We start from the raw sequence: 115,343 nt of genomic DNA, 5'->3' as shown, positions 1-115,343 counted from the left end.
TCGCCTTTCACGTCGGCCATGGAGAGCTTCACGCCAAGGCGGTCATACAGCGCCTGGCAGTGGCTCAGGGAAATATCGTTGAAGCGGTGCCACAGGCGCAGGCACTCGGCGTCGCCGGCCTGCAGCTGCACCACCAGCTCGCGAGCACGCTCGGCGAACTCAGGGGATTCGTCGAAGCGTTTCTTCGCCGCGCGGTAGAAGCCTTCCAGGTCAGCCAGCTCGCTTTCGGCGGCGGCCGGGTTTTCCTGCATAAAGGCCAGCAGCATGCCGAACTGGGTGCCCCAGTCGCCGACGTGGTTCTGGCGGATCACGTCGTCGCCGAGGAATTCCAGCACCCGCGCCACACCGTCACCGATGATGGTCGAGCGCAGGTGGCCGACGTGCATCTCTTTAGCCAGGTTGGGCGCCGACAGGTCGACCACCACGCGCTGCGCCGGGCCAGCCTTGCGCACGCCAAGCTTGGCGTCGGCCAGCAGGGCGTCCAGGCGCGCGGCCAGGGCCTGGGTGTTTTGATAGAAATTGAGGAAGCCCGGGCCGGCGATCTCGACCTTGCTGATCGCGGCATCGCTAGGCAGCGCGGCGATCAGTTTCTCGGCCAGGTCGCGCGGTTTCATGCCGGCCGGTTTGGCCAGCATCATGGCGATATTGCTGGCGAAGTCGCCGTGGGTCTTGTCCTTGGTGTTCTCCACCTGAATGGCCGGGCTCAGGCCTTCCGGCAGCACGCCGTCGGCAGTGAGGCGGGTCAGGGCTTGCTGGATCAGGTGGCGAATGCTGTCTTTCATGGTCTGCTCGGTCGGCCGTGGGGGCGGCGGCGCACAAAGGCGCTGGTTGAAAACTGCGCATTATCGACGCCCTTCGCCCGCAGCTTCAAGCAGCGCGTGGTTTCGCCGGGCTAAAGGCCGCCGCGATGGGCTGCAGATCACGCCGCGCTGGGCATATATAGACAAACGCCGCAGAGGCGAAACCACTGCGGCGTCTGGATGTAGCGTGAAGCGTTACGCGGAGCGCTGCGCCGTGCCGCGTATTGCCGCGTTGCCGGCGACGAAATACGGCGCGCTGCTGCGCGGCAACGGGGCGCGACCACGGATTTTGTCGGCGATCTTCTCGGCCATCATGATGGTCGGAGCATTCAGGTTGCCGGTGACGATCAGCGGCATGATCGACGCATCCACCACCCGCAGGCCTTGCACTCCGTGCACCCGGCCCTGGCCGTCGACCACTGCCATATCGTCTTCACCCATCTTGCAGGAGCACGACGGATGGTAGGCCGTTTCTGCATGTTCGCGGATAAAGGCGTCCAGTTCGGCGTCGGTTTGCAGCTCGGCGCCGGGGCTGATCTCACGCCCGCGATACGGGTCCAAGGCGGATTGCGCCATGATTTCGCGGGTGATGCGGATGCCGTCGCGGAACTCGCGCCAGTCCTGCTCGTGCGCCATGTAGTTGAAGAGGATACTCGGGTGCTGGCGCGGGTCTTTGGATTTGACCTGAATGCGTCCACGGCTCGGCGAGCGCATGGAGCCCATGTGCGCCTGGAAGCCATGTTCCTTCACCGCGTTGCTGCCGTTGTAGTTAATCGCCACCGGCAGGAAGTGGTATTGGATATTTGGCCATTCGAACTCGCTGCTTGAGCGGATAAAGCCGCCGGCCTCGAACTGGTTGCTGGCGCCGATGCCTTTGCCGAGGAACAGCCAATTGGCACCGATCATCGGCTGGTTCCACCATTGCAGCGCCGGGTACAGCGACACCGGCTGCTTGCAGGCGTATTGCAGGTACACCTCCAGGTGATCTTGCAGGTTCTGGCCGACGCCAGGCAGGTCGTGCACCAAGGGGATGTCCAGCTCGCGCAGCAGCGCCGCCGGGCCGACGCCGGAGCGTTGCAGCACCTGCGGCGAGGCAATCGCGCCGCCACACAGCAGCACTTCGCGGCGCGCGTTGACGGTGATCGGTGTGTCGTTATCGCCCTGCAGATATGCCACGCCGCTGGCGCGTTTGCCGCTGAACAGAATGCGGTCGGTCAGGGCGTGAGTAACGATGGTCAGGTTTGGCCGCTCACGGGCCTGATCGAGGTAACCACGCGCGGTGCTGGAACGGCGGCCCTTGGGCGTGACGGTACGGTCCATCGGGCCGAAGCCTTCCTGCTGGTAACCGTTGAGGTCGTCGGTGCGCGGGTAACCGGCCTGCACGCCGGCTTCGATCATGGCGTGGAACAGCGGGTTATTGCCGTTCTTCGGCGTCGTCACGCTCACCGGGCCCTCGCCGCCGTGGTAGGCATTGGCGCCGATGTCGCGGGTTTCCGCCTTGCGGAAATACGGCAGGCAATCCAGATAGCTCCAGTCTTCCAGGCCTTTTTCCTCGGCCCAGCCGTCATAATCCATGGCGTTGCCGCGGATGTAGCACATGCCGTTGATCAGGGACGAGCCGCCCAGGCCCTTGCCGCGCCCGCACTCCATGCGGCGGTTGTTCATGTGCGGTTCGGGTTCGGTCAGGTAGGCCCAGTTGTAGCGCCGACCTTGCAGCGGGAAGGCCAGGGCGGCGGGCATCTGGGTGCGGAAATCCAGGCGGTAATCCGGGCCGCCGGCTTCCAGCAGCAGCACGCTGACGTCGGCGTCTTCAGTCAGGCGGGTGGCCAGCACGTTACCGGCCGAGCCGGCGCCGATGATGATGTAGTCGAATTCCTGGGGCATAAAAGCTCCTGTAGCCCGGATGCACTCCGGGGAAAACGCGGTGACTGTTCCCGGATTGCATCCGGGCTACGGGGCGGTGATCAATCCGTGGGCGGGTCAGAACACCGAGGTGTAACCGCCCAGCTCAACCTGTACCGATTTGATCCGCGTGTAGTGCGCCAGGGTGGTCAGGCCGTTTTCGCGGCCGACGCCGGATTGCTTGTAGCCACCCACCGGCATTTCCGCCGGCGACTCGCCCCAGGTGTTGATCCAGCAGATGCCGGCTTCCAGCTTGTGGATCACTCGGTGTGCGCGGTTCAGGTCGCGGGTTACCACGCCGGCGGCCAGGCCGTACTCGGTGGCGTTGGCGCGGCGGATCACTTCGTCTTCAGTGTCGTAAACCAGAATGCTCATCACCGGGCCGAAGATTTCCTCACGGACGATGGTCATGCCGTCATTGCAGTCGGTGAACACCGTCGGCGCGACATAGGCGCCTTTGGCGTAGTCGCCCACGGTGACGCGATTGCCGCCGATCAGCAGGCGCGCGCCTTCGCTGCGGCCTTTTTCGATATAGCCGAGCACGCTGTCCATATGCGCCGCGCTGACCAGCGGGCCGAAGTTGGTGGCGTCATTCAGCGGATCGCCGAGGCGGATGCGTTTGACCCGCTCAACCACCTTGGCCTCGAAGCGCGCCTGCAGCATGCGCGGCACGAATACGCGGGTGCCGTTGGTGCAGACCTGGCCGGAGCTGTAGAAGTTGGCCATCACCGCAATGTCGGCAGCGCGGTCGAGGTCGGCGTCTTCGAAGATGATCAGTGGCGACTTGCCGCCCAGCTCCATGGTTACTTCCTTGAGCGACGAGCTGGAAGCGCTGGCCATAACCTTCTTGCCGGTGACGGTGCCGCCGGTAAAGGAAATCTTCTCGATGCCCGGGTGTTCGGTCAGCCACTGGCCGACTTCACGGCCGCTACCAGTGAGCACGTTGAACACGCCATCCGGCACACCGGCGGCGCTGTAGATCTCGGCCAGTTTCAGTGCGCTTAAGGATGTCACTTCGCTCGGTTTGAAGATCATCGCGTTGCCGGCGGCCAGGGCCGGGGCGGATTTCCACAGAGCAATCTGGATCGGGTAGTTCCACGCGCCAATGCCGGCGACCACGCCCAGCGGTTCGCGGCGGGTGTAGACGAAACTGGTTTCGCGCAGCGGGATCTGTTCGCCTTCGATGGCTGGAATCAACCCAGCGTAGTACTCCAGCACGTCGGCGCCGGTGACGATATCGACGTAGCGGGTTTCGCTCAAAGGCTTGCCGGTGTCGAGGGTTTCCAGCTCGGCCAGTTCATCGTTGCGCTCGCGCAGAATGTCGACGACCTTGCGCAGGATGCGCGAACGCTGCATGGCGGTCATTGCCGCCCACACCTTTTGCCCTGCAGTGGCGCTGGCCACGGCCAGTTCCACATCGGCCTGGCTGGCGCGCTGCACGCGGGCCAGAATTTCGCCGGTGGCGGGGTTGATGCTGTCGAAGGTCTCGCCGCTGCTGGCCGTTACATAACGGCCGCCAATAAAGAGCTGCTGTTCATCGAAGCGGGGCATGGCGCGTTCCTCGTGTGCGGTGGTCGACGCGAGCCGCCTGGCGCAGGTCGTCGGTGTAGGCAATATAGACGCAAGGCTAAATTATCTTAATTGAACGATCAATCAATAAAAACGACAGGGCACAGCCAAACGCGACACGCAGGGCGTGTCGGCGGTGGTATTGGGGTTGTTTAAAAGAGGGGGCGGCTATTGCGCCTTGAGCAGTTGCAGATCGAGGTATTCGTAGGCGATCTCAATCGCCTGGCGGGTGTCGAAGCCCTCGCCGGACAGCGCTCCGCGCAGCCACAAACCATCGATCAATGCCGCCAGACCACGGGCAGCGGTGCGCGCCTGCTCTTGCGGCAATACTCGGCTGAATTGCCCACACAGGTTGGAATACAAACGGTGATCGTTGACCCGCTGCAAACGCCGCAGCGCCGGCTGGTGCATGCTGGTGGCCCAGAACGCCAGCCAGGTTTTCATCGCCGGGCCGTTGACCTGGCTGTCATCGAAGTTGCCTTCAATCATCGCCCGCAGGTGCTCGCGCGGCTGGTCCGGCGGCAGGCTGGCGCGACGTTCACGCACGGCATCGCTGAGCGCCTGCATCAGGTGGCGCATGGTGGCGTCGAGCAAGCCGTTCTTGTCGCGGAAGTAGTGGCTGATGATGCCGTTGGAGACCCCGGCGATCCGAGCGATATAGGCGATGCTGGCATCGCTCATGCCGACCTGATCAACCGCTTCAAGGGTCGCCGCGATCAATTGCGAGCGGCGGATTGGTTGCATTCCAACCTTGGGCATCGGCTTCTCCGTCGATAGGGGGCGTCCCCGGAATGCGCGCAGTCTAGGCCGGTTATTGTTGAACGATCAATCAAACATGGCGTTCCAGGGATGACCTGTCGGTCAGGGGCATGCCGTTGCGCGAGGGCCGGAGGCGCTAGTTTCCAGGCTGATCGGCGGCGGTTTTATCGACGCCCGCGCCTTCGCGAGCAATCAGCTGCGCCGGCGGCACGCTAAAGCGAAAATCGCAATACGCCGCGCCGCCTGCAAGGGTTTGCGTGCGCTGCAGCGTCACGCCCCAATCGCTGGCCATGCGGTAATCCAGGCTGCACGCGGCAAAGTGGGTCAGCTCCGGCGCACCCTGGTCGCGTAAGTAGTTGGCCAGCGGGCACACATGAACATCAAAGGCCACGCCAGCGGCGGCAGGCAGATTTGTGCGGCGGAAAGGGCGGGTAAACACCAGGTTGAACAGCGCATCGAGCAGCCACTGGATACGCGCCTGCAAGCGGCCGCTGCGCAGGCGCGACAGCTTGAAGGCCAGGGCGCTGGCTGGGGCGAAGATCTGCCAGTTGATCTGCTCGATCCACTCGCCAGCCTGCCGCTGGCCAATGCCTTGCTCCTGCAAGGCGCGGTACAGCGCGTAATCCCACTGCATATAACGCAGCAGCAGATTCACCCCAGGCGAATGGCGCACGCGCGTGCGTTGCAATTCATTTTGTATTTCCAGGGTTCTGGCCCATACCGCTGCCGCCGTGGCCGCGGGCAAACACGCACCCAGCTGCGCCTGCGCTGCTCGGCGAAAGGCAATACGCGGGAGATAAATCAGCAGCAGGGCAAGTGGCTTCATCGGCTGTCTTGGCTCTGTCGGGGTGTTGAGCACATTAGCGCAGCTCAACGTCGGCAATCAGCGCCAGTAAATCGGTCACGCCGATATCCTGACCGGCCTGGTGCAGCAAAGTGCTGGCCTGACCGCGATGGTGGGTTTGATGATTGAAGAAATGCAGCATCAGGCTCGCGTACGGGCGCTGCGCCGGCACGCCCTTCATATTGCCGTAGGCCAGCACATGCTCCAAGTCCGGCTCGGTCAGCGCTGCCACCCAGTCGCTGATATGCCCATCCAGCCGGCTGCGTAAAGCATGCAGCGGGGCGAAGGTATCGAATAACAGCTGATCCAGCGCCGCTGGCCGTTGCATATCGCTGATCGCCGCACACAGCTCAGCGCACGCCGGGTGCTCGGCAAAGCGCTTGAGCCAGATGATATCGCCCACTGCAATATGGTTGAGCGTGGCGAGGATGGACGGGAAAAACGCCCCGCGATCCTCGCTCAGCGCCTGCGGCGAAAGCTGACTGGCAGCCACGTAGAGCTTGTCATTCATCCACGCGTTATAGCGGGCCATCAACTGGTAGTGGGCGAGCTGGGACATACGCTTAACTCGGCAATTAAGGATCCGTCAGGCATCAAATACCGGACGGAAGAAGGTGCGCTCGTAGCTGATGATGCACTGAGTCTCTTCCGCATATTTAAAGGCCGCCAGGCACTCGGCGTCGGCAAAGGATTTCAGCCGATACTGCTCATACTCCGCCAGGCTGGGGAAGCTGAACATCGCCAGGCCGATATTGTTGGCACCTTCCGAGGGCAGAAAGTAACCGTGATGCGTACCGCCAAACTTCCCCACCAGGGCAATCCACAGCTTGCCGTAATGCTCGAATTCCTTGAGTTTGCGTGGGTCGAGCACATAGCGGATATGGCAGGTGATCATGGTGCTTCCTTAAATGTACTAACGGCTGGCTGGGGCGATAAAGCGCGCTTAGCTCTCGGGGGTAATAGTTGAATCCGGGTTGGCTTCTTCGGACAGTTTTAAGCGGTCGGCTTTGCTGATATAGGTATCTTTCTTTTTGGGTGCCAATTTGGCATTGGTCTTTTTAGCGTGAGCTTCTAGTAGCTGTTTTATTTTCTTGCGGCGGTTCATTTTTAGCTCGGTTCAGGTTTAAGGGCGAGGCTGATGACTCGTTTGAGTGATCAGTCGGGGGCTTAAATTGTGGTCTTTTTCCTATTGTTATTAGAGATTGCACTCCAGGTAAGCGTCAGTGGCTTTTACTAGATCTTTGATAAAGCGAATTACCTTTTCCAGCTCATCGCGCTTAATAAGTTGTGCCGTAGGTGCGCCATTATTTATTGGCTTGGATCGATGCACGGCGTCGCCGCGTTTTGAAATCCATTGATTAAGTGATGTTCTTGCTCTTTCTGGGTCATGATTTGCCCAATTCCAGCCTTGAGTAACATCAAGATCAAGATAGTCTGTAAATATTTTCTTTGTTTTGTCAGATGTCGGGTTATGAAATTGCTTTAGCTCAATTTGTAACTTTTTAATGATGAAATTTCCGACATAGCTACCGGAGACCGCAGCAAGGCGCTTTTGCACACCTTCGGTCACTCGGTCTTCCACGTATGTTTCCCATGCTGTCAGTGCCATAACCAAACCGGCCCGTTTGAGCACCTCAGCGTTTGCTGGAGGAGGATTAGTATTAATTGAGTCGAAATGAGCAAGAAGCTCTTCCGCGTCTCTTATTCCATACTCGAATGAGGTTTTGGCAAGGGACATCTTGTGATCTCTAAATTTTGGTTAAGGAGCCGGCTTTAACGGGTCCCGAGCGAGCGACTTGAACTACTTGTTAGGGCTTGGTGCTTCATAGCTCTATGATTCTTACATTTCTTTTTTCTTTTTTTGAGTCGCGCCAAACCTCTATTCGGAACTGTTGGCCAATAGGTTGTTCTGGCTTAGGTCGAGGTGTGGCTGGCTGGCGTTTATTGCTGATGGTTTGTATTAGCGCTTCGCTCTCGAAAGTGTAGAGGGGGAGTTTCAGTTGCGTTGCTAGCAAAGGAGTACTTTCAAGTGAATTTCTCATCTCCTCCATGAATTCTGGTGCGGACTTGGCTTCGTCGCCAAACATGATTTCAGCCTTAAGCATCGCTTGTTCGGGAGTTATTTTTCCCTGCTGAACTTTGTAAAACAGACGCTGTAGCTCGCCAAGGGAGCCAGTATGCTTTTTTACTTTCGGCTTAACATTGCTCGATGAGAATGGGCTGGTTGCATGAGTGGCTAAAAAGTCACCTACTGAGCTTATTTGCCTCTGTATCGTTTGAAGCCCCGATACGAAGGAGCCATATTGGCCTATGCCCATATATAGAGCGTAAAGCGCTGCTGCGATTTTAGCTCCACCCTTTATTGAGCCCTCTTCAACCTCTAGTGCCAGTGCATAATCTGGTATTTTTAATACTTGCTCGACATATGCCTCCCACTCGTCGAACAAATTGGTCGAATATTTTTCGAACTCATGCCGTGGCAGACTCGGTACGTCAATGTAGAAATCTGTAGCTCCGAGATCGATCATATTTCATCCATGTTCTGTGTTGGCAGCCCTAACTATTAATTATGCGACATGCCAATGTCTCGTTTATCTGTCGTATAACGTCGACTTACCTGTTGCGGCCTATTTTTATCCTTCGCCGTATGTCGCAAATCAGCAAAATTAGGCGAGGGTTAGGCTACAGCCTAGCCACTACTCGGCCACCATGTTCCCAACCCTATCCAGCCCCTCAACCCTCTGTCTAGAACATTCTCTCTTTGTCATTTCGCAGGCATAAAAAAGCGGGCCGTAGCCCGCTTTATATACAGAGGTGCAGCCTTGGCTTACTTAAGCCACTCGGCGACGCGTTCTGGGTTTTTGCTGATCCAGTCTTTGGCGGCGTCTTCCGGTTTGGCGCCGTCGCGGATGGCGAGCATCACGGCGCCGACTTCTTCACCGCTCCAGGAGAACTTCTTCAGGAAGGCAGCGGCTTCTGGGGCTTTGCTGTTGATGCTGGGGTTGGCGACGGTGTCGACGTGTTCGTCATCGCCGAAGACTTTTTTCGGGTCTTCGAGGAAGCGCAGGTTCCATTTGGCGAACATCCAGTGTGGGATCCAGCCGGTGACGACAATGGCTTTCTTATCTTTTTCGGCACGGGTCAGGGCGGTGGCCATGCCTGGGCCGGAGCTTGGCATCAGTTTGATGTCGGTGAGGGCGTATTGCTTGATCGCGTCTTCGGCGCGGCGCATGACGCCGGCGCCGGCGTCGATGCCGGTGATTTTGCCGTCGAAGTCTTTGGCGTAGGTTTGCAGGTCGGCGATGGTTTTGGCTTGTACATAGTCCGGCACGATCAGGCCAATTTTGGCGCCAGCGTAGTTGGTGCCGAGCACTTCGACCTTGTCTTTGAGTTTTGCAAAGTATTCGCCGTGGGTGGCAGGCAGCCAGGCGGAGAGGGTGGCGTCGAGGTCACCACGGGCTACGCCCTGCCACATGATGGCGGGTTCTACAGGCTTCAGCTCGACGGTGTAACCGAGTTTGCTCTGGAGGATTTCACCCGCTACGTGGGTGGCGGCGACACTGTCGTCCCAGCCGTTTACGTAGCCGATTTTCAGGGTGGCTTTGTCCGCCGCCATGGCGCTGCTCATGCCGAGGGCCAGGGCGGCGACGCCGAGGCTTTGCAGGCAGAGGTTTTTCAGGTTTCGCATAGGGTGTGCTCCGTCAGTGAGAGTGGCAGTTCAGTGAGTTACTGGCGCGTTCTTCTTGCGGGCCTAGCTGGGTCGTACGGTGCTGCGTGTTAAATCCGGGGTGCAGCAAACCCGGCGATGGCCATGTGGCCTCGCGGGTGTGGTGCTGATTCAGGCGCTTGAACTAACCGCGCCGCCCGCAGGTAAAGGAGGCGGCGCGTTGTGGCTTACAGGCCGAGGTGTTTTTTCACCGCTGCAACGCCGTCCTGGCCGTCGTAGGTGGTAACGCCGGCCAGCCACTGGTCGAGGATCGCTGGGTTGGCTTTGATCCACTCTTTGGCGACTTCGGTCGGGTTCTGTTTATCCAGGACCTTTTCCATCAGCTGGCTTTCGATTTCCACGGTGAACTGCAGGTTGTTCAGCAGTTTGCCGACGTTGGCGCAGCGTGCTTCGTAATCTGGCGGCACGACGGTGTAGACCTTGGCGGCGCCGAAGTCGGGGCCGAACACGTCATCACCGCCTTCCAGGTAGGTGATGTCGAACTGGGTGTTCATCGGGTGCGGTGCCCAGCCGAGGAACACGGCGGGTTCATTCTTTTTCACTGCGCGTTGCAGCTGAACCAGCATGCCGGCTTCGCTGGACTCGACCATTTTGAATTCGCCGAGGCCGAACTGGTTGCTCTTGATCATGCCGTCGATCAGCAGGTTGCCGTCGTTGCCGGGCTCGATGCCGAAGATCTTGCCGCCCAGCTGGTCCTTGAACTTGGCGATGTCGGCAAAGCTTTTCAGCCCGGCTTCAGCGGCGTAGGTCGGGACGGCGAGGGTGTATTTGGCGCCTTCGAGGTTGGCTTTGGGCAGTACTTTGACGCCGCCATCCTTGGTGAAGGGCTCGATCACGGCGTCCATCGAGGGCGCCCAGTAACCGAGGAATACGTCGATCTGGCCTTTCTGCACGCCGGTAAAGGCGATGGGTACGGAGGCCATGATTTTGCGCGTCTGGTAGCCCAGGCCTTCGCTGAGGGTCATGGCCACGCCAGTGGTGGCGGCGATGTCGGCCCAGCCGATTTCGGCGAAGCGCACCATTTTGCAACTCTCCGGCTCTTGCGCCCATGCGCTTTGCAGCATGGCCACGGAGAGCAGGCCGACACCTGCGAGCTGTTTAATCGTCTTCATCTGCGATTCCCTGTGATGGTTAAATTTAGATTACTGGCGTTGAAGCTTGCCGCTGAACCAACTGAACAGACTGCTGCGCTTGGCGGTTTGTGGGGTGCCGAAGCTTTCGGTGATGCGGTCGAGAATGATCGCCAGCAACACCACGGCCATGCCGCTTTCGAAACCAAGGCCGATGTCCAGGCGCTGAATACTCGCCAGTACGTCGTTACCCAGGCCGCCGGCGCCGACCATCGAGGCAATGATCACCATCGACAGGGCCATCATGATGGTCTGGTTGACCCCGGCCATGATCGACGGCATGGCGTTGGGCAGCTGGACCTTGAACAGTAGCTGACGCGGCGTGCAGCCGAAGGATTGGCCGGCTTCGATGATCTCTTTATTCACCTGGCGGATGCCGAGGTTGGTCAGGCGTACCGCCGGGGGCATGGCGAAGATCACCGTGGCGATGATCCCCGGCACACGGCCGAGTCCGAAGAGCATGGCGGCGGGAATCAGGTAAACGAACGCCGGCATGGTCTGCATAAAGTCGAGAATCGGCCGGATGATGGTCGCCACCCGCTCGCTGCGCGCGGCCCAGATGCCCAGCGGGATGCCGAGTAGCAGGCTGATCAGCGTGGCGGAGAAGGTCAGGCCGAGGGTTACCACGGTCTGTTCCCAGAAGCCGGTGAGTACGATCAGTACGAAGGAGATGGCGGTGAAGATGGCGAACTTGTAGCCGATGCGCCACAGGCCCAGTCCGATAAAGATGGCAATCAGCAGCCAGGCCGGTGGCAGCATCAGCAGCCATTCGATGCCTTCGGAGAAGCCATTGACCACGGCGCCGATGCTGTCGAAACCATCGCTGTAGTTGTCCAGCAGGTGCTGCACCACGTCGTTGACCCAGCTGCCCAGGTCGAGCTGTTTCTCACTCATGGGACTCTCCCTGCAGGCGGGTCAACAGGCGACCTTTACTGATGGCGCCGCTGTAGTGGCCGTGCGCATCAATCACCGGGATAGGCCCTTCGTTGTCCACCAGGCGTTCAATCACCTGATCCAGCGGGGTGCCTTCGGAAACGGGGTTGATATGCTTGAGTACATTCGCGTCAAGGCTGCATGTCGCGCCGCCTTCCACGAGTAGGGCGATTTTTTCCAGGCTGATAGAGCCCTGGAAGTTGTTCTGCTCGTCGACGACAAAGGCGTAGTGCTTGTCCAGCGCCTGCAGCTCCTGGCAGACCTTCTGCGCATCCGGCGCTTTGCCGTTGTGCACGTAGATCGGCACGCTGTTGGCCATCAGCTGGCCGGCGGTGAGGTAGCGGTTGGTGTCGACGGTATTGAAGAAGTTGCGCACGTAATCGTTGGCGGGGTTGTCGATCAGCTCCTGCGGGGTGCCAACCTGAACCAGTTTGCCGCCTTCCATGATGCCGATGCGGGTGCCGATGCGCATAGCTTCTTCGATGTCGTGGGAGACGAAGATGATGGTGCGGCGGTCGGTCTTTTGCAGCTCCAGCAGTACGTCTTGCATCTCACGGCGCTTGAGCGGGTCGAGGGCAGAAAACGCCTCGTCCATGATGATCATTGACGGGTCAACCGCCAGGGCGCGGGCCAGGCCGACGCGCTGTTGCATGCCGCCGGACAGCTCATGCGGCATCTTGTGCGCAAAGGTGTCCAGGCCAACCTGCTTGAGTACTTGCATGGCGCGCTCTTCGCGCACCTTCTTGCTCTTGCCGGCCACTTCCAGGCCGAACGCGGCGTTGTCCAGCACACTGCGTGAAGGCATCAGGGCGAAGGACTGGAAGACCATGCTCATGTCGCGGCGGCGCAGATCAATAAGCTCCGCCTTGGGCATTTTGGCGACGTTCTGACCGTCGATATAGACGTTACCGCCGCTGGGTTCAACCAGGCGATTGATCAGGCGAATCAGGGTGGATTTGCCGGAGCCGGAGAGGCCCATCAGCACGAAAATTTCACCTTCCTCGACGCTGAAGGACACGTCGCTGACGCCGATTACGGCGCCTTTCTCCGCAAGAATTCGTTCCTTGCTCCAGCCCTGTTTGAGCAGGTCAATGGCTTCTTGTGGCTCTGCGCCGAACACCTTGTAGAGGTTTTCGACGACGATTTTTCCAGACTGCATGGGATGATTCCCCTTCAGTAGACATCCAGATCAGTGCTGCGGAACCGCGCCTACGCCAGCTGGCGTACGTACGGTGATGCCGACTGTTCTTGCCTGTGTGGGTTTACTGGGTTCCGGGGTCGGGGCCGTGCCTTGCCGCGCAACACATTCAGGGTGCTCAGGCACAACCGCTGCAACGCTCCGGTTGCCTTGTGGGCAATGGACGCTATAGGGGCGTACTGTTGAGTCAACCTTTGCTGTGCCGTGCTGCAAACCGCGTTCCAAACCCTCTGGCAGTGTTACGAAGTCCCATCCTTGGGTTTTACACACCTCGACCCGAGGCGCGCGTACATCCGAAATTTCTTGTTGGGCTGGCACCCATCACGTGGTGAGCCAGCACTTATATATTCTTCGGTCCGGGGCTGTGGGCTCCCGGTCTGTCGACCCTGCTAAGGCGACAGCGACGAAATCGGCTGACTCAACGATATAGTCTTCGGCCTGTCGCAATTGTCGGTTTGCGACTCTGACGTGTTGCGCGGCGACAGACGCTTTAAAAACCATAACAGACTTTTTTGTTCCGTTGCCAAGGCTGCAAGCCACAGCGGCCGTGGTTTGCAGCGTTTCAAATGGCCACAGGCACTATGTGCTGGGGGCTGCGCGCTGTTCGGAAAAAATGACAAATTAATTTCCACTGGCGAGGTTTTCGGCGGTTTTTATTGATTGACCGTTCAATCGTGTGACGCCTTCCAGCCAGCTCGCCCGCGTCTGCGGATTGGCCTTCAACCAGGCTTTGGCCTCGCGTCGCGGGTTGGTGTTTTTGTTGAGGATGGCGCCCATCAGGTAGCTTTCCATCTCCAGGCTGAAGCGCAGATTTTTCAGCAGCTGGGTGACATTCGGGCACTGCTCGGCCAGGCCTGCGCGCACGTTGGTGTACACCGTGGCGCCGCCGTAGTTGGGGCCGAAGAACTCATCACCGCCGTCCAGGTAATGCATCTGCAGCTGGTTGTTCATCGGGTGTGGCGCCCAGCCGAGAAATACCACCCACTGTTTGAGGTGCTCGGCGCGTTTGACCTGGGCCAGCATGCCGTTCTCGCTGGACTCCACCAGGCTGAAACCGGCCAGGCCGAAGGCGTTCTTGTCGATCATTGACTGGATCAGCTTGTTGCCGTCGTTGCCCGGTTCGATTCCGTAGAGTTTGCCGCCCAGTTCTTTACTGAAGCGCGCGAGATCGGCGAAGTTTTTCACGCCGCCGTCATACGCCGCCTGGTTCACCGCCAGGGTGTATTTGGCACCGATGAGGTTGGCGCCGAGGGTCTTTACCGAGCCGTTAGCGGCGTAGGGTTTGATGTCGTTTTCCATGCTCGGCATCCAGTTGCCGAGGAACACGTCGATCTTGCCGTCCTGCATGGCTTTGTAGGTGTCGGGCACGGACAGGCGTTTGACCTGGGTGCGGTAGCCCAGCTCGCTGAATACCTGCCGCGTGACGGCGGTGGTCACGGTGATGTCAGTCCAACCGACATCGGCAAAGCGAATCAGCCCGCATTGCGCCGGCTCTGCGGCCTGGGCCAACAGCGGGGTGGTGCATAAGGTGGCGGCCAGCAGCCAGCGTGTATTGCGTGTCATCAAGCCTCTCCCGGTTGCAGTGACAGGGCGCGCGTACAAGTGCGCAGTCGGGCCACGGGTGGCAGGCGAATGCAGCTGGCCGGTACATGGGCGCGGCGATCATGCCGACAGATTTCCTTCGCTGCCTATGCGTGAAGTCGCAAGTAGAACGCTGCTGTCGTGAATTGCTGCAGCGGCGCTTGAAACTGCGCGCTGTCGCACACGTCGCGTTCGTTTGCGGCGCTGACGGATTTAGATATGGGCGGGTCGGTGTGGAGCGGCGGTGGCGTGGGGAAATCCTGATCATGCCTGCATGTAGCAATCGTGCAGGAGAGTGGTGTGGCTATCAGCGTGTTTGACCTGTTCAAGATCGGCATTGGGCCGTCCAGTTCGCATACCGTCGGACCGATGCGTGCGGCGGCGCTGTTCAGCGGCGCATTGGCCGAGCGGCGTTTGCTGGAACGTACAGCGCGGTTGCAGGTGCGTCTGTACGGTTCGCTATCGGCCACCGGTGTTGGTCACGGCAGCGACCGTGCGGTGATCATGGGGCTGATGGGCGAATGGCCGGATGAGGTTGACCCGAGCAGCATCGAACCGCGTATCGCGCAGCTGCTGGCCAGCGGGCAGTTGCCGCTCGGTGGGCGGGTCAGCATCGGCTTCGACTGGTCGCGCGACATGCTGCTGCTGGAAGAAAACCTGCCGTATCACCCTAACGCCATGACCCTCAGCGCCTTTGCCGCCGATGGCAGCCTGCTGCACGAAAACACTTATTACTCGGTGGGCGGCGGTTTTGTCGTGGACGCCGAGCAGGCCGCCAGCGGTCAGCTGGATCAGGATCACACGCAGCTGCCGTATGACTTCAATAGCGCGGAGGAGCTGCTGCGCCTGTGCAAGGCCCATGGCCTGCGGGTTTCCGAGCTGATGATGGCCAACGAGAAAGCCTGGCGCAGTGAGGCTGAAATCCGCAGCGGCCTGATGCGTCTGTGGCAGGCCATGCGCGATTGTGTCGAGCAAGGCTTGCAGCACGAGGGCACCTTACCTGGCGGGCTGAATGTGAAGCGCCGCGCCGCCAAGCTGCACCGCAGCCTGCAGGAAATGAGCAAGCCCAACGTGATCGGCTCGACCCTCAGTGGCATGGAGTGGGTCAACCTGTTCGCCCTGGCGGTGAATGAGGAAAACGCTGCCGGCGGGCGCATGGTCACAGCGCCGACCAATGGTGCGGCGGGAATCATCCCGGCTGTGCTGCATTACTACGTGCGCTTCAGTCCGTCGGTGACCGAGGCCAATGTGGTGGATTACCTGCTGGCTGCTGCCGCCATCGGCATCCTGTGCAAGAAGAACGCGTCGATTTCCGGCGCTGAGGTCGGTTGTCAGGGCGAGGTCGGTTCGGCCTGCGCCATGGCCGCGGCAGGGCTGGCAGAGATTCTCGGGGCTACCCCTGGGCAGGTGGAAAACGCCGCCGAAATCGGCCTGGAACACAACCTAGGTCTGACCTGTGACCCGGTCGGTGGCCTGGTGCAGGTGCCGTGCATCGAGCGCAACGCGATTGCGGCAGTGAAGGCGATCAACGCGGCGCAGATGGCCCTGCGTGGCGACGGCGAGCACTTTATCTCACTGGACCGGGTGATCCGCACCATGCGCGACACCGGCGCCGATATGCATGACAAGTACAAGGAAACCTCGCGCGGCGGGTTGGCCGTTAGCGCTGTTGAATGCTGAGGCGCACGTTTAGGTCGCTGCGCACATTTGTGGTGCGTGGCTGTTTGGTGCAGCGGAAAAGGGCAGCGCAACGCTGCTGAATACGGCCTGACCGTTGGTCCGTTACCGCGCCGTTTTTACCCTGCGTAGCGGGGTGACAAAGCACCTGCCTGACAGTGCTACCGAAATGCTCAAGTGCCCGCCGAACGGGCGTTTGCGGTCGTAATCAGAATGCTTCTGTCGCTCCTGCCAACGCCTAGTGGCACTAGCGTTGAGCTGGCTATTTATTTTTAGTTGAACGCCCAATCAATTTAGGCACGGCCTTTGCGTTGTGCTGGTAGTCGATCTGGCGTTGTGCAGTCCCAGAACCATAAAAAGAGCCGCCGCATAGAGGGGCTCACTACCGTGCTTTGCTTCGCGTGAGGGTTTACCTGATGTCACAGTTCACTCAAGGGGCACAACCCCAGAGCCGTGCGCCGCAGTCCATCGGCTTTCTCCTGCTCGACAACTTCACCCTGATTTCCCTGGCGTCTGCCGTTGAGCCGCTGCGTATGGCCAACCAATTGTCCGGCAAGGAGTTGTACCGCTGGCACACCCTCAGCCAGAGCGGCCTGCCGGTCAGTGCCAGTGATGGCCTGCAGATCACCCCGGACGCCAGCCTGGTGACGGCGCCGCGTTTGGATGCGGTGATCGTCTGCGGCGGCGTGGACATTCAGCACAGCGTCACCCGCGAGCACGTGCAGTGGCTGCAAAGCCAGGCGCGCCATGGCGCGCAACTGGGCGCGGTATGTACTGGCAGCTGGGCGCTGGCCAAGGCCGGGTTGCTCGATGGTTTCGATTGCAGCGTGCACTGGGAGTGCCTGGCCTCAATGCAGGAAGCCTTCCCTCGTGCGGGCGTGAGTACTCGCCTGTTCTCGATTGATCGCAACCGCCACACCAGCTCCGGCGGCACTGCGCCGATGGACATGATGCTGCACGTGATTGGCCGCGAGCATGGCCGCGAACTGGCGGCGGCGATTTCCGAGATGTTTATCTACGAACGCATCCGCAACGAGCAGGACCACCAGCGCGTGCCGCTCAAGCATATGCTTGGCACCAACCAGCCGAAGCTGCAGGAAATCGTCGCGCTGATGGAAGCCAACCTGGAAGAGCCGATCGACCTTGATCAACTGGCGCTGTATGTCGACGTGTCGCGCCGTCAGCTGGAGCGCCTGTTCCAGAAGTACCTGCACTGCTCGCCGTCGCGTTACTACCTCAAGCTGCGCCTGATTCGCGCGCGTCAGCTGCTCAAGCAGACCAGCATGTCGATTATCGAAGTGGCCTCGGTCTGCGGTTTTGTCTCCACGCCGCACTTCTCCAAGTGCTACCGCGAATACTTCGGCATCCCGCCACGCGACGAACGCGCCGGCCAGCAGAACGGCCATGTGGTAGCGCTGCTGCCAATGCCGGAAGACCTGATGCGCCCATCACCATCCTCGGCCATGGCCGCGTTGACGCGGGCGCAGGGGGAGTCGACCTTCGCCAGTGTCAGGCTTTAAGTGATCGGTAGGAGGCGCTTAGCGGCGAGCTGTTAACCGCTCGTCGCGGCTACGATTGCATGGATGCAGGAGATAGAGCGGAGCAGGGTGCCAGAGCCGAAAGCCCTTCCTACAACTGCGCAGCTCAGACAAAAACGCCGCACTGGCCTTGAAGGCGAGTGCGGCGTTTTGCTGTGTGCGCGACGGCGCGATAAGCGCTGCTTAGTACTCGATCGCCACATCACCCTGCGGCACGCTGCAGCAGGAGAGGATGTAGCCCTCGGCGACATCTTCGTCGGTGATCCCGCCGTTGTGCTCCATGCTCACCTCGCCTGAGGTTTTCATTACCTTGCAGGTGCCGCAAATGCCCATGCCGCAGGCTTTGGGGATATGCAGGCCAAGCTTGGCCGCGGCAGCGTGTACGGTTTCGCCTGGGTCGACGCGGATGCTCTTGCCGGTGCTGGTGAATGCCACTTGATGCTGCTCGGCAGCCGGCACGGCGGGGGCTTCGGCGGCTTCGGCGGCGAGCTCCTTGGCTTCTTCGCGGACATCCGCCGGCGTCGCGCCAAATGACTCCTCGTGGTAGTGCTGCATGTCGAAGCCATTGCTTTCCAGCAGGCGTTTGACCGCATTCATGTACGGCGTCGGGCCGCAGCAGAAAATTTCCCGATCCAGGTAGTCCGGGGCAATCAGCTCCAGCATCTTCTGGTTGAGGTAGCCGCGATAACCGGCCCAAGCCTCACCCAGCCCATGCTTCTCGCAAATCACATGCAGGCTGAAGTTGTTGATCCGCGCGGCCATGTGCTCCAGCTCGCGGTGGTAGATGATGTCCTTCGGTGAGCGCGCGCTGTGCACAAACACCATGTCGACATTGGCGTTGGTGTCGTAAAACCAGCGCGCCATCGACATCACCGGCGTAATGCCGACCCCGCCACTGAGGTAGAGCACCTTGTCGGCGGGAAAGTCGATGGCATTGAACAGCCCGACCGGGCCGTGAACCGGCAGCTCCTGGCCTTCCTGCAGGTTGTCATGCAACCAGTTGGAGACCTTGCCGCCAGGCACTCGCTTGATGGTGATGGAAAAGCTGTAGGGCACGGACGGCGAGCTGGAGATGGTGTAGGAGCGCATCACCGGCTGGCCGTCGATTTCCAGTTCCAGGGTGACGAATTGTCCTGGTTTGAAGAAGTACAGCACCGGCTGATCTGCCATAAAGCAGAACGTGCGCACGTCCCAGGTTTCCTGGATGACTTTGACGCAGCGAACCAAGTGGCGGCCATTGCTCCAGGTCTGGGTGGTAATGGGGTTGAGGAAGTCGTTCGTCGTCATGGACGTCTCTCCGCGCGGCCGGGCATCGGCCTTATATGGGGCGGATTGTGCGCACTGGCGGATGGGCTCATTTATCTGCCAGCGACATTTACATGCTTATCGCGACCTGCCGCGCAGGCCTTGGTTTGCCGCGTCGGAAACGGATGTGACCATGTCGTCCATAGACAAGGTTTGGCCTACGCTCAGCGCCACACTCGCAGCCAGCCGAAGCAAAAGGTCACGAGCGAATTCCTCTTTCATCCAGACGCCATCGGCAGGCGTAGAACGGGGCAATGACGCCACCTTGCGTAGCAACCGATCAGCCATTTTTACGGCCGTCGCACTAGACGATGAGCCATTGAGGAGTTACCGATGGACGTCACTTCCACCCTGAGCCTGGGCGACCCGCTGGAGCCTGCACGCAAGGCCACCGCCGAGATGCTGCAAAGCCGCGAGCGCACCTTTTCGTTGCCGCAGCCGTTCTACAACGATGAGCGCCTGTTCAAGATCGACATGCAGGAGATCTTCCACAAGGAATGGCTGATTGCCGGCATGACCTGTGAGATCCCGGCCAAGGGTAACTACCTCACCCTGCAGATCGGTGATAACCCGATCATGGTGATTCGCGGGGCTGATGGCGTGGTGCATGCCTTCCATAACGTCTGCCGTCACCGGGGTTCGCGCCTGTGCACCAGTGACAAAGGTAAGGTGGCCAAGCTGGTGTGCCCTTATCACCAGTGGACCTACGAACTCGACGGTCGCCTGCTGTTTGCTGGCACCGAAATGGGCGCGGATTTCGACCTCAAGGACTACAGCCTTAAACCGGTCAACTGCAAAGTGGCAGGTGGTTACATCTTTATTTCCCTGGCGGAAAACCCACCGGCCATTGATGAGTTCCTCAGTACGCTGGCTCATTACATGGAGCCGTACGACATGGAAAACACCAAGGTGGCCGTGCAAACCACCTTGATGGAAAAGGCCAACTGGAAGCTGGTGCTGGAGAACAACCGCGAGTGCTACCACTGCAACGGCTCGCACCCTGAGCTGCTCAATACCCTGCTGGAGTGGGATGACGTTACCGACCCGCGCGCCACCCAGGCGTTCAAGGATCAGGTGGCGGAGTGCACCGGCCGCTGGGACAAAGACAACATTCCCTACGCCCATGCCAGTTTTGGTCTGCGCAACCGCATCGTGCGCATGCCGCTGCTCAAGGGCACTGTCTCCATGACCATGGACGGCAAGCAGGGCTGCAAGAAACTCATGGGCCGTATCACCGATCCCGACTTGGGCTCGATGCGCATCCTGCACCTGCCGCACTCGTGGAACCACTGCATGGGCGATCACATGATTGTCTTCACCGTGTGGCCGATCAGTGCCCAGGAAACCATGGTCACCACCAAATGGCTGGTGCACAAGGATGCCGTGGAAGGCGTCGACTACGACGTCGCGCGCCTGCGTCAGGTGTGGGACGCCACCAATGATCAGGACCGCCGTCTGGCCGAAGAAAACCAGCGCGGCATCAACTCCACCGCTTACCAGCCCGGCCCGTACTCGAAAACCTACGAGTTTGGCGTGGTCAACTTTATCGACTGGTACAGCGAGCGTCTGCTCAACAACCTCGGCGCCGCACCTGCGCCCTACCTGAAAGGGGTTGTCGCCGAGTAACGGAGCTGGCGGGTTGGTCGCCCGCCGGAACGGCTCCACACTCAGGCCTTCATGGCCGCTTTGCTGCCCGCAGTCTGCTGCGGGCATTTTTTTAGCCCCGCCAATGTGCGCCATTACCTGCGCACAAGTGTTACCGCTCCGCCAGCAACGGGAACACAAACGAGTAGCAGCACCCCAGAATGGTGACTGCTTGTGTCAGCTTGGCTGTCTGCTATTTTCATATACCATTGATTTGTAAGTAATTTTTTAAAGTTGGCACGCTGAATGCTTTGTTTCTTGCACAAAAACAATAACAAGCATCAGCAGAACTATCGTACCGACTCAAGGCACAACAAAAACAAGAGTACCCACGAGTCGCAAACAGATTTTTTTGGAAAGGGTATGTGATTCGGGTTTTCCCGCAACCAGGCCGAAAAGAATAAAACTACCTTGAGGTAGCTCGGTGTGCCGGTTGGATCATTGCAGGGGTTTTGGCAATGGCGATTGCTGTATCAGTAACCAAAAAAATACGTTTGCCCTTGGTTCCACTTGGAATCACCGAAAGCGATGACGCAACAGACAGCGATAAAACAACAATAACAGTCGCCAAATAATAAAAATAAAGCACACACCCAATTAGAGGGGAGCCTAGGCTCCCCTTTGTGCTTTCTGCGGTTTCGTTTTTCTTCCCCTCGCGACCTTTCCGCACGCCCGGCAGTGCAGTCGGGGGCCGCTCACTCGGTGGCTTATCCATAGGCGACCCGGCTTTGACGCTTTCGGCAATACCCCAGTCGTTTTTGCACCGGGTCGCCCAAGCCCCCGGGGATATGCTCAGTCCAAAGCGCCAACAACGGGTTTGGCGACACCGCTAAAAGGGGACTGCCTGATGAGCCCAGCCGAATTACACGCCGACAGCATCGTTATTGACGGGCTGATCATCGCCAAGTGGAACCGCGAACTGTTCGAAGACATGCGCAAAGGCGGCCTGACTGCGGCCAACTGCACCGTGTCGGTGTGGGAAGGCTTCCAGGCGACGGTGAACAACATCGCCGCCAGCCAGAAGCTGATCCGCGAAAACAGCGACCTGGTGATGCCGGTGCGCACCACCGCCGACATTCGTACCGCCAAGGCGCAGGGCAAGACTGGCATCCTTTTCGGCTTCCAGAACGCCCATGCGTTCGAAGATCAGATCGGTTACGTCGAGGTGTTCAAGCAGCTCGGCGTGGGCATTGTGCAGATGTGCTACAACACCCAGAACCTGGTCGGCACGGGCTGCTACGAGCGTGACGGCGGGCTGTCCGGTTTTGGCCGCGAGATCGTCGCCGAGATGAACCGCGTCGGCATCATGTGCGACCTCTCGCATGTGGGTTCGAAGACTTCCGAGGAAGTCATCCTCGAATCGAAAAAGCCGGTCACCTATTCCCACTGCCTGCCTTCGGGCTTGAAAGAGCACCCGCGCAACAAGTCCGATGCTGAGCTGAAATTTATCGCCGACCACGGCGGCTTTGTCGGCGTGACCATGTTCGCGCCGTTCCTGGCCAAAGGTATCGACTCAACCATCGACGACTACGCCGAGGCCATCGAGTACGTGATGAACATCGTTGGCGAAGACGCCATCGGCATCGGCACCGATTTCACCCAAGGCCACGGCCAGGACTTCTTCGAGTACCTGACCCACGACAAGGGCTACGCCCGCCGCCTGACCAGCTTCGGCAAGATCATCAACCCGCTGGGCATCCGCACCGTCGGCGAATTCCCCAACCTCACCGAGACCCTGCTCAAACGCGGCCATTCCGAGCGCGTGGTGCGCAAGATCATGGGTGAGAACTGGCTAAACGTTCTTCGGGATGTTTGGGGCGAATAAGTCTTTCCAATCACGCCCTCTCCCCCGACCCCTCTCCCCAACCCTCTCCCGCCTGCGGGAGAGGGTTGGGGAGAGGGCAAAAACAACGAATTCTGGAGCACCGAACACATGGCCACCCACGCACCCGAAATGCCTATTCAGGTCGACGACGAAACCGGCGTCTGGACCACCGACGCCCTGCCGATGCTCTATGTGCCGCGGCATTTCTTCGTCAATAACCACATCGGTATCGAAGAGGTACTGGGCGCTGAGGCCTATGCCGAGATTCTCTATAAGGCCGGCTACAAGTCTGCCTGGCACTGGTGTGAGAAAGAGGCCGAGTGCCACGGCCTATCTGGCGTGGCGGTGTTTGAGCATTACATGAAGCGCCTGTCGCAACGCGGCTGGGGGCTGTTCGAGATTGAAGCCATCGACCTGGCCGCCGGCACCGCCTCGGTGAAGCTCAAGCACTCGGCCTTCGTTTACGTCTACGGCAAGTGCGGGCGCAAGGTCGACTACATGTTCACCGGCTGGTTTGCCGGCGCCATGGATCAGATTCTCCAAGCCCAGGGCAGCGCGCTGCGCACCGTGGCCGAGCAGGTCTATGGCGGTTCCGAAGAGGGCCACGATGATGGCCTGTTTATCGTCAAGCCGCGCTAAGTCGAGGATCGAGTCATGGCTTTCGAAGCAATGTTCCAGCCGATCCAAATCGGCAAGCTGACTATTCGTAACCGCATCGTGTCCACCGCGCACGCCGAGGTCATGGCCACCGACGGCGGAATGACCACCGAGCGTTACGTCAAGTACTACGAAGAGAAGGCCAAGGGTGGCGTCGGTCTGGCCATCTGTGGCGGCTCGTCGGTGGTCTCCATCGACAGCCCGCACGGCTGGTGGAGTTCGGTGAACCTGTCGACTGACCGGATCATTCCGCACTTCCAGAACCTGGCGGATGCCATGCACAAGCATGGCGCCAAGATCATGATCCAGATTACCCATATGGGCCGTCGCTCGCGCTGGGATGGCTTCGACTGGCCGACCCTGATGTCGCCGTCCGGTATCCGCGAACCAGTACACCGTGCCACCTGCAAGACCATCGAGCCGGAGGAAATGTGGCGCGTCATCGGTGACTTCGCCAAGGCGGCGGCTCGGGCCAAAGCCGGCGGCCTGGACGGCGTCGAGCTGTCGGCCGTGCACCAGCACATGATCGACCAGTTCTGGTCGCCTCGGGTGAACAAGCGCACCGACGAATGGGGCGGCACCTTTGAAGGGCGGATGAAGTTCGGCCTGGAAGTGATCAAAGCGGTGCGCGCCGAGGTCGGTCCCGATTTCTGCGTGGGCCTGCGTATCTCCGGTGACGAGTTCCACCCGGACGGCCTCTCTCACGAAGACATGAAGCAGATCGCCGCGTATTACGATGCCACCGGCCTGATCGACTTTATCGGCGTGGTTGGCTCTGGCGCCGACACCCACAACACCCTGGCCAACGTTATCCCGAACATGAGTTATCCGCCGGAGCCGTTCCTGCACCTGGCCGCCGGGATCAAGGAAGTGGTCAAGGTGCCGGTGCTGCACGCGCAGAACATCAAGGACCCGAACCAGGCCACGCGCATTCTCGAAGGCGGCTATGTCGATATGGTCGGCATGACCCGCGCGCACATCGCCGACCCGCACCTGATCGCCAAGATCAAGATGGGCCAGGTCGACCAGATCAAGCAGTGCGTCGGTGCCAACTATTGCATCGACCGCCAGTACCAAGGGCTGGATGTGCTGTGCATCCAGAACGCGGCCACCAGCCGTGAATACATGGGCCTGCCGCATATCATCGAGAAAACCACTGGGCCCAAGCGCAAGGTGGTTATTGTTGGTGGTGGCCCGGCCGGGATGGAAGCGGCTCGCGTGGCTGCCGAGCGTGGCCACGATGTGACCTTGTTCGAGAAGAAAGACAGCCTCGGCGGGCAAATCACCTTGGCCGCCAAGGCTCCGCAGCGCGACCAAATGGCCGGCATTACCCGCTGGTTCCAGCTGGAGTTGGCCCGCCTGAATATCGACCTGCGCCTGGGTACTGGTGCTGATGAAGCAAGCATCCTCGACCTGCGCCCAGACATTGTCGTGCTGGCCAACGGCGGTCATCCATTCATCGAGCAGAACGAACACTGGGGCGCCGCTGAAGGCCTGGTTGTGAGCAGCTGGGACGTCCTCGATGGCACCGTTGCACCGGGCAATAACGTGCTGGTGTACGACACCATTTGCGAATTTGGCGGCATGTCGGTGGCTGACTTTATCGCCGAAAAAGGCGCGAAGGTGGAGATCGTCACCGACGACATCAAGCCGGGTGTGGCCATGGGCGGCACAACGTTCCCGACTTACTACCGCAGCATATACCCGAAAGAAGTGATCATGACCGGCGACATGATGCTGGAGAAGGTCTACCGCGAAGGCGACAAGCTGGTGGCCGTGCTGGAGAACGAATACACCGGCGCGAAAGAAGAGCGCGTGGTCGATCAGGTGGTGGTGGAGAACGGTGTGCGCCCTGACGAGCGCCTGTACTACGCCCTTAAAGAAGGCTCGCGCAACAAGGGCCAGATTGATGTGGAAGCGCTGTTCGCGATCAAGCCGCAGCCTTGTTTAGCTGAGAAGGGTGACGGCTATCTGCTGTTCCGAATCGGCGACTGCGTAGCCCAGCGCAATACCCACGCGGCGATCTATGACGCGCTGCGGTTGTGCAAGGATTTCTGAGCCCAGCACAACATCGATGGTTTGACCCGGTCTAGCTCCCTCTCCCTCTTGGGGAGAGGGGACTGAAATGCATGATCCCCTGACATTGGCGGTGGGAGCCTCACATGTTGAACACCCTACTCCCCATCCTGCTTTTCGCCGCCCTGGCCCTTGCGGTTATTGGCGCGGCGAAGCGCTTTCTGATGTGGCGCCGTGGCCGTCCGGCTCAGGTCGACTGGCTGGGCGGGCTGCTGGCTATGCCGCGTCGTTATATGGTCGACCTGCACCATGTGGTGGCGCGCGATAAATACATCGCCAACACCCATGTGGCCACGGCCGGCGGCTTTGTTCTGGCGGCAGTGCTGGCGATTCTGGTGCACGGCTTTGGCCTGCAGAGTCGCATCCTCGGCTTCGCCCTGCTGGCGGCGACGGCGTTGATGTTTGTCGGCGCACTGTTTGTCGCCAAACGCCGCCTCGACCCGCCGTCACGGCTGTCGAAAGGCCCGTGGATGCGTCTGCCGAAAAGCCTGCTGATGTTCGCCGGCAGCTTTTTTATCGCCACGCTTCCTGTTGCTGGCATCCTGCCTGCAGACTTTGGCGGCTGGGTACTGGCGCTGCTGCTCACCGTCGGCGTGGCCTGGGGTGTGTCCGAGCTGTTCTTTGGCATGACCTGGGGCGGGCCGATGAAGCACGCCTTCGCCGGTGCCTTGCACCTGGCCTGGCATCGCCGCTCTGAGCGCTTTGGCGGTGGTCGCTCGACCGGCTTGAAGGCACTCAATCTGGATGACCGCAACGCTCCTCTGGGCGTGGAAAAGCCTACGGACTTTACCTGGAACCAGCTGCTTGGCTTCGATGCCTGCGTGCAGTGCGGCAAATGCGAGGCAGCCTGCCCGGCCTTCGCCGCCGGCCAGCCGCTCAACCCGAAAAAGCTGATTCAGGACATGGTGGTCGGCCTGGCTGGTGGCACCGATGCCAACTTTGCCGGTTCGCCTTCTCCGGGTAAGCCGGTGGGCGAGCACCGCGGCGGCCCGCATCTGACCATCGTCAACCTGCATGGCAAAGCCCTGGTCGACGCCGAAACGCTGTGGTCCTGCACCACCTGCCGTGCCTGCGTCGAGGAGTGCCCGATGATGATCGAGCACGTCGATGCCATCGTCGATATGCGCCGCCATCTCACGCTGGAGAAAGGCGCGACGCCGAACAAGGGCGCCGAGGTGCTGGACAATCTGATCGCCACCGACAACCCCGGCGGTTTCGCACCGGGTGGCCGGTTGAACTGGGCAGCGGATCTCAACCTGCCGCTGATGAGTGACAAGCAAAATGTGGATGTGCTGTTCTGGGTCGGCGACGGTGCCTTCGATATGCGCAATCAGCGCACCCTGCGCGCCTTTGTCAAAGTGCTGAAAGCCGCCAAGGTCGACTTCGCCGTGCTCGGCCTGGAAGAGCGCGACAGCGGCGACGTGGCCCGGCGTCTCGGTGATGAAGCGACCTTCCAGCTGCTGGCCAAACGCAATATCGCCACCCTGGCCAAGTACCAGTTCAAGCGCATCGTCACCTGCGACCCGCACAGCTTTCATGTGCTGAAAAACGAATACGGCGAGCTAGGCGGTCGCTATTCGGTGCTGCACCACAGCACCTATATGGATGAGCTGATCACTGGCCAGAAACTCAACCTTGGCACCCACAAAGGCGGCTCGGTCACCTACCACGACCCCTGCTACCTGGGCCGCTACAACGGCGAGTATGAAGCGCCGCGTAATGTCCTGAATGCCATCGGCATTGAAGTGAAAGAGATGCAGCGCTCGGGTTTCCGCTCCCGTTGCTGCGGCGGTGGCGGCGGTGCGCCGATCACCGATATCCCCGGCAAGCAGCGGATTCCCGACATGCGCATGGTCGATATCAAGGAAACCGCCGCCGAGCTGGTCGCCGTGGGCTGCCCGCAGTGCACGGCGATGCTTGAAGGCGTGGTCGGTCCGCGTCCGGAGGTCAAGGATATTGCCGAGCTGGTGGCCGATGTATTGATCGAGGGCGTGGTCGAGGTGAAGAAGCCTGCATCCGTCCCGCGTGAAGCAGCCGAGGTAAGCCCATGAGCGACCTGATCCGCCGTGATCCACGGGCCGAATGGATCGCCCGCAACCGCCTGCATCCGCTGCATGCCGCCGCACAGCCGGCGGTGGCCAGCTGGCTTAGTGCCGCCGGTGTGCTGCGCAAGAACCCGCATGCGGTGGGCTTTGTCGGCCCTAATGGCCTTAAACGCATCGACCGCTCCGGCGCGCAGCAAGGTGGCGCGGTCAAGCGCTCGACGGCCAGTGCCGTGGTGCAGTTGCCGCTGCATGTGATCGAGCAACCGGCATTCTATATCGGCGTGGTGCCGGATATGGTCGGCGGCCGCCTGAGCGCGCATGACAAGGACCTGCTTGGCTTGGCGCACAAACTCGCCGGCAGCGACGGTGCGGTGGTCGCGGTGATCTTTGGCGAGCACAAGGAAAGCGCCTTCGATAGCAACGGCGTCGACCGTCTGCTGCAGTTCGATGGCGAGGGTTTCGACGGCTACGCCCCGGAAGCGCGAGTGCTGGCCCTCGGCGCAGTAGAAAGACAACTGACGCCGCGCCACTGGTTGCTGCCCGACAGCCGCAGCGGTGGTGGAGAACTGGGCCGGCGTCTGGCCGCCAAACTGGGTGAACGCCCGGCCACGCGGGTTTGGCAGGTGGCCGATGGCATGGCCAGCGGGCGTGCGGGTGCCGGTCGGGAAGACCTGGTGCAACAAGCGCCACGCCTGATTCTGGCGGCGGTGGAATGCGCCGAACCGGTCAGCGAAACCCGTCACGAAGTACGGCCGCTGGCGCTGAGTGAAGCGCTGGTCAGCCATTTGCCACGGATTCGGGATTTGGGCGCGGTGGCGGTCGATCCGGCGCAGATCCCCATGGCCGAGGCCGAATTTATTCTCTCTGGTGGCAACGGCGTGAAGGATTGGGCGCTGTTCCATCAGGCCGCTGCGGCGCTGGGTGCCACCGAAGGTGCCTCACGAGTGGCAGTGGACGATGGCTTTATGGGCCGCGAACGCCAGGTCGGCGCGTCCGGCATCTGGGTCACTGCGCGGGTTTACGTGGCCGTGGGGATTTCCGGGGCGATCCAGCATCTGCAAGGCATCGGTGCCTGCGACAAAGTGGTGGCGATCAACCTCGACCCGACCTGCGACATGATCAAACGCGCCGATCTGTCGGTGATCGGCGAGTCTGCTGCGATCTTGCAGGCGCTGATCGAGCGCGTCGCCGCCCATCGGCAGGGAGCAGAACGTGATGCAGCCTAAGCAAACTGTAGGGTGTGTGACGCTTCATCCATCCACCAACGCTCACACCGCCATGGCGGAAGAAAACAGCGTCTTCCTCCCTACGGAGCTGCGCCATGACTGATTTGCAGGTAGTTACGCTGGTTTCCGTAGGCGCTCACCCGACCTCAGGCCGCCCGCGCCGCGCCGAGCAGGACGCCCGTGCGGTCGAGCTGGGGCTGCGTCTGGCCGGTGAGCGGTTACAGGTGCTGCATGCCGGCGATCCGCAGCAGGAAGCATTGCGTGCTTATCTGGGCATGGGCCTTGAGCAGATCAAAATTCTTGAACAGCCAGCGCACAGCGATGCGCTGCCGGTGCTCGCCGAGTACCTGGCCGACTCCAGTGCGCAGCTGGTGTTGACCGGCAGCCAGGCGGAAACCGGCGAAGGCTCGGGCATGCTGCCTTACCTGCTGGCGGAACAGCTCGGCTGGCCGCTGGTGGTTGGGCTGGCGGCGGTGGAGCAGGTCAGCAATGGCGTGGCGCAGGTGCTGCAAGCCCTGCCGCGCGGACAGCGCCGGCGCTTGCAGGTGCGTCTGCCGTTTGTTGCCAGTGTCGATAACGCTGCGCCCACTGCCCGGCAGAGCGCATTTGGCCCCGCTCGCCGTGGTCTGTTAACTGCCGAGGAGGTGGAGCTGGTCGCCGACCCGCTATTTGCCAACGCGCAATTGCAACCGGCGAAACCGCGCCCCAAGCGCCTTAAGGTGATCAAGGCCAAGACCGGCGCGGAACGAATGAAGGCGGCTACGGCCAAGGCATCCGGCGGCGGGGGACAGGTGCTCAAGGATGTATCGCCGCAAGCGGGCGCGGAGGCTATCTTCAAATTGTTGTTGGAAGAAGGCGTGCTGCGCTAGCACGCCACCATTGGAGGAATTGACCATGATGCACGCCGACCTGATCGATCAGGAGGACCTACGCGAACGTCTGGTGGCGCTAGGGTTGTCGATCCCACCCGGGGTTACGGCGGAGCAGGCGTGCGAGCATGCCGTCAGCGGACTCAGCCCGGAACGCGCGCTGGCCCTGCGTAGGCTGGTGGAGGAGTTGCTCGGTGGCAGCGCGACGCTGTTGCCGAATGTGCGCGAGGCGATCTCGCGCACCTTGCTGCCAGCGCTGGTTCCCCGTCCTTCCTGATGGTTGGGGCTGATGCAGGCGTCAGTGGCCGTCTGCATCAGCCAGCCGCCTGAGCGTCTTGCTTAGCTGGCCGTCATCGCCTGGCGAATATCCCCTGCCAGCTGGCGCACTCGCGCTTCGTCGGTGTCCCAGGAGCACATAAAGCGTGCACCGCCAGCCCCGATAAAGGTGTAGAAGCGCCAGCCCTGGCCGCGCAGGATTTCCAGCGCCGGTTCCGACATCTGCAAAAACACGCCGTTGGCCTGCACCGGGAACATCAGGCTGACCCCCGGAATATCGCTGACCAACTCGGCGAGCAGCTGCGCGCAGCGGTTGGCGTGCTGGGCGTATTTCAGCCAGGCATCGTTCTGCAGAATGCCGACCCAGGGTGCGGACAGGTAGCGCATCTTCGAGGCCAGCTGACCGGCCTGCTTGCAGCGGTAGTCGAAGTCTTCGGCCAAATCTTTATTGAAGAACAGGATGGCCTCACCCACGGCCATGCCGTTTTTGGTGCCGCCAAAACACAGCACATCGACGCCGGCCTTCCAAGTCAGGTCGGCCGGGCTGCAGCCGAGAAAGGCGCAGGCATTAGAGAAGCGCGCGCCGTCCATGTGCAGATGCAGGCCCAGTTCGCGGCACACCGTGCTGATCGCGCGCACTTCGTCGGGGCTGTAAACGGTACCGACTTCCGTGGCCTGAGTCAGGGTCACCACCCGTGGCTTGGGGTAATGGATGTCCTGGCGTTTGAGGGCGATGTCTCGGATCGCCTCGGGCGTCAGTTTGCCGTTCTCGGTTTTGGCCAGCAGCAGCTTTGAGCCATTGGAGAAGAACTCCGGCGCGCCGCATTCGTCGGTTTCGACGTGGGCGGTCTCCGAGCAGATCACGCTGTGGTAGCTCTGGCATAGCGACGCCAGGGCCAGTGAGTTGGCGGCGGTGCCGTTGAAGGCGAAGAACACTTCGCAGTCGGTTTCAAACAGGCGGCGGAAATGGTCGGCGGCGCGTGCGGTCCATTCGTCGTCGCCATAGGCGCGCTGGTGGCCCTGATTGGCTTCGGCCATGGCCGCCCAGGCTTCCGGGCAGATGCCGGAGTAGTTGTCGCTGGCGAATTGTTGCGAGAGATCGGGCATGGGAGCTTCCTTGTGGGCGCTAACGCTAAGCCGTTTGGGATGCTTCTACTGTATCCGCGGTCACGCCTGCGTGCAGATACGGGGGCGACATCCTCTGCCATACAGGCGAAGCCGCAGCGCACTGTCGCCTTTAAGACCTGCGCAATTGCGACGCGTGCATGTCGCAAACGCAATCCCCCGTGGCGTGCCTAGGCATCTGACCGATCAGGGCCAGTCATACCATCGGCTCACAAGGGCTCAGCCCGCTATCGACACAGATGCGCTGCCCAGGCGCCGCAGGAGATCCGCGATGTTCAGCAAGCACGACCAGATTCAAGGCTACGACGACGAATTGCTCAGCGCGATCAACGCCGAGGAAAGCCGTCAGGAGCACCATATCGAGCTGATCGCCTCGGAAAACTACACCAGCCAGCGGGTCATGGAAGCCCAGGGCAGCGGCCTGACCAACAAGTACGCCGAAGGCTATCCGGGCAAGCGCTATTACGGTGGCTGCGAGCATGTCGATGTGGTCGAGCAGCTGGCCATCGACCGCGCCAAGGCGCTGTTCGGTGCTGATTACGCCAACGTTCAGCCGCACTCCGGTTCGTCGGCCAACAGCGCGGTGTACCTGGCGCTGATCAATGCTGGCGACACCATCCTCGGCATGAGCCTGGCCCACGGCGGTCACCTGACCCACGGCGCCAAGGTGTCGTCCTCGGGCAAGCTGTACAACGCCGTGCAGTACGGCATCGACACCACTACTGGTTTGATCGATTACGACGAAGTCGAGCGCCTGGCCGTCGAGTGCCAGCCGAAGATGATCGTCGCCGGTTTTTCCGCCTACTCGAAAACCCTGGATTTCCCGCGCTTCCGCGCCATCGCCGACAAGGTCGGTGCGCTGCTGTTTGTCGATATGGCCCACGTTGCTGGCCTGGTCGCCGCTGGCCTATACCCCAACCCGATTCCCTTTGCCGATGTAGTCACCACCACCACTCACAAGACCCTGCGCGGTCCGCGTGGTGGGCTGATCCTGGCCAAGGCCAATCCTGATATCGAGAAGAAACTTAACTCGGCGGTGTTCCCCGGTGCCCAGGGTGGCCCGTTGATGCATGTGATCGCGGCCAAGGCGGTGTGCTTCAAGGAAGCCATGGAGCCGGGCTTCAAGGAATACCAAGCGCAGGTGATCAAAAACGCCCAGGCCATGGCCAAGGTGTTTATCGAGCGCGGCTACGACGTGGTCTCCGGTGGTACCGACAACCACCTGTTTCTGGTCAGCCTGATCCGTCAGGGCCTGACTGGCAAAGACGCCGATGCGGCCCTGGGGCGCGCCGGGATTACGGTAAACAAGAACGCCGTGCCGAATGACCCGCAGTCGCCGTTTGTCACTTCGGGCCTGCGTATCGGCACTCCGGCCATAACCACTCGCGGCCTCAAGGAAGCGCAGAGCATCGAGCTGGCCGGGTGGATCTGCAACATCCTCGACCACCTCGGAGATGCCGATGTCGAGGCGCAGGTGGCAACTCTGGCGGCAGGGCTGTGCGCCGATTATCCGGTCTACCGTTGAACGCAATGATCCACCCGGTTCGGTAACTGCCGCGCCTGGCGACAAGGTTCCAGCTTTCCGTTTCAGGAGCACCTTTATGCAACGTTATTCCGGCTTCGGCCTGTTCAAGCACGCTTTCAGCCACCACGAAAACTGGCAGCGCATGTGGCGCAACCCAACGCCCAAGCCGGTGTACGACGTGATCATCGTCGGCGGTGGCGGCCACGGTCTGGCGACCGCCTATTACCTGGCGAAAGAGTTCGGCGTAAAGAACGTCGCGGTGATCGAGAAGGGCTGGCTGGGCGGCGGCAACACCGCTCGCAACACCACCATCGTGCGTTCCAACTACCTGTGGGATGAGTCGGCGCACCTGTATGAGCATGCGATGAAGCTGTGGGAAGGCCTGTCCCAGGATCTCAACTACAACGTCATGTTCAGCCAGCGCGGCGTCTACAACCTCTGCCATACCCTGCAGGACATGCGCGACTCCGAGCGCCGCGTCAGCGCCAACCGCCTCAACGGTGTGGATGGCGAACTGCTGGATGCCAAGCAGGTGGCCGAAGAGATTCCGTACCTGGATTGCAGCAAGAACACCCGCTACCCGGTGATGGGTTCCACCGTGCAACGGCGTGGCGGTGTTGCTCGCCACGACGCCGTGGCCTGGGGCTATGCGCGCGCCGCCGATGCCTTGGGCGTCGATCTGTTGCAGCAAACTGAAGTGATCGGTTTCCGTAAGGAAAACGGCGTGTGCATCGGCGTGGAAACCAACAAGGGCTTTATCGGCGGCAAGCGCGTGGGCGTGGTCACTGCCGGTAACTCCGGGCACATGGCTGGCCTGGCCGGTTTCCGCCTGCCGCTGGAATCCCATCCGCTGCAGGCGCTGGTGTCCGAGCCGATCAAACCGATCATCGACAGCGTGATCATGTCCAACGCCGTGCACGGTTATATCAGCCAGTCAGACAAAGGCGACCTGGTTATTGGCGCGGGTATCGACGGCTACAACGGCTACGGTCAGCGCGGCTCCTACGGCACCATCGAACACACCCTGCAGGCCATCGTCGAGATGTTCCCGGTGCTCTCGCGGGTGCGCATGAACCGCCAGTGGGGCGGCATCGTCGATACCTCGCCGGACGCCTGCCCGATCATTTCCAAGACCCCGGTACCCAACCTGTTCTTCAACTGCGGGTGGGGCACCGGCGGCTTCAAGGCCACGCCGGGTTCGGGCCACGTGTTCGCTGCGAGCCTGGCCAAGGGTGAAATGCACCCGCTGGCCAAACCGTTCTCCATGGACCGTTTCCACACCGGCGCACTGATCGACGAGCACGGCGCTGCTGCCGTGGCTCACTAAGAGGGCTTACCCATGTTGCATATCTTCTGCCCTCACTGCGGCGAGTTGCGCTCCGAAGAGGAATTCCACGCCAAGGGCCAGGCGCATATTCCGCGCCCGCTGGACCCGACCGCCTGCACCGATGCCGAGTGGGGCGAATACCTGTTCTTCCGTGATAACCCGCGCGGCATCCACCACGAGTTGTGGGTGCATTCCGCCGGCTGCCGCAAGTACTTCAACGCCACCCGTCACACGGTGACCTACGAAATTCTCGAAACCTACAAGATCGGCGAGAAGCCCAGCGTCACTGCTGCCGGCACTGCCGAGAAAAAGGCCATCGACCAAGGAGTAACGGCATGAGCCAGGTCAATCGTCTTGCTAGCGGCGGCCGCGTTGATCGCAGCCAGCCTTTGACATTCAGCTTCAACGGGCAGAGCTATCAAGGCTTTGCCGGCGACACCCTGGCAGCCGCCTTGCTGGCCAATGGTGTGGATATCGTCGGGCGCAGCTTCAAGTACTCGCGGCCGCGCGGCATCGTTGCCGCCGGCGCCGAAGAGCCGAACGCGGTGTTGCAGATCGGCAGCACCGAAGCGGCGCAGATCCCCAACGTGCGCGCCACCCAGCAGGCGCTGTATGCCGGCTTGGTCGCCAGCAGCACCAATGGCTGGCCGAGCGTCAACACCGACCTGATGGGCATTCTCGGCAAGGTCGGCGGCAAGATGATGCCGCCGGGGTTCTACTACAAAACCTTTATGTACCCGCAGAACCTCTGGCTGACCTACGAGAAATACATCCGCAAGGCCGCCGGTCTTGGCCGTGCGCCGACTGCCGTGGACCCGGATAGCTACGACTACATGAACCAGCACTGCGACGTGCTGGTGGTCGGCGCCGGCCCGGCGGGTCTGGCCGCAGCCTTGGCGGCTGCGCGCAGCGGTGCACGGGTAATCCTGGCTGACGAGCAGGAAGAGTTCGGCGGCAGCCTGCTCAGCACCCGCGAAACCCTCGACGGCAAACCGGCCGCCGACTGGGCCGCGCAGGTGATTACCGAGCTGTCTGGCATGCCTGAAGTGACTCTGCTGCCGCGTTCCACGGTCAACGGTTACCACGACCACAACTTCCTCACCATTCACCAGCGCCTGACCGATCACCTTGGTGAAATTGCGCCACTCGGTATGGTTCGTCAGCGCATGCACCGCGTGCGTGCCACGCGTGTGGTGCTGGCCACCGGTGCCCACGAGCGGCCGCTGGTTTACGCCAACAACGACGTGCCGGGCAATATGCTCGCCGATGCGGTGTCCACCTACGTGCGCCGTTATGGTGTGGCCCCGGGCAAGCAGCTGGTGCTGTCGACCAACAACGATTACGCCTACCGCGTGGTGCTCGACTGGCTTGACGCCGGCTTGCAGGTGGTGGCGGTGGCCGATGCCCGCAGCAACCCACGCGGCAGCTGGGTGGAAGAGGCTCGCAGCCGTGGTGTGCGTATTCTCACCGGCAGTGCCGTGGTGGAAGCCGCTGGCAGCAAGCGGGTTACCGCTGCGCGCATCTGCGCCATCGATGTACAGAGCCATAAGGTCATCAGCCCGGGCGAAGTGCTCGACTGCGATTTGATCGTCAGCTCCGGCGGTTACAGCCCGGTGGTGCACCTGGCCTCGCACCTGGGCGGCCGGCCGACCTGGCGTGAAGATATTCTGGCCTTTGTGCCAGGCGAGGGTGGCTTCCAGAAGCGCCTGTGCGCGGGTGCGGTCAATGGCGTGTTCGGCCTGGGTGATGCTCTGGCCGATGGTTTCGAGGCGGGTGTATCGGCAGCTGCCGAAGCCGGTTTCAAGGCGGTTTCCGCCAGCCTGCCGCAGGTTGCCGTGCGCATGGAAGAACCGTCCCTGGCGCTGTTCCAAGTGCCGCACGACAAGCCGACGGCGCGTGCGCCCAAGCAGTTTGTTGACCTGCAGAATGACGTCACCGCCGCTGGTATCGAGCTGGCCACCCGCGAGGGCTTCGAGTCGGTCGAGCACGTCAAGCGCTACACCGCGCTGGGCTTCGGCACTGATCAGGGCAAGCTGGGCAATATCAACGGTCTGGCAATTGCCGCCCGTTCGCTGGGCATCAGCATCCCGCAGATGGGCACCACCATGTTCCGCCCGAACTACACTCCGGTGACCTTCGGCGCGGTGGCCGGTCGTCACTGTGGCGCACTGTTCGAGCCCAAGCGTTACACCGCTATGCAAAGCTGGCACCTGCAAAACGGTGCCGAGTTCGAGGACGTGGGTCAGTGGAAGCGCCCGTGGTACTTCCCCAAAGCCGGTGAAGATCTGCATGCCGCCGTAGCCCGCGAGTGCCTGGCCGTGCGTAACGCAGTCGGCATTTTGGACGCCTCGACGCTGGGCAAGATCGATATTCAAGGCCCGGATGCCCGCGAGTTTCTCAACCGCGTGTACAGCAACGCCTGGACCAAACTGGATGTGGGCAAGGCGCGCTACGGTCTGATGTGCAAGGAAGACGGCATGGTCTTCGACGACGGTGTGACCGCCTGCCTGGCCGACAACCATTTTCTGATGACCACCACCACCGGCGGCGCCGCACGGGTGATGGAGTGGTTGGAAATCTACCACCAGACCGAGTGGCCGGAGCTGAAGGTGTACTTCACCTCGGTTACCGACCACTGGGCAACCATGACCCTGTCCGGCCCCAACAGCCGCAAGCTGCTGGCCGAGGTCACCGACATCGACCTGGACAAGGACGCCTTCCCGTTTATGACGTGGAAGGAAGGCCAGGTTGGCGGTGTGCCTGCGCGGGTGTTCCGCATCTCTTTCACCGGTGAGCTGAGCTACGAAGTCAACGTGCAGGCCGACTACGCCCTGGGTGTGTGGGAAAAGATCATCGAAGCCGGTAAGAAGCACGGTCTGACGCCTTACGGCACCGAGACCATGCACGTACTGCGTGCTGAGAAGGGCTTCATCATCGTCGGTCAGGACACCGACGGTTCGGTCACCCCAGACGACCTCAACATGGGCTGGTGCGTAGGGCGAACCAAACCGTTCTCGTGGATCGGCTGGCGCGGCATGAACCGCGAAGACAGCCTGCGCGAAGACCGCAAGCAGCTGGTCGGGCTCAAACCCGTCGACCCCAACAAGGTGCTGCCGGAAGGCGCGCAACTGGTGTTCGACCCGAAACAGACCGTCCCGATGCAGATGGTCGGCCACGTCACCTCCAGCTACATGAGCGCGGCGCTGGGCTATTCCTTCGCCATGGGTGTGGTCAAGGGCGGCCTCAAACGCATGGGTGAGCGGGTGTTCGCACCGCTGGCCGATGGCAGCCTGATCGAAGCCGAAATCGTCAGCTCCGTGTTCTATGACCCGAAAGGGGATCGCCAGAATGTCTAATTTGATCAACGTTTATCAGCAACGCCCGGCTGCGGCACATGCCGAATCGCCACTGTTCCATGCCGGCCTTGAACAGCTGGCGGGTAAAGGCTCGGCCAGTGCCGGGGTGACGGTGCGCGAGAAGAAGCTGCTCGGGCACCTGACCCTGCGTGGCGATGGCAAAGACCCGGCGTTTGCCGGCGGCGTACACAAGGCCCTGGGCCTGGAACTGCCCGTGGCACTGACCCTGGTGGCGGCCGGCGACACCTCGCTGCAATGGCTGGCCCCCGATGAATGGCTGCTGATTGTGCCGAGCGGCAGCGAGTTCGCGGTCGAGCAGAAGCTGCGCGAAGCGCTGGATGGCCAGCACATCTCGATCGTCAACGTCAGCGGCGGGCAGACCCTGCTGGAGTTGACTGGGCCGAAGGTGCGCGAAGTGCTGATGAAGTCCACCAGCTACGACGTGCACCCAAGCAACTTCCCGGTGGGCAAGGCCGTGGGCACCCACTTCGCCAAGTCGCAGTTGGTGATCCGCCACACTGCCGAAGACACCTGGGAGCTGCTGATCCGCCGCAGCTTCTCCGATTACTTCTGGCTGTGGCTGCAAGACGCCAGCGCCGAGTACGGCTTGGCGATCAAAGCCTGAGGCTGATACGAACGGCTCCCTCTCCCCTATGGGGAAAGGGTTGGGGAGAGGGGAAGGGCTGATAGCGTTGTACCGGCGGCCCTCTCCCCCGGCCCCTCTCCCATAAATGGGAGAGGGGTGCAAAGCAGCGGAGTTTGTTCTGGAGTTTGTTATGAGCCGCACCCCCGATACCTGGATTCTCACCGCCCACTGCCCGAGCGTGCTCGGCACGGTGGATGCGGTGACGCGCTTTCTGTTCGAGCAGCGCTGCTACGTCACCGAGCACCATTCCTTCGATGATCGCCTGTCGTCGCGCTTCTTTATCCGCGTGGAATTCCGCCAGCCGGATGACTTCGATGAACAGGCCTTTCGCGCCGGTTTGAACGATCGCTTGAGCGCCTTCGGCATGCAGGTCGAACTGACCCCGCCGGGTTACCGCGCCAAGGTGGTGCTGATGGTCAGCAAGGCCGACCATTGCCTGAACGACCTGCTCTATCGCCAGCGTATCGGCCACCTGGCCATGGACGTGGTGGCGGTTGTGTCTAACCATCCAGACCTGGAACCGCTGGCGCGCTGGCACGACATCCCCTACTACCACTTCCCGCTCGACCCGAAAGACAAGCCGGCGCAGGAGCGCAAGGTGCTACAGGTGATCGAGGACAGCGGCGCCGAATTGGTGGTGCTTGCCCGCTATATGCAGGTGCTCTCACCTGAGCTGTGCCGCCAGCTGGATGGCTGGGCAATCAATATCCACCACTCGCTGCTGCCCGGTTTCAAGGGTGCCAAGCCCTATCACCAGGCCTATGAGAAGGGCGTCAAGCTGGTCGGCGCCACTGCCCACTACATCAACAACGACCTCGACGAAGGGCCGATCATCGCCCAGGGCGTGGAGTCGGTGGACCATGCCCACTACCCCGAAGACCTGATCGCCAAGGGCCGCGATATCGAGTGCCAGACCCTGGCCAAGGCCATCGGCTATCACCTTGAACGCCGCGTCTTCCTCAATGACGGCCGTACGGTGGTGCTGCACGCCTGAACCAATTTACGGCCCGTCGGGTGCGCCGCGCGCACCACGGGTATACCGAATCATCGGTGTGCATCGCGCATGCTCTGCCGGAGTCCGGCAACAGACGAATAACGCTCCAGTGCAAGGCCGCGTGGCCGCAGGTCGCGCCTTTGTATCAACAACAAGAAAGGAGAAGTACGTATGTCTGGTAATCGTGGCGTCGTCTATCTCGGCGCTGGCAAGGTCGAAGTGCAGAAAATCGACTATCCGAAAATGCAGGACCCGCGCGGTCGCAAGATCGAGCACGCAGTGATCCTGCGCGTGGTCTCCACCAACATCTGTGGCTCCGACCAGCACATGGTGCGCGGCCGTACCACGGCGCAAACCGGCCTGGTACTGGGCCACGAAATCACCGGTGAGGTGATCGAGAAGGGCCGCGACGTGGAGAACCTGAAAATTGGTGATCTGGTCTCGGTGCCGTTTAACGTCGCCTGCGGCCGCTGCCGTTCGTGCAAAGAGCAACACACAGGCGTGTGCCTGTCGGTCAACCCGGCGCGTGCCGGCGGTGCCTACGGCTATGTCGACATGGGTGACTGGACCGGAGGCCAGGCCGAATACGCCATGGTGCCGTACGCCGACTTCAACCTGCTGAAACTGCCGGACCGCGACAAGGCCATGGAGAAAATCCGCGACCTGACCTGCCTCTCCGACATCCTGCCCACCGGCTACCACGGCGCTGTGACGGCGGGTGTTGGCCCAGGCAGCACCGTGTATATCGCCGGCGCTGGCCCGGTTGGTTTGGCCGCAGCCGCTTCGGCGCGTTTGCTGGGTGCGGCGGTGGTAATCGTCGGCGACGTGAACCCAGTGCGTCTGGCCCATGCCAAGGCGGTCGGTTTCGAGATTGCTGACCTGTCCAAAGACACCCCGCTGCACGAACAGATCGCTGCGTTATTGGGCGAACCGGAAGTCGATTGTGCGGTGGATGCGGTGGGCTTCGAGGCGCGCGGCCATGGTCACGCAGGCGTGCAGCATGAAGCGCCGGCCACAGTGCTCAACTCGCTGATGGGCGTGGTACGGGTCGCCGGTAAGATCGGCATTCCCGGCCTGTATGTCACCGAAGATCCGGGTGCGGTCGATGCAGCGGCGAAGATCGGGTCCTTAAGCATCCGCTTCGGCCTCGGCTGGGCCAAATCCCACAGCTTCCACACTGGTCAGACCCCGGTGATGAAGTACAACCGCCAGTTGATGCAGGCGATCATGTGGGATCGCATCAATATCGCTGAAGTGGTCGGCGTGCAGGTGATCAGCCTGGACGACGCGCCACGCGGTTACGGCGAGTTCGATGCCGGTGTGCCGAAGAAATTTGTCATCGATCCGCACAAGCTGTTCAGCGCCGCTTGATCAATATCTGCGCCTCGGCGGGTACTCAAGTGCCCGCCTTCAGCGCAGTATTGCGCCCTCGTTAGACCCGTAAAATTGGCTACAGTAAGTGCACGGCACGGCTGCTCAGTGCGCACTTTCCAGGGCCGGAGTTCATGCGGGTAATCGTTTTAACCCTCTGTTTGTTGTGCACGTCAGGCCTGGTCTCGGCTGCTGACTGGTTCCCTGTGTCCGTGCAGGCGGATGGCCAGGTACAGCCCTACCAACCCTTGACGCAAGCGGCCAAGCCCTGGCGCATCTGTGCGCTCTTGCCCCATGGTAAGGATCGCTATTGGTGGGGCGTGGCCTGGGGGTTGGATGAAGAGGCCACCCGACAGGGCGTTCGCCTTGGCATCTATGAAGCCGGTGGCTATGAAAATCCTCAGGTGCAGGCCCAGCAGCTGGAACAATGCCGGCTACAAAATGCTGATGCCTACATCATCGCCGCGATCAACGCCCAGGCCCTCTGCGGGGCTATCGCCACGCTGGTCGAGCAGGGTAAACCGGTGATTGATCTGGTGAACGGCAGTGATTGCCCGGGGTTGAGTGCCAATTCGAGCGTGGACTTTGCCGACATGCTCAAGGCTGCGCTGGGTTACATCGAGCAGCATCGTCCTGCTGGGTCGTTCAGCCTTGGCTGGTTACCTGGGCCGCAGGGCGCGGGTTGGGTCGAGGATCTTGAGCGGTCGCTGCGCGAGGCCGAGCAGGCAGGTCGTATGCGCGTGGAGCATGGCGGCTATGCCCCGGTCGATCGCGCCAGCCAGGCGCAGCTGGTGCGCGGGCTGCTGAAAACGCATCCGCACCTCGATTACCTGCTGGGTAACGCCGAAGCTGCCGGGTTTGCCGCCCAGCTGGTGCAGACCTCCGGGCAAAACTACCGGGCGCAGGTACTGGCGACCTACACCACCGAACGGATTATCGAGCAGATTCGCGACGGCTTTATTGTTGCTGCGCCCACGGATTCACCGGTGATACAGGCGCGCATCGCTGTCGATCTGGCGGTCCGGGTGCTGGAAGATCAGCCGCATGCCCAGCAGGTCAGCCCGATGATCCAGATGCTCGATCAGGCTAGCTTGCCGCAGTTCGACATCAGCCGCCTGATGCCACCGCCGGAACATTGGATGATTCGCCGCGACCTGCCGCAGTAGGCCAACGCTAGCCGTGTGTTGGCGTGCTCAGCTCAGCGCGAATCTGTGCTATTCGCGCATCCTTGTCTTCCCAGAGTGTGTTCACCCAGTTCTGCACAAACTGGCGGAAGTTCGGATCATTTTCGTAGTCGCCCTGCCACAGCGTCGGGTCCAGCTCGCGGGTCTGGATATCGACGATCACCTTGTCCACCTGCCCGCTGATCAGCGCCCAGAAACCTGGAATGCGCGCGCCGGGGTAGACCAGGGTCACGTCCAGCACCGTATCAAGCTGCTCACCCAGCGCCGCCAGCACAAAAGCCACGCCGCCGGCCTTGGGCTTGAGCAAGTACTGGAAGGGCGAACCCTGTTGCGCCTGCTTGGCCGGGGTGAAACGAGTGCCTTCGAGGTAGTTGACCACGGTCACCGGCAGGTCCTTGAACTTTTCGCAGGCCTGCTTGGTGATTTCCAGGTCCTTGCCCTGCATATGCGGGTGCTTGGCGAGAAACGCTTTGGAATAGCGCTTCATAAAGGGGTAGTCCAATGCCCAGAACGCCAGGCCGAGGAAGGGTACCCAGATCAGTTCCTGCTTGAGGAAGAACTTGAAGTACGGGGTCTTGCGGTTGAAGGCCTGCACCAGTGCTGGAATATCCACCCACGACTGATGGTTACTGATAACCAGGTAGGAGGTGCTTGGGCGCAGGTAAGCGCTGCCGCGAATATCCCAGCGCACGGGCAGTAGGGCGGCAAAGATCAGCTTATTGATTTCCGCCCAGGTTTCCGCCACCCACATCACTCCGCGCGAGCTTGCAGTCTTAAGTGCTTTGCCCGGCAGGACGAACTTGCCGAGGGCTATCAGCAGCAGCGGGCTGATCAGAATCAGCGTGTTTAAAAGCAGCAGAAAAATGACGCTCAGACCGGTCAACAAACGGCGCATGACAGCTCCTTAGGGTGCGCTTGAGCGGCAATGATAAGCAGTCGTGTCAAGGCTTCCAAGCCACTGATCTGCGACCGATGTCCTATGGCCATTAGTTGTTCCAAGTCCGCATAATGCTGGCTATTGTTCATCTAGTATTGTCTGACAATAACCGGATTATTTTTCTGTTCGAGTGCCATCCATGTTGAAGTGCATCGCTGTGACCGACGTGCGAGTCGGTATGTATATCCACGAGTTCTGTGGCGCATGGATGGACCACCCCTTCTGGAAATCCAAGTTCCTTCTCAATTCTGAAAAAGACCTGCAGCGTATCAAGGCCAGCAGCATCGGTGAGCTGTGGATTGATGTCAGCAAGGGATTGGATGTCGAGGTTGGCACCGTCAGTGTCAGTCCTGAAGAGGTTGCCGCCGAAGCCGAGGCCGCACTCTTGGCTGCGGTACAGACCCCACCAGTCAATCTGGCGGTGTCGATGGAGGATGAGTTGCAGCGCGCGGCCAAGCTCTGCGAGCGTTCCAAAGCTGCTGTGGTTAGCATGTTTGGTGACGCGCGCATGGGCCAGGCCTTGCAGTTTGAACAGGCCGGGGAGTTGGTTGAGGAAATTTCCGATTCGATCATGCGTCATCCCAATGCGCTGATCAGCCTGGCGCGGCTGAAAAACGCCGACGAATACACCTACATGCATTCGGTTGCGGTCTGCGCGCTGATGATTGCTTTGGCTCGCAACCTGGGGCTCAACGAGGCCCAGGTGCGTGAGGCTGGGTTGGCCGGGCTGCTGCATGACATCGGCAAGATGGCGATCCCCAATGAGGTGCTGAACAAACCCGGTAAGCTCACTGACAATGAATTCGCCACCGTGCGCGATCATCCTGAAGCCGGTTCGCGCATGCTGATTGCCAGCAAGCAGGTCAGCGCGCTGGTGCTGGATGTGTGCTTGCACCACCACGAAAAAGTCGACGGCAGCGGTTATCCGCACCGCCTGGCCGGTGAGCAAATCAGCTTGTATGCGCGCATGGGCGCGGTGTGCGATGTGTATGACGCCATCACGTCTGATCGCCCCTACAAGCGTGGCTGGGACCCAGCCGAATCCATCCGCAAGATGGCCGAATGGAAAGGCCATTTTGACCCTGTAGTGTTCCAGGCCTTTGTCAAAACCGTGGGTATTTACCCCGTGGGTTCGCTGGTGCGGCTGGAAAGCGGGCGTATTGGCGTGGTGCTGGAGCAGCAAGCCAAATCCTTGCTTGCACCGCGGGTGAGGGTGTTCTTTTCGGCCCGCTCGAAAACCCCAATCCCGCAGGAAACCCTCGACCTCAGCAAGTTGGTCGGTCGCGACAAGATTGTTGGCCGGGAGTCTGCTGAGGAGTGGGGCTTTCGTAATGTCGAGGAACTCTGGAGCGGCATTTCCAGGTAGTGCCTTGGGTGCCATGGCTCGCGTGTCGAGCGGATAACGGGTCGTGGCCCGGTCACTCAACTATGCTCATTACCTATGACTGTCCGCAGGCTCGCGGCTTGGGCGTACTTCTTGCTTGAAGTTTCGCTTTGGCGCGCCCCTGTAGTTGGCGTGCTCAACAGGTTGAGGTGTGTATGACTGGAGTACTCAAACCAGGTGTGCGGCTGCTGGAGCGTTTCAGCTTCGCGCGCAAGTTTCAGCTGGTGTTTGTCTTGTTCGCGATGCCACTGGTTTTTGCCTTGTGGGTGATCAGCAGTAATTACCAGGAGCGGCTCACCTCCATTGCCAATGAGGTAGAGGGCATCAATGCACTGCAGGGCATGGCTGGCGTGCAGCAGGCGTTGATTGAGCAGCGCACGTTGCTGTCGCGCTGGAAGGGCACTGAGAAAGCCGCCGAAGCGCTGCTGCGTGAGCATGCCAGCGGCCTTGAGCCCGCCTTGCAAGCCTTGGAGCAGCCGCTTCAGTCAGAGCTGCTGAGTGATCAGTCCCGTCAGCATTTGCAGAGCCTTAGAACCGGCCAGGCCGAACTGAGTATCGATGTGCTGGGTAAACTGGCCCTGCCCGATGCGCTTGAGCGTTACCAAAAGAACCTGCTGAGCCTGCTTGCCCTGCGCGAGCAGGTGGCCACCGACAGTGGGTTGATCCTTGACCCGCAGCTCGACACGTACCTGATGATGGAGCAGCTGACCTACACCTTGCCGCGCCTGCTCGAGCAGCTTGGCAGCTTCACCAGTCAAGGTTATGGCGCGGTGGTGTCGCAGCACTTCACGTTACAGAGCCGCGTACTGATCCGCGACCTACGCCGTAGCCTGGATGAATCACGCAGTCAGCTGCTGAAGGCACAGGCCACGCTCACCCTTGAGGCGCCGCATGCCATGCGCCAGCTGCAGGGGCCTTATGATGAGGCACTGAAGGGTTATGAAGCCTTTCTCGCGGGCATCGATCGCGACATGTTTGAAGCCAGCCCGATGGCCTTGACCCCGGATCAATTTGTGCAGCGCGCGGATGCTCTTCAGGGCCAACTGCTGAAGCTGCAAGCGGCGTTGTATCAGCAGTTTGTTGCCAGTTTGGGTGATTATCGGAGCAAGGCGCTGAGCGCCATGGCTCAAGCCATTGGCGTGTTCAGCGTTCTGACATTGCTGGCGCTGTATGTGTTGTTCTGCCTTAACGCGTCGATCCGGCGCAGCACTGCTGGGATCATTCAGGCCGCTGAAGGCTTGCGCGATGGTGATCTGCGTGTGCGCATGCAAGTGCATGGCGAGGATGACCTGGCGAATATCGCCCAGGCCCTGAATACCGCCGTTGGCCAGTTGCGCGATTCCATGCTGGGGGTCAATCAACAGAGTCAGCAATTGGGCGGCACCGTGCAACTGCTCAACGGCGAGGCGCGTAATGCCCTGGTGTCAGTGGAGCAGCAGCAGGCACAGATGAGCCAGATTGCGGCGGCCGCCACTGAAATGGCTGCCACCGCGCAAAGCGTTGCGCAAAGCTGCGAGCAGGCGGCGGTAGAAGCCAGCCAGACCCGCGAGATCGCTAACCAGAGCAACCAGCGCAGCACGCGCACCAGCCAGAGCATGCGCCAGCTAAGCAGCCGCCTCGGTGACAGTGCCACCACGTTGCAACAGCTGCGAGAGCAGACGGCGCAAATCACCCGGGTTGTGGATGTGATCAAGGGCATCGCTGAGCAGACCAACCTGCTCGCGCTTAATGCGGCCATCGAAGCGGCGCGCGCTGGCGATCAGGGCCGCGGCTTTGCCGTGGTCGCCGATGAGGTGCGTAGCCTGTCGCAGCGTACGCAGAACTCCACTGCGGAAATCGCCGACACGGTGGCCAACCTGCACCGCGTGGTCGGCCAGTCGGTCACCCAGATGGAAGACGCCGTGCGCCAGGCCGAAGGCGATGTCGGTAGTGTGCTGGCCATGGGCGAAGACCTGAATGCCATCGTCGAATCGGTGCAGCTGGTGACGGATCGCCTTGCGCAAATCGCCACTGCAGCCGAGCAGCAGGCGGCGACTGCCGATGAAGTCAGCGGCAATATCCAGCAGGTCGATCATGCCGCCAGCGCCTTGCTTGAAGGTGCGCAAGCTGTCAGCAACGCCGCCGAACAACTGCGTCAGGGGAGTCAGGCGTTGGCGCAGAACACTGCGCGCTTCAAGCTGGATTAAGGCCAGTCGGCGCAGGGCGGACAACGCGCAGCTTGTCCGCCGGCTGCGTCCGATCTTGACGCTATCGGCTGCCTGCCGCAGGCTCCCCGCCGAGTTGCCACGAGCAGGACGCCCATGCCGCATATTCTGATTGTCGAAGACGAAGCCGCGATCGCCGACACCTTGATCTTCGCCCTGCAAAGCGAAGGCTTCACCACCACCTGGCTGAGCCTGGCCGAGCAGGCTCTGGCCGAACAGCAGCGCAGCCCGGCGGACCTGCTGATTCTCGATGTCGGCCTGCCGGATATCAGTGGCTTCGAAGCCTGCAAGCGCCTGCGGCGGTTTTCCGAGGTGCCGGTGATTTTTCTTACCGCGCGCAGCGAGGAAATCGATCGTGTGGTCGGTCTGGAAATCGGTGCCGACGATTACGTGGTCAAACCCTTCAGTCCGCGTGAAGTGGCCGCGCGGGTCAAGGCCATCCTCAAACGCATAGGGCCGCGTGAAGCCCCTGCCACCAGCCCGGCCAGCGCTCCGTTCCAGCTGGATATCGAGCGGGTGCAGATCCACTATCACGGCCAGTTGCTGAGCCTGACCCGCCACGAATTCCGTTTGCTGCAAAGCCTGCTGGCGCAACCCGAGCGGGTGTTCTCCCGCGAGCAGTTGCTCGACGGCCTAGGCGTGGCCGCCGATGTCGGCTACGAGCGCACCATCGACAGCCATATCAAAAGCCTGCGCGCCAAGCTGCGCCAGGTGGCCGCTGCGGCCGAGCCGATCCAGACTCATCGCGGCCTGGGTTACAGCTACTCGCCGAGGCACGCCTGATGCCGTTGGGGATACGCATCTTTTTGGTGTACTTCCTGTTTGTCGGACTGGCGGGCTGGTTTGTGCTGAGCACGGTGATGGACGAAATCCGCCCCGGCGTGCGCCAGAGCACTGAAGAAACTCTGGTCGATACCGCCAACCTGCTGGCCGAGATTTTGCGTGATGAGGTCAAGGCCGGTCGACTGCAACAAAGCCGCCTGCCCGCCTTGTTGCAAGCCTATGGTCAACGTCAACCGCAGGCGCAAATCTGGGGCGTGGAGAAAACCCAGGTCAACCACCGCATCTATGTCACCGACGCCAAGGGCATTGTCTTGCTCGACTCCACAGGCGCGGCGGTGGGCCAGGATTACTCGCGCTGGAACGATGTGCTGCGCACCCTGCGCGGCGAGTACGGCGCGCGCTCGACCAAGGAAGACCCGAACGATCCCGACTCTTCGGTGATGTACGTCGCTGCGCCGATCATGGACGGCGCGCAGATTATCGGCGTGGTCTCGGTGGCCAAGCCCAATCGCACGCTGCAGCCCTATATCGAACGCTCCGAGCAGCGTCTGGCCTGGCTCGGCGGCGGGCTGATCGTGCTTGGTCTGCTGATCGGCGCGCTGCTGTCCTGGTGGCTCAGTGGCGCTTTGCGCAAGCTGACCCGCTACGCCCAGGCGGTCAGCGCCGGGCAACGTGCCGAACTGCCCAGCGTGCGCGGCGGTGAGCTGGCGCAACTGGCCGAAGCCATCGAGCGCATGCGTACCGAGCTGGAAGGCAAGGCCTATGTCGAACGCTACGTGCACACCCTGACCCACGAGCTGAAAAGCCCCCTGGCAGCGATTCGTGGCGCGGCGGAGTTGCTCGATGGTGAAATGCCTGCGCCACAGCGACAGCGCTTTGTCGCCAATATCGATCAGGAAAGCGCGCGCATGCAGCAGCTGATCGAGCGCCTGCTGCACCTGGCCCAGGTCGAGCAGCGCCAGGGCCTGGAGGAACAGGTCGCGGTGCCGTTGCAAGCGCTGGTAGATTCGCTGTTGCAGGCGCAGATGGCGCGTATCGAAGCCGCCGGCCTGCAGATTGAAAACCATATTGGCGCTGAATTAAGCGCGAGTGGTGAGGCCTTTCTGCTGCGTCAGGCGCTGGCCAATCTGCTGGATAACGCGTTGGACTTCACCCCGCCCGTTGGGCTGATCCGCTTTAGCGCAGAGGCCCGTGCCGGGCAGATCGAGCTGCACCTGTTCAACCAGGGCGAGGCGATTCCCGATTACGCCTTAGTGCGCCTGAGCGAGCGGTTCTATTCCCTGCCGCGCCCCGGCAGCGGGCGCAAGAGCACCGGTTTGGGGCTCAACTTTGTCGAGGAAGTGATGCAGTTGCATGGCGGTGCGCTGCACATCGGTAATGTCGAGGGCGGTGTTGAGGTGCGGGTGCGTCTGCCGTTGTTTCCTGGCAACTGAGGCGCGGCTTGGCACCGACCTTGCTGGTTTGCAATGGTTGCGCTGAGCCCACACAGGTGCTCTGATCAGGTCATCGGGTTGGCCAGCAATCACCGGCCAGCGAACTATCCTCAATGCCAATAAGAAACAGAGCAGGAGCCGCTGCATGAAAACAGTTGCCGAGATTCTTCGCGCCAAGCCCCAGGCCGCCGTGTACAGCGTTACGCCCAGCACTTCGGTGCTGGATGCCATCAAACTGATGGCCGAGAAAGGCATTGGCGCATTGGTGGTGTTGGATGAGAAAGGCCGCCTGGCTGGCATCGTCAGTGAACGTGACTATGCGCGCAAAGTAGCGCTGCTGGAACGCTCCGCATTCGGTGCGATGATCAGCGAAATTATGACAGCAGATGTCATAACCGTCGGTCTGCGCGACACCTCACAGCATTGTATGCAGCTGATGACCGACCGCCATTTGCGCCACTTACCTGTGCTGGCGGAGGGTGAATTGATCGGCCTGTTGTCGATTGGTGACCTGGTCAAACACACCATCGCCGAACAGGCGAGCCTGATCCAGCAACTGGAACAGTACATTCGCGGCGAGTAAAGCCGCGCGTAACAGGGATAGGTTGATGGACATCCGTAGTGTCGGGGCTAGTGAGCTGGATGCGTTGCTCGCTTTGTATGAGCATTTACATCCCGAGGATCAACCGCTGCCCGCGCGCGATCAGATTGAAGCGGTGTGGCAGGCGATAATCGCCAACCCAGCGCATCACTGTTTTGGCCTGTACCTCGAGGCGCAGCTGGTGGCCAGCTGCAGCATCAACCTGGTGGCCAACCTGACGCGCGGCTGTCGGCCCTTTGCCCTGATCGAAAACGTGGTGACCCATAGCGAGCATCGCGGGTGTGGCTACGGTCAAGCGTTGCTCGCTTACGCTAAAGCGTTTGCCTGGGACCAGGGTTGCTACAAGGTCATGCTGATGACCAGCAGCAAGGACCCAGCCACCCTGCGCTTCTATGAGACCGCAGGGTTTGATCGGCATGACAAGCAAGCCTTTATTGCCAAGCCTCCGGCTTAGCTCACTGCGCGACGCTGCGGCTGATCCTCATGCAGAAAGCGCGTGTAGATATCCCGCGGCGGCGCCAGTTGCAGCTGCGCCATGATTCGGCCGACTGCGCCACGGTGGTAGCCGCCGTGGGTGACGATATGCGCGAGCATCTCCTCGCGGCTCATGCAGCCGGTATCGCCATCAACAAACGTGAAGCTCAGGCGCTCGGCCAACTGTTCGGCGCTCAGTCCCGCGACATAGTCCAAATACCAGCGATCTGTCTCCTGCACTGCCTGCTGCAATGCTGCCAGCGTGGGCGTATTCGCTGTGTTGGTGGCGCTGTAACTATGGTGGATGCCTTGCAGGTTGGCGACAAATATACGCTCGACCACATAGATGTGATTGAGGATGCGCAGGGCGGCGTGCAGCTCGCTGTGTTGGGTGAGCGGATCAAGTCGCTGCAGCTCAGCAAAGAGTTCCTGATTGGCCCAGGCCTTGTACTGCAGCAATGAGGTTAACAAGCTGGCGTTGCTCATAAAGGGCCTTCAATACGCGGGTTGTTTAACTGAGTGTTGGATGGGTTACGGCCCAGTGGGTGGATAGTGCTGTGCGCTTTGGTTGTGGCGCGCATACTGGCCTTTCAAGAATCCTCAGGTGACGACGATGACCCTTGCCCTTACTCCACTGATTTCGCTGATCGCCGGCATTCTGATTTTGGTGATGCCGCGCCTGCTGAACTACATCGTGGCGATTTATCTGATCGTGATTGGCCTGGTTGGCATCTTCGGCACTGGCAATTTCAATCTGAACTTCTAAGCGTTTGGCAGCCCGGTTCTTCGGGCTGCCCCGTCCAGTCAAGCTGTAGTCGAGGCCCTATCCTGTGGCGCTTTGCTCGCTGTATCGAGCGCCTTGAGCACCAGATACAGCAACGGTCCGATTGAGACAAACAGCGCAGTCAGGGCAAAGAATGGCAGCAGGTAGGCCAGCGACTTGCCCCGTTCGCGGCCGTCGCGGTACATCCAGATGCAGGCCAGCGCCGCGAGGATATACAGGTCGATCACCACCTGGGCGGTGTCGGGGCTGGACATCAACTGGATGCCAAATTGCAGCAGCGATTGCTCTGCATGCAGCATCACGTACAAGGTGTAGGTGCTGAAGGCCAGCAGGGTGATCAGCGGCAGTGCGAGCTTTTTCATGGTGCCATCCTTGGGTAGTTATAAATCGAGGGAGTTTGCGCTATCAGCCTGACGCGCGGGTTGCTGAACTGTTCAGCTGCACCGTCGCCATCACGGCTTGAGCGTTCTCCAGCAGGCAGCCGTAGTGCGCTTGTTCGGCGCAGCGGATCACCGCATTGGCATTGCGCAGATGCTCCTGCAGGTAAATGGACATGGCAATGGGCGCCCAGTTATCGGCGTCGCCATGCCACAGGTTGACTGCCGCCGTGACGTTATCCAGCTCTGCAGCCCAGGGCTCGACGTAGAGGTTTACGTCACGCTGATAGCTGCTAGTGCCATGTCTGAAACACGCGCGCTGAATGTCTGCCAGCCAGGCCTGGGTGTCGGCTTGATGCAGTAATTCGGCGTCGTTGCCGCCAGCGCCGTTGAACAGCAACTTCAGCAGCAGGCGCGGGCTGACTTTCGCCAGCAGCGCCTGATACCAGGCAAAGGCCCGAAAAAGCCTTGGATAGTGCTGCGCCCACAGGAAGGTATAACGGCCTGCGCCCATGCCGACGCTATTGCTGGGGATTTCCAGCGGTGCGGCGGCCGATAGCAGATAGACCTCAGCCACTTGCTCACCCAGCAGTGCGGCTACACGCAGCGCCAGGCAGGCACCGATGGAAAAACCAAGCAGGCGAATCGGCTGACCAGCGGCGCGATCACTGATCTGTTGCGCCAGGTGTTGCAGATAAGCCGCGCTGCCGAGTTCGCCGGGCAGATTGCGCTCCACCACCAGCAGCTTGATGCCGTGCGCCAAGGCAGCCTGATGCAGCATCGCCGCCTCAACCGCTGCGCCCGGTACGCCATGGAAGTAGAACAGTGGCTGTCCATCGGGGCAGCCGTATGCAGTTGGGGTCACGCCCTATCTCCCGCTAGCAGCTGTTACGTTAATCCGCATCGTGTTCAGTCATCGATACGGGCGGTTGGTTGTCACTCAATAAAACGTGGCTCGCAGCGCACCTCAGATTTCACCGAGTTGGCAATAAAGCACTCTTCATGGGCCTGGTGGTGCATCTGCTCAATCTGTTCGCGGCTGGGTAGGCGCTCACCAGAGAAACTGACCGCAGGACGCAGAGTCACCTGGGCGATAAACAGCTTGCCGGCGGCATTCTCCTGCATCAGCCCGCTGGCGCAGTCGTGGTAGTCATCAACGCAGAAACGACACTTGGCGGCGATGGAGAGGAACCAGAGCATATGACAGCTGGCAAGCGAGGCGACGAAGGCTTCCTCGGGGTCGACGGCGCTTGCATCCGACATGGGCAGCGGAACTACATGCGGTGAGGACGAACCGGCGACCTCCTGACCTCCATCAAAACGCAGCAGATGCTTGCGGCTGTAGCGGTTACCAAGAAAGTCCTGCTCACCGCGTTGCCAGATCACCTCAGCGACATACTCCGTCACGTCATTCTCCTGATGCTGTTGAGTTAGGCGCTTACCACCAGCCGTTATTGTTCAGCAGCATCTTCTTGTAGTAATCGATATTGGCGCGCGTGGCGAATACCGCGCTGATACCGTAGCCCAGTGCGTTGGCGATTTTGCTGTAGCCGAGATAGTCCAGGCCGATGCCGAGGATGATCACTACCGCTGCGCAGACGACGAACAGCGCTAAACCCTTTTTCCACATGCCCTTGATGGCGTAGTAGATCGGCCCGAAGAAGAACGCCAGAAAGTTGAAGCTGAAAGCCTTGCGCCGCTCCTCGGCGGGCAGCTGCTTGAACCTGGGCATCTTGATGCCGCCGGCATGGTGGATCGCGCTAAAGCGCTGCTTCCATTTATCCGAGATGGGTAGGGCTGCAATCTGCTCGTCGGACACCAGGGATTCTGCCTCGGCGACGCTGGTTTGCGGGGTAGCGTAGGGGTTGTGCTGGGTCATGGCCGTTCATCCTTAAGTGGCGTTCAGCGGCACGCTACGCATTTCCCGGATGACTGTCTATTGGCCGGCTTGGTGTCTGCTCCGCATCTCCACACACTCTCCATCTGCCCTCCATAAAGCCACCATTTGCGCCACCCAGACTCTGCCTACCTAAACCGTATCGGAGAGTTGCACCATGAGCCGCATTCTGGGTTTCAAGCTGGGCGCCATTGCCCTGCTGATTTTGTTATTGCTGATCCCGCTGTCGATGATTGGCGGGCTGGTGAGCGAGCGGCAGTATCAACGTGCCGAGGTGCTGCAAGACATCGCGCGCAGCTCCAGCTACCGCCAGCAGCTGACCGGGCCGATTCTGGTAATGCCTTACACCAAGGTGTGGAACCAGTGGAAAACCCACGCCAAGACCGGCGAGCGTTACCTGGAAGAGCAGAAGATCCGTGGCCGGTTGTACTTCCTGCCAGAGCGCTTTGTGCTCAATGGCCAGGTCACTACCGAGGAGCGTGCGCGCGGCATCTATAAAGCGCTGCTGTACCGCAGCGATAACCAGATCAGTGGCGCCTTTAAGCTACCGGCGCGTCTGGGGTTGGGTGATGAGCTGGGTTTGTACCAGTTTGACCGGCCGTTCCTCTCGGTCGGTATCAGCGATGTCCGCGGCATCAGCAATGACCTGCAACTGCGCTTCAACGGCATGAGCCTGAGCTTCGCCCCGGGTAGCGCTGAAGAGCGCTTCGGTGCAGGTGTGCATGCGCCGCTGCCGCTGCTGGATACCCAGGGTGGGCAAGTGCTGGAGTTCGCCTTCAACCTCAAACTGCAGGGTACCGAGCAGCTGAGCATCACCCCGGTGGGGCGTGACAGTCGGGTTGAGCTGACCTCCGGCTGGCCGCACCCGAGCTTTGTCGGGGAATACCTGCCGAGCAGCCGTGAGGTTTCGGCTGCCGGATTCAAAGCGCACTGGCAGACCAGTTTCTTCGCCACCAACCTGGAAGAAGCATTGGCTGATTGCGTGCAAGGCGACAGCTGCAATGCGCTGACTGCGCGCAACTTCGGTGTGAGCTTTGTCGACCCGGTGGACCAGTACCTGAAGACCGAACGGGCGATCAAATATGCGCTGCTGTTTATCGGCCTGACCTTCGCCGTGTTCTTCCTCTTTGAAGTGCTCAAACGCATGGCCGTACACCCGGTGCAATACGCCTTGGTGGGCATGTCGCTGGCGCTGTTCTACCTGCTGCTGCTGTCGCTGTCCGAGCACCTGAGTTTTGCCTTGGCCTACGGCATTGCCGCGACCGCCTGTGTGCTGCTGATTGGTTTCTACGTCAGTTACGTGCTGCACAGCGCCCTGCGCGGAGTGGGCTTTGGTGCGTTGCTGGCGCTGCTCTACGGCATGTTGTTCGGCCTGCTTGGGGCTGAGGACTACGCCTTGCTGATGGGCTCGGTGCTGGTGTTCGGTGTGCTCGCCGGGGTGATGGTGCTGACCCGCAAACTCGACTGGTACGGCGTCGGTCGCCTGCCACTGGCCAGCCCTGTCAGCGATCGCTAAGACCTTGCGGCGCAGGTTCCGCTTGCGCCGCTTTTTACCTGCTTGGGAGTTGAACATGATGCGTTTATTGATGCAGTTCTCTGCTTGTTTCGCTCTGGGGTTGGCGGTGGCCTTTATGGTGCTGCTGGGCCTGATGTTCTGCGGTCAGTTTGACCTGATCAAGGGACTGCAGTTGACCGGACAACCCCTGGCGCAATTGAGCCTGGTGCTATTGCCAGAAGCCTTCTGGAAGAGCCTGACTGGCTTGGCAAACGCCCCACAGAACCTTGAAGTGCAGTCCTTTCTTAGCCTGTGCACTGCGCTGGGCCAGGTGGGGCTGCTGCTGGCGTTTGGCTTCTTTCGTCTGTGGTATGTGCGATGAGCGGGCATATCAGGCTGCGCGAAGAGTCGCGCGCCGGGCATTTGCTGGCACAGCGTATTGCCCGGTTGTTTACCTACGCGGTGTGTCAGTCGCCTAAGCGTATGTCGAGTGCGCCGGCTACGCTTGGCGCTAAGCCGGCGCGGCCTGAGTAACGGCGAGTGGAAGTTGGCCGGGCAGGGCTTAAACGGAGGCTGTTACAAGGACGCAATCGTGATGATGCTCGGTTCACGGGTTAGCGCCGACTTCGGTGCTTTTTTATGCGTGCTTAACGGTTTGTTATTACTGGATAAAAAACAGTACTCAAGGCGTTGTTAAGCAGCTAATACCAATGTCTATCTGTCGGCCCTAGTGGCCTGCTGCTAGCTTGAAGGTGCATGAGAATAACAATAACCGGAGGAGTTTATGACTTCTGATCAAGCTAACGCTGCAGCGTACTGGAAGGCGAATGTTCGGCTGATTACCTGGAGCCTGATTGTCTGGGCCCTGGTGTCTTACGGCTTCGCCATACTTCTTCGACCGATGCTGGCAGGTATTTCTGTCGGCGGTACCGACCTTGGCTTCTGGTTCGCCCAGCAAGGTTCGATCATCACCTTTATCGGGATCATTTTCTTCTACGCCTGGAAAATGAACAAACTCGATAAACAATTCGGTGTCGAGGAATAATCCATGAGCCAGTTTGTAATCAATATGCTGTTTGTGGGCGCGTCCTTCGCGCTCTACTTCGGCATCGCTATTTGGGCACGTGCCGGCTCAACCAAAGAGTTCTATGTCGCCGGCGGTGGTGTTCACCCCGTGACCAACGGTATGGCAACTGCAGCTGACTGGATGTCTGCAGCTTCGTTTATTTCCATGGCGGGCCTGATCGCTGCCGGTGGTTATGCCAACTCAACTTTCCTGATGGGCTGGACCGGTGGCTATGTGCTGCTGGCCATGCTGCTGGCGCCGTACCTGCGCAAATTCGGCAAGTTCACTGTGCCGGATTTCATCGGTGATCGCTTCTATAGCAACGGTGCACGTCTGGCGGCAGTGGTCTGCCTGATCATCATCTGCGTCACCTACGTGATCGGTCAGATGGCTGGTGCTGGCGTGGCGTTCTCGCGCTTCCTAGAAGTGAGCAACTCCACCGGTATCTGGATCGCTGCTGGTGTGGTGTTCTGTTACGCGGTATTCGGCGGGATGAAGGGTATTACCTATACCCAGGTTGCTCAGTACGTTGTACTGATCATCGCCTACACCATTCCTGCGGTATTCATCTCCCTGCAACTGACGGGCAATCCGATTCCGATGTTCGGCATGTTCAGCGAGCACACTGAGTCAGGCGTGCCGCTGCTGCAGAAACTCAATGAAGTCGTAGCGGGTCTGGGCTTTACCGATTACACCGCAGATGTCACCAACAAGCTGAACATGGTGCTGTTCACCATGTCGCTGATGATTGGTACGGCCGGTCTGCCGCACGTAATCATTCGCTTCTTCACCGTGCCGAAAGTCGCTGACGCACGTTGGTCGGCTGGCTGGACCCTGATCTTTATCGCTCTGCTGTACCTCACCGCTCCGGCTGTGGCGTCCATGGCACGTTTGAACCTGATGACCACCATTTATCCGCAGGGTGTCGAAGCGCCAGCACTGGCGTATGAAGAGCGTCCTGAGTGGGTGAAGAACTGGGAAAAAACCGGTTTGATCACCTGGGAAGACAAGAACAGCGATGGTCGTGTTCAGCTGTATAACGATGCAGCTCCAGCCTTCACCCCAACTGCTGAAACCCGCGGCTGGAAAGGCAACGAGCTGACCGTTAACAACGACATTCTGGTACTAGCTAACCCGGAAATCGCCAACCTGCCGGGTTGGGTTATTGGCCTGATTGCAGCGGGTGCCATTGCCGCTGCGTTGTCGACGGCTGCCGGTCTGTTGCTGGCTATTTCCTCAGCCGTGAGTCATGACCTAATCAAGACGCTGATAAATCCGAAGATCAGCGAGAAGGGGGAAATGCGCGCTGCACGGATATCCATGGCTATCGCCATCCTGTTGGCCACCTGGCTGGGGCTCAATCCGCCCGGCTTTGCGGCGCAGGTGGTGGCGCTGGCTTTCGGTATAGCCGCGGCCACGCTGTTCCCAGCGCTGATGATGGGGATCTTCTCCAAGCGGGTAAACGACAAGGGCGCGATTGCCGGCATGCTGGTAGGCCTGGTGTTCACCGTCGTGTACATCTTCCTGTACCTGGGTTGGTTCTTCATCCCTGGCACTGCGACCTTCGCCAACACCCCAGATAACTGGATGTTCGGCATCTCGCCGCTGTCCATTGGTACCGTGGGTGCACTGATCAACTTCGCGGTTGCCTACGCCGTGTCGCTTGCGACCGAAGCGCCGCCGAAGGAGATTCAGGAACTGGTAGAAAGCGTACGTACTCCCAAAGGTGCTGGTGGCGCATTGAGCCACTGAGCATAATCCCCCCGGATCATGTTTGATCAGGGTCTTACCAGCGGGCCTCCTTAGGAGGCCCGTTTTATTTCCAGCTATCCGTGACGCACACCTTCTTGCGCGTCGAGGCACAGCGTTATCAACTGCGCCAGGCAGTTTTTATTATCGGGAGTCAGTACATGTTGTGGACAATACTTGCCATCGTGGTGTCAGGGCTGGGTGCGGCTGGTATTGCCATGCTGCTGCGCAAACTGACGCGCAATCGCTTGCCGAAGTGGATCATCCCGGCGTTTGGCGGTTTGGGCATGCTGAGCTACCAGATTTACTACGAGTACTCCTGGTTCGAGCACCAGCTGCAGCGTCAGCCTGCGGAGTCGGTGCTGGTAGCCAGCGAAAACGGCGAGGTGTTCTGGCGGCCCTGGACGTTTTACTGGCCGATGACCACGGCGTTTACCGTACTCGACAGCAAAAGCGTGCAGCGCCAGGAAACCGAGGGTGGCGTGATCAGCGCCTTTAACCTGTACCGCTTTGAAAAGCAGCATATCGACCATGTCAGCCATCAGGCGCATCTGCTCAATTGCAGCACGGCAGAACTGTTGCCCTTGGACGCAGAGAAAAAGCCGCTGCTGGATCAGTTGAAGGTCGTCGCTAAAGAGGATGCGCTCTACCGGCAGGTCTGCCAGTAGCAGGTCGCAGCATCGTCAATTCTCCTCGCTAATCACCGGTTAGCCCTGGCTTCGTTCAGGGCTACGGGCGCCGTGTTTGGCTGCGCTGCAGCAACGGCCAGCAGCCAAGTACGGCCGGTAAGCCGAGGCCCAGCCAGGCCACGGCATCCCAGCCGCTATCACCCAGTAGTGCACTGATCAGGCCGATGGCGCTAAGCAGGCCGAGCAGCAGCGGCAGGGTGAAGGTCGATTGGCGCCAGTTCATGCTGGGGTCTCCGCGCGCTCACGTTGCGTCGCCGGGGTTCGCCGGCGTACCCACCAGAGGTACAGGCCGCTGCCGAGCACGATGATGGTCAGTACATCGAGCACCGCCCAGAGCACTTTCATCGGCATGCCGCCGTAGTCGCCAAAGTGCAGCGGTTGCGACATCGACAGCGCATCCATGTACCAGGGCCGCTGGCCGACGGCGGTGACGTTCAGGCTGCGCGCATCAATCAGCACCGGCGTCCACAGGTGGGCGGTGAGGTGCGTATTGCCTTTCATAAATACGCTGTAATGGTGCTCGCTGGAAAAACGTGTACCGGGGAAGGCGATAAAGTCCGGCTGCATCTCCGGCGTGGCTTGCGCGGCAATCGTCAGCACCTGACTGACCGGTGCACGCTCGGTTAACGGCGGCGCGTCGCGATAGGGCGCGACCATCGCGGCCAGGGCTTCGGTACGCCAGGCGCTGATTAGCAGATCGGCGCAGGCGCTGATTACCCCGGTCACGCCCACCACCAGCGCCCAGGTCAGGGTGACGATGCCGATCAGGTTGTGCAGGTCGAGCCAGCGCGTGCGGGTGGATTTCTCATGGCGCACTTCGGCGAATTTCAGCCGACGCATAAACGGCGCGTAAAGCACCACGCCGGAGATGATCGCCACCACGAACAGCAGGCCCATAAATGCCAGCAGCAGCTTGCCCGGCAGCCCAGCGAACATGTCCACGTGCAAACGCAGAATGACCATCAGGATGCCGCCGTTGGCCGCTGGCATTTCAACCGCCTCGCCGCTGCGCGCATCGAGCATAAAGGTGTGCGAAGAGTTCGGCTCGGTGCCGGCAGTGGCCGCAGTGATTGCCACCACGCCGTTGGGTTCATCGTCCTCGAAACCGAAATACTGCACCACTTCCCCCGGTCGATGACGCTCGGCCGCTTCGACCAGCTGTTGCAGGCTTAGATGCGGCGTGTCGGCTGGCAACTCGCGTAGCTCGGGCGCTTCGCCGAGCAGGTGCTCCAGCTCGTGGTGAAAGATCAGCGGCAGGCCGGTTAGGGCCAGCATCAGCAGGAACAGGGTGCAGATCAGGCTGGTCCAGGTGTGCACCTGGGACCAGCGGCGGATGGCGGTGGCTTTCATCGGCATATCCAGAAATGCCTACGCCGCCCGGTATGGCGGCGCAGGGTGGCTGCGTGGGGGCTTACCAGGCGTAGTTGAGGCTGGCGGTCACGCGGCGAGGATCACCGGCATAGCAGTAGAAACCGTCGCAGGTGGCCAGGTATTCCTTGTCGAACAGGTTGTTGGCGTTGAGCGCCACGCTGGCGCCGTGCAGGCTGCTATCGAGGTGGCCGAGGTCATAACGCACAGCGGCGTCGTAGACGGTGTAGGCGTTGGAGTGACCATCCGATGTGTCACGCACGAAGCCGATGCTGCCGACAGAAATATTGTCGGTGGAGCCGACGTAGCGCGCGCCGAAGCCAACACCGAAGCCGGCCAGCGGACCAGCTGCCCAGTCATAGTCGGCCCAGATCGCCGCTTGATGCTCGGGGGTCAGCGGCAGCGCGCGGTTCTTGTCGCGCGGATCACCGACTTTGGTCATCTTGCTGTTGGCGTAGGTGTAAGAGGCGGTCAGCGTGAAGTTTTCGGTCACTTTGCCGATCGCTTCCAGCTCGAAACCACGAACTTGCACTTCCTCCAGAGGCTGGCTGGCCCCCAACGTGTTGGTGCTGACGATGTCCTGCCGTTTCAGGTCATACGCCGCAGCGGTGAACAACATGTCGCTGCCCGGCGGCTGATACTTGATCCCCAGTTCATACTGTTTGCCTGTGCTCGGCTGGAATGCTTTGCCTTCACTACCACCCGCTTCTGCCTGGAATGATTCGGCGTAAGACATGTAAGGGGTGAAGCCGGAATCGAACACGTAGCTTAGCGCTGCGTTACCGCTGAACTGGCTGTCGCGACGGCTGTCTTGGGCATCGTTGGCGTTGTAGAACACCGAGTCGGTATCCAGTTTGTCCCAGCGGCCGCCCAGGGTCAGACGCCAGGCGTCGAGTGCCATCTGATCCTGCAGATAGAGGCCGGTGCTTGTGCGCTTCTGGTTGTAGTTCTGGAAAGCCGTGTAGGCGACACCGCTGAAGTCCTGGCCGTAAATCGGGCGAATGATGTTGCTGCTGGGAGCAGTACCGTACAGCCAGCGGTAATCGGTGTTGACGCGCAGATAATCCACGCCGAGCAATAGCGTGTGCCCGATTGCGCCCGTGTTGAAATCGGCCTGGAGGTTGTTGTCCACAGCGAAGTGGCTGATGTTTTCGTCGTACACGTTAGCGCCGCGCGCAACGGTGCCGTTATCGGCAACCGCGGTCGCCCAGCCCCCAGCGGTGATGATCTGGTTATCCAGTTCGAGTTTGCTATAGCGCAGGTTCTGATTGAACTGCCAGATGTCGTTGATGCGGTGCTCGAAGGCGTAGCCCAGTGCGTAGAACGTCTTGTCGTAGAACTCCCAGTCAGGGTCGCCAAGGTTCTTGTTGTAGTCGATCTTGCCGGCTGGGGTGCTCAGCTTGGTGCCTTGCAGTGGCAGGAACTGGCTGGTGCCGCCGGTATCGTCTCGGTTGAACTGGCCGAGGAAGGTCAGTTTGCTGTCGTCGGCAATGTTCCACGTCAGGCTGGGCGCGAGGTTGAAACGCTGGTCGTCCATATGCTCGATAACGGTGCCACTGTCACGGCCGGTACCGCTGAGACGGTAGAGGAAGCGACCTTCATCGTCGATCTTGCCGGTGCTATCGAAGCTGATCTGCTTGTGATTGTAGTTACCGGCTTGCACCTGCACTTCATGGCTGCTTTCGGCCTGCGGGCGTCGGCTGACGGCATCCACCAGGCCGCCGGGCGGGGTCTGGCCATACACGGCCGAGGCAGGGCCGCGCAGTACGGCGACGCGTTCCAGGTTCCAGGTTTCCAGCTTGGCCATGGTGTAGCTGCCTTTGGGCAGCGGCAAGCCGTCGAGCATCTGGATCGGCTCGAAACCGCGGATCTTCATCCAGTCGGCGCGGCTGTCGCTGCCGTAACTGCTGGCAATGACACCGGGCATATAGCGCACGGCGTCATCGAGGTTCTGCACTTTGCGATCCTGCATCTGCTCGCGGGTGGCCACCGAGATCGAGCGCGGTGCTTCCAGCAGCGGTGTGTCGGTCTTGCTGCCGGTTGCAGTGCGATTGGCCAGGTAGCCGGGCGCAGGGCCCCAGGCGCTTTCCACGTTCTGCGCGGCGGTCACCGTCACATCCGGCAACGCCACCGCTGCTTGCGGCACTGGTGCCAAGTTGTAGCTGCCGGCGTTGTTCTGCTGCAATTGCAAACCACTGCCTTGCAGCGCCTGGTGCAGGGCTTCGAGGGCGTCGTAGTCACCTGCCACCGGGGCTGATTGTTTGCCTGCGGTCAGCGCGGGGTCGATGCTCAGGACGATACCGGCCTGGCTGGCTATCTGTGTCAGGGTGCTGGCCAACGGTGCGGCCGGCAGTTGGTAGCTATCCGCCAGGGCGGGAGCGCAGACGCTGGCAAGACTGATGGCAGCGGCCAGCAGGCCGGGGCGAAACAGGGGCATGGCGCGGGTCATTACGAAACTCTCCTAAGCGGGAATGTATCTCAATGACCTGTTGCCGAAGCAGAATGAAAAAGTGACAGGGCTCGTTAAAAATAATTTGCCAACTTCCTGGCGTATCACCTGGCGGCACAGCGCGACACCTACTGCGCAGCGGGTACGACCCGGGTCCACCAGTTGCCAAGGCGCTCAATACGCACGGGCAAACTCGGCGGCAGGGCAACCAAGGCCTTGTCGCTGTCGTGCAAGGGGAAGCTGCCGCTGATGCGCAGGTCGGCCAGGCTCGGGTCGAGGCCCAGGTAGCCGTTGCGATATTCGCCGAGGGCGTTGAGCAGGTCTTCAAGGCGCAGGTTGTCCGCCACCAGCATGCCTTGGCTCCAGGCCGCTGCGCTGAGTGGCGCAGGCAGCACGCTGCCAAGGCGTTGGCGCTGCATCAGCACTTGTTCGCCGCTGTGGATAATCCGTTCGCTGCTGCCTTCGACCGGGTGCGCGGCGACGGCCGACTGCAGCACGGTGAGGCGCGTGCTGGTGCCTTCGCGGCGGACCAGAAAGCGCGTGCCGAGAGCGCGCAGGCTGCCGTGTTCAGTGAGCACCACAAAGGGTCGCGAATCACCGTGAGCGGTTTGCACCAGGATCTCACCGCTGTGCAGGCGCACTGCGCGCTGGCTGTCGCTGAATTCGATGTCCACGGCGCTGGCGCTGTTTAGGCGCACCAGGCTGTGGTCGCTGAGCAGCAGTTCGCGCTGTTCGCCACGGCCGGTGTGTTCATCGGCCAGGTAATCGCCGAGCGGGCGTTGCTGCGCCAACAGGCCGAGCACCAGCGCGCTGCTCAGCAGTAGGCCGAGCGCGGTGCCGCCTATACGCCGTAGACCTTTGCTGCGCGCACTGTGCAGCAAGGCTTGCCGCGCCGGCGCGGCGGCGGCCGAAGCCAGGCGGATATCCATGCCATTGAGTTGTTGCCAGACCCGCGCATGGTCGGGGTGCGCCGCCAGCCATGCGGCGAACGCATGCTGTTGTTCAGCGCTGACCGTGCCGGAGTCCAGGCACAGCTGCCATTCGATGGCGGCACCCAGCACCTGCGCCGATACCGCGCTCATTGTGGCTCTCCGTACAGGGCGATGTAGCACTGGCGCAGACCCTGGGCCAGGTACTGGCGCACGCGGGAGACGGAAACGCCGAGGCGCTCGGCGATTTCCGCGTGGCCCATGCCGTCCAGGCGGTTATGCAGAAAGGCCGCGCGGGCGTTGCTCGACAGCTCACCAAGCAAGCGATCTATTTCGCGCAGCGCGTCCAGGGCCAGCGCCTGTTCTTCGGCGCTGGGTTGCACGTCCTGAGGTTGCTGGCCGAGTTCTTCGAGGTAGGTACGTTCCAACGCGCTGCGGCGGAAGTGATCGATCAGCAGGCCTTTAGCGATGGTGGTCAGCAGCGCGCGCGGCTCGCGGGCCTGATCCAGATCACTGCGGCCGAGCAGGCGGACAAAGGTGTCCTGGCTGAGGTCTTCGGCGCGTTCCGGGCTGTACAGGCTTTTGCGCAGCCAGCCGAGCAGCCAGTCACGGTGATCGCGATAGAACAGGCCGACAACTTGCTGGTGGGTGGAATCGCCGGCCGACACGCGGACCTCGCAATGGGAGATAGGAAACAAATCAAGAATTATTCGCATATGATGACAGCGCCGCCCCCTGCGCTGCAATCAGCCGATGCGCTGCCGCGATGGGTGGTTGCGCTATGCCATGGCACCGCAGTGACATAGATACAGATCAATAGCCGCTGGCCGCTGCCGCGCTAGAGTGACCGGCCCTGTTGGCTGAGCGCTTTACCCATGGCACCGACTCCGCGTTACCCCGAGCTGCTCTCACCAGCCGGCACCCTGAAAAATATGCGTTACGCCTTCGCCTATGGCGCGGATGCGGTGTACGCCGGGCAGCCGCGTTACAGCCTGCGGGTGCGCAATAATGAGTTCGACCACGCCAATCTGGAGGCGGGTATCCGCGAGGCGCATGCGCAGGGGAAGCAGTTCTATGTGGTGGTCAACATCGCGCCGCATAACGCCAAGCTGAAGACCTTTCTGCGTGACCTGCTGCCGGTGGTGCTGATGGGGCCGGATGCGCTGATCATGTCCGACCCCGGGTTGATCATGCTGGTGCGCGAACATTTTCCGCAGATGCCGATTCACCTGTCGGTGCAGGCCAATGCGGTGAACTGGGCCAGCGTGAGGTTCTGGCAACAGCAGGGCTTGAGCCGGGTGATTCTGTCGCGCGAGCTGTCGCTGGAGGAGATCGCCGAGATCCGCAGTGAAGTGCCGGGCATGGAACTGGAGGTGTTTGTCCACGGTGCGTTGTGCATGGCTTATTCCGGGCGCTGCCTGCTGTCGGGTTATATCAACAAGCGCGATCCCAACCAGGGTAGCTGCACCAATGCCTGTCGCTGGCAGTACCAGGCCACTCCGGCCGGCGAGAACGAACTGGGCGAGGTGGTGCAGATTGTCGAACCGACCTTAGGCGTGGGTGCGCCCACAGAGCAGCTGTTTCTGCTGGAGGATGCCAGTCGGCCTGGCGAGCAGATGGCCGCCTATGAGGACGAGCACGGCACCTACATCATGAACTCCAAGGACCTGCGCGCGGTGCAGCATGTCGAGCGTCTGGTGCAGATGGGCGTGCATTCGCTGAAGATCGAGGGCCGTACCAAATCCCACTATTACGTGGCGCGCACTGCTCAGGTGTACCGCAAGGCCATTGATGATGCGGTGGCCGGCAGGCCCTTCGACAAATCCCTGATGAATACCCTGGAGTCCCTGGCCCATCGCGGCTACACCGAGGGTTTTCTGCGCCGCCATGTGCACGATGAATATCAGAACTATGAGCGCGGCAGCTCGGTGTCCGAACAGCAGCAGTTTGTCGGTGAACTGACCGGCGAGCGGCGTGGTGAACTGGCTGAGGTGCGGGTAAAGAACCGCTTTGCCGTCGGTGATGGCCTGGAGCTTATGACGCCCCAGGGTAATCTGCGCTTTACCCTCGAGCAGCTGGAAAACAGCAAGGGCCATGCTGTGGCAGTCGCGCCGGGCGACGGACATGTGCTCTACCTGCCGGTGCCACCTGAGGTGCAGCTGGAATATGGCCTGCTGATGCGCGATCTGTAGGCGCTGCTCTTACATCGAATGCGCGCGTTGGCGACGACGGCTGTTGAGTTGCTGCAGCAGTGCCGGCAGGTTGTCGAGCTGCTGCTGGCGCGCCTTGCTGAACAAAATCAGCGCCAGCTCTGCAGTCACCAGTGCGTCGGCGCTGGCGTGGTGACGTTGTTGCACCTGCAGGCCGAAATGCTGCGTCCAGTCGTCTAGGCCTGCGTGCGGCAGTTTTGCCTTGGGGCAGACCAGCGGGGCGATTTCGGCGACATCGAAGAAGGCATGCTGCAAGCGGTAGCCCAGGCTCTGCTTGAGCGCGCGGGCCAGCATGCGCTGGTCGAACTCGGCATGAAAGGCCAGCAACGGACTGTCGCCGACAAACTCCATAAAGCTCAGCAGGGCTTCGGCGGGCTCCTCGCCATTGGCGATTTCGCTGGGCGCAATGCCATGGATCAGCGTGCTGGCGCTGGCCTGGTGGCCTTCGCGGAGCAAGGTGCATTCGAATTGCTGACCAAGGTCGATGGCGCCCTGGTCGATTACCACCGCACCAATAGACAGGACTTGATCACGGCGCATATTCAGTCCGCTGGTTTCCAGGTCCAGCACCACTAGGCGCTGCTCGTTCAGCGGACCATCGTTGAGGTAGCAAGTCTCGGCCAGTGCCTGTCGGCGCGTGAGTTGTGCTTGCGTCAGGGCCGGTCGTTGCCCGGTAAACCAGGTGAACTTGCTCATAACTGATACCTCTGCGCCAGGCTGCTCTGCAGGCGCTGTGCCTGGCGGAACGATTCACGCAGGATGCGCCGGTCGAGGTGGTTGAGGTGATCGGGATCGACGCGGTTGGAATAGGCTTGGCCATTGCGTGCCTGCAGCTGGTGCTGCTGCATCCGTGCCTGCTGAATGTAGTGGTAGGCCTCTTCATAGGCTGCGCCATCCTGGGCTTCGATCACCCCCTGCTGAATCAGCGCGCGCAGGCGCTCCAGGGTGTTACAGGTGTTCACGCCATGGGCCAGGGCCAGCAGGCGGGCGCCATCAACAAAGGGCGTCAGGCCCTGCACTTTAAGGTCCAGGGTGTCCTTCTCAGCACCGCTGCGAGCGACCACAAAGTCACGGAACATGCCCACCGGCGGTCGCTGGCGTAGGGCGTTTTCCGCCAGCATGCGCTGAAACAGGCTATTGCCGGCCACCTGCTGCAGCAGGCCTTCGCGCAGGTGATCGCAACCCTCGGTTGTGCCCCACACGGCACGCAGGTCGAAATAGATGCTTGAGGCCAGCAGGTTCTCCGGCGTGGCTTCCTGAACAAAACTGCTGAAGCGCCGTGACCACTCTTGGCGTGACAGGCACAGCTCGGGGTTGCCGGCCATGATGTTGCCCTTGCACAGGGTAAAGCCGCATTGCGCCAGGCGCTGATTGATCTCCTGGGCCAGCGGCAGTAGGCGGCCGCGTATGGCCGCAGCTTCGGCTGCATCGGCGGCTTCGAAGAGGATGCCGTTGTCCTGATCGGTGTGCAGCGTCTGCTCGCTGCGGCCTTCGCTGCCGAATACCAGCCAGGTGAACGGTACGCCAGGGTCGCCTAGGTCTTCCAACGTCAGCTCGATCACCCGGCAGACAGTATGGTCGTTGAGCAGGGTGATCAGCTGGGTGATCTGCGTCGAGCTGGCGCCGTGGGCGAGCATGCTGTCGACCAGTTGGCGCACATCGCTGCGTAGCGCTGCCAGGGTTTCCACCCGTCCGGCGTGGCGAATGGTGCGCGCCAGGTGCACCAGATCGACCCGCTGCAGGCTGAACAGATCCCGCTCTGAAATCACCCCGCACAGCTGGCCATGCTCAACCAGGCAGACGTGGGCGATATGCCGCTCTGTCATGGCCATCGCCGCATCGAAGGCGCTGGCATCTGGTGGCAGATCAAAGGGTGATTGCGTCATCAGGCAGTCGATGGGCTGCGCCAGATCGACACCGTCAGCCACCACGCGACGCAGGTCGCGCAGGGTAAAAATGCCCAGTGGTTTCAATTTGGGATCAACGATCACAATGCTGCCGACCTGTTGTTCGTGCATCAGCTTGACCGCATCACGCAGCGGCATGTCCGGGCTGCAGCTGATCGGGGTGCGCATGGCCAGCTGGCCGAGGCGGGTATCGAGCGAATACTGCGCGCCAAGGGTTTCCACCGCGCGCATCTGCACCTGCTGGTTGACCTGATCGAGCAGGCTGCTGACACCGCGCAAGGCAAAGTCGCGCAACGGGCTGGACAATGAGAACAGCTTGATAAACGCCGGCTTGTTCAGCAGCAGGCAGAAGGTGTCTTCGGCGGCCAGGTGTTCGGTGCGGGTGGCGCGCTCGCCGATCAGCGCAGCCAGCGGGAAGCATTCACCGCTGGTGATTTCGAAGGTGGTTTCCGTGCCGCGCCGTGCGGAATGCGGGCGTTCGCCATGCACGCGGCCCTGTTTGACAATATAAAAGTGCTCAACCGGGCCGTCGGTCGGCTTGATGATGGTTTCACCTTCGCCATAGAAACGCAGCTGACAGTTCTCCACCAGATACGCCAGGTGGGCGGCATCCATCTGATTGAACGGCGGAAATTTCTGCAGAAAGACCATGGTGCCATGGATGTTCTGCATCACCGCCGTTTTGCCGGCTTGGGCGATTGCATCTGCGCTGCTCATGGGCGGCCTCACGGTTTTCTCTATAAGCATGATCGACTGGCGCTGTGGGGTAGGCCATTGGACGTAAGTCTAGGCGTTGGGCGTCCTGTGCAAGAGGCATAAAAAAGCCCTTGGATTTTTCAATCCAAGGGCTCTGATGACGATGCTGCAATGATTAAGGCAGGGTAAAGAGAACCTTCACACTGTCATTCACTGCGGCGGCATCTACATAGCCAATCGCATCGGCTTCAGCGGCCACCTTGGCGATGACATCAGCGTCGCCGCCAACGCTTGGTAGCGGTTGACCCTTACCAGTGAACACGAGTCCAGACCAGTACGATTTGAGCTGTGATTCACTCTTGTTGGTCACTGCACTGTAGAACTTGTCCTTGGTTGCAGACCAATCCTTGTGGTCAACGCCTTTCATGGACTTGTCTTTGCCCAGAAAGATGTTGCTGACGTCTGCCTGGCTCGGCGCCTTGGCCGCGCCCGGATTAACGATTACTGCGACTTCGGCCTGAGCCAGCGCGCTAACGCTGAGGCACACGGCGACGCAGAGCGTTTGAATGGAATGCTTCATCAATGCTCTCCTCAGAATACGAAGTCGACGCCGACGCTGATGATGTCACCGTCAAAGTTGCGGGCTGGGCTGCCTGCTACCCCTGCGGGAACATTCAGACTTGGGATGCCGTTTTGATTAATGTTGTTTTCAAACGCTTCTTGAGGTGTACGGACAAATACACCGTCGTAACCGCCTGAAGTATCCACGCGTTTGAATTCGCTTTTCAAAACTACGTTAGGCAGTAGGTTGTAGTTCAGACCCAGAGTCCAAGAGTTTTGCCGCCCAGCATCGTCATCCAGTTGTGCGTAGGTAACATGAGTCAGGAATTCGCCAAAGCGGCGCCCCCCCATTAGGTAGAAGGCGTCGACACTGCCAGAACCGTCTGCCTCAATAACGCGTGAGGTCCATTCGTTACTGGTTAGCCAGGTACCGTTGTCGTATTGGTAACCTAGAGACGTGAATTTTCCTTTCTGTTTGTCCAAGCTTTGAAACGATACGGCTCTAGGTGCTCCACCCAGTAATACGGTGTCTTCAATTTCAGTTGAGATATCGGCTTCTACATAACCCACGCGCAGCGTGCCTAAGTCATTGGTGGCCAGGCTGATGTTGGCGCCAAAGACCTTTTCGTAGTCGATGTCATGCATGCCATCAAAGGCGAAGATGTCGCGATTCTTCGCCTGACCACCGGCGACCTGGAAGGCCATTGAACCGAAGGAAAGTGGCAGATTGTAAACCGCGTCCAGACCCTCGTAATTGGACAGTTGAACCTGGCTGTAAACTTCATCAGGCAGGCGCAGCCATGGGTAGCTGAAGCCCACATCGATACTTTCCGAATACATGTATACCGGGGTGCGTAGTCTACCGACACGCAGCATCAGGTTGTCATTGGCTTGCCAGGAGAAGTACGCCCACTCGACATTGGCTTTCCACTCATCCTGTGCCGGCTTGGCGGTTAGTTGCAGCGTTGCGCCAATGCTGTCAGTGATGCCGTAATTGACTTGCGCACCAAACTTGGACAGCTGATCGCCGCGCCAGGAATCGTTGGTCTGGCCGGTGATGCCATAGCTACGGCCATCATCTTCGCCACCGAGGTGGGTGATGCCGACCGTACCAAAGGTATTGAAGCGGTGTTCGCCTTGCTCCAGCGCGAAAGCTGGAGCAGCGGCCAGGCAGATGGCCAAGGGAAGCAGACGAGCTTTAAACATGCAGTGATGCTCCTGTGTTCAGGTTAAACGCGGAATTGGGCAGTCGCCGCGCGCAGATGATCCCCTGTGCTGACCAACTGTTCGCCGAGACGAGCCGTTGCTTCTGCACCTTGAGCGGTTGCTTGTGCGTCCTGCTGCAACACTTGTGTATCTTGCTGGATGGAACTGGAAAGGCCGATTTGTTCCTGGGTGAACTGCGCGATACCAGCATTAAGCTGATTGATATGGCCGACGGCGCCGGCAATCGCTTCGAGTATCTGGGTGGCTTGCACGGAGCGCTCGATGCTCGCCTGAGCTTTTTCGCCATTGGCGGTCATCACGCTGAGTACACCATTAGCGCTGTTCTGCAGACGCAGGATGATGTTCTGGATTTCGGCGGTGGAGGCGGCGGTTTTCGAGGCCAGGTTGCGCACTTCATCGGCCACTACGGCAAACCCCCGGCCCTGCTCGCCTGCCCGCGCGGCCTCGATGGCGGCGTTGAGTGCCAGCAGGTTGGTTTGCTCGGCAATGCTGCGAATTACGGTCAGCACTGAGCCCACCTGCTGGGTTTCCTCTTCCAGCTGCTGCATGGCACTGACGGCACTCATTACGCTGCTGCCTAGGTCGCTGATGCTGCTCGACAGACTGCCGATGTTCTTGCGCGCCTGATCGGCCTGCTGCGAGGCCGCCCCGGCTTCTTCGGAGGCCTGTTGTGAGCGGTGGGCAACCTCCTGAATGCTGTTGGTCATGGTCAGGATGTCACGGCTGATCGAGTCGGTATGGCCTTGCTGCGAACGTGAGTTTTCCTTGGAGTCCTGAGTCAGCCGGTACAGTTCCTGGGACATGCCGGCCAGCGGGCTGGCGGCTTCGATGATTTGGCGGATGGTGCCTTGCAGCTTGTCGATAAAGCTGTTGAACAGCTGAATCATTTCACCGATTTCATCATTGGAGTCGACATTCACTCGGCGAGTCAGGTCGCCATCACCCCGGGCGATTGCCTGCAGTGAGGTAATCACGCCACGCACGTTGGCCATGGTGCCGCGAATTACCAGCACTGACGCAATGCTGATTAGCAGTACCAGAATGGCTGACAGAGCAAAGCCTACGCGGGTGGTGGTGGCGTTGTCCGTGCGGGTTTGCGCCAGGGTTTCCTGAAAGTCTTCATATGCATGGGTACGGAACGCATTGCCGAGTTTTTGCGCTTCACCCAAGTCACTGGCCATGCGGCCGAGGTTGGGCGCCAGGTCTTCAAAGCTGGCGCTGCCTTTAATCAGCTGCTCTGAGGCGGGCAGGGCGTTGTCCGCGTAACGCTGTATGGCGCTCCGCCAGGCGTCCAGTTCCTGACGGCGGTCCGCTTGGGTGACCAGGGTCTGCAGTTCCTGCTGCATGTCCGCAATGTCAGTCAGGACTTTGCGCGCTTCATCGAGGGTTTCCAGCTCTCCGGCGGCGACTGCGCTATTAAGCAGGCCCGGTAAACGTGAGTACTGGAAGATCACCGCATCGGCCTTCTCAAGGGTCGGGAAACTATTGGTTTCCAGGGTGACCAGGCGCACATCGTTGTTTGCCAGTTGTAGCGAGGTGTAGCCCACGAACAGCAGCAGACCCAGCAAGGCAATGGCGGGCAGCAGTAAGAACTTCAGTGTCAGCGAGAGATTTTTCAACATGGCAGATGTACCCAAAGAGGGGCGCGGAGTATACCGAGTTCATATAGTGGCGTAATGCCGCTTTTCGGTCATTTTTTAGTCATATTCCGTTATGGCTATATTATGGTTTCGGCTGGCATGCCTATTCCTATAGCCAATAAAGTGAGTATCTGCTTGAAATTGTCGAACAAAAGCGAGGCCGCCAGCCTGATGCAAGTCACTGTGCCTGTGCTTTGCTGGCAGCCAATAATAAAAAACCGCCCCGAAGGGCGGTTTTTTATGTGGCTTCAGCTGCGGGTTAAAGGCCGTTGGCGGCCTTGAACTCGCGGCGGCGGCGGTGCAGCACCGGCTCGGTGTAGCCATTCGGCTGCTTGGTGCCTTCGACCACCAGTTCCAGGGCAGCCTGGAAGGCGATGTTGCTGTCGAAGTTCGGCGCCAGCGGACGGTACAGCGGGTCAGCAGCGTTCTGACGATCGACCACCGGGGCCATGCGCTTGAGGCTGGCCACCACCTGCTCTTCAGTGACGATGCCGTGGCGCAGCCAGTTGGCCAGCAGCTGGCTGGAGATGCGCAGGGTGGCGCGGTCTTCCATCAGGCCGACGTCATTGATGTCCGGCACCTTGGAGCAGCCGACGCCCTGGTCGATCCAGCGCACCACGTAACCGAGGATGCCCTGGGAGTTGTTGTCCAGCTCGTTCTGGATCTCTTCCGGGGTCCAGTTGGTGTTCGGCGCCAGCGGGATGCTCAGGATGTCGTCCAGCGAAGCGCGCTCACGCTTGGCCAGCTCGGCCTGACGGGCGAACACATCGACCTTGTGGTAGTGCAGGGCGTGCAGCGCGGCGGCGGTCGGCGACGGTACCCAGGCGGTGTTGGCACCGGCCAGCGGGTGGGCGATCTTCTGCTCGAGCATGCCGGCCATCAGGTCGGGCATGGCCCACATGCCTTTACCGATCTGGGCGCGACCTTGCAGGCCGGTGGCCAGGCCGATATCGACGTTCCAGTTCTCGTAGGCGCTGATCCACTTCTCGGCTTTCATGGCCGCTTTACGCACGACGGGGCCGGCTTCCATGGAAGTGTGGATTTCGTCACCGGTACGGTCGAGGAAGCCGGTGTTGATGAACACCACGCGCTCGCTGGCGGCCTTGATGCAGGCTTTCAGGTTGACGGTGGTGCGGCGCTCTTCGTCCATGATGCCGACTTTCAGGGTGTTGCGCGCCAGGCCGAGCACGTCTTCGACGCGGCTGAAGATTTCGCTGGTGAAGGCGACTTCTTCCGGGCCGTGCATCTTCGGCTTAACGATGTACACGCTGCCGGTGCGAGTGTTCTTGCGGCTGGTGTTGCCATTCAGGTTGTGGATGGCGATCAGGCTGGTGAACAGGCCGTCCTGGATACCTTCCGGAATCTCGTTGCCCTGGGCATCGAGGATCGCCGGGTTGGTCATCAGGTGGCCGACGTTGCGGATGAACAGCAGGCTGCGGCCGTGCAGGGTCAGTTCGCCACCGTCGGTCTTGGTGTAGACGCGATCCGGGTTCATGGTGCGGGTGAAGGTCTGGCCGCCTTTGACCACTTCTTCCGCCAGATCGCCCTTCATCAGGCCGAGCCAGTTTTTGTAGATCACCACTTTGTCGTCGGCATCGACGGCCGCTACAGAGTCTTCGCAGTCCATGATGGTGGTCAGCGCAGCTTCCATCAGCACATCTTTAACGCCAGCGGCGTCGGTCTGGCCGACCGGGGTGCTGGCGTCGATCTGAATTTCGAAATGCAGGCCGTTGTGCTTGAGCAGGACGGCGACAGGCGCATCGGCAGCGCCCTGGAAACCAACCAGTTGCGCGTCGTCACGCAGGCCGCTGTTGCTGCCGCCTTTAAGGCTGACAACCAGCTTGCCGGCTTCGATGCGGTAACCGGTGGAGTCGACATGGGAGCCAGCAGTCAGTGGCGCGGCTTCGTCGAGGAAGGCGCGGGCGAAGGCAATCACCTTGTCGCCGCGAACCTTGTTGTAGCCACGGCCTTTCTCGGCGCCGCCTTCTTCGCTGATCACATCGGTGCCATAAAGCGCGTCGTACAGCGAACCCCAGCGGGCGTTGGAGGCGTTCAGGGCGAAGCGCGCATTCATCACCGGCACGACCAGCTGCGGGCCGGCCAGACGGGCGATTTCATCGTCGACGTTCTGCGTCGTGGCCTGGAAGTCAGCCGGCTCTGGCAGCAGGTAACCGATTTCCTCAAGGAAGGCTTTGTAGGCAGCGGCGTCATGGGCCTGGCCTGCGCGGGCCTGGTGCCAGCCGTCGATCTGCGCCTGAATCGCATCGCGTTTGGCGAGCAGCGCACGGTTTTTCGGGGCCAGGTCATTGATGACCGCTTCGGCACCCGCCCAGAACTTGTCGGCAGCGATGCCGGTACCGGGGATGGCTTCGTTATTCACGAAGTCGAACAGCACTTTGGCAACCTGCAGGCTGCCTACTTGAACGCGTTCAGTCATCACTTGCCTCACTCTGCTCAGCTCTACTCAATAGCCGCGTCGGACATGGGAAATACGTCATGTAGTCCGAGGCGCGGCATACTACATCAAGATCCGGGGAAAATCAGTGGGTGCGCGTCGCTCTGCGACCAAGAAGTGCTTTGCAGTCACTTTGTGTGGCGTGTTGTCGCGGTTAACTTTTAATATTGTTTCATAAAAGATAAAAAACAGTACACAGTTTATTGCGCGTGTTTCTCGATCTACTGCTACAGGCGTGCCTGCCTATACTGCTGCTCCACCGTTCTGGAGAGTGATCACCATGCATATACAGGCAGCCACTGCCGCAGATCTGGACGAACTGGCCGAGCTGTTTGGCGCGTATCTGCGCTTTTATGAGGTGGCCAAACCTCAGTCGCAGGTGCGGGATTTTCTCGCCGCGCGCCTGCGCAACAACGATTCGGTCATTCTGCTGGCCCGTGATGCACACGGTGCGGCGCAAGGCTTCGTCCAGCTCTATGCCTTTTTCTCTTCGCTGGCGCTGCAGCCAGCCTGGCTACTGAGTGACCTGTACGTCAGCGAGCAGGTGCGCCGTCAGGGTGTTGGCGAAGCGCTGATGAACGCCGCTCGCGCCCATGCCGAGGCCACAGGCGCATGCGGTTTGCAGTTGGAGACGGCAAAGAGCAATCTGCCAGGACAAGCCCTCTACGAACGCCTGGGTTATGTGCGTGATGAGGTGTTTTTTACCTATTGGCTGGCGCTCAAATAAGCCTCGTATAAGGAGTTGTTCATGGACCATCTGGTATTGACGGTTATTGCCCAGGATCAGCCGGGGCTGGTCGAGCGCATCGCTCAGTGCATCAGCGAGCACGGTGGTAACTGGCTGGAAAGCCGCATGTCGCGTATGGCCGGGCAGTTCGCCGGGATCCTGCGGGTCGATGTGCCGCTGGACGCGCATTCCGGCCTGGTCACGGCACTGGAGGAATTGCAGGCCCATGGCATCCGCGTGCAGATCGCCGCAGGCGGCACCGAGCCGGTAACGGTTTGGCAGGCTATTCGCCTGGAGCTGGTGGGCAATGATCGCCCGGGTATCGTGCGCGATATCACCCGCCTGCTCAGCAGTCATGGGGTCAACCTGGAAAGTCTGAACACCGAAGTTGTGCCCGCGCCCATGAGCGGCGAGCTGCTCTTCCAGGCCCAGGCTGTGCTGGGCGTGCCGCAGAGCTTGAGCCTGGAGCAATTGCAGGCGCATCTGGAAACCCTGGCGGATGATCTGATGGTGGAGTTAAAGCTGCAGGTTGAGGAGTAACGTCGAGGTTTATCCACGATCCATGTGGATAACTCTGTGCGTAGCATGAGGAGCCCCGGAGCACTGCCTAGTGCCCCGGGGCTTTTTACTAAGTGCTTATTTTTTAAGCACTTAGCTGCTGGTTGTGCACAAAGGCCGGGGATGCTTCTGTGGATAAGCCGGGGGCAACTGGCTGCAGACCAGCGGCCTCGGGCGTTACAGGGTGCTGGTTGTTTTTTTGTCAGTCTGGCGTTTGCGCAGGCTCAGCCAGGCATCCACGCTGTAGATCGCCAGCCCCGTCCAGATGCAGATAAACGCCAGCAGCTTGCTCGGGTCGAAATGTTCCCCGAACAGGAAGATCGCCTGCAGCAGCACCAGGGTTGGCGCCAGGTACTGCAGAAAGCCCAAGGTGGTGTAGGGCAGATGGCGGGCGGCGGCGTTGAAACACACCAGCGGCACCAAGGTAATAGGCCCGGCGGCGATCAGCCACAGCGCTTCCGGGGTGCTCCAGAAATCGGCCTGGGTGCTCATCGCCGCAGGGTGCATAAGCAGCCAACCGAGCGCCAGTGGCAGCAGCAGCCAGGTTTCCACCACCAGGCCGGGCAGGGCAGCCACCGGCGCCTGCTTGCGAATCAGCCCGTAGAAACCGAAGGTCAGCGCCAGCACCAGGGATACCCAGGGAATGCTGCCGACTTGCCACAACTGTTGCAGCACACCCAGCGCGGCCAGGGCCACGGCCAGCCACTGCAGGCGACGCAGACGCTCGCCGAGAATCAGCATGCCCAGCAGCACGTTGACCAGCGGGTTGATGTAGTAGCCCAGGCTGGCTTCGAGCATGCGCTCGTTATTTACCGCCCACACATACACCAGCCAGTTGCTGGCGATCAGCACACCGCTCAAGGCCAGTACGGCAAAGCGTTTGGGATTATTGAGCAGCTCGCGTAGCCAGCCGGGGTGCTTCCACACCAGTAGCAACAGCGCGCCGAACAGCGCGGACCAGAGTGCGCGATGGACGATGATTTCCAGCGCAGGCACGCTCTGGATAGCTTTGAAATAGAGCGGGAACAGGCCCCAGATGATGTAGGCGGTCAGGCCGAGAATATACCCGCGGCGCGGGTTGGCGGTGGCCATGCAGGGTCCTTGCTTAGGCTGCTAACGAGAGGCTTGCGATTCTAGTCGGCGCGGCGCGGGCTTGTCTGGATGGGCAGGATTTTCTTCGGCGCCCTAGGCCACTTGGCTGTAACAAAGACGTTACGGCGACAGGGCTAACTGTAGTGGTCAGCCCGGTAACTCGGGTTGCGTCCGGGCTAGGCGTCAAAACAGCTTTAGCGGCTCTTCATCTAGCGCCGACAGCTGCTCACGCAGGATCAGGATCTGCTCACCCCAGTAACGCTCGCTGCCAAACCAGGGGAAGCTCATGGGGAAGGCCGGGTCGTCCCAGCGCCGTGCCAGCCAGGCGCTGTAATGCATCAGGCGCAGGGTGCGCAGGCCTTCGATCAGCGGCAGCTCGCGCGGGTTGAAATCGTGAAACTCCTGATAGCCGTCCATCAACTCCGACAGTTGGCCGAGGCGTTCGTGGCGGTCGCCAGCCAACATCATCCACAAATCCTGCACTGCGGGGCCCATACGGCAGTCGTCGAGGTCGACCATATGGAAGGTCTCGTCGCGGCACAGCAGATTGCCCGGGTGGCAGTCGCCATGCAGACGAATCGCCTGCACCGGGTGGGCGGCGAACAGCGTATCCAGACGCTTGAGCAAGTCGCGGGCCACCGACTCGTAGGCCGGCAGCAGGCTGCGTGGAATAAAGTTGCCATCGAGCAGGGTGGCCAGCGATGCATGGCCGAAGTTGCTCACCTGCAAGGCCTCACGGTGGGCAAACGGCTTGAGTGAGCCGACCGCATGCAGGCGTCCAAGCAGTTGGCCGAGACGATACAGTTGGTCGAGGTTGCCAGGTTCCGGCGCCCGGCCGCCACGGCGCGGAAACAGGGCGAAGCGAAAGCCCTGGTAACTGAACAGGGTTTCGCCGTCGCGCACCAGGGGAGCTACAACCGGTACTTCGCATTCGGCCAGCTCGAAGGTAAAGCTGTGCTCTTCGCGAATGGCTTCATCGGTCCAGCGATCCGGACGGTAGAACTTGGCGATCAGCGGTGTCTCGTCCTCGATGCCCACTTGGTAGACGCGATTTTCATAGCTGTTCAGCGCCAGTACGCGGGCGTCGCTGAGGTAGCCGATGCTCTCCACGGCATCCAGCACCAGGTCGGGTGTGAGTGCGGCAAATGGATGGGACATGGGTAACTCCAGCAGGTGGGCCGCAAAGTGTACCGCTTTGAGCCTGTCCAAAGTCTGCTGCGCGTCGGCCCTGCTGCGTTAAAAACAGGCTCGGAATGCTCATTTACACCAGTAAACTCCGCTTCCTCGCCGTTTTGACCAGCCGGAGGCTGTTACTACGTAGCGCCTTGCATGGCTCTAGCTCGCGAGCCTTTGAACAGGCTCTTTCCTGCAACACATTACTCAGTCGCCTGGCTTCGGTGTGCGCGCCAAGCAGTACACATCAACCCGAGCCGCGCCGGCCTTCTTTAATAGGCGCGCCAGGCTTTCGGCGGTGGCGCCGGTGGTCAGTACATCATCGACCAGCGCCACATGCAGGCCGCTGACTGCACTGTTCGGCGCCAAGGCGAAGGCTTTACGCAGGTTGCGTTTACGGGTGGCCGCATCCAGCTGCTGTTGCGCCGGTGTGTCGATCACCCTCTGCAGCCAGTGTGCCTGTTGCGGCAGTTGTAGGCTGGCGCTCAGCCATTCAGCGAGCAGGCCGGCCTGGTTGAAGCCCCGTTGGCGTTGGCGTTTATTGGCCAGGGGCACAGGCAGCAGCAGGTCAGGCTTAGGCAGTCCTTCATCGAAGGCATGTTGCAGGTGATGTGACAAAAGCTCACCGAGCAGACGTCCCAATGGCCACTTGGCCTGATGCTTGAACCGGGTGATCAGGCTGTCGATGGGGAAGGCGTAGCGCCAGGGCACTTCGACTTTGCTAAAACTCGGCGGCGTTTTCAGGCAGGCCCCGCATACCAAGCCTTGGCTGGGCAGCGGTAGAGCGCAGACCTGGCAATGCCCGCCAAGCCAGGGCAGCTCGGCTTCGCAGCTGGTGCAGATGGCCAGTGCGGCGTCTGCGGCTTCATCGCAGAGTAGGCAGATTTGCTTGCTTTTTAACCAGTTGTAAACCGGGTGCTGTGAGTCGGGTTGACAGCGCATACGCCTTCCATAACTATGCCGAACATCCGTGTCGCGTCCGCTGAATCTAGCAGGACGCCGCCAACAATAAGGAATTACCGATGAGCGCCACTACCGCCGCCAACCTGCGTCACGACTGGACTCTGCATGAGGTCAAGGCGCTCTTCGAACAACCGTTCAACGACCTGCTGTTCCAGGCGCAGACCGTGCACCGCGCGCATTTTGACCAGAACCGTGTGCAGGTTTCGACCCTGCTGTCGATCAAGACGGGTGCCTGCCCAGAAGACTGCAAGTACTGCCCGCAATCCGGCCACTACAACACCGGCCTGGAAAAGGAAAAACTGCTGGAAGTGCAGAAAGTGCTGGAGGCCGCCGCCGAGGCCAAAGCCATCGGTTCCACCCGTTTCTGCATGGGCGCGGCGTGGAAGCACCCGTCGGCCAAGGACATGCCCTACGTGCTGAAAATGGTCGAGGGCGTTAAAGCCCTGGGCCTGGAAACCTGCATGACCCTGGGCAAGCTGGATAAAGAGCAGACCCAGGCCCTGGCCGCTGCTGGCCTCGACTACTACAACCACAACCTGGACACCTCGCCGGAGTTCTACGGCAACATCATCACCACCCGCACTTATGCCGATCGCCTGGAAACCCTGGCCTATGTGCGTGATTCGGGAATGAAGATCTGCTCCGGCGGCATCCTCGGCATGGGCGAGTCGCTGGACGACCGCGCCGGCCTTTTGATTCAGCTGGCTAACCTGCCGGAGCACCCGGAGTCGGTGCCGATCAACATGCTGGTGAAAGTCAAAGGCACGCCGCTGGCTGATGAGCAGGATGTCGATCCGTTCGACTTTATCCGCATGCTCGCCGTCGCACGGATCATGATGCCGCAGTCGCATGTGCGCCTGTCCGCCGGCCGCGAGGCGATGAACGAGCAGATGCAGGCCCTGGCGTTTTTCGCCGGCGCCAACTCGATCTTCTACGGCGAAAAACTGCTGACCACTGCCAACCCGCAAGCCAACCAGGACATGCAATTGTTCGCCCGCCTCGGCATCAAGCCGGAAGAGCGTGAAGAGCATGCCGATGAAGTGCATCAGGCGGCCATTGAGCAGGCGCTGGTCGAACAGCGTGATTCCAAGCTGTTCTATAACGCCGCTTCGGCCTAAACCGCTGTTTATGCAGGAGCCCGTTTGCGGCGGTTCGGCCTCTCGGTGATCGCTGCAGATCGCTAATGGATCGGGTCTTAGCAAACGAGTTTCTGTCAGGTCTGCCTATGCCCTTCGATCTATCCGCTCGCCTCGCTGAGCGCCGCGCTGCCAACCTCTATCGCCAACGCCCGCTGCTGGAATCACCGCAGGGGCCGCTGGTGCAGGTCGATGGTCGGCAGCTGCTGGCCTTCTGTTCCAACGACTACCTCGGCCTGGCCAATCATCCGCAGGTCATCGAAGCCTGGCGCGCTGGCGCGGAGAAATGGGGTGTGGGCGGCGGTGCCTCGCATCTGGTGATCGGCCATAGCACCCCACATCACCAGCTCGAAGAAGCACTGGCCGAGTTCACCGGACGCCCTCGCGCGCTGCTGTTTTCCACCGGCTATATGGCCAACCTCGGTGCAGTCACCGCGCTGGTGGGGCAGGGCGATAGCGTGCTGGAGGATCGCCTTAACCACGCATCCCTGCTGGATGCCGGCTTGCTCAGCGGCGCGCGGTTTTCCCGTTACCTGCATAACGATGGCGTCAGCCTGGCCAATCGCCTGCGTAAGGTCATCGGTAATACCCTGATCGTCACCGACGGCGTGTTCAGCATGGACGGCGATCTGGCTGATCTGCCTTCACTGTGCGCTGAAGCGCGCCGTGCCAATGCCTGGGTGATGGTCGATGATGCCCACGGTTTTGGTCCACTGGGCGCCACCGGCGGCGGCATTGTCGAGCACTTCGGCCTGGGCCTGGATGATGTGCAGGTGCTGGTCGGCACCCTGGGCAAAGCTTTCGGTACGGCTGGTGCCTTTGTCGCCGGCAGTGACGACCTGATCGAAGCCTTGGTGCAGTTCGCCCGCCCCTATATCTACACCACCAGTCAGCCGCCGGCGCTGGCCTGCGCCACCCTGCAAAGCCTGGAATTGCTGCGCAGCGAGCACTGGCGGCGTGAGCACCTGAACGCCCTGATTAAGCGTTTCCGCGAAGGTGCGCAGGCCATCGGTCTTGAGCTGATGGACAGTGCCACGCCGATTCAGCCGATTCTGATCGGCGACAGCGGTCGCGCCATGCAGCTGTCGCAAATGCTGCGCGAGCGCGGTCTGCTGGTGACGGCGATTCGTCCGCCTACCGTACCCGCCGGCAGTGCACGTTTGCGCGTCACCTTGTCCGCCGCGCACAGCCTGGAACAGTTGGAGCTGCTGCTGGAGGCTCTGGCTGAATGCTGGCCACTGCTGGCTGGTGAGGCGGCCGTACATGCGTGATCGACTGATTTTGCTGCCCGGCTGGGGGCTGGGCACTGCGCCCTTGCAGCCGCTGGCCGAGGCTTTGCGCGGCCTCGATCCGCGCTTGCAGGTGCAGGTCGAGCCGCTGCCCTTATTGATTTCTAACGACCCAGCCGACTGGCTGGACGAACTCGACGCCAACCTGCCAGAGGACGCCTGGCTTGGCGGCTGGTCCCTCGGCGGCATGCTTGCCGCTGAGCTGGCAGCGCGTCGGGGTGAACGTTGCAGCGGTCTGCTGACCCTGGCCAGTAACCTGCGTTTTGTCGCCGAGCCAAGCTGGTCTGCGGCTATGCCCGCCGAGACGTTTAAGGCTTTCCGTCAGGGCTGCGCTGCTGATGCGTCCGCTACCCTGAAGCGTTTCTCCCTGCTTTGCGCCCAAGGCGCTGTGGATGCCCGTGGCCTGTCGCGGCAGTTGCTTGGCGCGGCTCCGTTGCTGCAGTCCGTGACTCTGTTGGCCGGGCTGGATCTGCTTGCCAACCTGGATACGCGGACCTCGTTACAGACCTTTGCCGGCCCACAACTGCATCTGTTCGCAGGCGCCGATGCACTGGTTCCTGCAAGCGCCGCGCAAGCCTTGCTGGAGTTGTTGCCAGATGTCGAAGTCGGCCTGATTGATAACGCCAGCCACGCCTTTGCCCTTGAGCGCCCGCATGAAATTGCGGCGGCGATTCAGGCCTTTCTGCATGAGGCCGGTGATGACTGACCTGGCCAATGATCCTCTCGGCGGCCTGCCGGACAAGCGCCAGGTAGCGGCATCCTTCTCCCGCGCGGCGGAAAGCTACGACAGCGTGGCGGCTCTGCAGCGCAACGTGGGTCAGCAGTTGCTGGCGCAGTTGCCGGCAGCGATCAGTCCGGTGCGTTGGCTCGACCTGGGTTGTGGCACCGGTTATTTCAGTCGTGCGCTGGGTGAGCGTTTTCCGGCCAGCCAGGGCGTGGCTGTGGACATCGCCGAGGGCATGCTGCAGCACGCTCGGCCGCTGGGCGGCGCGCAGCAGTTTATTGCCGGCGATGCCGAGCGCCTGCCGTTGCGCGATGCGTCCTGCGACCTGCTGTTTTCCAGCCTGGCCTTGCAGTGGTGCGCGAATTTTTCCGCCGTGCTTAGCGAAGCCGAGCGTGTGTTGCGCCCTGGCGGCGTGCTGGCGTTTAGCAGTCTGAGCGCTGGCACCCTGCAGGAGCTGCGCGACAGCTGGCAAGCGGTGGATGGCTTTGTCCACGTCAACCGCTTCCGCCGTTTCGAGGATTACCAGCGCCTGTGCGCTGGTAGCGGGTTGACCTGTGTAAGCCTGCAAACCACCCCGGAAACCCTGTACTACCCCGATGTACGCAGCCTGACCCATGAACTGAAAGCCCTCGGCGCGCACAACCTCAACCCCGGTCGGTCCGGCGGTTTGACGGGGCGAGCGCGCATGCTGGCGCTGCTTAACGCCTATGAGCAGTTCCGTCAGCCACAAGGCCTGCCAGCGACCTATCAGGTGGTTTACGGCGTATTGCGCAAGGGTTGAGATAAGCCCCGCTTGCCCAGAGTTACTTTAGAACGTAGCCAATACCCCTCGTCAGAGATCGCTATGAGCCAAGCATTTTTCGTTACAGGCACCGACACCGAAATTGGCAAAACCACCATCGCCGCCGGGCTGCTGCACGCGGCACGAATGGCGGGTTTGTCGACTGCTGCGGCCAAACCGGTGGCATCCGGCTGCGTGCGCACAGTGGATGGCCTGCGCAACGACGACGCCCTGGCATTGCTCGGCGAATGCACCCTGGCGCTGCGCTATGAAGAGGTCAATCCGCTGGCCTTCGAGCCGGCGATTGCCCCGCATCTGGCGGCGCGTGAGGTGAGTGTATTGCTGGATGTTGCCGCGTTGCAGGGGCCGGTGCAGGCAATTCTGGACAAGCAGGCGGACTTTACTTTGGTCGAGGGGGCGGGTGGCTGGCGGGTGCCGCTGGCCGGTCAGGAAGCCCTGTCGGACCTGGCGATTGCTTTGCAGTTGCCGGTGATTCTGGTGGTCGGCGTGCGCCTGGGCTGCATCAATCAGGCGCTGCTCACTGCCGAGGCCATCCTGCGTGACGGCCTTCTGCTGGCGGGCTGGGTGGCCAATCTGGTCGATCCTCAGACCTCCCGGCTTGAGGACAATCTGGCCACCCTGGCCGAACGGCTACCAGCCCCCTGTCTGGGCTATGTTCCGCGCCTGGCCGAAGCCACGCCGGCTGCGGTTTCTGGCTACCTCAACCTCGATCTATTGCACCGCGCGCTATAAGCAGGCCAAGTGCCATAGCTTTTTGCTTGTACGTTTTTCGAGCAACTTCTGCTTCAATTGAAGCTGTTAGTGGTTTGCCATAGCGGGAGCTTGGACATGGAAATTTCAGGAAGCGCCTTCAACTCGGGCATCAGCACCATTCAGTCTGGCCAGCGCCGGGTCGATCAGGCTGCGGCGGATATCGCCAGCAATGCGCTGGGTCCGCAACCGCAGCCCACTTCTGCGCCGCCGGCTAATCAGGTTAATCCTTCGCCGAGTTCGGCCGAGCAGACGCGCCCTGATCTGGCGGAAAGCCTGGTCGCTTTGCGCCAAGGTCAAAATGAGGCGGAAGCCGGCGCCAAGGTGGTCAAAACCGCTGACGAAGTGCTCGGTACCCTGATCGATACAACGGCCTGAGTCGCCCGCCCCGAGCGTTCTCATGCCTGGTAATGAGGCATCAACTGCGGGGCGAGGAGTCATTGCATGCAGATTGGCGGCGCATCGTCTTATCCTGCGCCTGCAGCCACGTTACTGCCGGCTCGCTTTCTTGCGTCCAATATTTCCCCTGATGTATCCCCGGACATCACCCGCGCCGCTCAGTCGCCGGTAACCGCCGCCCAGCCACTGGCCGATGAGCAATCGGCTTCGGCGCGTGAAGAAGCGGATAAACCTGCCGACGCCTCGACCAATCCCGAAAACGCGAAAAGCCGCGAAGGCGAGCCCAGCCCTCAGCAGCAGCGTCTTGAGCAACTGGAAATCGCCAAGCTGGTCAGCCGTGATCAGGAAGTGCGCACCCACGAGCAGGCGCATGCCGCCGTCGGTGGCCGCTATGCCGGCGCGCCGAGCTACACCTATGAACGCGGCCCGGATGGCAAACGCTACGCGGTGGGTGGTGAGGTCGGCATCGACACCAGCCCCATTCCGAACGACCCGGAAGCCACCTTGCGCAAGATGGAAGTTGTCATCCGTGCTGCACTGGCGCCCGCAGAGCCCTCTGCGCAGGATCGTCAGGTGGCCGCGCAAGCTCAGTTGCAGATGGCCGAGGCCCGTGTCGAGCTGGCACAACAGCAGCGCAGTGAGGTTGAGGCCGCCCGTGAGGCGCGTGCCGAGCAACGCAGCAAAGAGGAAGAGCCGCAGTCGGACGAGGAAGAGAAATCCACCGCGCCCGCCCAGCAGGATGTGCCACCACCACCTAGTCTTGATCTGTACAAGCAGCTCAGCGGGTTGCAGACGCCGGCCCCGATTGTCGATCTGGTGGCCTGAAGGGCACGTGGGGTGCTTGACATTAAATAGGCATAAACGTATGTTTCAAACGCTTGTTTGATTAGCTCGATTGCCAAGGGGCAGGCGAGCGCCGGGATTGCTCCCGAAACCGACCGAATACCCGGTCACCTACACACTAAGAATCCACCGCAGAGGTTAACCGCTATGCCTGATTACAAGGCCCCCTTGCGTGATATCCGTTTCGTACGCGACGAACTGCTCGGCTACGAAGCGCATTATCAGAGCCTGCCTGGCTGCCAGGACGCTACTCCGGACATGGTCGACGCCATCCTTGAAGAAGGCGCCAAGTTCTGTGAGCAAGTGCTGTCGCCACTGAATCGTGTAGGTGACACTGAAGGTTGCACCTGGTCCCCGGAAGGCGTGAAAACCCCTACCGGCTTCAAAGAAGCCTATCAGCAGTATGTTGAAGGCGGCTGGCCGAGCCTAGCGCACGACGCTGACCATGGCGGCCAAGGCCTGCCTGAGTCGCTGGGTCTGGTGCTGAGCGAAATGGTGGGTTCGTCCAACTGGTCGTGGGGCATGTACCCAGGCCTGTCGCACGGTGCGATGAACACCATTGCCGAACACGGCACCGATGATCAGAAGCACACCTACCTGACCAAGCTGGTTTCCGGCGAGTGGACTGGCACCATGTGCCTGACCGAGCCACATTGCGGTACCGACCTGGGCATGCTGCGCACCAAGGCTGAGCCGCAAGCTGACGGCACCTACAAAGTGTCCGGCACCAAGATCTTCATCTCCGCTGGCGAACACGACATGGCCGATAACATCGTCCACATCGTTTTGGCCCGCCTGCCCGACGCGCCGCAAGGCACCAAAGGTATTTCGCTGTTCATCGTGCCGAAATTCTCGGTCAACGCTGACGGCTCTGTTGGCGCACGCAATGCCGTTTCCTGTGGCTCGATCGAGCACAAGATGGGTATCCACGGTAACGCCACCTGCGTGATGAACTTTGACGGCGCCACCGGTTTCCTGATCGGCCCAGCCAACAAAGGCCTGAACTGCATGTTCACCTTTATGAACACGGCTCGCCTGGGTACTGCTCTGCAAGGTCTGGCTCACGCTGAAATCGGTTTCCAGGGTGGTCTAAAGTACGCTCGCGAGCGTCTGCAGATGCGTTCTTTGACTGGCCCGAAAGCGCCGGAAAAAGCCGCTGACCCGATCATCGTCCACCCGGACGTGCGTCGCATGCTGCTGACCATGAAAGCCTTCGCTGAAGGTAACCGTGCGATGGTGTACTTCACTGCCAAGCAAGTGGACATCGTCAAATACAGCAAAGACGAAGCCGAGAAGAAAGCTGCAGACGAACTGCTGGCCTTCCTGACGCCAATCGCCAAAGCCTTCATGACTGAAGTCGGCTTCGAAGCCGCTAACCACGGCATGCAGATCTACGGTGGCCACGGCTTTATCGCCGAGTGGGGCATGGAGCAGAACGTTCGCGACTGCCGTATCTCCATGATGTACGAAGGCACCACCGGTATTCAGGCCCTCGACCTGCTGGGTCGTAAGATTCTGATGACCCAGGGCGGCGCGCTGAAGAACTTCACCAAGATCGTGCACAAGTTCTGCCAGACCAACGAAGCCAACGACGCCATCAAAGGCCTGGTTGAGCCGTTGGCCAAGCTGAACAAAGAGTGGGGCGACATCACCATGAAAGTGGGCATGGCCGCTATGAAAGACCGTGAAGAAGTCGGTGCCGCTTCGGTGGATTACCTGATGTACTCCGGTTATGCCTGCCTGGCTTACTTCTGGGCCGATATGGCTCGCCTGGCTGCTGAGAAGATTGCTGCCGGTGCTGAAGACGAGGCGTTCTACAAAGCCAAGCTGCAGACCGCCAACTTCTACTTCGCCCGTATTCTGCCGCGTACCCGTATGCACGTAGAGGCGATGCTGTCTGGCGCCAACAACCTGATGGACATGGCCGAAGAGAACTTCGCCCTGGGCTACTAAGCCTTCGTCCTTTAGGTCGAAAGAACCGCTGCCCTTGGGCGGCGGTTTTTTTATGGGGCAATTAAAACCCGCCAGCTCGCTTGTCGATTTGTCGTTAGGTTCCGTGCGCAGCGCGCGCGTTACAGGCAAACTGCGCGACGTTATCCACTTTTATCGCGGTGTGGAGCCTGTCTTGTCGCGTCTTGCTGCTGTGCGCTTCAGTCATTTTCTGCCTTCGCTGCTGCTGCTGCTTGGCGGTGTGCTGTTGGCGCGGTTGGCTGTGCTGAGCGAGTTCTTCACCTCGCTGTTCAACGTGCTGCCCACCCTCCTGCTGTTACTCGGCGGCGCCTTTTGCCTGGTGTATGGCCGCCAACGCGAAGTGTTTCTGCTGCTGACGCTGTACCTCGCTTACTTCCTGCTGGATAGCTAGGTTGATCATTTTCGTGCCACAGGGCAGGTTCGCAGTGATGCGGCGCTGATCTTCCATCTGTGCAGCCTGTTGTTGCCGCTGCTCTACAGCCTCTACGCGGCCTGGCAGGAACGTACCCATCTGCTGCAGGACCTGATTGCCCGTGCAGCGGTTCTGCTGGCTGTCGGCGCGGTGGCGGTGGGCCTGGCGCAGCGCTTCCCCGATGCGCTGCTGCATTGGTTATCGCGTGTGCGCTGGCCGGCGTTGCAGGTTGAGTGGTTGACGCTGGTGCAGCTGGCTTATCCGGTGTTTATCCTCGGCCTGATCCTCCTGGCAGTGCAGTACCTGCGGGCGCCACGGCCGTTGCATGCGGCCCAGCTGCTCGGCTTGTGCGGCGTGCTGTGGATGTTGCCGAACACCTTTATCCAGCCCAATGCGCTGAATGTGATGAGCAGTCAGGTCATGCTGATACTGGTGGCAGCCTTGGCTCACGAGGCCTATCAGATGGCCTTCCGTGACGAGCTTACGGGCCTGCCGGGACGACGTGCACTGAATGAGCGCTTGCAGCGCTTGGGCCGCAGTTATGTGATCGCCATGGCCGACGTCGATCACTTCAAGAAATTCAACGACACCCATGGTCACGATGTCGGTGATCAGGTGCTGCGCCTGGTCGCCGCTCAGCTACGCAAGATCGGGGGCGGAGGCAAGGCCTACCGCTATGGCGGCGAGGAATTCACCCTGGTGTTCCCCGGCAAGACGCTTGAAGAGTGCCTACCCCACCTTGAAGTCGTGCGCCAGGCCATTGAGACCTACCGCATTCAGTTGCGCGACAAACAGCAGCGCCCGAAGGACGACAAACAAGGGCGGGCTCGGCGGGCTGGCAGCGCGGCCAACCAGGTGTCGGTGACAGTCAGCATGGGCGTGGCTGAACGCGGGGTGGAACAGCGTAATCCGGATGAGGTGCTCAAGGCCGCTGATCAGGCGTTGTATAACGCCAAGGGCGCCGGGCGTAACTGTGTACGCAGTTACGGCCAGCGTCGTGGTGCGGTCAAGCTGGATAACGTGCGGGGTTAAACGCGCCGGCTAATGGCAGTGTATTCAGCATTTGCACGGTGATTGTTGGCGCGCCGCATGAGCCGTAGCGTAGTGCGCTAACCCACGCTCTAGCTGACGGAGAACCCAGCATGCCCGAGTACAAAGCCCCCCAGCGCGATATGCAGTTTCTGATCGACGAAGTTTTCGATTTTCACGCGAGCTATGCCGCGATGGGTGCCAGCGATGCCACCCCGGACATGGTCAGCGCCATTCTGGCCGAGGGTGCCAAGTTCTGTGAGCAGGTGCTGGCGCCATTGAATCGCTCAGGCGATGAAGAAGAGTGCCAGATTAACAATGGCGTGGTGACCACGCCTGCCGGCTTCAAGGAAGCCTTTGCCCAGTATGTGGAGGGCGGCTGGAATGGGCTCTCCGCTGATACGGCCTACGGTGGTCAAGGGTTACCGTCTTCATTGGGGTTAATCATCAGCGAGATGGTGGGTTCCAGTAACCTGTCCTGGGGCATGTACCCGGGCCTGACTCACGGCGCCATGTCGGCCATTCATGCCCATGGCACCGAAGCACAGAAACAAATTTACCTGAGCAAACTGACCGAAGGCCGTTGGACTGGCACCATGTGCCTGACTGAAGCCCACTGCGGCACCGACCTGGGGCTGATTAAAACCCGCGCCGTGCCTCAAGCCGATGGCAGCTATGCGGTAACCGGCAGCAAGATCTTTATCTCGGCTGGCGAGCACGACATGAGCGAAAACATCGTGCACCTGGTCTTGGCCAAGCTGCCTGACGCGCCGGCGGGCACCAAAGGCATCTCGCTGTTTATCGTGCCCAAGTTCCTGCCAACCGCTGAAGGTCAGGCCGGGGCACGCAATGGCGTCAGCTGCGGCTCGATCGAACACAAGATGGGCATCAAGGCCTCGGCCACCTGCGTGATGAACTTCGACAGCGCCACCGGTTACCTGATCGGCGAGGCCAACAAAGGCCTTAACTGCATGTTCACCATGATGAACCATGCGCGCCTTGGCACCGGTATGCAGGGGCTGTGTCTGGGTGAAACCAGCTTCCAGGGCGCGATCAAGTACGCGACTGATCGCCTGCAAATGCGTGCGCTGACCGGGCCGAAAGCCCCGGATAAGGCCGCCGACCCGATCATCGTGCACCCTGATGTGCGACGCATGCTGCTGACCATGAAGGCGTTCAACGAAGGCAACCGTGCGCTGGCCTATTTCACCGCACAGCTGATCGACCAGGCCCACAGCGGTACCAATGCCGAACAGCGTGAGGAAGCCGAGAACCTACTGGCCTTTTTGACGCCGATCTGCAAAGCCTTTATGACCGAAACTGGCCTGGAGGTTACCAACCATGGCATGCAGGTATTCGGTGGCCACGGGTTTATCCGCGAGTGGGGCATGGAGCAGCTGGTGCGCGACTGCCGTATTGCCCTGATCTACGAAGGCACTAACGGTATCCAGGCCCTCGACCTGCTGGGGCGCAAGGTGCTGAGTAGCCAGGGTAAGTTGCTGCGCGGGTTTACCAAAATCGTGCATAAATTCTGCGAAGCGCAGGTCGAGCATCCGCAGCTCAAGGGCTATGTCGCTCAGCTGGCCACGCTGAATCAGCAGTGGGGCACACTGACTCAGAAAATTGGCATGGCGGCCATGAAGAACCCGGACGAAGTCGGGGCGGCGTCGATGGACTACCTGATGTACTCCGGCTACGTCATCCTGGCCTACTTCTGGTTGCGCATGGCGCTGGTCGCCGAGCAGCAGTTGGCGGCGGGCGCGAGTGATGCTGCGTTCTATCAGGCCAAGTTGGCCACCTGCGAGTTTTACTTCAAGCGCTTGTTGCCGCGTACCGCGACTCACCTGGCCGGTGCCGAAGCCGGCAGTGAATGCTTGATGCGTTTGCCCGCCGAGCATTTCGCGCTCTGACGGACGGTAGGTGCAGGTAAAGGCCCGCCAGTTGGCGGGTTTTTACTGTGTGTGGCCGAATGAATGAGTTGTGACTGTTCAGTCTGTACGCGACGCTATGTGTCTAAAAAGTTGTTCGGTTAGACTTTCTGTACATCTGTATACCTGTTGCTTCGCTCGAGGATTTACCCCATGGCCGACTACAAAGCTCCCCTGCGCGATATGCGCTTCGTGCTCAATGAAGTGTTTGAAGTTTCCAAGCTGTGGGCCCAGTTGCCGGCCCTGGTTGAAGTGGTTGATGAAGACACGGCTGCGGCCATTCTCGAAGAAGCGGGCAAAGTCACCGGCGGCGTCATTGCTCCGTTGAACCGCAGCGGTGACGAAGAAGGCTGCTCCTGGGCCGATGGTGCGGTGAAAACCCCTGCCGGCTTCCCTGAGGCTTACCAGACCTACGCCGATGGCGGCTGGGTTGGTGTTGGTGGTGATCCGGTATTCGGCGGCATGGGCATGCCCAAGGTGATTTCGGCCCAGGTCGAAGAAATGGTCAACTCGGCCAACCTGTCCTTTGGCCTGTACCCGATGCTGACCGCCGGTGCTTGCCTGTCGATCAACGCCCATGCCAGCGAAGAGCTGAAAGAAAAATACCTGCCAAACATGTACTCCGGTGTTTGGGCGGGCTCCATGTGCCTGACCGAGCCGCATGCAGGCACCGACCTGGGCATCATCCGCACCAAGGCTGAGCCGCAAGCTGACGGCAGCTTCAAGATCTCCGGCACCAAGATTTTCATCACCGGCGGTGAGCATGACCTGACCGAAAACATCATCCACCTGGTGCTGGCCAAGCTGCCGGACGCACCGGCTGGCCCGAAAGGCATCTCGCTGTTCCTGGTGCCGAAAGTCATGGTCAATGACGACGGTTCGCTGGGTGAGAAAAACGCCCTTTCCTGCGGCTCGATCGAACACAAGATGGGCATCAAGGCTTCCGCCACCTGCGTGATGAACTTCGACGGCGCCACCGGCTGGATCGTCGATGCGCCGAACAAAGGCCTCGCCGCGATGTTCACCATGATGAACTACGAGCGTCTGGGCGTTGGCATTCAGGGCCTGTCCCTGGGTGAGCGCAGCTACCAGAACGCTGTGGAATACGCCCGCGACCGTATCCAGAGCCGTGCGCCGACCGGCCCGGTGGCTAAAGACAAAGCCGCTGATCCGATCATCGTGCATCCGGACGTGCGCCGCATGCTGCTGACCATGAAAGCCCTGAACGAAGGCGGCCGTGCCTTCTCCAGCTATGTGGCTATGCAGTTGGACACCGCCAAGTACAGCGAAGACGCCACCACCCGCAAGCGCGCGGAAGAACTGGTCGCCCTGCTGACGCCCGTGGCCAAAGCCTTCCTCACCGACATGGCGCTGGAAACCACCGTGCACGGCCAGCAAATCTTTGGCGGCCACGGCTTTATCCGCGAGTGGGGCCAAGAGCAGCTGATCCGCGATTGCCGCATCACTCAGATCTACGAAGGCACTAACGGCATTCAGGCGCTCGACCTGGTCGGCCGTAAAGTGGTCGGCAGCGGCGGTGCGTTCTACAAGCACTTCGCTGAAGAGATCAAAGCCTTCACCGACAGCGCCGATGCCTCGCTGGCCGAGTTCGTTAACCCACTGAAAGACGCCATCGCCAACCTGGAACTGATGACCAGCGACCTGCTGGAGCGCGCCAAGGCCAACCCGAATGAAGTCGGCGCCGCCTCGGTCGAGTACCTGCAAGTGTTCGGTTACACCGCCTACGCCTACATGTGGGCGTTGATGGCCCGTACCGCACTGGCCAAGCAGGATCAGGACGAGTTCTACGTGAGCAAGCTGGGTACCGCGCGTTTCTTCTTCGCCCGCCTGCTGCCGCGTATCCACTCCCTGACCGCGTCGGTCAAAGCCGGTAGCGAGTCACTGTACCTGCTGGATGCTGCGCAGTTCTAAGGCGTTCGGTATGACAAAAAAACCGGCCTTAGTGCCGGTTTTTTTGTGCCTGGGATCAGCGCTCAGCGGCTGTGTGCGGGGCTCTCAGTTATTGATCAACTGCTCAACCAGTTCCGGATTGTCGATAAAGCGGTTACGCGTCCCTTGCAGGCTGGCAATCTTGTCGTTGCGCGCTTTTTCCTCGGCATCGGGTGGGTCCATCTGGTGCCACTTCTTGTACACCTGCACCTGACCAACAATCGGCAGGGCATATTCCACGTGCATATAGAAAATCGCCCTGGCCACATTGCCCTTGGCTTCATCGCGCGGCTCCACTAGCTGGAAGCTGGTTTTCATGTCGCAGCCGATGTCGTCGAACTTGCTCGGCACGCTGTCATCTAGCTCACCGAACTGCGCATTGCGCCGAACCAGTTCCACGCGGGTGAGTGCTGGGTAGAGGTTGTGCAGGTCCGAAGCCATGAAGACGTAACGCGGGTTCATGATTCCGCACTGACGGTCGGTGATGCAGCGCAGCGAGCTTTTCAGCTGTTTGCTGCTGTATATCGGGCTGGCTTTGAGTTGGCCACTTTCTTCCGTGAAGGCTTTGCCGCAATACAGTGTGTTGCCACCCTGGCCATACAGCTGACTCCAGAATAACTGCGTCGCGGCCTTGGGATCAGAAAGCTGGTTTTGCCCGTTGGCGGATGCCAGTGAGCTGAGGGTGGCTGTCAGGCAGCCGATGGCGAAAAGCAATGAGCGCATGTGTGGCCCCAGTGACCGCCGTTGACGGGGTCTGTTGTTTTTGTAAGACAAGATCGAGTCTAACAAGACCTGCGTCACAAAATAAAGCCGAGCGTTTGCTCGGTTTTATCCAGGAAGTGGCTGTGTAGGCTATGGCTTACACGGCGTGCTGCAGATCGCCACTATGCCGAGTTCCTCGCGCTGGCTAATCTGCTCCCCGTGGACGTCGCGCAGGAAGCGCACTTTAGCAACAAGGATACTTGGGACAGCTGCCAGGACGGCAAGCAGATCAAGGATGTCAGCAAACAGTCTGCAAAGACCCCGCAATGCGGGGTTTTCTTTTTTATGGCGTTCGCCAAACCGCAGAACCCTTCTAGACCTACCGAGCCTATTGCGTGACTACGCTGAATACCGCGCTGGCACGGGCAATCCGCACTGACTCAACCACAACGTAGCAATTGGCAAACGCCAGGCTTTTGCCGACCTTTTGCACATCGGTTTCCAGGGTTATCCAGTCGCCGCGTTTGGCGGTGCCGCGTAGTCGATGGTCAGGCTGCTGGTGACGATCGGTGTGGGCGGTTCCTGGGCGAAGGCGCTGTTATAGCCCAGTGCTACGTCGGCCAGACTGCTGAGCACGCCGCCATGCACCAGACCGCGAGCGTTGCAGTGTTTCTCTTCGGCCCATAAGCCAATCACCAGGCCCTTATCGGTACGCTGGTTGTATATGGGCCCCAGCAAATCGAGAAAGGGGCTGCTGCGAAACAATGGGGTAAAGCCCTCGGGAACCATGCTCATCAGCGATACCTTCTGTGTTGTGGGCTCTTCAGGCGGCCTGTCGCTGCGCCTGCAACGCGGCGAACCAGTTCAGTGTTTCATCCCACAACGCCTGCGCCGCAGGACGGAAGTAGCCCATATGGCCAATGGCGCCGATGCTGGCGGCTGAATCGATGGTGCGCGCTTGATAGGGTGCGGCGCTGTAAGCCGCCATAAAAGCATCACGCGAGGCGGGCGGGGCCCACAGGTCATCCAGGGCATTGGCGGCAATGATCGGCGTGCTGACCTTGGCAAAGCGCTCGGCCAGGCCCGGCATCTGCGGGTCCTCGAAGAAGTAGCGCGGGTAGCGGCACCAGCGCTTCCACTGGGTGTAGACCCCCAGCGGCAAATCCTCGCCCATGCCCAGGGTGCTCCAGGCCAGGTAGCCTTTGTAACGGGTCATCAATGGGCCAATCAGGCGCCACATAGTCAGCACGCGCAGCTGCTCGGTCTTGGGCATCCAGCCGTGCCAGCCAGCACCGGTGCCGAAGGTGTAGAACCCCTGGACCTGATCATGGTTCGGCAGCAGGCCAAAGGCATGTCCGCCAAAGGAGTGACCGACCATATACAGCGGTCGTTGTGGGTGGCGGTGTTGGTCGACTGCGGCCGCCAGATCGAGGTGCGCCCAGTCCAGATAATCCATAGCAAAGCCGCGCAGGCTGGCCGGTTTCGATTGACCGATGCCGCGATAATCGAGGGTCAGGGTGCTGTAACCGCGCTGCGCGGCATATTCGGCAAAGCGTCGATAGAAACCCTGGGGCACGCCGGTGGCGCCGGCAATCACCAGCTGCGCGACCGGTTCCGGGGCGTGATAGAGCGTGGCGGTCAGCGGGTAACCGTCGAGTGCTGGCAACTGCACGGTCTCGCTAAGAATGGCTGGGGTATTCATGGGCGGACTCCTCCCGGAAGCTGTTCGCGGGTCAGGTTGAACAGGGCAGTGGCGGCGCGCTTGAGCGGCTCGCTGCTGCCGGCCACGCGGGCTTGCAGCAGCCCGCCTTCATACAGCGCGACAAACAGCGCGGCGAGGTTATCGGCCTGTTCGCTGGGGTAACCGTAGGCGTGCAGTTGCTGGCTCAGTGCCTGGCGCACAGCGGTGAAGCTGCGCTGCAGAGCGGCGCGGATTTCTACATCCTCCGGGCCGCTTTCCAGCGCGATGGTGGCCAGCGGGCAGCCACGCTCAAACTGGCTGTTCTCCAGCTGCTGCAGTGCACCTTGCAACCAGTGGTGCATGGCCTTGAGTGGGTCGCTTCGTTGGCTGAAAAGTTGGGCAAACAGGCTGTCGATAGTGCGGCTGATGTGGTCAATTGCGGCCACTGCCAGCTCGCTTTTACCGCCGGGGAAGTGGTGATAGAGGCTGCCCTTGGGCGCTCCGGCAATGTCCAAAAGCTCATTCAGACCAACGCCATGCAGCCCCTTGCGTTGCAAGGCGTCGGCCATGGCGTGAATGAGCTTGTCGCGGGTCGAGATCTTTTTCATGGGCTAAATATATAGACCGGTCGGTCTACTTTGCCAAGGGTTTTCTGCCTCATAACCGGGCGATATGACGTGGCATCAGTTGGATTGGTCGCGTGCCTGCCCTGGGTGTGCGACCCGCGTGCAGCGGTGAGCAGTCGCTTCACCGCTTTTCCGCTACCATCTGCGTTCTTTCGCATGCTGATAAGGATTTCCCCATGTCCATTTCCACGCTGATTTTCTTGGCGGTTCTCGCGGCACTGATTTTTTACGTGATTGGTATCTACAACCAGTTGGTGACCCTGCGTAATCGCTTCCAGAACGCCTTTGCGCAGATCGAGGTGCAGCTCAAACGCCGTTATGACCTGATCCCCAATCTGGTGGAAACCGCCAAGGGTTATATGGCGCATGAGCGCGAGACGCTGGAGGCGGTGATTGCTGCGCGCAACAATGCCGTAACCGGGCTCAAGGCAGCGTCCGCGCAGCCGGGCAATGCGCAGAGCATGGCGCAGCTGGGCGGCGCGGAAGGGCTGCTCAATAGTGCCCTGGGCCGTTTGAACGTTACGCTTGAGGCTTACCCGGATCTCAAGGCCTCGGCGAATATGCAGCAGCTCAGTGAAGAGTTGAGCAGCACTGAGAACAAGGTGGCCTTTGCCCGCCAGGCGTTCAACGATGCGGTGATGGCCTACAACACCTACAAGCAGGCATTCCCACCGGTGCTGCTGGCCGCCAGCTTTGGCCACGCCCAGGACGCCAGCCTGTTGGAGTTCGCCGACAGTGCGGCGATTCAGGAAGCGCCGAAGGTGTCGTTCTAAGGATCCCCAGGGATGAACTTCTTCGAGCAACAGGATCGCGCCCGACGTAACAGCGGGCGTTTGCTGGTCCTGATGATACTGGCAGTACTCAGTCTGATCGGCCTGACCAGCTTGGCGTTGGGTGTGGTCTGGCAGGTATTCGGTCCTGACCCACAGTCTCTGGGCATGCTGGATGGTCCGCGCACGTTACTGCCCAGCGGGCCGCAGGTGGCGATGGTCGCCCTGGCCGTAATCGGTGTGGTGCTGCTGGGCAGCCTCTACAAGAGCTTGCAGCTCAGCCGTGGCGGTCAGGCGGTGGCCGAACGGCTGGGTGGGCGTTTGATCAACCTCGCGCCGCAGAGCCTGGAAGAACAGCGCCTGCTTAATGTGGTAGAGGAGATGGCTCTGGCCTCGGGCACCTCGGTGCCGCCGGTGTATGTGCTGGATGATGTGGGGATCAATGCCTTTGCCGCCGGCTTGACGCCGCAGGATGCGGTGATCGGGATTACCCGCGGGGCAATCAGCCTGCTCTCGCGTGAAGAGCTGCAGGGGGTGATTGCCCACGAGTTCAGCCATATCTTCCACGGCGATATGCGCCTCAACACACGCTTGGTCGCGGTACTGCACGGCATTCTGCTGCTGGGGCTGATCGGTGGGTTTCTGCTGCGCAGCAGCTCCCGTGGCAGTTCGCGTTCCAGCCGCAACAATTCGGCGGCAGCGATCATCGCGGTGGGCGCTACTTTATGGTTGCTGGGCTATGCCGGGACGTTCTTCGGCAGCCTGATCAAGGCTGCCGTGAGCCGGCAACGCGAGTTTCTCGCCGACGCCTCGGCCGTGCAGTTCACCCGCAATCCGCAGAGCATTGCCGGAGCGCTGCAGAAGATCGGCGGCAACCAGTATGGCTCGCAATTGCGCGCCGGGCATGCGGCCGAGTTCAGTCATATGTACTTCGCCGCCGGTATCAGCAGGGTGCTGGAGGGCATGCTGGCGACCCATCCGCCACTGGAAGAGCGTATTCGTCGCGTCACTCCGGAGTGGGATGGGCGCTACCCGGATGTCTCGATCCTCAGTCTGCTGCCTACCAATGCAACGGCAGACCAACGTGCTGTGGCCCAGGGCTGGGATCAGGCCCTGACCGGCTTTAGCGCCGCCTCGGCCACGGCGGCCATCGCCAGCATTGGCGAGCCACGTGCGGCCCACCTGCAGCAGGCGCATAAAGTGCTGGATGAATTGCACCCGGCACTGCGTCAGGCGGCGCATCACGGCAGCGGCGCCCAGGCCTTACTTTATGGGTTGCTGCTGGCGCCAGCGGCGCCCTTGCGTGACCAGCAACTGCAGATGCTCAAACCACTGCGCAGCGCCGAGCTGATGGAGCATGTGCAGGCCCTGGAACAACCGCTGCGGCAGCTGCCAGGCAATCAGCGGCTGACCCTACTGGACCTGGCCATGCCGGCGCTCAAGCAGCTGGGCGCCGAACAGGCGGCTGGGTTGTGTGCGGTGATGGCGCGGCTGATTCGTGCCGATGGCCAGGTTGAGCTGCTGGAATGGACCTTGCTGCGCATCGTCGAGCGCAACCTGGCGCCCAGCCGCCGGCTCAGTGGGCATTTCCACCTGCTGGAAGTGTTGGATGACGCGCAGGTGTTGCTGTCGTTTCTGGCCCATGCCGGCAATGTGCCGCCGGATCAGGCGCAAGCAGCGTTGGCAAAGGCGGCGGGTGAGCTGCCGTATAACGCCCTTAACCTGCTGCCAGCAGCGCAGTGCGACCTGAAAGCCCTGGAGGCTGCGCTCAAACGGCTCAACCAGCTGCAGCCCTTGCAGAAGCCGCGTCTGCTCAAGGCCATGGCGCGCTGCATCGAGCATGACGGGCGCATCGAGGTGGCCGAGGCCGAGTTGCTGCGTGCCGTGGCCGACCTGCTGGATTGCCCGATGCCGCCGCTGCTGCACACGACCACCGGGCCGCTGGCGGGTTGACGCCGACGGCTTCACGGTGGAGTCTGAACCGGCAGGCTCCGCGTGGTCATCAACCTGTCACGTCGGTCGCCGATGCTGAGGCCATAGCAACAAGACCTACCCCTCGGCCGATTGGTCACTTGTTTACTGCCTCCTGACCTCAACCGTCACGCCGGGTTGTCCGGCAAGGAGCCTGTCATGCACCTGCTTCCCCTGACCCACGATCTCTTTGACCCACAGCTGCAACTGGAGGCCGAGCCGCTATCGGCTGATGCATCGCTCTGGCCGTGCCTCGGCGTGCTGAGCATCCACCACGACATCAGCCAGACGATTGCTGCGATTGACCGCCTGAGTACGCAGTTGCAACAGGCGTCTGCATGTGAGCACGCGCCTAGGCATTAAGGGCAGGCGGGTGGGCTGACGCCGAATGCCCGCAGCAGGTCCTCGACAAACGCCCGCTGCGCATCGCCGGGGTGCTGGCCGCGGTGGCTGGTTAGGTGAAACTGCACGTCAAAGCCGAGGTTGTCAGCTTCGATTGCCCTCAGGCGCCCACGGACCTGCCAAGGCTCGGCAATATGTTCGGGCAGGTAGCCGATATGCCGCCCGGAGAGGATAAACGCCAGTGCACCATCAACCTGCTCGGTTTGCGCCGAGCTGGTGCTGCTCTGTAACGGTTCGTGCACCTGCACAAAACGATAAGGATGCTGGACCCGATCAGCCTGCTGCAGGTCTTCCAGGCGAATCTGCGGGCGATTGAACAGTGTGTGGCCGGCAGCACAGAACAGCACCTGGCGCTCACGAAACAGCGGCTGATAATCGAGCGCGGTCTGGTTACCAGAGAAATAGCCAATCGCCACGTGTAGCTGGCCCTGCAGCAGGCGGCGTTCCAGCTCGGCCGGCATGGCGGTGAGCAGCTCGATCTGCACCGCCTGGTTTCGCCCGCGAAAGTTGCCAATGGCCTCGGCCACTTGCTCCAGCACACTGGCTGCAAGCCCTTCCGACAGGCCGATGCGCAGCTCGCCCAAGAGCTTGTCGGCCATGCCTTGGGCTTCACCCTTGAAAGTGTCGATGGCGCTGAACAGTTTGCGCGTGGCGCTGAGCACCTGTTCGCCCTTGGGCGTCAGGCGAAAGCCGCCCTTGCCGCGCTCGCACAGGCGAAAACCTAAGCGGGTTTCCAGCTTGGCCATCTGCGTGCTGATGGTCGATTGACCAATCCCTAGTTCGCCTTGGGCGGCACTGAAGCCGCCGCACTCCACCACGGTGACGAACAGGCGCAGCAACTGCAGGTCGAGGTCGCGTAACTGGCTGAGCATGACGGCACCTAACATTGATGAATGTCGATGCCAGAGTAGAACACTTCATATTTAAGCTAAGCAAACCGACAGGCAAGCTGTGCCCAGCTCATCCCTTTACCGAGGTCATTCCTATGCGTCAGGCCCTTGTTCCGCTGCTGCTGTGTTGCGCCTTCGCCGCTCAGGCCGAAGAGAAAGCCCTGAACTTGTACAGCTGGTCCGCCTACCTGCCGGAGCAAGCCCTGCAGCGCTTCAAGGACGAAACCGGGATCACGGTCAAATACGACATCTTCGACAGTGCCGAAGCCCTGGACAGCAAACTGCTGACCGGCGGCAGCGGTTATGACGTGGTCTTCCCGGCCTCCAGCGGCTTGGCGCGGGCAATTCAGGCCAAAGCTGTGCAACCGCTGGATCGCACGCAACTGCCGCATCTGGAGAACCTCGATCCGGCGCTGCTGAGCAAGCTCGCCAGTGCCGACCCCGACAACCAGTACGGCCTGCCGTACACCTGGGGCACGGTTGGCGTGGGTTTCAACCTTCAGGCGCTGGAACAACGTTTGCCCGGCGTGCCGCTGAACAGCCTGGATCTGCTGTTCAAGCCCGAGTACGCCAGCAAGCTCAAGGATTGCGGCATCGCGGTGATCGACTCGCCGCAGGAAGTGATCAGCATTGCCCTCAATTACCTCGGCAAAGACCCTTACAGCAGCGAGCGCGCCGACCTCGATGCAGTGGCGCAGCTGCTCACCCAGCTGCAACCCAACCTGCGTTACGTCGGTGCCGGCCGGCATATCAATGACCTGGCCAAGGGCGAAATCTGCTTGGCGCTGACCTACAACGGCGACGCCTACATGGCCGCGGCCAACGCGGCTGAGGCCAAGCAGCCGTTCGAGGTGCAGTACCGCATCCCGCGTGAAGGCACGCTGCTGTGGTTCGACACCATGGCCATTCCGGCCGATGCGCAGCACCCCAAGGCCGCCCATGCTTTTATCGACTACATGCTGCGCCCCGAGGCCATCGCCGAGCTGACCAACAGCGTGTTCTTCGCCAACGCCAACCAGGCTGCCACGGCACTGGTCGACCCGGCGATCAGCGGCGATGCCGATATCTACCCAGGTGAAACGGTGCGCTCACGCCTGTTTGCCGAGCAATTGATGCCGCTGCGCCAACAGCGTGAGCGCACGCGCATCTGGACCACTTTCCGCAGTCAGTATTGAGGACAAGGCAATGGAAGCATTCAACGGCAACGACCTGGCCTTCACCCGCGACAGCCTCTACGGCACTTTTTCCGAGCCGACCTACGCCGGCGTTACCAGTTTTATGCGCCGGCGTTACAGCCGCGACCTAGCCGGTGTGGATCTGATGGTCAGCGGCGTGCCGTTTGATACCGCCACCACCAACCGCCCCGGCACCCGCTTCGGTCCGCGAGCGATTCGCGCGGCATCGATCACCAGCGCCTGGGAACGGCATTATCCCTGGGAGTTCGATCCCTTCGACCACCTGGCGGTGATCGACTACGGCGACTGCAATTTCGATCACGCCCTGCCGCACAAAATTCCGGCCGCCATCGAGGCGCACGCCGAGCATATCGTCCAGGCCGGTTGCGCCATGCTCACCCTGGGCGGCGACCACTTCATCAGCTACCCGCTGCTCAAGGCTCATGCGCGTAAACACGGCGCGCTGTCATTGGTGCACTTCGATGCGCACAGCGATACCTGGCCGGATCTCGACGGCAGCGAGCAAGGCGTCAGCCACGGCACCATGTTCTATCACGCCGCTCGCGAAGGGCTGGTCGATCCATCGCGTTCGGTGCAGATCGGCCTGCGTACCACCAATGACGATGTGATGGGCTTTCAGGTGCTGGATGCACGCCAGGTGCACCGCAGCACGCCGGAGCAGATCGCCGCGCAGATCCGCGCGCGGGTCGCTGATAACCCGGTGTACCTGACCTTTGATATCGACTGCCTCGACCCAGCCTTTGCCCCCGGCACCGGCACCCCGGTGTGTGGTGGCCTGAGTACCCATCAGGCGCTGGAAATTCTCCGTGGCCTGCGCGGCATCAACCTGGTTGGCATGGATGTGGTGGAAGTTTCGCCGCCTTACGATCACGCGGAAGTCACCGCTCTGGCTGGTGCAACGGTGGCGATGGAGTTGGTGTGTTTGTATGCCGCGCGGCATAAGTTGGGCGAAAAAACCTAGGGTAAAAATCGCTGTATGTCCACGCATTGGCGTTCGCCTCGGCTACCCACGTGGGAACGGTGAGGCGTGGTTCACCCCTAAGGCGTACAGCAAAATCCGGGCAAAAAAACGGGCCCAGCGGGCCCGTAAACTCACACTCAAATGTTAATCAGCGTTCAGTTGCTCGCTCAGGCCGATCGGCGGCGGCAGAAACAGCTGCGCATTCATCAGTTGCGGCGTGCGCACGATGGGGGGAAAGTCCATACGGTCGAGGATATCGCGCTGGATATCCACCCCCGGCGCCACTTCGATCAGCTCCAGGCCGTCCAGGGTCAGGCGGAACACGCAGCGTTCGGTGACATACAGCACCGGCTGGCCGCGCTCGGCAGCCTGGTGGCCGGCGAAGGTGCGGTGCTCGACTTCGGCGACGAACTTGCACAGCTCGCCATCCTTGATGATGTGCAGTTGGCCATCCTCGATGCGGATATCCTGCGGCCCTGCGCTGAAGGTACCGAGGAACACAACTTGCTTGGCGTTTTGGCTGATATTGATAAAACCGCCCGCACCTGCAAGGCGTGAGCCGAACTTGGACACGTTGAGGTTGCCCGCCGCATCGGCCTGAGCCAGGCCGAGAAAGGCGATATCCAGACCGCCGCCGTCGTAGAAGTCGAACTGGTAGGGCTGGTCGAGCAGCGCGCTGTGGTTGCTCGCCGCGCCGAAGTCCAGCCCCGAGGCGGGGATGCCGCCGATAACGCCGGGTTCGGCGGTCAGGGTCAGGCGCTCGATCACGCCTTCCTCGGCCGCAACCCCGGCCACACCTTCGGGCATGCCGATGCCGAGGTTGACCACCGCACCGGCTTTCAGCTCCAGTGCCGCGCGGCGGGCGATCAGTTTGCGCACATCCAGCGGCATGGCTTTCAGGCTGTCCATCGGCACGCGGGTTTCGCCAGCGAAGGCCGGGTTGTAGGCGGTGGCAAAGGTTTGCTGATGATTGGCCGGCTCGGCCAGTACCACGCAGTCCACCAGAATCCCAGGGATCTTCACCTCGCGGGCATTTAGCGAACCGCGTTCGACGATGCGTTCGACCTGGGCAATCACCACCCCGCCCGAGTTGCGTGCGGCCATGGCGATGGCCAAGCTCTCGATGGTCAGCGCCTCGCGCTCGAAACTCAGGTTGCCGTCGGCATCGCTGCTGGTGGCGCGCACCACCGCCACGTGAATGGGGAATGTCGGGTAGAACAGGTAGTCCTCGCCATCGATCGGCATTAGCCGCACCAGCTCGGTGGTGGTCCGCGCATTGAGCTTTCCGCCGCCGTGGCGCGGGTCGACATAGGTGCCCAAACCAACCCGCGACAGTTGCCCCGGCTTGCCGGCGGCGATATCGCGAAACAGCTGGGAGATCACCCCCTGCGGCAGGTTGTAGGCCTCGATGCGGTTCTCCACCGCCAGCTTCTGCAGCCCCGGCACCAGGCCCCAGTGACCGCCGATCACCCGCCGCACCAGGCCTTCGTGGGCCAAGTGGTTAAGGCCGCGGCCCTTGCCATCGCCTTGGCCAGCGGCATACACCAGGGTCAGGTCGCGCGGTGCCTGTTCAGCGAGAAAGCGCTGCTCCAGCGCGATGGCGATCTGCTCGGCGAAACCGATGCCGACGAAGCCGCCGGTGGCCAGGTTGGCGTTATCCGGGATGCGCGCCACCGCAGCGGCGGCGGTCATGATCTTGCTCATAGCGGGTACTCGAAAGCGATTGAACAACATTGAGTAGAGGCGGCATGGCGCACAGGGGCGCCATGCCAGGCCCGTCAGAAACTACCGAACAGCGTGCCCAGGGTGATGACGACCACCAGCGCCACCATCGGGAACGCCACGGTGTTAACGAAGATAAATTTGTACGACTCACGGTGCGTCAGCTTGCAGATCGCCAGCAGCGATATCACCGCGCCGTTGTGCGGCAGGGTGTCCATGCAGCCAGAGGCCATGGCTGCGACGCGGTGCAGCAGCTCGGGGCTGATGCCGGCGGCATTGGCCATGGTCAGGTACTGCTCGCCGAGGGTTTTCAGCGCAATCGACATGCCGCCGGACGCTGAACCGGTGATGCCGGCGAGGATGTTTACCGCCACGGCTTCGGAGATCAGCGGGTTATCGGAGACGCCGAGCACAAGGTCGCGAATGATCACAAAGCCCGCTAGCGAGGCGATCACCGTGCCATAACCCACTTCAGCAGCGGTGTTGAGTATGGGCAGCATGGAGCCGAAGGCGCCGTCGTTGACGCTCTTTTTCAGGTCCATCCAGCGCTGCCAGTGCATGGCGATCAACAGCAGGATGGCCGCGCTCAGGGCGACGATGATCGACCAGATGCCGATCAGCGATTTAGCGTCTTGCAGGCCGCCGAATTCCGGCTTGGCCAGGTAGCTGGTGTCGATGCTCGGCAGAATCTGCTTGGCCATCAGGAAGTTCAGCACGATCACCACGAAGATCGGCAGCAGCGCCAGCCAGAATCCCGGGATCGCCCGGTTGTCCTCGGCGACCGGGTCATCACGATGTGCGCCATAGCCTTCGCCCGCCGCCATCAGCTTGCGCGACTGTGCGGTGAGCCACCAGGTGCCGAGGCCGAACATGATCAGGCCGGCGATAACGCCGAGGCCCGGCGCGGCGAAGGCGTCGGTGCCGAAGAACGGGTTGGGGATGGCGTTCTGAATTGCCGGGGTGCCGGGCAGCGCGGTCATGGTGAAGGTGAACGAGCCAAGGGCGATGGCGCCGGGGATCAGACGCTTGGGAATGCCCGCTTCACGGAACAGCGCTGCGCCAATCGGGTACACGGCAAACGCCACCACGAACAGCGACACGCCGCCGTAAGTGAGGATGCCGCACGCCAGCACGATGGCCAGGATCGCCCGCTCGCTGCCGACTTTGGCGACGATGCCCTGGGCGATGGCGCGGGCCGATCCCGAGTCGTCCATCAACTTGCCGAACAGCGCGCCCAGCAGAAACAGCGGAAAGAACTGAATCACGTAGCCGCCCATGGCCTTCATAAACACTTGGGTGTAGGTGGGCAGCAGCAGGTGGATGTCACCGGCAAACAGCAAGGCCAGTAACGCGAGCAGAGGGGCGAGGATCAGCACGTTGATGCCGCGGTAGGCGAGGTACATCAACAATGCGAGGGAAATCAGAATACCTAGGGTACCCATGGCTGGTTCCTTTTGTTGTTGTTTTAAGCACCGCTCTGTGGCGACGCTGATGAGCTTGCTCGTTAAGCCAGGCAGCGAGACAAAGCGTTGAGCAGACTAGAGCGAAAGCTGTGCCAGACAGGGCTACGACTTTGGTCTAGGTGGCTGAAAGGCTTGTGCTTAAAGGGTTGCGTGGGGATTAGGCGGTTTGGCGGGGTTGCCAGGGGAGAACGATGTGTCTTTATTTTTGGAATTAGTCCAGAAACTTGGATTGCTTGATGGGCTTAAAGTCCAAAATTATGGACTTCCGCTTTTGTAGGCGCGGGGCGCCTAGTTCCTTGCCCGCGATCTTTGGCTTGTTCAGAAACATCGTGGCCAAGGGTTAGGCACCCCCGCCGTTCCTAGAGTGAATTGCGCCCGCTTTGGGAGCCGCGCGACTGGCTTAGTCGTGCTTACCCAACCCATGCAGTGCCAGCTTGGCGTACAGCCCTGCGCGGGAAATACCCAGGCGTTGCGCAGCCTGTTGGCGGTTGCCGGCTGTAGCCTGAAGGGCGTCGATCAGCGCCTGGCGTTCGGCCTGTGCCAGTTGCTCCGCCAATGTTTGCGTCACGCGGGTCGCTGGCTGCGGTGCAGGGGTGTGCGCCGCGGGCGTCACCGGGTCAACCAGCAGCGCCCGCGCAGCCGACGCATTCAGGTGGCCATCGACATCTAATTGCGCGCGCTCCAGCAGGTTGCGCAGCTCGCGCACATTGCCGCGCCAGGGTTGCGCGCTCAGCAGGGCGAGGGCGTCGTCGCTGACTTCCAGCGGGGCCTGAGTGGAGCGGTTGGCGATATCGTCGAGCAGGTGCTCTAGCAGCGCTGGAATATCTTCGCGGCGCTCACGCAGCGGCGGTACACGCAGGGTCAGCACGTTTAGGCGGTAGTAGAGGTCGTCGCGGAACTGCCCGGCGGCGACTTTGGCCTCTAGATCAATGTGCGTGGCAGCGATCACTCGCACATTCAACGGTTTGACCTGATTGGAGCCCAGCGGCTCAACCTCCTGCTCCTGCAATACGCGCAGCAGCTTGGCCTGCAACGGCAGCGGTAGGTCGCCGATTTCATCAAGAAACAGTGTGCCGCCGTTGGCCACCTCGAACTTGCCGATACGCGCCTTGCGATCCGCGCCGGTAAAGGCGCCGGGCGCGGTGCCGAACAGCTCGGCCTCGACCAGGGTTTCCGGAATGGCCGCGACGTTGACCGCGACAAACGGCCCATTGGCCCGTGGCGACAGGTTGTGGATGCCCTGGGCCAGCAGCTCCTTGCCGGTGCCGGTTTCGCCGCGCAGCAGCACTGTGGCGTCCAGTTGTGCGGCGCGGCGGGCTTGGCGTTTGACTTCGCTGGCCGCCGTGCTGGCGCCGATAAACCCAGCAATGGTGTAACGCGCGCGGCGCGCCTTAGCCAATTCGTGCTGGGTGGCGACCAGCTGGCTCTGCAGGGTATTGAATTTGGCCATCAACGGCTTGAGGTGACGGGCGCGGTCGAACAGCACAAAGCCCAGCGCGCCGACCAGGGTGCCGTCCTCATCGCGCAACGGAATACGGGTGACCACAAAGTGTTCGCTGCCGAAGGCCATCAGGTCGAGCATGCTCGGCTGGCCGCTTTCCACCACTTCGCGCAAGCGGCTGGCTGGCAGCACGTCTTCGATCTCTTTGCCGAGTACGCTGCGCGGGTCGCTGATGCCAACCTTTTCGGCGTACTTGTCGTTGATCCAGACAATCCGCGCCTGCCGGTTGACCGCGATGGTGCCCTCGCATTGCGCGTTCAGATGGTCGAACAATAGCGGCATGGCCACGGCGCGGAAGCGCTCGGGCGAAACACCAATGATCAGGCCGTGTTGGTCGAGGTCGTCGCGGGCAATGGCCATGGGCGCGGTACATCCAGAATCAGGTGCGGCCGATTATGGGTGGCGCTGCGCGCAGGGGGCAACCGGCGGCGCTATGTACGTCGCCGGTAAGTACAGAGTGTCATGTGCGCGATCAGCCGCAGATCTGCGTCACCGCGACTGCAGCAGGTAATGACGCTTCTTGCCCAGGCTTAGCCGGCGGCCCAGCTGCCAGGCTTGCAACGGCTGGTCCGGGTTGCTCTGGCGTTCGCCATTCAACAGCAGACCGCCGCCGCTCGCCAGGCGGCGTATTGCACTGCGTGAGGGCTGCAAGTTATGGCGCAGCAGCAGGTCGGTGAGGCTGAGACCGCCTGCCAGATCCTCCGCGCTAACGCTTAGTTGCGGTAGTTCGGCATCCGTTTCCTGCGCCGTGAAGAGCGCCAGGGCGGTGGCTGCGGCGTCGCGTGCGGCCTGCTCGCCATGGGCCAGGGCAGTGGTGGCGTTGGCCAGGATGATTTTCGCCTGGTTCAGCTCGGCGCCTTCGAGAGCGCTCAAGCGCGCTACCTCATCCAGCGGCAGTTCGCTAAACAGGGCGAGAAAGCGCCCCACGTCAGCGTCATCGCAATTGCGCCAGAACTGCCAGAAGTCGTACGGCGAGAGCTTGTCGCCATTCAGCCACACCGCGCCGCTGGCGGATTTGCCCATCTTGCGCCCGTCACGGGTGGTCAGCAGCGGCATGGTCAGGCCGAACAGCGGCTGGCAGCCCTGGCGCCGGCCCAGTTCCACGCCATTGATGATATTGGCCCACTGGTCGGCACCACCCAGTTGCAGGGTGCAATTGTGCCGACGCGCCAGCTCAGTGAAGTCGTGGGCCTGCAGCAGGGTGTAGCCGAACTCCTGAAAGCTCAGCGAATGTTCACGCTCCAGGCGGTTGCGCACGGCGTCGAAGGTCAGCAGGCGGTTGATGGAAAAGTGCCGGCCGACTTGATCGAGAAACTGCAGGTAGCCGATACCGTCCAGCCAGTCGGCGTTGTCCACCACCAGGCCGTCGCTGGGGCCATCGCCCAGCTGGATGTAGCGGGCAAAGCAGCCGGTAATCCCGGCGATGTTGTGCTGAATCTGTGCTTCCGTCAGCACCGGCCGGCTGCTGTCGCGAAAGCTCGGGTCGCCGATGCGTGTGGTGGCACCGCCGATCAGCAGGATCGGTTTGTGCCCGGCGCGCTGCAGGTGGCGCATCAGCATCAAGGCTTGCAAATGGCCGACGTGCAGGCTGTCCGCCGTGGCATCGAAACCGAGGTAAAAGGTGATCGGGCCCTGGCTGAGCGCCAGGCGCAGGCCATCGAGGTCGGTGCTTTGGTGGATAAAACCACGGGCAGCGAGCTGGTCGAGTAGATCAAAGGTGTTACTGGGCATACGTGTCTCCTGGTTAAGGCAAAGGCCTGAGGAGACTGGAGTGAGGGTGTGCTATCCGGGCCGCCTCAGGCGGATCGGACATGCAACAACGCATCTACCGCCTGGTGAGAGGGGGCAGGGCGTAATAAAACGCGGAAATTGGGCAAATGTGCGTGTGCATGGGGCGGCACTTTAAGGGCTTTGGCGGGCAAGTCAACCGCCCGTGATCGGCGGTTCGCACGTTGCCTATCTGGTCAAGGCCCTGGCAGTTGAGGCACAGTGAGCCATCAAACCGCCACCCATGCAGCGCCGGGCCATGTTTTTTCGACCGCGAACCAAACCGGGCAGTGACAGCAACGCCGCCGTCGACGACTTGCAGGACGTCGGTCAGCGTTCGTTGATCCGTATGATCTTTGCCAGTACCGGGCTGACCCTCGGAGTGTTCTGCGCGCTGCAATTTATGGCCGGTAACTACCTCTTCGCCAGTTTCGAGTTGGTTGCCACCGCAACGTTACTGTGGGGCGCCTGGCGGATTGTCCGGGTGCGCAATCTATTGCCCTGGATCTACCTTTACCTGGTGCCGACCTTCAGCTTTCTGCTGTACATCATCGTTATCCCCAACGCCTCGAAAACTGCCTTTGTCTGGGTCTACAGCATTCCCGTGCTGTCCTACCTGCTGCTTGGTCTCAAGCGCGGCAGCTTGCTGTCACTGCCTTTTGTGATCGGCGCTTGCCTGCTGTACCTGTACACCTACCCGGTTCAGCGCGATGCCGAAAGCCTGATCGACCTGGGTAACGCCGTGTTTTGCGGTGTGATGATTCTGGTCTTCGTCTACCTCTACGAAGCCCGTCGCGCCACTGCCTATCAAAAGTTGCAGCATATGGCGCGCACCGATGCGCTGACCGGTGTGGCCAGCCGTGGCAGCTTCCAACAAAGCCTGGAGCAGAGCATCCGCGAGGCGAAACGCAGCCAGGCCAAGCTGGTGCTGGTGGTATTGGATATCGACTATTTCAAGGCGGTGAATGACCAGTACGGCCACGATGCTGGCGATCAAGCGCTGCGGCACATCTGCAACAGCCTCAGCCATCGGCTGCGGTCCACCGATACGCTGGGTCGCCTGGGGGGTGAAGAGTTTGGGCTGCTGCTGCGCAACACCGATGGCCGCGGCGCCGAACCCTTGGTGGAAAACCTGCGTGCGCAACTGTGTAGCCAACCAATGCGTTATGGCGGCCAGGACATTCCCTTGTCCGCCACCTTCGGCCTTGCCGAGTGGCCCGCCGATGGCAGTAGCGCCGAGCAGCTTTACCGCTGCGCCGACCAGCGCCTGTATCGCGGTAAAGAGCAGGGCCGTAACTGCGTGGTTGGTCGGCACAGTGCCGAGCATGCCGGCGAGTAACGTCGCTGCATGGTAATCGGTCATAGCGCCTCTGTTACGCCGTCTACACTCAGATCGGCCCATCGATTAATCGCTATGTCGGCATGCCCGAGGGCGACTTCCTTGGCGAAGTAACGGGTCAAACAGGGACTTTTAATGACCGTTTTTTCTGCCTTCCTCAAGCAGGTGATCAAGCTCTGGTACTCACCCGATCTAGCCCTGATTGGGCAGCGCCGCGAGCGTCGTATGCGCATGCTGGCCAGCCTGGTTTTGCTGCTGGTGGGCAGCTTCTGGGGCATCTTCTTCAGCCTGCGTGGGCAGTGGGGGGTTGCCTTGATGGACCTGGCGATGATCCTTTGCGGCATGGGTGTGTTTACCCTGACGCTGCGCAACCAGGTGCGCCAGGCCAATATGTTGCTGTTCGGCGTGATCATTTTGGTGATCGTTGGCACCACCCTGTTGATGGACCCGCACACCGCCGCCGCGCCGCGCGCCACGCATCTCTACCTGCTGCCGATTGCCGTCGCTGCGCTGATGGCTTTTCGCGATGAGCCGATCTGGTTGCGCTATGGCGTTGCCTTGCTCTGCCTGAGTTTGTTTACCGCCCTGGCCTCTTCATCCTGGAGCCCGACAACGGCTTATCACCTCCCGGATGAGGTGCGAATCAGCGGCTCCTGGGTGCAGGGCATTGCCGCCATGCTGATGCTGTTTGTGCTGTTGCACATTCTGCAAAGCGATGCCGTTGAACGCTCGATGCTCGACAGCGACCTCGACGTAGCACTGCGCGAGCAGCAGTTTGTGCTGCACTACCAACCTCAGCTCGACAGCACTGGCAAGGTCATTGGCGCCGAAGTGTTGATCCGCTGGCAACACCCCGTGCGTGGCTTGCTCGGCCCCGGCGAGTTTATTGACCATGCAGAAAAGACCGGGATGATCATCCCTATCGGCCAATGGGTGCTGGAGCAGGCCGTTCGCCAGCTGCGCTGTTGGAAGGACGACCCACGCTACGCCGACATCGGTTTGGCGGTGAATATCAGCCAGAAGCAGTTTCGCCAAAGCAACTTTGTGGCGGACATGCTGCGGCTGATCGACGAGCACGCCATCGACGCCCGCCGCCTCGACCTGGAACTGACCGAAACCCTGATCGTGCAGGACATCGACGACCTGCTGCGGAAGATGAACGCCTTGGTTGAGCGCGGCGTGCGCTTCTCCCTGGACGACTTCGGCACCGGCTTCTCGTCCCTCAGCCACCTCAAACGCTTGCCCCTCAACACCCTGAAAATCGATCGCTCATTCGTCTGCGACCTGCTCACCGATACCAGCAGCCAAACCATCGTGCGCACCGTTATCGCCCTGGCACAAAGCATGGGCATGAACGTGATTGCCGAAGGTGTAGAAACCGACGCGCAGCAGCAGGTTTTGCTCAGTAACGGCTGCATGCAGTTTCAGGGCTACCTGTTCAGTAAGCCGCTGCCCTTGCAAGCGTTTACTGCGTTTGTGGAGAGGCAGAATGGCTGACGGCTTGAATAACCAATCAAGAGAAAAAACAAAGCCGCGCAATGCGCGGCTTTTCATGTGTGGTCACTGTGGATTCTAGCGGGCCGTCAGTCTCTGCAGAAAAGCGATGACCTGTTGGGTGCGCTCGGTCGTGGCCGGCAAGCCATCTGACTGAGCGCAGAGCAGAGGTTCACCGCTGTGGATAAGGTTTTGCAAATCATTGACGGGCAGGCCGGTTTGCAGCAGGTCGTCAGTCTGCACCAGCAGCACGATGGCCTCTACGTGAGTATCTGCGAGCAATGCCTGGCAGCGGGAGAAAAGGCTGTCCTGTGTCAGGTGCAACTCGGCCCCTGAGGGAGTTAGAGTCAGGTTGTGGCTAGTCAGGTAGCCGGCAATGCCTTGTACCTGCCATGCCTGTTGCTGCGCACGGGCCATTTCCAGGGCCTGGTCTGCGCCTACAAAGACCTCGATACGGATACGCCCTTGCTCTGGTAGCAGACTCTTCAATACCTGCGGCAGGGTTCGTCGCGAGCTTTCACTCTGACCTAATACGGGTGACGAGTTCACCTCGTTGAGGATGGCCGCATTGGCATGCCAGGGCTGGGTAATGTCCGGTGAGATGATGTCGATACCGGCTACATCGAGGCCAAAGAGGCAGGCTGCGCGACAGGCAAGGGCGGCATTATCAGGGTGCAAGCGGCTTGAATAGTCTTCGTCGAGCCCGCCCCATTCGGTTGATTCAATTGGTCTGAGCGACGCCCATGCGCCTGCAGCAAGAACGCTCGACAAGTTGAGGCCCACCTGTTGCAGGCAAGCTTTGGTCAGCTCATCACTGGGATAAAGCGGTGCCCTCGCCCAGCTCGGCAGCGCCTGTTGCTGTTGGTTGGCGTTGTGTACCAGCTGCGCAACCGTCTGTTGGCCATCGCCACACACGGCAATTGGCAAGCGCTTGACCGCATAGATCACCTGGCCGCGTACCACTAGCACACGGTGGCATACACCGTCGGCCTGGCGTTCTATGAGTATCTGCGAGCTGAGCGTGAGGGCGTGTCGAAAGGCGTTGAGTAGCTGTGCCTGGCTGGTGATGTTCACCACCACGCCTTCACCGCGGTCACGGTCAGCCGGTTTTACCACCAGCGGCCAACCTAGGACGGCTTGTGCAGCCAGCGCTTCCTGCTCGTTCGTAGCCAGACGATTGTGCGGGGCAGGAAGGCCTGCATGGCGCATCCATTCGGCGGCGACCCATTTGTTCTGCGCCACCGCGACGCCTAGGGCCGAATCGGAGCCCACCTTGCTGTTTTGCATGCGCATGCTCTGCGCGCCCCAGCCCAACTGAAACACGCCAGCGCCTAAGTGAAGCCATGGGATGCGCCGTTCATGGGCGCAGGCCAGCAGCGGCAGTGTCGATTTGCCTACCGGCATTGCCGCGCGCAGCGGCTGCAGAACTTTGATTTCTAGCTGCTGGTAGAGCGGCTCCGTTTCCACAAAATTCGCCGGTGCGCTCGCAACGCCCAGCACCATTAGCGTGGCCGCTTCATAAACTAGACGCGTCTTGTTCGCGGGCACGTAGTCGATATAGGGGACACAGACATCGGCCAACCAGCCATCCGGTCGCGCTTTGTCGGCCTGTACGTTGAGCAGCTGCCCGGGTTCGAACACCGGAAGGCGTGCTACCCGCTGCAGCTCTGCGGCTACCTGCAGAATCCGCCAAAGTACAGCCACTACATCAGCGGTTGCACCAAGTTCTTCCGCGAAGACAGGTAGCTCGTGTGCGGGTGGTTGCAACGACAGTCCCAGCCTGTTGCTTAGCCACTGGTCAAGACCGAGCCAGTCGATGGACTGGGGGCAGTGACTCAGCTGTAGGCGCAGAGTCTGTTCGGGTTGACGCAAGCGTCCTTGAAAACCGGCGACAGGGAAGAAGGATTGGTTCATACAAAGCAAGGTGTCCACTAAACAGCATTGAAAAGACAGTGTCGAAATTGGCTGTTGCAGCCCTGCAGGGACGAAGGTGGCGCCTAGCTTTTATTCGCGATAATCAAGCCGCAATCGTCAACAAAGACTTGGTACAAAGGAGTGCGACTGCAGCTCAGCGACTCAGTCGCCCCACATGCGAATCAGTTCCTGAATGCACTGTCCGGTCTGTGTGACCAGTGCAGCGTGCTGCGGGTCCTGGCTAAGGGTGCGAGGTACAAGGCTGAGTTTGGCGATGATTTCACGCTGATGGGCATCGCGTATTCGACTCTGCAGCCAGCCCACCACTGCGTGACGCACCCCTTGTATGACCGGCGTAACGCGGTGAAGCGCTCCCGCCGGGTAGAGCACTATGCTGCCTGCCGGGAGTTTGAAGGTAAAGGTTTGTGCCGCTGTGCTGATGACCAGTTCGCCGCCTTGGTAAGTGACGGGGTCATCGAGAAATAGGGTGAAGGACACGTCGGTGCGCACGTCCTGGATGTATGCCGCGTCAGCATGCAGACCGTACTCCATGCCCACTTCGTAACGATTGATGATCGTTCGGCCCATGGCGCGTGGCAGAGCAAATGCCTGGACTACCGGATGGGCGTGGATCGCAGCGGCAACGCTGTCGAGCAACGGCGTATGTTCAGCAGTCGCTAGCTGCAAATTATGCTTGGCCGCCTGAGCCAGCCCATGCGCGGTCAGCTTGCCACTCTCGAAAGGACCGGCCTGGATGGCCGCCGCCATTGCGCTGAGCAGATCAGCCGGGAGAGCGTTTTCGATAACGATGTAGTTCACAGCGATGGCCTGTAAGGAGTGTTGAGCGGCAGAAGAATTCTAGCCCCGGCTACCACAACAGAACGCTGCCGACGTGTGCCGTTGCATACGACACGAAGAGCGTAATCAAGCGCAGATAACACTGCACATCACGCCATAGCGGCTGCGGCTCGTCGGGCGGAGGGCTGTGTATTAGTTGTGTAGCAAATAAAATTGGTGGGCCTGCTGGCACATCGATACTATCCGCATCACTGCAGCCCAACAATTTTTAATAAAGGACGCATCCCTCATGCCTCATGCCAGGTCGCCCCGCCCACAGTGGAAAACTGCCGCCTTGAGTAGCGCCATTGCTGCCCTGTGCGCCAACGGTCTTTTTGTTTCTCAGGCCCACGCCGTTGCCGATTGTGGCCCGACCGTCAGTTCCAACCAGGGGCAGTGCACGCCCTATTTTTCGGACACCGTGGTCGTGCAGGAGGGCGTTACCGTCAGTGCCAGCGATACGCCGGCTGTGCTGTATTTCGGCAACCTGGGTGAAGACACCGGTGGCTCTGGGGTGCTGGGTAGCTTCACCAACAACGGCAGCATACTTTCCAGCGGGCTGGGTGAGGATTCCTTTACCTTCAGCGGCAGGTCGGTTGCAGGCGTACAGATCAACGGCAACCTGCTGGGCAACCTGACCAACAATGGCCTGATTAGTGCCACCAGCACGGATGACGTCTACAGAGTGGTCGCGGGCGTGAATATGCAAAGCCTTTCGGGCACGCTGAATAACCATGGCACCATTACTGCTGACGTAGCCGGTTCGGGCGGTGGCCAGGCAGTTGGCGTCAGGATTTCCAACATGTCGGGCGGTGAGCTCAATAACTACGGCACGATCGAGGGTGTTATATCCAGCTCTGATGTCGGGCAGGCCTATTCGATTTATGCTCTGAATGCCGAGGGTGGCGGCACCATCAACAACAGGCCGAGTGGTGTACTGCGCGGCCACCTGTATAGCGGTGGCAGCTCGGTCAACGTTACCAACGCCGGTACCATCGATCTGCCGATGGATTCCTTTGCAGGCTACGTGTCGGGTGACTTTACCCAGACCGACTCCGGCGTGCTGCGCCTTATGGCCTCGGGCGACGGCGAAGACGAGTACAGCCAGATGTTCGTCGGCGGCACTGCCAGCATCGCCGGCACGGCCTTTGTCGATGTTCAGGAACTCAACACCCTGGAGGTGGGGCAGACGCTGAGCCGGGTGCTCGGCGCTTCTGAACTCACTGGCAACTTTGCCCAGGTCGACGACAACAGTGCGCTGTTCAACTTCCAGAGCATTGCCACTGAAGGTGAAAACGGTCATATCGATTTCAAATTGGTCAAAGCGTTAACCGCCGTCGATGCGGTCGATAGCAATAACAACCCAAGCGCTCGTGGTGCTGCCGGTGCACTCGACACGATTATCGATCGTGGCACCACCAACCCCAACATGCAGACGCTTATCGACGCTTTGGGCCAGCTCGGTACCAGCCAGGAAGTCTCTGATGCTATTTCTCAGACAACGCCTCTGCTTACCGCGAATACCGTCCTCGCCTCGCGTGCGGCGCTTGGCGGTATCAGCCGGGTGATTGAGTCGCGCATTGCATCCAATCGCGGTATGTCGTCAGGCGACGAGTTTTATGGCGATCGTAACGTTTGGCTGAAGCCGTTCGGCTCATGGGCCGGGCAGGATGACCGCAGCGGCATATCCGGCTTTGACGCCAATACCTCCGGTATTGTGCTTGGTGCTGACGGTACCGTATCTGATAGCACGCGTGTCGGTGTGGCGTTTGCCTATGCCAACTCGAATATCGATGGCAATTCTAACGTCGCGCCCAATAGCGCCGATGTCGATATGTATCAGTTGCTCGGTTATGGCAGCCATAGCCTGGATCAGAATACAGAGTTGAATTTCCAGGTCGGTATTGGCCAAAACAATACGCAAGGTAAGCGCGACATTCGTTTCCTCGGCGAAACCGCCAAAGCGGATTACAGCAGCCGCCTGGCCACTGCCGGTATTGGCCTGGCGCGGACGTTCGAGCTGAGCGAAAAAACCGCGTTCACGCCGTCTGTTCGCACCGACTACACCTGGATTAAAGACGAGAGCTATACCGAGAAAGGCTCCAGCGCCAACCTCAAAGTCGACTCGCAAACCACAGATCAAATGATCGTAGGTTTGGATGGCAAGTTGAGTCATGAATTCATGCCGGGCACCAGCGTTGTAGCTAACCTAGGTGTGGGTTATGACGTCTTGAACAACAATACCAGCATCACTTCTGCATTCGCTGCAGAGCCGGGTACAGGCTTCACCACCCGTGGGCTTGATTCGAGTCCATGGTCTCAGCGTAGCGGCCTTGGGTTGATCCACAGCACCGAGCAAGGTGTCGAAGTGTCTCTACGCTACGACACCGAGCACAGCGAGGGTTTCCTCAATCAAACGGCATCAGTGAAGCTGCGCTGGGACATCTAAGCCGTCCACGCGTCACACCCCCAGGCCCCAGCGTATTCCACTGCGCTGGGGTTTTTTATGCTCCAGAGAAAACACCGCAGGAACGTTATAGGGGTGATTGGCGATGCAGCAGTGATCAGTGGCGTACGCTATCGACTGGTGTTGAATCAGCCGGGCGTGTGGGCATGGCTTCCTTAAGCAGGTCTGGCCATTGTTCTACCCAGCAACAGTGATGGTCGAAGGCCTTGATCGTTCGGATTTTCAACGGCGCGCTGGGCGGAAAGTGTGCGGCATAAGCGCGCGCAATGGCAGGGCTGATGATGCTGTCCTGAGCGCCGATAAAATGCGTCTGCGGCAACCTTTGCAGGTGCTGCCAGTCCGCAGACGGGTTCAGCGAGCCCTCCAAGGGCGATAAGTGCTTGTCCTGGGTCCACTCCTCATGATCGAGATTGCCGGCCACGGTGATCAGTTGGTCCACATCCTCACGCCGCGCCGCCACCAGGCTGGCGACTGCCCCCCCACCGGAATAGCCCACCATCACCAGGTGTTGCGCGGCAAAGTGCTGCTTGAGCTGCTCGATTGCATCGAGGCTGGCGGCGATCACTTCAGGCGAGAAACGTTGATTCGTCCAATGCTTGCGCTGACAGCTGCGCTTGTCGTTCAGGGCGACATACTGGCAAGGTCGCGCCAGATAGACCGCCGTACCTGAAGGGTCGCGCATGGCCAGTTTCAGGCCTATCGGATTCACCGGTGTAGGGTCGCGCGAGGGCGTGCTGCTGTTGAGCCATGCTAGGCCATCTCCTTCGATATATGCGGTTAATGTCGCAGCCTGCTGCAGGCCAGGTGGCACAAAGGCCGTCAGCACAAATGTGCCGGTATCCAGCAGGACAGGCTGCCAGCCCGCGTTACTGGCCAACAGCGCAGACTCAGCCTGCCGCTGCTGCAATCCCGATGTGGCGCAGGCACTCAACAGCAGTGTGAGTATCAAATAGATGCAGCTACGAGCCGCGTGGGAGAAGTCATGCAAGGTCATAAGTACATTGCGCCAGAGATGGTGATCGACAACTGTAGGGCGTGGTGTCTGGTCCACGACCCGAAACCCGGCCAGTGTAGCCCTGGCGCTCATTCGATTCGCCATCCTTGAACCGGCGCATTATCAGGCGCTGCTTATATCGTTCCCCGTAAACAACAACGGCCTGCACAGGGACTGTGCAAGCCGTTGATTCTACTAACGCTGTTTGGTGGGCCCACACGGACTCGAACCGTGGACCAAAGGATTATGAGGCAGTAAAAAGCACGTTTCTGGTTGTTTCCCGCCGTCTCCCGAAAAAAGCAGTTATAGCGCGTTATCCTAAATTCAAGGGGTTAGGTGTTTCCCCTTGGTGTTGGCGCTGATGGAAAATTGACCCACCCTGCCGATTGAAATTTGACCCAGGGCGGATTGCTGATTTTGTTACCAGCAACTGTGGATAAGTCTACCAGCGCAGCTGCTGTTGCCCCCACTCCTTC

100 protein-coding genes and 1 pseudogene (1 of these 101 running past the window's edge) are annotated in these 115,343 nt (G+C 60.8%); 52 read left to right on the top strand and 49 right to left on the bottom strand.

Going from position 1 to position 115,343, the window contains the following annotated elements; translation table 11 throughout:
- The 15 genes from argS to choX all read right to left on the bottom strand — a co-directional run.
- Positions 1–782 carry the 5' portion of an arginine--tRNA ligase gene (gene argS, locus HBN63_RS09985; protein ID WP_170049308.1) on the bottom strand. It extends 958 nt beyond the left edge of the window, so the window shows 782 of its 1,740 coding nt (coding positions 1–782); it begins with the start codon at positions 780–782; its stop codon lies off the left edge, out of view.
- Between the two features lie 213 nt (positions 783–995).
- Positions 996–2,684, bottom strand: a complete 1,689-nt coding sequence (betA, locus tag HBN63_RS09980; RefSeq protein ID WP_170049307.1) for a choline dehydrogenase — start codon at positions 2,682–2,684, stop codon at positions 996–998.
- Positions 2,685–2,780: 96 nt separating this feature from the next.
- Positions 2,781–4,253, bottom strand: coding sequence for a betaine-aldehyde dehydrogenase (gene betB, locus HBN63_RS09975; protein ID WP_170049306.1), 1,473 nt, complete (start codon positions 4,251–4,253; stop codon positions 2,781–2,783).
- A gap of 186 nt (positions 4,254–4,439) precedes the next feature.
- Positions 4,440–5,030 (bottom strand): transcriptional regulator BetI, encoded by a 591-nt coding sequence (gene betI, locus HBN63_RS09970; protein ID WP_170049305.1) that lies wholly within the window; start codon positions 5,028–5,030, stop codon positions 4,440–4,442.
- A gap of 136 nt (positions 5,031–5,166) precedes the next feature.
- The gene (locus tag HBN63_RS09965; protein WP_170049304.1) at positions 5,167–5,856 is read right to left on the bottom strand and encodes an L-2-amino-thiazoline-4-carboxylic acid hydrolase; all 690 of its coding nucleotides are present in this window, start codon (positions 5,854–5,856) and stop codon (positions 5,167–5,169) included.
- Positions 5,857–5,890: 34 nt separating this feature from the next.
- Complete coding sequence (locus HBN63_RS09960) at positions 5,891–6,433, bottom strand: DinB family protein (protein ID WP_170049303.1); 543 nt, start codon at positions 6,431–6,433, stop codon at positions 5,891–5,893.
- A gap of 27 nt (positions 6,434–6,460) precedes the next feature.
- On the bottom strand, positions 6,461–6,769 hold the full coding sequence (locus HBN63_RS09955) for an NIPSNAP family protein (protein WP_170049302.1): 309 nt from the start codon (positions 6,767–6,769) through the stop codon (positions 6,461–6,463).
- Positions 6,770–6,817: 48 nt separating this feature from the next.
- The gene (locus tag HBN63_RS09950) at positions 6,818–6,979 is read right to left on the bottom strand and encodes a DUF2986 domain-containing protein (RefSeq protein ID WP_170049301.1); all 162 of its coding nucleotides are present in this window, start codon (positions 6,977–6,979) and stop codon (positions 6,818–6,820) included.
- A 90-nt stretch (positions 6,980–7,069) separates the two neighbouring features.
- Positions 7,070–7,612, bottom strand: a complete 543-nt coding sequence (locus HBN63_RS09945) for a HEPN domain-containing protein (protein WP_170049300.1) — start codon at positions 7,610–7,612, stop codon at positions 7,070–7,072.
- 85 nt (positions 7,613–7,697) lie between these two features.
- Positions 7,698–8,402 (bottom strand): hypothetical protein, encoded by a 705-nt coding sequence (locus HBN63_RS09940; protein ID WP_170049299.1) that lies wholly within the window; start codon positions 8,400–8,402, stop codon positions 7,698–7,700.
- Positions 8,403–8,701: 299 nt separating this feature from the next.
- Entirely contained in the window at positions 8,702–9,562 is an 861-nt protein-coding gene (locus HBN63_RS09935; RefSeq protein ID WP_170049298.1) for a glycine betaine ABC transporter substrate-binding protein, read from the bottom strand.
- Positions 9,563–9,768: 206 nt separating this feature from the next.
- Positions 9,769–10,713, bottom strand: a complete 945-nt coding sequence (locus HBN63_RS09930) for a choline ABC transporter substrate-binding protein (protein WP_090254948.1) — start codon at positions 10,711–10,713, stop codon at positions 9,769–9,771.
- Positions 10,714–10,743: 30 nt separating this feature from the next.
- A complete protein-coding gene (locus tag HBN63_RS09925) occupies positions 10,744–11,625 on the bottom strand; it encodes a proline/glycine betaine ABC transporter permease (RefSeq protein ID WP_090254950.1) in 882 nt (293 codons plus the stop codon).
- Complete coding sequence (locus tag HBN63_RS09920; RefSeq protein ID WP_090254952.1) at positions 11,618–12,823, bottom strand: glycine betaine/L-proline ABC transporter ATP-binding protein; 1,206 nt, start codon at positions 12,821–12,823, stop codon at positions 11,618–11,620. The genes HBN63_RS09925 and HBN63_RS09920 overlap by 8 nt, the downstream gene beginning before the upstream one ends.
- Before the next feature lie 660 nt (positions 12,824–13,483).
- Entirely contained in the window at positions 13,484–14,425 is a 942-nt protein-coding gene (gene choX, locus HBN63_RS09915; RefSeq protein WP_160089630.1) for a choline ABC transporter substrate-binding protein, read from the bottom strand.
- 318 nt (positions 14,426–14,743) lie between these two features.
- Here choX and HBN63_RS09910 point away from each other — a divergent pair, with 318 nt between their 5' ends.
- Complete coding sequence (locus tag HBN63_RS09910; RefSeq protein WP_170049297.1) at positions 14,744–16,123, top strand: L-serine ammonia-lyase; 1,380 nt, start codon at positions 14,744–14,746, stop codon at positions 16,121–16,123.
- Positions 16,124–16,536: 413 nt separating this feature from the next.
- Positions 16,537–17,640: a GlxA family transcriptional regulator gene (locus tag HBN63_RS09905; RefSeq protein WP_170049296.1), complete on the top strand. Its 1,104-nt coding sequence runs from the start codon at positions 16,537–16,539 to the stop codon at positions 17,638–17,640.
- A gap of 201 nt (positions 17,641–17,841) precedes the next feature.
- On the opposite strand, the gene gbcB is transcribed toward HBN63_RS09905, so the two are convergent.
- The gene (gene gbcB / locus HBN63_RS09900) at positions 17,842–18,945 is read right to left on the bottom strand and encodes a glycine-betaine demethylase subunit GbcB (protein ID WP_170049295.1); all 1,104 of its coding nucleotides are present in this window, start codon (positions 18,943–18,945) and stop codon (positions 17,842–17,844) included.
- A 351-nt stretch (positions 18,946–19,296) separates the two neighbouring features.
- Between gbcB and gbcA the strand changes: the two genes are divergently transcribed.
- The 8 genes from gbcA (at position 19,297) to HBN63_RS09860 (ending at position 29,582) form a co-directional block, all read left to right on the top strand.
- The gene (gene gbcA, locus HBN63_RS09895) at positions 19,297–20,589 is read left to right on the top strand and encodes a glycine-betaine demethylase subunit GbcA (RefSeq protein ID WP_170049294.1); all 1,293 of its coding nucleotides are present in this window, start codon (positions 19,297–19,299) and stop codon (positions 20,587–20,589) included.
- A gap of 865 nt (positions 20,590–21,454) precedes the next feature.
- Positions 21,455–22,432 (top strand): dipeptidase, encoded by a 978-nt coding sequence (locus HBN63_RS09890; RefSeq protein ID WP_170049293.1) that lies wholly within the window; start codon positions 21,455–21,457, stop codon positions 22,430–22,432.
- Positions 22,433–22,540: 108 nt separating this feature from the next.
- Positions 22,541–23,071, top strand: coding sequence for a DUF5943 domain-containing protein (locus HBN63_RS09885; RefSeq protein WP_160089620.1), 531 nt, complete (start codon positions 22,541–22,543; stop codon positions 23,069–23,071).
- A 15-nt stretch (positions 23,072–23,086) separates the two neighbouring features.
- Positions 23,087–25,147, top strand: coding sequence for a dimethylglycine demethylation protein DgcA (dgcA, locus tag HBN63_RS09880; protein ID WP_170049292.1), 2,061 nt, complete (start codon positions 23,087–23,089; stop codon positions 25,145–25,147).
- Between the two features lie 104 nt (positions 25,148–25,251).
- A complete protein-coding gene (gene dgcB / locus HBN63_RS09875; protein ID WP_170049291.1) occupies positions 25,252–27,216 on the top strand; it encodes a dimethylglycine demethylation protein DgcB in 1,965 nt (654 codons plus the stop codon).
- Complete coding sequence (locus HBN63_RS09870) at positions 27,213–28,436, top strand: electron transfer flavoprotein subunit alpha/FixB family protein (protein ID WP_170049290.1); 1,224 nt, start codon at positions 27,213–27,215, stop codon at positions 28,434–28,436. The genes dgcB and HBN63_RS09870 overlap by 4 nt, the downstream gene beginning before the upstream one ends.
- Before the next feature lie 95 nt (positions 28,437–28,531).
- On the top strand, positions 28,532–29,305 hold the full coding sequence (locus HBN63_RS09865; protein WP_170049289.1) for an electron transfer flavoprotein subunit beta: 774 nt from the start codon (positions 28,532–28,534) through the stop codon (positions 29,303–29,305).
- A 25-nt stretch (positions 29,306–29,330) separates the two neighbouring features.
- Positions 29,331–29,582 carry a hypothetical protein gene (locus HBN63_RS09860; protein WP_090254976.1) on the top strand — a complete coding sequence of 84 codons (252 nt, stop codon included), beginning with the start codon at positions 29,331–29,333 and terminating at the stop codon, positions 29,580–29,582.
- A gap of 62 nt (positions 29,583–29,644) precedes the next feature.
- Here HBN63_RS09860 and HBN63_RS09855 read toward each other — a convergent pair whose 3' ends face one another.
- Positions 29,645–30,688, bottom strand: coding sequence for a low specificity L-threonine aldolase (locus HBN63_RS09855; RefSeq protein ID WP_170049288.1), 1,044 nt, complete (start codon positions 30,686–30,688; stop codon positions 29,645–29,647).
- A 289-nt stretch (positions 30,689–30,977) separates the two neighbouring features.
- Between HBN63_RS09855 and glyA the strand changes: the two genes are divergently transcribed.
- From glyA to torT, 8 genes are all read left to right on the top strand, one after another.
- Positions 30,978–32,231 (top strand): serine hydroxymethyltransferase, encoded by a 1,254-nt coding sequence (glyA, locus tag HBN63_RS09850; RefSeq protein ID WP_170049287.1) that lies wholly within the window; start codon positions 30,978–30,980, stop codon positions 32,229–32,231.
- A gap of 76 nt (positions 32,232–32,307) precedes the next feature.
- Positions 32,308–33,558, top strand: a complete 1,251-nt coding sequence (locus tag HBN63_RS09845) for a sarcosine oxidase subunit beta family protein (protein ID WP_170049286.1) — start codon at positions 32,308–32,310, stop codon at positions 33,556–33,558.
- Between the two features lie 12 nt (positions 33,559–33,570).
- Complete coding sequence (locus tag HBN63_RS09840) at positions 33,571–33,897, top strand: sarcosine oxidase subunit delta (protein WP_170049285.1); 327 nt, start codon at positions 33,571–33,573, stop codon at positions 33,895–33,897.
- The gene (locus tag HBN63_RS09835; protein WP_170049284.1) at positions 33,894–36,914 is read left to right on the top strand and encodes a sarcosine oxidase subunit alpha; all 3,021 of its coding nucleotides are present in this window, start codon (positions 33,894–33,896) and stop codon (positions 36,912–36,914) included. Before HBN63_RS09840 ends, HBN63_RS09835 begins: the two co-directional genes overlap by 4 nt.
- A complete protein-coding gene (gene soxG, locus HBN63_RS09830; protein ID WP_170049283.1) occupies positions 36,907–37,539 on the top strand; it encodes a sarcosine oxidase subunit gamma family protein in 633 nt (210 codons plus the stop codon). Before HBN63_RS09835 ends, soxG begins: the two co-directional genes overlap by 8 nt.
- A 151-nt stretch (positions 37,540–37,690) precedes the next feature.
- Positions 37,691–38,554, top strand: coding sequence for a formyltetrahydrofolate deformylase (gene purU / locus HBN63_RS09825; RefSeq protein ID WP_170049282.1), 864 nt, complete (start codon positions 37,691–37,693; stop codon positions 38,552–38,554).
- A gap of 171 nt (positions 38,555–38,725) precedes the next feature.
- On the top strand, positions 38,726–39,925 hold the full coding sequence (gene fdhA, locus HBN63_RS09820; RefSeq protein ID WP_167146726.1) for a formaldehyde dehydrogenase, glutathione-independent: 1,200 nt from the start codon (positions 38,726–38,728) through the stop codon (positions 39,923–39,925).
- A gap of 134 nt (positions 39,926–40,059) precedes the next feature.
- Positions 40,060–41,091, top strand: a complete 1,032-nt coding sequence (gene torT / locus HBN63_RS09815; protein ID WP_170049281.1) for a TMAO reductase system periplasmic protein TorT — start codon at positions 40,060–40,062, stop codon at positions 41,089–41,091.
- A 7-nt stretch (positions 41,092–41,098) separates the two neighbouring features.
- Here torT and HBN63_RS09810 read toward each other — a convergent pair whose 3' ends face one another.
- Positions 41,099–42,004 (bottom strand): acyltransferase, encoded by a 906-nt coding sequence (locus HBN63_RS09810; protein ID WP_170049280.1) that lies wholly within the window; start codon positions 42,002–42,004, stop codon positions 41,099–41,101.
- A 181-nt stretch (positions 42,005–42,185) separates the two neighbouring features.
- Between HBN63_RS09810 and HBN63_RS09805 the strand changes: the two genes are divergently transcribed.
- The 6 genes from HBN63_RS09805 (at position 42,186) to HBN63_RS09780 (ending at position 48,905) form a co-directional block, all read left to right on the top strand.
- Positions 42,186–43,412, top strand: a complete 1,227-nt coding sequence (locus tag HBN63_RS09805) for an HD-GYP domain-containing protein (protein ID WP_170049279.1) — start codon at positions 42,186–42,188, stop codon at positions 43,410–43,412.
- Positions 43,413–43,585: 173 nt separating this feature from the next.
- The gene (locus HBN63_RS09800) at positions 43,586–45,616 is read left to right on the top strand and encodes a methyl-accepting chemotaxis protein (RefSeq protein ID WP_170049278.1); all 2,031 of its coding nucleotides are present in this window, start codon (positions 43,586–43,588) and stop codon (positions 45,614–45,616) included.
- A 114-nt stretch (positions 45,617–45,730) separates the two neighbouring features.
- Entirely contained in the window at positions 45,731–46,417 is a 687-nt protein-coding gene (creB, locus tag HBN63_RS09795; protein WP_170049277.1) for a two-component system response regulator CreB, read from the top strand.
- The gene (creC, locus tag HBN63_RS09790) at positions 46,417–47,850 is read left to right on the top strand and encodes a two-component system sensor histidine kinase CreC (RefSeq protein ID WP_170049276.1); all 1,434 of its coding nucleotides are present in this window, start codon (positions 46,417–46,419) and stop codon (positions 47,848–47,850) included. Before creB ends, creC begins: the two co-directional genes overlap by 1 nt.
- A 145-nt stretch (positions 47,851–47,995) precedes the next feature.
- A complete protein-coding gene (locus HBN63_RS09785; RefSeq protein ID WP_170049275.1) occupies positions 47,996–48,433 on the top strand; it encodes a CBS domain-containing protein in 438 nt (145 codons plus the stop codon).
- Positions 48,434–48,458: 25 nt separating this feature from the next.
- A complete protein-coding gene (locus tag HBN63_RS09780; protein WP_170049274.1) occupies positions 48,459–48,905 on the top strand; it encodes a GNAT family N-acetyltransferase in 447 nt (148 codons plus the stop codon).
- On the opposite strand, the gene HBN63_RS09775 is transcribed toward HBN63_RS09780, so the two are convergent.
- Complete coding sequence (locus HBN63_RS09775; protein WP_170049273.1) at positions 48,902–49,411, bottom strand: DinB family protein; 510 nt, start codon at positions 49,409–49,411, stop codon at positions 48,902–48,904. The genes HBN63_RS09780 and HBN63_RS09775 overlap by 4 nt on opposite strands.
- A gap of 127 nt (positions 49,412–49,538) precedes the next feature.
- On the opposite strand from HBN63_RS09775, the gene HBN63_RS09770 reads away from it, so the two are divergent.
- A complete protein-coding gene (locus HBN63_RS09770) occupies positions 49,539–49,691 on the top strand; it encodes a DUF3096 domain-containing protein (protein ID WP_167146758.1) in 153 nt (50 codons plus the stop codon).
- 38 nt (positions 49,692–49,729) lie between these two features.
- Here HBN63_RS09770 and HBN63_RS09765 read toward each other — a convergent pair whose 3' ends face one another.
- From HBN63_RS09765 to HBN63_RS09750, 4 genes are all read right to left on the bottom strand, one after another.
- Positions 49,730–50,071, bottom strand: a complete 342-nt coding sequence (locus HBN63_RS09765; RefSeq protein ID WP_170049272.1) for a DUF2834 domain-containing protein — start codon at positions 50,069–50,071, stop codon at positions 49,730–49,732.
- A gap of 43 nt (positions 50,072–50,114) precedes the next feature.
- Positions 50,115–50,951 carry an alpha/beta hydrolase gene (locus tag HBN63_RS09760; protein ID WP_170049271.1) on the bottom strand — a complete coding sequence of 279 codons (837 nt, stop codon included), beginning with the start codon at positions 50,949–50,951 and terminating at the stop codon, positions 50,115–50,117.
- A 71-nt stretch (positions 50,952–51,022) separates the two neighbouring features.
- Positions 51,023–51,493, bottom strand: coding sequence for an OsmC family protein (locus HBN63_RS09755; protein ID WP_170049270.1), 471 nt, complete (start codon positions 51,491–51,493; stop codon positions 51,023–51,025).
- 31 nt (positions 51,494–51,524) lie between these two features.
- Positions 51,525–51,965, bottom strand: coding sequence for a DUF2628 domain-containing protein (locus HBN63_RS09750; protein WP_170049269.1), 441 nt, complete (start codon positions 51,963–51,965; stop codon positions 51,525–51,527).
- 175 nt (positions 51,966–52,140) lie between these two features.
- Between HBN63_RS09750 and creD the strand changes: the two genes are divergently transcribed.
- From creD to HBN63_RS09725, 5 genes are all read left to right on the top strand, one after another.
- A complete protein-coding gene (gene creD / locus HBN63_RS09745; RefSeq protein ID WP_170049268.1) occupies positions 52,141–53,499 on the top strand; it encodes a cell envelope integrity protein CreD in 1,359 nt (452 codons plus the stop codon).
- A 55-nt stretch (positions 53,500–53,554) separates the two neighbouring features.
- Positions 53,555–53,860, top strand: a complete 306-nt coding sequence (locus HBN63_RS09740) for a hypothetical protein (RefSeq protein WP_262498929.1) — start codon at positions 53,555–53,557, stop codon at positions 53,858–53,860.
- Between the two features lie 402 nt (positions 53,861–54,262).
- A complete protein-coding gene (locus HBN63_RS09735; protein ID WP_160089562.1) occupies positions 54,263–54,523 on the top strand; it encodes a DUF4212 domain-containing protein in 261 nt (86 codons plus the stop codon).
- A 3-nt stretch (positions 54,524–54,526) separates the two neighbouring features.
- Positions 54,527–56,296 carry a sodium:solute symporter family protein gene (locus HBN63_RS09730; protein ID WP_170049267.1) on the top strand — a complete coding sequence of 590 codons (1,770 nt, stop codon included), beginning with the start codon at positions 54,527–54,529 and terminating at the stop codon, positions 56,294–56,296.
- A gap of 158 nt (positions 56,297–56,454) precedes the next feature.
- Complete coding sequence (locus HBN63_RS09725) at positions 56,455–56,961, top strand: hypothetical protein (RefSeq protein WP_170049266.1); 507 nt, start codon at positions 56,455–56,457, stop codon at positions 56,959–56,961.
- 61 nt (positions 56,962–57,022) lie between these two features.
- Here HBN63_RS09725 and HBN63_RS09720 read toward each other — a convergent pair whose 3' ends face one another.
- The 5 genes from HBN63_RS09720 to HBN63_RS09700 all read right to left on the bottom strand — a co-directional run bounded on the left by HBN63_RS09720 (position 57,023) and on the right by HBN63_RS09700 (position 62,396).
- Positions 57,023–57,205, bottom strand: a complete 183-nt coding sequence (locus tag HBN63_RS09720) for a hypothetical protein (protein ID WP_170049265.1) — start codon at positions 57,203–57,205, stop codon at positions 57,023–57,025.
- Positions 57,202–58,332 (bottom strand): PepSY domain-containing protein, encoded by a 1,131-nt coding sequence (locus HBN63_RS09715; RefSeq protein WP_170049264.1) that lies wholly within the window; start codon positions 58,330–58,332, stop codon positions 57,202–57,204. The genes HBN63_RS09720 and HBN63_RS09715 overlap by 4 nt, the downstream gene beginning before the upstream one ends.
- A gap of 61 nt (positions 58,333–58,393) precedes the next feature.
- A complete protein-coding gene (locus HBN63_RS09710; RefSeq protein WP_170049263.1) occupies positions 58,394–60,799 on the bottom strand; it encodes a TonB-dependent siderophore receptor in 2,406 nt (801 codons plus the stop codon).
- Between the two features lie 128 nt (positions 60,800–60,927).
- Complete coding sequence (locus HBN63_RS09705; RefSeq protein ID WP_170049262.1) at positions 60,928–61,881, bottom strand: FecR family protein; 954 nt, start codon at positions 61,879–61,881, stop codon at positions 60,928–60,930.
- Positions 61,878–62,396 (bottom strand): RNA polymerase sigma factor, encoded by a 519-nt coding sequence (locus tag HBN63_RS09700; RefSeq protein WP_170049261.1) that lies wholly within the window; start codon positions 62,394–62,396, stop codon positions 61,878–61,880. Before HBN63_RS09700 ends, HBN63_RS09705 begins: the two co-directional genes overlap by 4 nt.
- A 207-nt stretch (positions 62,397–62,603) precedes the next feature.
- Between HBN63_RS09700 and yegQ the strand changes: the two genes are divergently transcribed.
- Positions 62,604–63,920, top strand: coding sequence for a tRNA 5-hydroxyuridine modification protein YegQ (gene yegQ, locus HBN63_RS09695; RefSeq protein ID WP_167146802.1), 1,317 nt, complete (start codon positions 62,604–62,606; stop codon positions 63,918–63,920).
- Positions 63,921–63,929: 9 nt separating this feature from the next.
- Here the strand turns inward: yegQ and HBN63_RS09690 are convergent, their stop codons facing one another.
- From HBN63_RS09690 to HBN63_RS09665, 6 genes are all read right to left on the bottom strand, one after another.
- Positions 63,930–64,634 (bottom strand): 3'-5' exonuclease, encoded by a 705-nt coding sequence (locus HBN63_RS09690; protein ID WP_170049260.1) that lies wholly within the window; start codon positions 64,632–64,634, stop codon positions 63,930–63,932.
- Positions 64,631–66,562: a putative nucleotidyltransferase substrate binding domain-containing protein gene (locus tag HBN63_RS09685; protein WP_170049259.1), complete on the bottom strand. Its 1,932-nt coding sequence runs from the start codon at positions 66,560–66,562 to the stop codon at positions 64,631–64,633. Before HBN63_RS09685 ends, HBN63_RS09690 begins: the two co-directional genes overlap by 4 nt.
- Positions 66,563–66,716: 154 nt before the next feature.
- A complete protein-coding gene (locus HBN63_RS09680) occupies positions 66,717–67,121 on the bottom strand; it encodes a phosphate ABC transporter substrate-binding protein (protein WP_090255046.1) in 405 nt (134 codons plus the stop codon).
- An 11-nt stretch (positions 67,122–67,132) separates the two neighbouring features.
- Complete coding sequence (locus HBN63_RS09675; RefSeq protein WP_170049258.1) at positions 67,133–68,308, bottom strand: porin; 1,176 nt, start codon at positions 68,306–68,308, stop codon at positions 67,133–67,135.
- Between the two features lie 23 nt (positions 68,309–68,331).
- On the bottom strand, positions 68,332–69,951 hold the full coding sequence (locus HBN63_RS09670) for a methyl-accepting chemotaxis protein (protein WP_167146815.1): 1,620 nt from the start codon (positions 69,949–69,951) through the stop codon (positions 68,332–68,334).
- 277 nt (positions 69,952–70,228) lie between these two features.
- A complete protein-coding gene (locus tag HBN63_RS09665) occupies positions 70,229–72,406 on the bottom strand; it encodes a malate synthase G (protein WP_170049257.1) in 2,178 nt (725 codons plus the stop codon).
- Between the two features lie 298 nt (positions 72,407–72,704).
- On the opposite strand from HBN63_RS09665, the gene HBN63_RS09660 reads away from it, so the two are divergent.
- A complete protein-coding gene (locus tag HBN63_RS09660) occupies positions 72,705–73,151 on the top strand; it encodes a GNAT family N-acetyltransferase (protein WP_170049256.1) in 447 nt (148 codons plus the stop codon).
- Between the two features lie 21 nt (positions 73,152–73,172).
- The gene (locus HBN63_RS09655) at positions 73,173–73,691 is read left to right on the top strand and encodes an ACT domain-containing protein (protein ID WP_170049255.1); all 519 of its coding nucleotides are present in this window, start codon (positions 73,173–73,175) and stop codon (positions 73,689–73,691) included.
- A gap of 195 nt (positions 73,692–73,886) precedes the next feature.
- Here HBN63_RS09655 and rarD read toward each other — a convergent pair whose 3' ends face one another.
- The 3 genes from rarD to HBN63_RS09640 all read right to left on the bottom strand — a co-directional run bounded on the left by rarD (position 73,887) and on the right by HBN63_RS09640 (position 76,916).
- Positions 73,887–74,801 carry an EamA family transporter RarD gene (rarD, locus tag HBN63_RS09650; RefSeq protein ID WP_170049254.1) on the bottom strand — a complete coding sequence of 305 codons (915 nt, stop codon included), beginning with the start codon at positions 74,799–74,801 and terminating at the stop codon, positions 73,887–73,889.
- Between the two features lie 183 nt (positions 74,802–74,984).
- The gene (locus tag HBN63_RS09645; protein ID WP_170049253.1) at positions 74,985–75,959 is read right to left on the bottom strand and encodes a serine/threonine protein kinase; all 975 of its coding nucleotides are present in this window, start codon (positions 75,957–75,959) and stop codon (positions 74,985–74,987) included.
- 222 nt (positions 75,960–76,181) lie between these two features.
- Positions 76,182–76,916 carry a ComF family protein gene (locus tag HBN63_RS09640; protein WP_170049252.1) on the bottom strand — a complete coding sequence of 245 codons (735 nt, stop codon included), beginning with the start codon at positions 76,914–76,916 and terminating at the stop codon, positions 76,182–76,184.
- 80 nt (positions 76,917–76,996) lie between these two features.
- Between HBN63_RS09640 and bioB the strand changes: the two genes are divergently transcribed.
- The 11 genes and pseudogenes from bioB to HBN63_RS09585 all read left to right on the top strand — a co-directional run bounded on the left by bioB (position 76,997) and on the right by HBN63_RS09585 (position 90,152).
- On the top strand, positions 76,997–78,055 hold the full coding sequence (bioB, locus tag HBN63_RS09635; RefSeq protein ID WP_170049251.1) for a biotin synthase BioB: 1,059 nt from the start codon (positions 76,997–76,999) through the stop codon (positions 78,053–78,055).
- A gap of 107 nt (positions 78,056–78,162) precedes the next feature.
- Positions 78,163–79,344 (top strand): 8-amino-7-oxononanoate synthase, encoded by a 1,182-nt coding sequence (gene bioF / locus HBN63_RS09630; RefSeq protein ID WP_170049250.1) that lies wholly within the window; start codon positions 78,163–78,165, stop codon positions 79,342–79,344.
- On the top strand, positions 79,337–80,068 hold the full coding sequence (locus HBN63_RS09625) for an alpha/beta fold hydrolase (RefSeq protein WP_170049249.1): 732 nt from the start codon (positions 79,337–79,339) through the stop codon (positions 80,066–80,068). Before bioF ends, HBN63_RS09625 begins: the two co-directional genes overlap by 8 nt.
- Positions 80,061–80,867, top strand: coding sequence for a malonyl-ACP O-methyltransferase BioC (gene bioC / locus HBN63_RS09620; protein ID WP_170049248.1), 807 nt, complete (start codon positions 80,061–80,063; stop codon positions 80,865–80,867). Before HBN63_RS09625 ends, bioC begins: the two co-directional genes overlap by 8 nt.
- Before the next feature lie 63 nt (positions 80,868–80,930).
- The gene (bioD, locus tag HBN63_RS09615) at positions 80,931–81,620 is read left to right on the top strand and encodes a dethiobiotin synthase (protein ID WP_160089516.1); all 690 of its coding nucleotides are present in this window, start codon (positions 80,931–80,933) and stop codon (positions 81,618–81,620) included.
- Positions 81,621–81,716: 96 nt separating this feature from the next.
- Positions 81,717–82,016, top strand: a complete 300-nt coding sequence (locus tag HBN63_RS09610; RefSeq protein WP_160089514.1) for a hypothetical protein — start codon at positions 81,717–81,719, stop codon at positions 82,014–82,016.
- A 66-nt stretch (positions 82,017–82,082) separates the two neighbouring features.
- The gene (locus HBN63_RS09605) at positions 82,083–82,862 is read left to right on the top strand and encodes a putative metalloprotease CJM1_0395 family protein (protein WP_170049247.1); all 780 of its coding nucleotides are present in this window, start codon (positions 82,083–82,085) and stop codon (positions 82,860–82,862) included.
- 165 nt (positions 82,863–83,027) lie between these two features.
- Entirely contained in the window at positions 83,028–84,833 is a 1,806-nt protein-coding gene (locus HBN63_RS09600; RefSeq protein WP_170049246.1) for a phenylacyl-CoA dehydrogenase, read from the top strand.
- A gap of 172 nt (positions 84,834–85,005) precedes the next feature.
- Positions 85,006–86,295, top strand: a pseudogene (locus HBN63_RS09595) (GGDEF domain-containing protein).
- A 110-nt stretch (positions 86,296–86,405) separates the two neighbouring features.
- Complete coding sequence (locus HBN63_RS09590) at positions 86,406–88,202, top strand: acyl-CoA dehydrogenase C-terminal domain-containing protein (protein ID WP_170049245.1); 1,797 nt, start codon at positions 86,406–86,408, stop codon at positions 88,200–88,202.
- Between the two features lie 171 nt (positions 88,203–88,373).
- Positions 88,374–90,152 carry an acyl-CoA dehydrogenase C-terminal domain-containing protein gene (locus HBN63_RS09585; protein WP_170049244.1) on the top strand — a complete coding sequence of 593 codons (1,779 nt, stop codon included), beginning with the start codon at positions 88,374–88,376 and terminating at the stop codon, positions 90,150–90,152.
- A gap of 84 nt (positions 90,153–90,236) precedes the next feature.
- Here HBN63_RS09585 and HBN63_RS09580 read toward each other — a convergent pair whose 3' ends face one another.
- The 4 genes from HBN63_RS09580 to HBN63_RS09565 form a co-directional block, all read right to left on the bottom strand.
- The gene (locus HBN63_RS09580) at positions 90,237–90,893 is read right to left on the bottom strand and encodes an endonuclease (RefSeq protein ID WP_170049243.1); all 657 of its coding nucleotides are present in this window, start codon (positions 90,891–90,893) and stop codon (positions 90,237–90,239) included.
- Positions 90,894–91,379: 486 nt separating this feature from the next.
- On the bottom strand, positions 91,380–91,667 hold the full coding sequence (locus HBN63_RS09575) for a PaaI family thioesterase (RefSeq protein WP_262498928.1): 288 nt from the start codon (positions 91,665–91,667) through the stop codon (positions 91,380–91,382).
- Between the two features lie 28 nt (positions 91,668–91,695).
- On the bottom strand, positions 91,696–92,574 hold the full coding sequence (locus HBN63_RS09570) for an alpha/beta fold hydrolase (protein ID WP_090255091.1): 879 nt from the start codon (positions 92,572–92,574) through the stop codon (positions 91,696–91,698).
- Entirely contained in the window at positions 92,571–93,161 is a 591-nt protein-coding gene (locus HBN63_RS09565; protein WP_170049242.1) for a TetR/AcrR family transcriptional regulator, read from the bottom strand. Before HBN63_RS09565 ends, HBN63_RS09570 begins: the two co-directional genes overlap by 4 nt.
- Before the next feature lie 194 nt (positions 93,162–93,355).
- Here HBN63_RS09565 and HBN63_RS09560 point away from each other — a divergent pair, with 194 nt between their 5' ends.
- From HBN63_RS09560 to HBN63_RS09550, 3 genes are all read left to right on the top strand, one after another.
- Positions 93,356–93,952 carry a LemA family protein gene (locus HBN63_RS09560; protein ID WP_090255095.1) on the top strand — a complete coding sequence of 199 codons (597 nt, stop codon included), beginning with the start codon at positions 93,356–93,358 and terminating at the stop codon, positions 93,950–93,952.
- 12 nt (positions 93,953–93,964) lie between these two features.
- On the top strand, positions 93,965–95,902 hold the full coding sequence (locus tag HBN63_RS09555; RefSeq protein ID WP_170049241.1) for a M48 family metallopeptidase: 1,938 nt from the start codon (positions 93,965–93,967) through the stop codon (positions 95,900–95,902).
- Positions 95,903–96,079: 177 nt separating this feature from the next.
- Positions 96,080–96,283: a hypothetical protein gene (locus HBN63_RS09550; protein ID WP_170049240.1), complete on the top strand. Its 204-nt coding sequence runs from the start codon at positions 96,080–96,082 to the stop codon at positions 96,281–96,283.
- Here the strand turns inward: HBN63_RS09550 and HBN63_RS09545 are convergent.
- Entirely contained in the window at positions 96,280–97,194 is a 915-nt protein-coding gene (locus tag HBN63_RS09545) for a LysR family transcriptional regulator (protein ID WP_170049239.1), read from the bottom strand. The genes HBN63_RS09550 and HBN63_RS09545 overlap by 4 nt on opposite strands.
- Before the next feature lie 113 nt (positions 97,195–97,307).
- Between HBN63_RS09545 and HBN63_RS09540 the strand changes: the two genes are divergently transcribed.
- The gene (locus HBN63_RS09540) at positions 97,308–98,387 is read left to right on the top strand and encodes a polyamine ABC transporter substrate-binding protein (RefSeq protein WP_170049238.1); all 1,080 of its coding nucleotides are present in this window, start codon (positions 97,308–97,310) and stop codon (positions 98,385–98,387) included.
- A gap of 10 nt (positions 98,388–98,397) precedes the next feature.
- On the top strand, positions 98,398–99,369 hold the full coding sequence (gene speB, locus HBN63_RS09535; protein WP_170049237.1) for an agmatinase: 972 nt from the start codon (positions 98,398–98,400) through the stop codon (positions 99,367–99,369).
- Positions 99,370–99,513: 144 nt separating this feature from the next.
- On the opposite strand, the gene HBN63_RS09530 is transcribed toward speB, so the two are convergent.
- The 4 genes from HBN63_RS09530 to tyrS all read right to left on the bottom strand — a co-directional run bounded on the left by HBN63_RS09530 (position 99,514) and on the right by tyrS (position 105,786).
- Positions 99,514–101,073, bottom strand: coding sequence for an acyl CoA:acetate/3-ketoacid CoA transferase (locus tag HBN63_RS09530; protein WP_170049236.1), 1,560 nt, complete (start codon positions 101,071–101,073; stop codon positions 99,514–99,516).
- Positions 101,074–101,147: 74 nt separating this feature from the next.
- Positions 101,148–102,533 carry a GntP family permease gene (locus HBN63_RS09525; RefSeq protein ID WP_167146883.1) on the bottom strand — a complete coding sequence of 462 codons (1,386 nt, stop codon included), beginning with the start codon at positions 102,531–102,533 and terminating at the stop codon, positions 101,148–101,150.
- 421 nt (positions 102,534–102,954) lie between these two features.
- A complete protein-coding gene (locus tag HBN63_RS09520) occupies positions 102,955–104,415 on the bottom strand; it encodes a sigma 54-interacting transcriptional regulator (protein ID WP_170049235.1) in 1,461 nt (486 codons plus the stop codon).
- Between the two features lie 129 nt (positions 104,416–104,544).
- Entirely contained in the window at positions 104,545–105,786 is a 1,242-nt protein-coding gene (gene tyrS, locus HBN63_RS09515; RefSeq protein WP_170049234.1) for a tyrosine--tRNA ligase, read from the bottom strand.
- A gap of 295 nt (positions 105,787–106,081) precedes the next feature.
- Between tyrS and HBN63_RS09510 the strand changes: the two genes are divergently transcribed.
- Both HBN63_RS09510 and HBN63_RS09505 read left to right on the top strand, forming a co-directional pair.
- A complete protein-coding gene (locus tag HBN63_RS09510; protein ID WP_167146893.1) occupies positions 106,082–107,161 on the top strand; it encodes a GGDEF domain-containing protein in 1,080 nt (359 codons plus the stop codon).
- Positions 107,162–107,296: 135 nt separating this feature from the next.
- On the top strand, positions 107,297–108,658 hold the full coding sequence (locus HBN63_RS09505) for an EAL domain-containing protein (protein WP_170049233.1): 1,362 nt from the start codon (positions 107,297–107,299) through the stop codon (positions 108,656–108,658).
- A 75-nt stretch (positions 108,659–108,733) separates the two neighbouring features.
- Here HBN63_RS09505 and HBN63_RS09500 read toward each other — a convergent pair whose 3' ends face one another.
- Entirely contained in the window at positions 108,734–110,569 is a 1,836-nt protein-coding gene (locus HBN63_RS09500) for a hypothetical protein (protein WP_170049232.1), read from the bottom strand.
- Positions 110,570–110,731: 162 nt separating this feature from the next.
- A complete protein-coding gene (locus HBN63_RS09495) occupies positions 110,732–111,388 on the bottom strand; it encodes a Fe2+-dependent dioxygenase (protein WP_170049231.1) in 657 nt (218 codons plus the stop codon).
- 313 nt (positions 111,389–111,701) lie between these two features.
- Here HBN63_RS09495 and HBN63_RS09490 point away from each other — a divergent pair, with 313 nt between their 5' ends.
- Complete coding sequence (locus tag HBN63_RS09490; protein WP_170049230.1) at positions 111,702–113,855, top strand: autotransporter outer membrane beta-barrel domain-containing protein; 2,154 nt, start codon at positions 111,702–111,704, stop codon at positions 113,853–113,855.
- A 115-nt stretch (positions 113,856–113,970) separates the two neighbouring features.
- On the opposite strand, the gene HBN63_RS09485 is transcribed toward HBN63_RS09490, so the two are convergent.
- The gene (locus HBN63_RS09485) at positions 113,971–114,867 is read right to left on the bottom strand and encodes an alpha/beta hydrolase (RefSeq protein WP_170049229.1); all 897 of its coding nucleotides are present in this window, start codon (positions 114,865–114,867) and stop codon (positions 113,971–113,973) included.
- Between the last annotated feature and the right edge of the window lie 476 nt (positions 114,868–115,343).

Source organism: Pseudomonas sp. WS 5011 (genome assembly GCF_012985775.1).
Lineage (GTDB): Bacteria > Pseudomonadota > Gammaproteobacteria > Pseudomonadales > Pseudomonadaceae > Aquipseudomonas > Aquipseudomonas peli.
Note: the sequence above shows the minus strand (reverse complement) of the source record. Positions and strands in the feature narration are given on the sequence as shown.

Coding starts and splice junctions, on each gene's coding strand:
- HBN63_RS09740 (WP_262498929.1), top strand. CDS start 53,555: ATGATGCGTTTATTGATGCAGTTCTCTGCTTGTTTCGCTCTGGGGTTG.
- creB (WP_170049277.1), top strand. CDS start 45,731: ATGCCGCATATTCTGATTGTCGAAGACGAAGCCGCGATCGCCGACACC.
- HBN63_RS09800 (WP_170049278.1), top strand. CDS start 43,586: ATGACTGGAGTACTCAAACCAGGTGTGCGGCTGCTGGAGCGTTTCAGC.
- HBN63_RS09725 (WP_170049266.1), top strand. CDS start 56,455: ATGTTGTGGACAATACTTGCCATCGTGGTGTCAGGGCTGGGTGCGGCT.
- HBN63_RS09500 (WP_170049232.1), bottom strand. CDS start 110,569: ATGAACCAATCCTTCTTCCCTGTCGCCGGTTTTCAAGGACGCTTGCGT.
- HBN63_RS09905 (WP_170049296.1), top strand. CDS start 16,537: ATGTCACAGTTCACTCAAGGGGCACAACCCCAGAGCCGTGCGCCGCAG.
- HBN63_RS09870 (WP_170049290.1), top strand. CDS start 27,213: ATGAGCGACCTGATCCGCCGTGATCCACGGGCCGAATGGATCGCCCGC.
- HBN63_RS09785 (WP_170049275.1), top strand. CDS start 47,996: ATGAAAACAGTTGCCGAGATTCTTCGCGCCAAGCCCCAGGCCGCCGTG.
- HBN63_RS09590 (WP_170049245.1), top strand. CDS start 86,406: ATGCCCGAGTACAAAGCCCCCCAGCGCGATATGCAGTTTCTGATCGAC.
- HBN63_RS09940 (WP_170049299.1), bottom strand. CDS start 8,402: ATGATCGATCTCGGAGCTACAGATTTCTACATTGACGTACCGAGTCTG.
- HBN63_RS09520 (WP_170049235.1), bottom strand. CDS start 104,415: ATGGCCATTGCCCGCGACGACCTCGACCAACACGGCCTGATCATTGGT.
- HBN63_RS09580 (WP_170049243.1), bottom strand. CDS start 90,893: ATGCGCTCATTGCTTTTCGCCATCGGCTGCCTGACAGCCACCCTCAGC.
- HBN63_RS09660 (WP_170049256.1), top strand. CDS start 72,705: ATGCATATACAGGCAGCCACTGCCGCAGATCTGGACGAACTGGCCGAG.
- HBN63_RS09510 (WP_167146893.1), top strand. CDS start 106,082: ATGTTTTTTCGACCGCGAACCAAACCGGGCAGTGACAGCAACGCCGCC.
- tyrS (WP_170049234.1), bottom strand. CDS start 105,786: ATGCCCAGTAACACCTTTGATCTACTCGACCAGCTCGCTGCCCGTGGT.
- gbcB (WP_170049295.1), bottom strand. CDS start 18,945: ATGACGACGAACGACTTCCTCAACCCCATTACCACCCAGACCTGGAGC.
- HBN63_RS09920 (WP_090254952.1), bottom strand. CDS start 12,823: ATGCAGTCTGGAAAAATCGTCGTCGAAAACCTCTACAAGGTGTTCGGC.
- HBN63_RS09950 (WP_170049301.1), bottom strand. CDS start 6,979: ATGAACCGCCGCAAGAAAATAAAACAGCTACTAGAAGCTCACGCTAAA.
- HBN63_RS09680 (WP_090255046.1), bottom strand. CDS start 67,121: ATGAAGCATTCCATTCAAACGCTCTGCGTCGCCGTGTGCCTCAGCGTT.
- HBN63_RS09935 (WP_170049298.1), bottom strand. CDS start 9,562: ATGCGAAACCTGAAAAACCTCTGCCTGCAAAGCCTCGGCGTCGCCGCC.
- HBN63_RS09645 (WP_170049253.1), bottom strand. CDS start 75,959: ATGTCCCATCCATTTGCCGCACTCACACCCGACCTGGTGCTGGATGCC.
- HBN63_RS09715 (WP_170049264.1), bottom strand. CDS start 58,332: ATGAAAGCCACCGCCATCCGCCGCTGGTCCCAGGTGCACACCTGGACC.
- HBN63_RS09670 (WP_167146815.1), bottom strand. CDS start 69,951: ATGTTGAAAAATCTCTCGCTGACACTGAAGTTCTTACTGCTGCCCGCC.
- HBN63_RS09675 (WP_170049258.1), bottom strand. CDS start 68,308: ATGTTTAAAGCTCGTCTGCTTCCCTTGGCCATCTGCCTGGCCGCTGCT.
- HBN63_RS09780 (WP_170049274.1), top strand. CDS start 48,459: ATGGACATCCGTAGTGTCGGGGCTAGTGAGCTGGATGCGTTGCTCGCT.
- HBN63_RS09565 (WP_170049242.1), bottom strand. CDS start 93,161: ATGAAAAAGATCTCGACCCGCGACAAGCTCATTCACGCCATGGCCGAC.
- bioF (WP_170049250.1), top strand. CDS start 78,163: ATGCCCTTCGATCTATCCGCTCGCCTCGCTGAGCGCCGCGCTGCCAAC.
- purU (WP_170049282.1), top strand. CDS start 37,691: ATGAGCCGCACCCCCGATACCTGGATTCTCACCGCCCACTGCCCGAGC.
- creC (WP_170049276.1), top strand. CDS start 46,417: ATGCCGTTGGGGATACGCATCTTTTTGGTGTACTTCCTGTTTGTCGGA.
- torT (WP_170049281.1), top strand. CDS start 40,060: ATGCGGGTAATCGTTTTAACCCTCTGTTTGTTGTGCACGTCAGGCCTG.
- HBN63_RS09690 (WP_170049260.1), bottom strand. CDS start 64,634: ATGAGCAAGTTCACCTGGTTTACCGGGCAACGACCGGCCCTGACGCAA.
- glyA (WP_170049287.1), top strand. CDS start 30,978: ATGTTCAGCAAGCACGACCAGATTCAAGGCTACGACGACGAATTGCTC.
- yegQ (WP_167146802.1), top strand. CDS start 62,604: ATGGCACCGACTCCGCGTTACCCCGAGCTGCTCTCACCAGCCGGCACC.
- bioD (WP_160089516.1), top strand. CDS start 80,931: ATGAGCCAAGCATTTTTCGTTACAGGCACCGACACCGAAATTGGCAAA.
- HBN63_RS09945 (WP_170049300.1), bottom strand. CDS start 7,612: ATGTCCCTTGCCAAAACCTCATTCGAGTATGGAATAAGAGACGCGGAA.
- HBN63_RS09560 (WP_090255095.1), top strand. CDS start 93,356: ATGTCCATTTCCACGCTGATTTTCTTGGCGGTTCTCGCGGCACTGATT.
- HBN63_RS09525 (WP_167146883.1), bottom strand. CDS start 102,533: ATGGGTACCCTAGGTATTCTGATTTCCCTCGCATTGTTGATGTACCTC.
- HBN63_RS09485 (WP_170049229.1), bottom strand. CDS start 114,867: ATGACCTTGCATGACTTCTCCCACGCGGCTCGTAGCTGCATCTATTTG.
- dgcB (WP_170049291.1), top strand. CDS start 25,252: ATGTTGAACACCCTACTCCCCATCCTGCTTTTCGCCGCCCTGGCCCTT.
- betI (WP_170049305.1), bottom strand. CDS start 5,030: ATGCCCAAGGTTGGAATGCAACCAATCCGCCGCTCGCAATTGATCGCG.
- HBN63_RS09805 (WP_170049279.1), top strand. CDS start 42,186: ATGTTGAAGTGCATCGCTGTGACCGACGTGCGAGTCGGTATGTATATC.
- HBN63_RS09505 (WP_170049233.1), top strand. CDS start 107,297: ATGACCGTTTTTTCTGCCTTCCTCAAGCAGGTGATCAAGCTCTGGTAC.
- fdhA (WP_167146726.1), top strand. CDS start 38,726: ATGTCTGGTAATCGTGGCGTCGTCTATCTCGGCGCTGGCAAGGTCGAA.
- HBN63_RS09890 (WP_170049293.1), top strand. CDS start 21,455: ATGAGCCCAGCCGAATTACACGCCGACAGCATCGTTATTGACGGGCTG.
- HBN63_RS09655 (WP_170049255.1), top strand. CDS start 73,173: ATGGACCATCTGGTATTGACGGTTATTGCCCAGGATCAGCCGGGGCTG.
- HBN63_RS09810 (WP_170049280.1), bottom strand. CDS start 42,004: ATGCGCCGTTTGTTGACCGGTCTGAGCGTCATTTTTCTGCTGCTTTTA.
- HBN63_RS09930 (WP_090254948.1), bottom strand. CDS start 10,713: ATGAAGACGATTAAACAGCTCGCAGGTGTCGGCCTGCTCTCCGTGGCC.
- betA (WP_170049307.1), bottom strand. CDS start 2,684: ATGCCCCAGGAATTCGACTACATCATCATCGGCGCCGGCTCGGCCGGT.
- HBN63_RS09685 (WP_170049259.1), bottom strand. CDS start 66,562: ATGAGCAGCGCAGATGCAATCGCCCAAGCCGGCAAAACGGCGGTGATG.
- bioB (WP_170049251.1), top strand. CDS start 76,997: ATGAGCGCCACTACCGCCGCCAACCTGCGTCACGACTGGACTCTGCAT.
- HBN63_RS09775 (WP_170049273.1), bottom strand. CDS start 49,411: ATGAGCAACGCCAGCTTGTTAACCTCATTGCTGCAGTACAAGGCCTGG.
- HBN63_RS09865 (WP_170049289.1), top strand. CDS start 28,532: ATGACTGATTTGCAGGTAGTTACGCTGGTTTCCGTAGGCGCTCACCCG.
- HBN63_RS09555 (WP_170049241.1), top strand. CDS start 93,965: ATGAACTTCTTCGAGCAACAGGATCGCGCCCGACGTAACAGCGGGCGT.
- creD (WP_170049268.1), top strand. CDS start 52,141: ATGAGCCGCATTCTGGGTTTCAAGCTGGGCGCCATTGCCCTGCTGATT.
- dgcA (WP_170049292.1), top strand. CDS start 23,087: ATGGCTTTCGAAGCAATGTTCCAGCCGATCCAAATCGGCAAGCTGACT.
- HBN63_RS09575 (WP_262498928.1), bottom strand. CDS start 91,667: ATGAGCATGGTTCCCGAGGGCTTTACCCCATTGTTTCGCAGCAGCCCC.
- HBN63_RS09665 (WP_170049257.1), bottom strand. CDS start 72,406: ATGACTGAACGCGTTCAAGTAGGCAGCCTGCAGGTTGCCAAAGTGCTG.
- HBN63_RS09925 (WP_090254950.1), bottom strand. CDS start 11,625: ATGAGTGAGAAACAGCTCGACCTGGGCAGCTGGGTCAACGACGTGGTG.
- HBN63_RS09605 (WP_170049247.1), top strand. CDS start 82,083: ATGCAGATTGGCGGCGCATCGTCTTATCCTGCGCCTGCAGCCACGTTA.
- HBN63_RS09955 (WP_170049302.1), bottom strand. CDS start 6,769: ATGATCACCTGCCATATCCGCTATGTGCTCGACCCACGCAAACTCAAG.
- choX (WP_160089630.1), bottom strand. CDS start 14,425: ATGACACGCAATACACGCTGGCTGCTGGCCGCCACCTTATGCACCACC.
- HBN63_RS09530 (WP_170049236.1), bottom strand. CDS start 101,073: ATGAGCAAGATCATGACCGCCGCCGCTGCGGTGGCGCGCATCCCGGAT.
- HBN63_RS09610 (WP_160089514.1), top strand. CDS start 81,717: ATGGAAATTTCAGGAAGCGCCTTCAACTCGGGCATCAGCACCATTCAG.
- gbcA (WP_170049294.1), top strand. CDS start 19,297: ATGGACGTCACTTCCACCCTGAGCCTGGGCGACCCGCTGGAGCCTGCA.
- HBN63_RS09720 (WP_170049265.1), bottom strand. CDS start 57,205: ATGAACTGGCGCCAATCGACCTTCACCCTGCCGCTGCTGCTCGGCCTG.
- HBN63_RS09730 (WP_170049267.1), top strand. CDS start 54,527: ATGAGCCAGTTTGTAATCAATATGCTGTTTGTGGGCGCGTCCTTCGCG.
- HBN63_RS09750 (WP_170049269.1), bottom strand. CDS start 51,965: ATGACCCAGCACAACCCCTACGCTACCCCGCAAACCAGCGTCGCCGAG.
- betB (WP_170049306.1), bottom strand. CDS start 4,253: ATGCCCCGCTTCGATGAACAGCAGCTCTTTATTGGCGGCCGTTATGTA.
- HBN63_RS09855 (WP_170049288.1), bottom strand. CDS start 30,688: ATGCCCGATCTCTCGCAACAATTCGCCAGCGACAACTACTCCGGCATC.
- HBN63_RS09540 (WP_170049238.1), top strand. CDS start 97,308: ATGCGTCAGGCCCTTGTTCCGCTGCTGCTGTGTTGCGCCTTCGCCGCT.
- HBN63_RS09840 (WP_170049285.1), top strand. CDS start 33,571: ATGTTGCATATCTTCTGCCCTCACTGCGGCGAGTTGCGCTCCGAAGAG.
- bioC (WP_170049248.1), top strand. CDS start 80,061: ATGACTGACCTGGCCAATGATCCTCTCGGCGGCCTGCCGGACAAGCGC.
- HBN63_RS09770 (WP_167146758.1), top strand. CDS start 49,539: ATGACCCTTGCCCTTACTCCACTGATTTCGCTGATCGCCGGCATTCTG.
- HBN63_RS09625 (WP_170049249.1), top strand. CDS start 79,337: ATGCGTGATCGACTGATTTTGCTGCCCGGCTGGGGGCTGGGCACTGCG.
- HBN63_RS09550 (WP_170049240.1), top strand. CDS start 96,080: ATGCACCTGCTTCCCCTGACCCACGATCTCTTTGACCCACAGCTGCAA.
- HBN63_RS09965 (WP_170049304.1), bottom strand. CDS start 5,856: ATGAAGCCACTTGCCCTGCTGCTGATTTATCTCCCGCGTATTGCCTTT.
- HBN63_RS09640 (WP_170049252.1), bottom strand. CDS start 76,916: ATGCGCTGTCAACCCGACTCACAGCACCCGGTTTACAACTGGTTAAAA.
- HBN63_RS09570 (WP_090255091.1), bottom strand. CDS start 92,574: ATGAATACCCCAGCCATTCTTAGCGAGACCGTGCAGTTGCCAGCACTC.
- HBN63_RS09765 (WP_170049272.1), bottom strand. CDS start 50,071: ATGAAAAAGCTCGCACTGCCGCTGATCACCCTGCTGGCCTTCAGCACC.
- HBN63_RS09705 (WP_170049262.1), bottom strand. CDS start 61,881: ATGAGCGCGGTATCGGCGCAGGTGCTGGGTGCCGCCATCGAATGGCAG.
- HBN63_RS09845 (WP_170049286.1), top strand. CDS start 32,308: ATGCAACGTTATTCCGGCTTCGGCCTGTTCAAGCACGCTTTCAGCCAC.
- HBN63_RS09710 (WP_170049263.1), bottom strand. CDS start 60,799: ATGACCCGCGCCATGCCCCTGTTTCGCCCCGGCCTGCTGGCCGCTGCC.
- soxG (WP_170049283.1), top strand. CDS start 36,907: ATGTCTAATTTGATCAACGTTTATCAGCAACGCCCGGCTGCGGCACAT.
- HBN63_RS09960 (WP_170049303.1), bottom strand. CDS start 6,433: ATGTCCCAGCTCGCCCACTACCAGTTGATGGCCCGCTATAACGCGTGG.
- HBN63_RS09585 (WP_170049244.1), top strand. CDS start 88,374: ATGGCCGACTACAAAGCTCCCCTGCGCGATATGCGCTTCGTGCTCAAT.
- HBN63_RS09735 (WP_160089562.1), top strand. CDS start 54,263: ATGACTTCTGATCAAGCTAACGCTGCAGCGTACTGGAAGGCGAATGTT.
- HBN63_RS09860 (WP_090254976.1), top strand. CDS start 29,331: ATGATGCACGCCGACCTGATCGATCAGGAGGACCTACGCGAACGTCTG.
- HBN63_RS09885 (WP_160089620.1), top strand. CDS start 22,541: ATGGCCACCCACGCACCCGAAATGCCTATTCAGGTCGACGACGAAACC.
- HBN63_RS09545 (WP_170049239.1), bottom strand. CDS start 97,194: ATGCTCAGCCAGTTACGCGACCTCGACCTGCAGTTGCTGCGCCTGTTC.
- speB (WP_170049237.1), top strand. CDS start 98,398: ATGGAAGCATTCAACGGCAACGACCTGGCCTTCACCCGCGACAGCCTC.
- HBN63_RS09835 (WP_170049284.1), top strand. CDS start 33,894: ATGAGCCAGGTCAATCGTCTTGCTAGCGGCGGCCGCGTTGATCGCAGC.
- HBN63_RS09600 (WP_170049246.1), top strand. CDS start 83,028: ATGCCTGATTACAAGGCCCCCTTGCGTGATATCCGTTTCGTACGCGAC.
- rarD (WP_170049254.1), bottom strand. CDS start 74,801: ATGGCCACCGCCAACCCGCGCCGCGGGTATATTCTCGGCCTGACCGCC.